Below are 115,343 nucleotides of genomic sequence, written 5' to 3'. Positions count from 1 at the left end.
AATAGTCATAATAACTGACGAAGTATTCAACCGCATTGTTAGGAAAGAATGATTTGAACTCGCCATATAGCTGAGCTGCAAGCGTTTTGTTATGTGCCATGATAATGGTTGGGCGCTGCGTCTCAGAGATGACCTTCGCCATGGTATACGTCTTACCAGAACCCGTCACACCCAATAGCAACTGCTCATCCATGCCCGAATTAATACCGTTGACTAGCTTCTTGATCGCTTGTGGCTGATCCCCTGCTGGCTCAAAATCTGTGACCATCTCAAAAGCACGGCTCGATATTTGCGTCCCTGACGCATTGACACCACTAATTTCAGCCTCGCCTTGGAGCTGAGTGGCCAATTGATTTAACTGACGCGATGAACGCGGTTCAGGCATACGCATAATGGCTTTCTTCCTAATTCTTATAATGAGGTAAGGTTTATAACAATATGGGGTCTGAATGTTCGTTTTTAAAGGACAATCATGGGCTGAATACAATGTTAGTAGATACCAGTCCTAGCTTATATATGGGTTCATAAGACCGATATTGTATACGCCTGTTTTGGCAAAAATTCTAAGACAGTTATAAAAAACTCACATGATTTTGGCTATATTTACAAAGCTTTTCATGGTTAACAAACTCTTTACACGACCACCTAACAAAGCCTAACGCTTGAGGGTTCCAATAACGATTTAAGCTGCTATTATTTATAACGAATCAAAGAGCAGTACCGATACAATCTATCAAATAACAATAAGCTGAATATTTAATTCAATAAAACAAAATACATAATGGAGTAAGATATGAGAGAACGTTACGCAAGTGGAATATCAGACGAAACAGCCAAAAACATGGTAGAGCTGTTAAATGCGAATTTAGCCAACGTCATCGATTTAACATTAGATGGCAAGCAGTGTCATTGGAATCTACAAGGTACTGGCTTTATCGGTGTGCATCAGCTATTAGATGACACGTCAGACCGTATCCTTGAAGTGTCAGATACTATTGCTGAACGTATTGTAATTTTAGGCGGTCAACCGAACGGTTTGGCCAGTCGTGTGGTAAAAGAGTCCATCCTAGACGACTACCCAACGGATATCACTGAAGTCGATCAACATGTTCGCGAGTTGACTAGCCGCTACAAGAAAGTAGCCGAAACATTGCGTAAAGCAATCGCTACTGCTGGCGATGCAGGTGACGAAGATACCGCTGATTTATTTACAGAAGCCAGTCGTATCATTGACAAAGATGCATGGTTCATCGGTGCGAATGCCCCTAGTAAGTAACCCTAGCAATCAATAAGCAGATAACTTACCGAGCATTTGAAACGTAAGTTTAAAACATAAAAAGGTCGCCAAATATGGCGACCTTTTTTATGCTTATAGACTTTTATATAAACGATTTTTGGAGTGAATGAGTCTAGATTAATAAGGCTTTACATTACTCTTCAAGTTTAAGGGCTTTAATATCTGCAGCCATTCTTGGCATAATATCTTGCACCTTTTCCATAGTAGACTTCATAACAATAGGCATTACTTTTGCCATATAATCTTTCATCATATCAGGCTGTTTATCAATGATACTTTGGCCCGTTTTGCTACTATAAAATGCTATCTGTGCATCAACCTCTGTTTGGTCAAAGTGCTGTTTCGCTGTTTCCATATAAACCTTGATAACTTGTTGATTCACGCTGTCCCTGTCGCTGTTGTCTGTCATCTCTTTACTATATTTACTGACAATACCTTCTAGACGTTGGCGCTGATCTGTACTCAAATTATCAACCAGCAGCGAAGATAACATGGACTGCGTCACTTGATCTGTGATGCCACTGTCACTAGACATGTCATTCATCATCTCAACGACCTTAGTGACCTTAATGAGTTTTAATAGAGAGGCATCCGTCGGTACTGCTGCTTGTACAGATAGCGTTGACACCGCCATCAAACTGACCGCACTTATGCTTAAAGATACAGCAAATACGGTGTTCTTCAGTATAGCGCTCTTAAATAAAGTTCTCTTAAATAAAGTTCTCATATAATTATCACCCTATGGTTTGTTAGCTACTTTTTAGTGGACTATAGTCGATTAAATTAAAAGATAGTATAAGGCAGCCGAGTACAGATGTATATTGAATACTTCAAGCGAGGTTAACGCAGTAACAGTTTTAAAATGGAGTAACTATATCCGGTAAAGCCAAAACATCTGCATCTGGTACGGATAGTGTCAAGATAACTTCTTGAAACAACGGATCTTTGCGAAATTGGTTTTCGATAGCTTCAAACTTATGAGCGATTTCTCTCTCTTTTTGATTACCGGCGATGTCTACTGCCGCCACCATAAATATTTTTTTGGGTCCTACCCACTCTAGATGTAAGTACGAGACACTATCAATATCTGCATGACTCAGTAACTCACTTAACGCATAGCCATGTATCTGCTCTGATACTTTGTAACCAACCAAAAAGTCACGGTTACGGCTAATCAAAAATATGGCTACAGCGCCCAACAATATGCCAACGATAATAGAGCCTAATGCATCCCAAAATGGCTGTCCAGTATAAGCATGCATGCCCATCGAAGCAGCAGCAACCGCCAAGCCAATGACAGCGGCCAAGTCTTCGAAGAACACACCACGTAACGTTGGGTTAGATGTATTGATCACATAACCGATGGCACTGACATTAATTGCTTCACCATGTTTTTTACTTTGTAAATAAGCCTGCCCTAACGAAAACCCTTCGAGCACAAACGCGACTGCTAATATAATAAAACCGATGGTATAGTTGGTCTCACTCTCCGCTGCATTCCATTCGGTGATACCCGTATAAATGGAGACGATAGAGCCTGCCATAAACACACCAAAGGCGGCAATCATCGACCAGACATACGACTCCTTGCCGTAACCCAATGGGTGACTGCTATCCGCAGGTTTAACTGCCTTCTTTTCTGCGACAATGAGCAAGGTACCGTTGCCAGCATCTGCCCAAGAATGCGCGGACTCCGCTATCATAGAAGCAGAACCTGTCATAACTGCTGCAACGGTTTTTGCAATAGCGATAACGAGGTTAGCCCCGACGGCAATCAATACCGTCGTCAATGAGCCAGAGTGTGGCTCACTTTCATCGGTAGCAACATTAGCAGCATGATTAGGATCTACACTATCCATACCAGCACCACGCGCAATTCGTGTGGTTGGTTGAGCGATAGGCGTGGCTTGCAATTTGGTTTCTGGCGGCTTCAGACTCATAGTAGCCTCGATACAGACGTGTTAAACATAGATATTTAGATACTCAACGAGATAGTCGACTCAAAGTGACCATCTCAAGATAACTGGGATACATACTTAGGAACTTAGGAACTTAGGAAGAGTAAATTAACTCACTACCTATATTCCCATTATTTTAACGCTCATGCTCACCATCCAACTCTCCGACCATCTCTTTTAACTCACAGCTTGGACGATGCGAGCTTTGCATACGCAAGTTTTTACGATCTAACGCAGCATCAGCACGGCACTGTTGCAGATTATTTTTAATCTCAAGTGGTGGCACTGCTGTTGGCTTACCCTTATCATCGATAGCGACCATCGTAAAGTAACAACTATTGGTATGACGAACGGTACGAGCACGCACATCTTCCGCTTCAACACGAATGCCAATCTCCATCGACGTATTTCCCACATAGTTAACACTGGCAGCAAAGGTCACCAGTTCACCCACATAGATAGGCTCTCGAAACATCACTTGGTCGACAGACAGTGTCACTACATAGTTACCGCTATAGCGACTGGCACAGGCATAAGCCACCTGATCAAGCATCTTTAACAAATCACCACCATGCACATTGCCAATGAAATTCGCCATGTCGGGCGTCATGAGTATCGACATGTATAGCTCACTGTTTAAGGGAGCTTTTTGAGCGGATGTGCTGGTGTTAGATTGTGGCATGATGATCCTTATTTTTAGAAATTTTTATGTGTATATATTTGCATGCCAGTATGACAGATTTAATGACTTAATAATATTTAGCTGAGCCAATGAAAGCGATAAGCCAACCATGCAACAACAGCGCTTACCGTACCCGTCAAAATCCCACCCCAAGCAAAGTCTACTAACGCAGTATCTAAGGTAAATCCTTTATATAATGCTAAATTGGTAAAATCATAAGTACCATAAGCCATCAGTCCAATCAAACCACCAAGCAAGAAAATATGACCGACAGATGCGCCTGCTTTGATTTGCGGATACAGCACTAAGATACAAAGCGCCAATATATAAAACATATAGAACACGCCAGCAGCCATCATGTTTGGCTCATCAGCCAATAGATGTCCGATACGCGACTCATAAAAAGCCCCTTTCATGGTCGTCAGCCAAACAGCATCAACACCCAAAAAGATAACCACAGCGGCGAGATAAATAAAAACGTAACCCATGATATTACCTCTTATAAAATGAATAAAAACGTAGAAAATTATAATGTCGATGAGGCGTTAGCGGTGACACGCTATTCAGGGTTCCTTGATAGACGCGCTACTCAAACAATATAAAATATCTCAATGTACAACCTTTTAATACATGGGTCTCAAACGGTTAATGCGTTATGAGACCTTACGAGCGCTAAAACGAAACCATATCCACATCAAAACATCTACATAGTCGCAGTGTCTGACATATCTTCATCATTAAAGACTGTATCATCGTTTAAAACTGTTTTATGATTTAAGACGGCAGCTGGCAAATCAGAGAAATGCATTATATCGATGTTGTTTGGCTTCACTGCTGTCAACTGCACCACGCCGATCGTGCGCTCCAAAAACCCACCTTCGCAATAGCAAAAGTAAAACTCCCACAGTCGGATAAACGCTTCATCATAACCAAGCGCAACTATCTCTTCACGCTGCGACATAAATGCTAAGCGCCAATCTCTGAGCGTATGCGCATAATCAAAACCATAATCATGCAATTGTTTGACGACCATATCGGTCTGCTCAGTAAATTGGGTAGTCAGCTCTTGGTTAGATAGCAGACAACCACCTGGGAAAATGTGCGTCTGGATAAAATCGACCGAATTAACATAGTCTTGGTAGTTTTGATCGTTAAAGGTGATTGCCTGCAGCACCATCAATCCTGTTGGCTTGAGCAAACTATTACATTTAGCAAAGAACGTCGGCAGGTATTCGTGCCCGACTGCTTCAATCATCTCGATACTGACTAACTTGTCGTACTGCCCTGTCAGCTCGCGATAATCTTGCTTGAGTAACGTCACTTTATCAGACAGCCCAGCTACTTCGACTCGGCGCTGTGCCTCGCCATACTGCGCATCAGAGATGGTTGTCGTGGTGACTTTACAGCCATAGTGTTTGGCAGCATAAATAGCAAACCCACCCCAACCGGTACCAATTTCAATCACGTGATCGTCAGCACTAAGCTGTAGTCGCTGACAAATGAGCGCCAGTTTATGCTGTTGGGCATCGCTAAGAGACACATCGGGCGTACGGTATACCGCTGACGAGTACATCATTGTGTCATCTAAAAAACGCTGATACATGTCATTGCCCAAATCATAATGAGCTAGAATATTTGACTTGGAGCCAGACTTATCATTGCTACGCAGTTGATGCTTGGCTTTTTCAAAGGCTTTACTGACACCTGCAAAGCGATTCTCTAGTTTATTCAATACAGCCAAGTTACGAGCTGCCAACCGAATCAAACCCGTCAAATCATCCGTATCCCACTCGCCGTTGATATAGCTATCTGCTAGCGCAATAGAGCCGCCAAGTAGTAGTTGACGATAGACAGCTGGATCATGAATGGTCAAGGAGACATGTAAGGAGTGACGACCCACTGCCGAACTACTGGCTACCGTAGTAGACTCACTGCCAAAACAGCTGGTCTTAGATGCCTCATTACCGAACGATTCGATGAGAGTAAGGCTACCAAACTGTATATGCTGCAACGCGCGAAATATCAACTTCCTTGCCACTTTATTGACCCCGCCACTGACGGGTTTTAAGACAGCGCTCTCATTGACCACTTTACTCATCTGTGCAGTTAATCTCTCTAATGTTGAAACAGGTGCTCGATCGGTCAGTCTGGCTGGCATCGTGTATTTATCCTTGTCTAAATGCTTTATTGGTTGGTCTAACATTCATGAGATTTTTAGATTGTTAATGACTTCAAATAGCTAATGACTTCAAATAGCTAATGGCTTTGAATTGCTAATGGCTGTCTTTTTAACTGTTTTATTTTTGCTGTTGGCTATCTGCTAGCTTTTCATCATAATTAATATAAGGGACTTTTTTGACGGCATAGAGTTTAAAAGCATGCCAGTAGATACGAGTCAAAGAAGTCAGATTCATCACTGGGTTTTGTCGTAAGCTTTTGCGAATAGAGATATCAGTCATTGGTACGCCAGACATCTTTATACCCGTCTTTAGCACTTCACCACGCTCATCACTGATATTAATGGCGATACGAACTTGCAAACAGTTATCTGGCTGTTTTTTTACCTGAACCTGCCAGCGATAGAGCTGATCGATGGGATTAAAAGGTGAGACATGAAAATCTTTATCATGACAAAATTCCGTGTCTTCACCGTCGAGTAAAAACCCATAACAATGACGTTTGTCCCATGGCGTATTAGAAACTTCAGCTAACAGATGCGTTGGGATCTGCTGCTCATCGAAACCTAAATAAAAATTGACTGGGCTGAAGTACAAGCCTGCATTACGACACACTAGCAAACCGAGCATATCGCCAGTCGGTGCGCTACCTGAATACTCAACGAAAGCATCCCGCAGACGATTATTGAGTGCTTGAGTAGGATTTAAATCAACATTGCCATTGGTACCGTTGTTGTCGTTATCTTTATTGCCACTTAAACCCTCTAATTTCTGCAAATAATCATCTGGGCAAAACTGCTGCAAGGCTTTTTTATTTGCTGAGAATAACGGTAGTCCTTTTGCTAAAAGTCGTTTGAATAGTGATTTTTTTATCAGGCCATTTTTGGCAAAAATATTTTTGCTTACTTCAGGAAGTGCTTGTCCTATAGCCAATGCACTTATATTCACGCCCCAATAGCGATACGGGTAGACAAATTTATTCACACTAGGCAGTAATCGGCTGTGCCATGTTGTCCCATGAAACAACTGATGTGGTAAGGCGTTGTTAGACGAGTAGTCTTCGTTAGACATAGCACTCTCTTTAGTGGTGTTTTTTATTTTAATTCTAAAATTACTTCGAGTTACGATAACCAAATAAGCCACGTTTTTTCTTCTGTCCACCATCTATGACGGTAGACTGTAAACGCTCAGCATACTCAACCAGCTCCTGATTGGTGGTCGCTGTGATGACTTCACGCTTATTAAGTTTACGTAACTTGGTATCTGCCTTTATCGGCATGTCTTTATAACGGAATGGCGTATGAGCACTATCAGCATCTGGCAAGTGAGTCGGATCAACATCGTCTTTTATCTCAATATTATGACCCAATGCCTGACAGACACGTAGACCACTACGCACACCATCTTCATGAAAACCATTAAACCAATACGCACCGCAAAAATGCGTGTGCAAGCCGTTACCAGAGATGCTCGACCATTTGGTTTGAGCATCAATCATCGCAAGGTCAAATACTGGGTGGCTATAATCAATGCTTTTAATGATTTGCTTGTCATCGATATTTTTATCAACCGTTTCTGGATTAAGCGTCACTAGATAATTATGCTGCTTGGTGAGTCGCTGCAGGATATTCATATGATACGTCAGTACGGGCTTAGCGGGGGTTTGTGCGCTTTCAATAGCTTGCTCAGTCGCCATCGTATTGCCCGATGCTGTTTCATCAATGAGGTAGTTCCAACTTGCCCATGCCAGCGGTTTTTTAGGTAGGACACTGGTGTCGGTATGAAGTACGGCAGTATTTTTTGTAAAACGAAAATGCCCCAGCACTTCAGACTCTTCTGTACTGGCATCTTTTAAAATCTTCAGCGCAGTATCTGCATGACAAGCAAAGATAACTTCATCAAATACAAAATTTTCGATCGTGTTATCAGCGTTACCTTTATCCTGAACCGTCAATAATACTTGATCACCATCACGAACCACTGACTGTACTGGGCTGTTTACTCGTACCTCGCCACCCGCTTTGATAAAGCGTGGCACTAACTTATTAACGTACTGTTTTGAGCCACCTTTAATCGTGAACCACTGCGGACGATTGACCACATCGAGCAAGCCATGATTGTCAAAGAACTGTGCAAAAAACACCAGTGGAAAATCTTGTACTTCATCCAGACTGGTCGACCAAATGGCAGAGACCATTGGCAGCAGATAGTTATCTGTGAACAGATTTCCGTAGTTTTTCTGTGTAAGATAAATACCAAGTGTTTGCTCAGTGAAGGCGCTGACATCTTGCCCTTGAGCACGTGCCATTTCGTAATCTTGGCGTAGCTGCTTGATGTGCTTATTGAACTGTATAATATCTTTAATAAATCGCCAAAATTTTGGATTGAGCACGTTTTTACGCTGTGACAATAAAGTGTTAAGCGTATGACCGTTGTATTCAAAATGACGTGCAATGTTTTTTACCGAAAAGCTCATGTCTGTCGATTGAAACGGTACTTTTAAGTCATACAATAAACGAAAAAAATTAGGATAGGTACGCTCATTGAACACAATGAATCCCGTGTCTATCGCACTGGTTTCCACATTGCCCGTTTTTGCTTTTTTGCCATCTTGGAGTGCCACATCAATCGTATTCACATGCCCGCCGACATAATCATCGGCTTCGAACACTGTCACGTCATGTTGTGCCACGAGGTAATGAGCACAGGTCAATCCTGACACACCCGAGCCAATGATAGCGATACGCTTTTTGGCTAGGACGGTAGACACCTTTTTCAAAACGTTGCTGGCTTCGTTGGAGACTGTTTCTGTGTTCTTACGTTTACGGCGGATAAACGACATACATGCGTTCCTTTGTAGGTTTTTAACGATTTGTTTTTGACGACTGGTCTTTAGCGATTTATTTTGAACGACTCTTTAGGGCGTGTCTTCATTTCAAAAATGGTGATAAAAATGAGATAAATTGCCGTCAAACAAGAAAAATAGCGCAGATAATATCGGGATATTAACCAGCTATTTAACGATGTTTGGCAAGATTTAGCCATTTTTAGCCTATTTAGATGACTATCGGGTGAATTGAAGACACGCCCTAGTATCAGTTATTTTTTATTAAGCTTTTCACTGACTTGCTGCCACACTAAATCTGGCAATGTACCCAACGCCTTAAGTGGCAAGGTTAGCTTCTTCGGGAATTCAATCACATCATGCCCGCTCGCTATACCGTCACGGATGGCTTGGCTTGCCTGCTCTGGCGTTTGAATAAATGGCATCGGAAAGTCATTTTGTTTGGTCATTGGTGTTTCTACAAATCCAGGCACGACTAAGCTGACTGATACATCATGTGGCGCTAAGCTAATCTGTAGCGTTTTCATTAGATAATGAATGGCCGCCTTTGAGCTACCATAAGCTTCAGCACGGGCAAAAGGCACATAAGCAGATGCTGAACCAATACCAACCAAGCGGCCTTTTGAGGCAATTAACTTAGGTAAGACACCTTCAATAGCGTGCGATAATGTCCCCATGTTTACTGACATAACTTTCATGAATGATGCACTATCAAAATTAGGCATATCTAGATACTCACACATACCTGCACCGCAAATCGCCAAATCAACCACTTCGATTTTCTCAAAAGCTTCAACTACCTTTTCTCGATCCATGAGGTCCAAGTCAATGGTCTCGGCCCCCAATGATTTTAGCTCAGCCAATGCCACATCATCACGGCCAACAGCATAGACATGATGGTCGTCTAACAAGTAATCTTTGGCTAATTGATTGCCAATACCTGACGTTGCACCAGTAATGAGAATATATTGTTTCTTGGGAGAGTTTGTCATTGTCAGCTTCCTTTGTTATGTCTTCTATAATATATAAGTCAATGCTTAGCCAGATATTAAATACTCAGTTATTATTGTTTTTGGTATATAACATTAATCGCATTTCATTAAGCTAATGCCTATCTTATTTAAGAAATCTAAATAATTATAGTGTACCGATACAGGTTTATTGTTGTGACTTCGCAATTAAAATACGTATAAGAGTACAAATTTTTTTGGTTTATCTAGCCAATGATAACGCTATAAATAATGACATTAATTCCTATTATTAAGACGCCACCCTCATTCTATAAAATATTGGTGAAAATTAGATAGAGGTTAGTTAGTAGAGAAAAACAACGCAGACAATATAGTACGAATAGCATAGAACCGCTAAACGGCTATTTGGCGAAATTTAGCCCCTATTAGTTTATTTAAATAACTATCAATTGAATGTCGACCGAGTTGATGACATAACCTAATGTCTTGGGACAGCAAAATACTTGGATGCTACAATATTACAATCAAAGCACATTCATTATTGAATATTATTTATAGTCTCAACGGCTTAAAAAACCACCTCATCTTCGACACGCCTACAACGTTGTGTACTGGTTTCATGCAACACGTTATATAATCAATATCAGCTGTTCACCCACGCCACTCTAATATAAAAAGGATACCTCATGAGCGAGATACAACTGTCTAACCGCGTCAACAGCATTAAGCCGTCACCGACTATGGCCATTACCAATAAAGCCAAAGAGATGAAGGCTGCGGGCAAAGATATTATCGGCTTAGGCGCTGGCGAACCTGACTTTGATACACCAGAGCACATCAAAAAAGCAGCGATTGACGCCATTAATAATGGCTTTACCAAGTACACTGCTGTTGATGGCACACCAGAACTAAAAAAAGCCATTATTGAAAAATTTAAGCGTGACAATGACATCAGCTATGAACCTAATGAAATCCTAGTATCGGCCGGTGGTAAGCAATCATTCTTTAACCTTGCCCAAGCCTTTATCAATCCAGGTGACGAAGTTATCATTCCTGCGCCTTACTGGGTCAGCTACCCTGACATGGTCATCATCGCAGAAGGTGTACCCGTCATTGTCAAATGCCCTGCTGAGCAAGACTTCAAAATTACTGCCGACCAGTTAGAAGCAGCTATCACCGATAAAACCAAAATGTTGGTATTAAATAGCCCATCTAACCCAACGGGTATGATTTATACGTTAGACGAGCTAAAAGCCATTGCTGAAGTACTGAAAAATCATCCACAAGTCTATGTGGTCTCGGATGATATGTACGAGCATATCCGCTGGACAGGTGATAAGTTCTACAATATTTTGAATGCAGCACCTGAGCTGAAAGAGCGTGCGATCATTTTGAATGGTGTCTCGAAAGCGTATGCCATGACAGGTTGGCGTATTGGTTATGCTGGCGGCCCTGCCAAACTAATCAACGCCATGAAAAAGGTGCAATCACAATCTACCTCATGCCCAGCTTCTATCAGCCAAGTCGCTGCCGAAGCGGCTATCAGTGGCGACCAAAGCGTACTAGAGCCGATGGTAGCCGCCTTTGAACAGCGCTGTGATTTGGTCGTGAATGGTCTAAATGCCATTAAAGGTATTACTTGCCTGCGCCCTGATGGCGCATTCTATGTGTATCCAAATATCGTACCGCTCATCAAAGCGGCTGGCCTGTCATCATGCACAGAATTCTCAGCATGGTTATTGGACAAAGTAGGCGTGGCAGTCGTCCCTGGCGATGCATTCGGCCTTGGCGGTTACATGCGTATCTCTTACGCCACTGATGAAGCCACACTAAAAGATGCCTTATCACGTATCAAGCAAGCAGTGGCTGACTTAGACGTTGCTGAATAAATAATAATGGGCCAATCGTAATGAAGCATTAGTCTTATCATTGCTCTTATAAAAAAAGATGCCCTATATACGCTATAGGGCATCTTTTTTTGTGAAAATCTTAGGCGTTTTTAGGAAAAACCCTCTATCTCATCATTAAAATGACAATTTTTGCGAATTATGCAAAAAAAAGCTTGACGTATTTTTTATCTTTGCTAGAATACGCCCCACTTAGCAAGAACTCGTTAGATACTTTCTAAGCTCGTTGTAAGCGTATTTAATACTTACAATCTATTCTCCAATAGCTCAGTTGGTAGAGCAACGGACTGTTAATCCGTGTGTCCCTGGTTCGAGCCCAGGTTGGAGAGCCACATTTTAGTAGTAAATTTTTTGAATTATTATTAATTCGATTATGGCATTTGCCAAAACCCTCATCAATTTGATGAGGGTTTTTTTATGTCTGCTATTTTCTTAATCGACATATGCAAGACGGACAATACAGATCAAATAATAGATACTATGCGCACAAAAAAGGCATTAGTAATAGTCGCTATATAAATAGTAACCATACTAATGCCCTTCTTATATTGCTGTCTGCTCGTAGCATCAATTCGGAGCTTCTACATACTTACTACGGCATAAATGTCATTAAGGTAAGAAAATCGAAATATGAGCCTGCTCTTTGTTCTCTTGAATCACATTATCATAGGCGGACAGCTGCTCGTTAGAGAAACTATTGGTAAATTGCCACATGGTTGCAAATATCACCGTCAATAATACCGCCATCACTGCCAAAATAATCCATAAGGGCGTTTCGCTCGTAAGCGTATGTTTGATCTGATCAGGAATCGCCCAAAACGGTGAAAACTCATTCTTATTACCGCGTAGATGTTCAATCTCATCACCCAGTCGTGAGATAAGATAGCGGATTTTTTCAGGGGCTTCTAAACGATACTTTCCTTGAAAACCAAGCAACATTGCGTAGTGGTAAACTTCTAGGGCTGGCAGACGTTTCTCCCCCTGCTCTCGCAGCCCATCTAGACGGTCGAAGAACTCATTACCAGCGACTTGTGAGCCAAACAAATCCAATTGCAACGGATTGAGCTCCCAAGAATCTTTTAGAGTTTGAAACTCTGGCTCTTGCGATGTCATGATGGTTTCATCAATCAGCGCACAATACGCGTACTTGGCTTCATGGATATCTTCTGACAGAAATCCTTTTTTGCGCGCATTCATCTCGAACTTATCTAAAAAATCATATATTTTTTGACGAAATTTGCGTGGCTCTGTACTGAAATAGTGATTCCGCAGTAAAAACACCAAATAAAAGCCGTCATACATGATATCAACCAGCGACTGGCTGCTGATACGTTTATCAAGGCCCGTTGCTGAGACTTTTGAGGCCACCTCACCTGAATCTAATAGCGAAGGCGCAGAACCCGTTGAATTATTCCCTGACATGATTGTTCCTAATGCTTATTATTTTGCGAATACTAGTTTGCAAATGCTGGTTTTCGAATACTAATTTAAAAGCACTGACGAAAAGTACTGACGAATAGAAATCCTTAACGACTATTGAGGTATAAACTAATAGATACATTGGTATATAAATACATTGATAGATAATCGTTAAGTAGAAGCACTTTGCCTGTTTATATAAAGCTGTACTCAAAATTGAAAACGACAATAGCGATTAAAGAGACTACTGTACGATAGCCATCAGTTCAATTTTTAAGTCATCAAAGCCATTTGGCACATAAATACAGATAGATTCAGACTTTAGCATCTCGTCATACAGCTCACCTACCGGCTCAATAGTGAAGTAGCTGAATCCAGGTCTCACAGGTATCGCACTAGGCACTTGAGTAACGTGTGACACAGGTGAGCCTGGAAGCGCGGACAAGACTCGTTTTTCTACTGAATCGGGGGTCGCAATCTTAAAGCGGCGCGGTACGATATCGATGAGCTCATGCATTGGTAGCGACGAGCTAATAGACAGATACAGCTGTGAGCCACGCGTAATCTTGTCACTGCCCAGCTCACCAGTATAGTAAGACGGCTTATTCTGACGCAATGGAATCGATATAAAGTTGCTCGCAATGACCGTATTGAGCAGCTCACGAATGATCAGAATAATACTCACAAATGACTCATTGGCATTATCATGATGATAGGCAGGCAAATCGCCTACTTTATATAATGAGCTAAAGGTCGCTAACTGACTGGCCACATTCAACAGCGCTTCATAGAGGCGCTCTGGATGCAATTTAGCGTTGTTATATAAATGACTCAACTGAGAATATGCCGTATTCAGCGTATGTAACAACCAAAAAGAAGCAATATCTGAAGAGCGGAATTCTAGTAAGTCATTGTTGGACTGACGATGATGATCGTACAGCGAAGTAGACTTGGTATTAATCATAGTCATCAAACGATAGACCTGACTCACAAGCGCAGCATTACTCGTAATATGTACGCTCGGCACGATGTAATCATCGTCCACTTGATAAACACCTTGGGTCGTACGCACTAGCTTAGCAACCAGTAGAGACACGGTGTCTTGACTAGGCGCTTGCACAGAATGACTTAGCTGTAAGCTAGGTGATAACTTAACGACATCAATAACAGCTTCAGCGGCTTGGCTGTACAAATCCTGCGCCTCAACAGCACCTCTGACATAGCGAGCGGGGTTGTCACTGTGGTCGGTCTGTATATTGCTACCACCACTATGGACAATCTCTAAGCTCAAGAATACAAAAACTTCATCGCCATTGTCTTGAGTATCTAGCGTAATGGCTTTTGGCAACGCATCGGTACGAGGAGCCTGATATATCGTGCCATCTGGTAGTACAGCATAAATACTCTGAAAGCTTAATAGATTGCTTTCCAAAAGTTGTTTGTCGATCTGCACATCCGATACGCCATAAGCATAGGGATGCATCAGCATCATGCTCAATGCTCGCTGCGAGTCATGATAGGTGTCTTGAATCTGAAAATGCTGAGGTCGTAAGAATAGCCCCTCGCCCCATAGTACTTTGTGTTTACTCAAGACAATCTCCTACGAACAGCTGACAAGCGGCTGCTGATAATATTTAAGTTTGGTGGTAAATGTGGGTGCCTGCTCTGGGCTGATACCTTCTACGATACTCACATCACATGCGCCAATATTCAGAGTAAGTGGGGTATCAAAATCGAGACTGGTAATAGGAATAAGGAACTGTGAGCGCTTTTTGGTGTATCTCAATCCCACTTTTACTGCGATAAAACGTGCATCTTGTGGAATATTCAATGTCAAATTACTCTCACGATTGGGCACAACACTGACCTCTTTCGCTGCTAGCGATTCGATATCAGTGAACTCGCTTTCTTCTTCCAAAAACGCAATATAAGCAGTACTCGCTGTACCCTGCTTTGCCCGTCCAGCATTGGCATTGGCAGATGGTTTAATGGTCAATACAATCTGCTGACGTTTTAGTTGCTGTTGTAATGCCTGCTGCTCAGCAAGCATAGTCTCTAGCTGTTGTTGCTGCTTCTCTAATTGACCTTTGAGATCCTGCAAATCATCATTGTCACTGCTAATGATGTCTTTTATCTTATCACCAATACCAGACTCGCCAGCCATGGCAGAGGCGTTATCAGTTGATTGACTAAATCTATCAGTGCTACATCCTGTGAGCACGCCACTTAACAAACAGGCAGTGGCTATTAACGCTGTCGGCAATGTCATACATCTGTCCATATTTTCAATTTACCTTGAAATATTATTATCATTATTGACTGGTCAAAATCTCTGCCATTTCTGGCCGACCGAGTACGCCTTTTTTACGTAGCTCAACATGCCCGAGATCCATCATTCGCCAGTCACCACCCCACACAAGTCCGGCAGACTTGGCTACTTTACCATATAATTTGTAGCCCCGCATCGCCCAAGGATCCTTTTCAGTTATGACAATCTTACCGTTTCTGATAAAGGCACTATCACCTGCCAAACCAAACTGATGATAGCTCTTATATGAGCCTGCTTTTGTTACATGCGTTCCTTTTTTGAGCAGTCTGCCTTGCCTTTCAGGGCTACGATACCCTTCTAAAAGCACCATGTCATAACCATATTGATCACTCATCACCTTATACACAGTCAACAGCCGTTGAACAAATTCCGAGTTCATCTTTTTCCAATTACGGTCAGCATTCTTGATGTTGATATGACCACCACTCAAATGCGAAGCCAACATGTCACCTGAATAGCCAGTGCTATGATCTAGCGCATTTAAGTTAGACAGGTCAGGTTCAGGCATCATCAGCGGTCTATCTATCTGACTCACATCCGTCTGAGCATCCGGCCAATAGTCCACATCCGCTTTGCTGGCTTGATAACTCGCAATTTCAGCATCAAGCTCATCGAATAGCTCTTCTGGTGGTGTTGGTGGCGGACGCAATCGCTCTCCTATCAGTAATTGGCTGATTTGTGTGCTGGTAGTGCTGGGTACGGTATCTTTCGCATGGTATACCGCCAGAGAATGATTGTTAATCAGCGCATAGCAAAGACCAGCGGTTGCCATGACAATCAATACCGACAGTGCTGATATAACTGGGACACGAGAGACATCGATACGCGAAGCCATGCTACTCAGCTGCCGGATACGAGAACGGAATGGTTTTGCTTGTGGTTTGACGGCTAAGCGCTTAATTTTGAATCTGAATAATCGCTGAAAACGAACAGCTACTTTATTAAACAGTCGCGCGCACAGCTGCCTATCAAACAGCATGATAATCATGATGATAGAGACAATAGTAAATGCAGACACAGTCCAGTAAATCATAAAGAAGCAGCAACGACAGTTAAGGCGATGAAAACAAAAACAAACAGGCGTTTATTATTGGTATTGCGCAAGTATTATATAGACAAATGACCACCGTTTAAAATAAAGCTGACTTAATTACGTTAATTTTCTTATCTTTCCGTTTGCTTTTTTATTTATAAGTCATTTTATATTGAGATTATCTTATAAACTCTCACTTATAACCCTTTATCTACCTTATTTTTATAGATATTTTTTGTTTGAGTAGACCGCCATCGATTACGCACTCCCTTCATAAGCAAATGACATATAAGTAAAATAAAGTCATCAAATATAGTAGAAAGTAGTCTATGAATGCCCTAAAATACTGCCTAGCAAGTTTATCTATATAGTAACAATGATAATAACAACCCAACAAATAGGGAGTTTAGATAAGTGGCTGCAAAAAAAATACTGTCGTACAGTCGCTTTATTTTAGGAGCGTTTTTAGGTATTTATCTCATTTTGGTCTGGATGTACTTCAAAGACAATGCCCGACAGCTGACTTCATCTGGCTTATTACTGTGGTTCGTTGCCATTCCTTTATTGTTACTTGGCACTATCATGGCACTCCTGTGGTGGCAAAAAAAGCTAGATAAGCAAGCCAGCAAAAACTCAGACTCCCTTGATGACATATCAAATAAAACAGAAAGTGCCAAGCAGCCCGATACTTATCAAGTATTTATATTTAGCCGTGTTTGCCTGCCTGAAGGAGACAGCTGGTCTGAAGTTATTGACAACGACGAAGACCTGACATTATTAAGTGATGATCTGACAGATTTCGATGGCCTGCCGATACTAGTAAAACCGATTACCAGACTTACCGATGCAGCATCGCTACCATATCAGTATATATCTAAGGGTTTGGAAGATTCCGACTGGGATGTTGACACCTCCGATGAAGACGAATCCAGATCAGAGCGTATGGCCGGATTGAATGATACAACTTTGCGCTTGTGCTCATTGATTCATGAGCAGCTTACTTTGAGCGATGAGATATGGTCCGTACTCGCTGAACATTTTTATCAACATCATCAGCAAGACAATATGCAGTCCAACTCGGCTGCCCATATTCATCCCGAATGGCAGCAGCATTACTTAGTTAGCGCCAAAGAAGGCAATCGCGATGAGACAATGGCGACCGCCCCTACTGTCCGTCTGTCCAACTTGCCTATCTATTTGTGTTTGCCTGCCAGCGCTGACTCAGCATCTCTTATCTCAGTAATAACAGAACAGTTAGCGACCTACGGTATTCCTGAAACCGCACTCTCTTTTACCACTATCGCGACTGATGATACCGATGCAACAAATGACAGAGTAAGCGAGGCAACAACGGCCAATCCTGCCGAGTTTATCAATAGACATATCATCTCCTTGTCGCAATCAGCTGCCCCTGACATTTGCTTGATGCTCATTGCAGATTCGCAGATTAGTGAGGAGTGGTTGGACTCTCATCTGTATTCCAATCAAACGGCTAATGTCATTCCTACTGAGGCTGGCGCTATGCTGGTATTTTTTAATAAAGCGGCTCAGGATCTACTAAATATCGAGACGAGTACTAGTATTCTATTAACAGAGATAGACACCCCCAACGATAGAGATAAGGAAACTCATACCTCTAATCGTCTAAGTAATAACCGCCGCTACCTTAATCATCTAACGACGATCCAAAAATTATTAATCGATAATACGCTGTCACTATCACCGACCAATACGGCAGCACTAAATACTGTCAACAAACCGACAACAAAAGCAGATGATGCTGATTCCAAAACTAATGTTGCACTATCAGATCTCAGTATTACAGCCATATCAGACATTAATCCATCAAACCAACCTTATGACATGTCGGTATACATGAATTTTCTTGACGCATTTATAGCGCAAGGCGCTCTAGTAAACGAACGTCATTTAGGGCATTATATGCCATTGAATCACTGGTTAAAGCCATTTATTAGCTTATCGCTATTCGTAGACTTAGTCGAAAATGACCAACAAGAGTCAGACAGCGTATTTTTGATTACTCAACATAAGCATTGCACCATGCTTTGGTTAGCAGATGCCTCTCAGCAGTCTGAATCATAGCTTTTGGTGACGCTTTATTATTGAAAATACTCATTTTATTATCTTAAGACCACACTAGGTAGCACGCATGTTTTCAAGGTTTTTTCATCTTATCTATAACCCAAGAGTGCTATTAGCCTTGGGTATCATAGTCGCCTTAGTCTTGCTATACGACTACGTCCCTATCAAAACCTTTTTCATTATTATTGGCGTCCTAATCACCTTTACGGTGTTAGGAGCGCTTGCCTACTATCTGTGGAAAAAGCGCAAAAAAGCCTCAGATGATCTGGCGAATTTGGTAGAAGATAATGGCGGTGAGGATACCAATGAAAATGGCACTCCTACAGCCAAAGATGAAAACACCCAAGAAGTACAAGCGCTACGTCAGCAAATGCAAGATGCGATCAAAACCATTCGCAAATCAAAGATTGGTGATCAAACGGGCAAAGCAGCATTATATGAATTGCCTTGGTATATGGTCATTGGTAATCCAGCAGCAGGTAAAAGCTCAGCCGTACTGCATTCTGGCTTAAAGTTCCCATTTATGGAGCAAACCAATAAGCTCTCTGTCAAAGGGGTCGGCGGTACACGTAACTGTGATTGGTTTTTTTCAACTGAAGGCATCTTACTTGATACTGCAGGGCGCTATTCTGTTTATGAAGAAGATCGCTCAGAATGGCTGTCGTTTTTAAGCCTACTCAAAAAGAACCGTCCTAAAGCACCGATTAATGGCATTATCATCGCTGTTAGTATCGCTGAATTGACCAAAAATGATCCAAACTATGCATTGGATTTGGCCAAAAACTTACGCAGCCGTGTCCAAGATTTGACTGAGCAGCTAGAAGTCTATGCACCGGTTTACGTCGTCTTTACCAAGATGGATTTAATCTCGGGCTTTCGTGACTTCTTTAATGACTATGAGCAAGAGGAGCGTAATCAAGTATGGGGTGCGACCATCCCCTACCCTGAAGATCCAGATAACATCAACATGACCGATGTATTCGAAGAGCATTTTGGCATATTGGTAAATGGTCTAAAGGATTTGAGTACAACGAAACTGTCTTTACGTCATCAGCGGACCGTATCTCCTAGCTTGATGACATTCCCTATGGAGTTTCAGTCATTACGTCCGATGATACGAACGCTGATGCATGCTCTGTTTGAGGACAACCCTTTTCAGTTTAAGCCCATCCTTCGCGGGTTTTACTTTACGAGCGCATTGCAAGAGGGACAAGTTAGCAGTCAAATGACGCTACAAATGATGCAGAATTACGACTTGCGTCCACCTGCTATCCCGCTCAATGCTCAGCAAGAGGCCGCAGATAAGCCTTATTTTTTACAAGACCTATTTTCAAAAGTTATTTTAAAAGACAAGCATTTGGTCAAGCAGCACAAAAACCGTAATAAACGCAGTCACCGTGCGATTGCAACCTTAGCAGCTGTCGTAACACTGTGCGCGGCAGTTGGTCTATGGACGTGGTCTTATGCCAACAACAAACAGCTCACTGAACGCGTCGTGGCTGACTTACAACAAGTCGCAGCACTACAAAAGAACGCTAATGGCGACCTACAGTCTCAGCTTGAGTCGCTTAATATCTTACAAAGCAGAATAGAGCAACTTGAGGGTTATGAAGAAGACAAGCCGCTATCTTTGAGATTTGGTCTGTATCAAGGTGACAAACTCAAAGACAAACTGCTAGCAGAGTATTACAACGGTATCAGCATCATCGTCTTGGCACCCACCAAACAGAACATAGAGCAGTTTTTGACTGAAGTGAATACCAACACTGACCAGCTAGAAGTACGTACAGAGGACTCAACCACTGATGATGCCGCTGAAGCCTCGACTAATGATGCGTATATTCAGTCAGATCCTACGGATGTTGAAGATGCTTACAATGCCCTCAAAGCCTACCTCATGCTTGGCAATCATGACAACTTAGAGACCAGTCACTTGAGTGATCAAATGACACGATTTTGGCGTAACTGGCTTGAAGCCAATCGTGCAGATATGCCACGTGATAAAATGATTCGCCAAGCTGAGCGTATCTTGAGTTTCACACTGTCTCATGCCGATGACCCTGCCTTTCCACTCATCCAAAATGATTTGGGTTTGGTAGACAAAACACGTACCAATCTATCGAAAGTCAGCAAAGGTCAACCTGCTCGTGATCGCGTCTACTCTGAAATTAAGATGCGCTCCTCTGCCCGCTTCCCATCGGTTACCGTTGCCCAAATTACGCAAGACACCAATAGTGAAGCGCTACTGGGCAGCTATGTAATTTCGGGTACTTTTACCAAGCAAGCATGGGACTCTTTCGTCAGTGATGAGATAGACAAAGCCGCCACTACTAGAGTAGTAGCAGATGACTGGGTGCTAGCAACCAGCAGCCAGAATGACCTTACATTAACAGGCAGTCCTGAACAAATTCGACAATACTTGGTCAACCGTTATAAGCAAGAGTACATCAGCGAGTGGAAACGGTTTTTATCGCAAGTATATGTTCGTGATAGCAAAGGATTCGATGACCACGCTGTGTTATTGAATCAGCTGTCTAACCCCACAGAGTCACCATTAAAGACACTGTTTGAAACCGTCGATCGTCAGACACAATGGGATAACCAAGCGGCCAATCCAGCGGCAGCCAATGGTGGCCAATCTCGACGCTCATTTGTCAATTGGTTCAAGCAGACCATATTGCGTCAAAGCCCTGCTGAGCTGCGACAGGCAGAAGCAGCGCTAGGCAACAATGGTAGTACCAGTGACACAGCGACCCCTACAGCACAAGCACCGTCAGGGGTAATTGCTCAAGAATTCTCCTCTATACATGCCTTGGTAACACCAAGAGAAGACAATCAGGACTTGTCGCTATTAGACAATTATTTGGCAAGTTTAGGTGATGTTAGAACGCGCTTTAATAATATTGCTCGTAGTGATGATATCGGTCCTGATGCTCTATTATTTGCTTCGCAGACCCTCAGCCCTGACGGTTCAGAGTTGACCAAGTCTCTACAGATTTTGGACGAGCAGATACTGAGCCAAGCCAACTCTGAAATCAAGCAGCTCATTCGACCGTTATTAAGTGAGCCGCTAACTCGCTCATTTAATATGCTATTGACTCCCACTAAGGCGGAGATTAATAAAGTCTGGAAAGCTCAGGTACGTAAGCCTTTCCTCGATAATTTAGAAAAGAAATATCCGTTTACGGCCAATGCAAATTTAGAGGCAACACCCGCAGAGATTGGTCAATTCTTTGGTGAAGATGGCTATGTGGCAAAATTCGTCAACGAGACGTTGTCGCCCTTTATCATTCGCCGTGGTGATCAAATCTCTAGTAAGATTTGGAATGGTGCAGGCCTAGGCCTTAACCCAAAATTTGTCGCTGATTTTGGTCGTTACTTTACTAACTATACGGGTAGCAATACTGCTGGAACGACAGGTGCTGCTGGCAATGGTGGCTCTACCAATCAAACTACTTTCCAAATTATGCCACTACCCGTCAGCGGCCTGACCGAGTATACGATTGTGGTTGATGGTCAGCAACTACGCTATCGCATGGGTACCCAAGCTTGGACGACCTTTGTATGGCCGAACCCAAGCAGCCAACCTGGTGCTAGCATTCGAGCTAAGGACTATGATGGCAGAGACTTTACCGTCTTTGAAGAAGCTGGTAGCTTCGGTGTAGAACGCCTAATCAATAGTGCAAAACGTACTGAACTTGGCGACGATATCTTTGAAATGGCATGGTCAGGTGACGGCATCACTATCTCTGTACGCTTTAGAATCATCAGTGGCAATAGCAGCAATGCTACTCAGGGTCGCTCTACCAATCCATTCAATGGTATGAAATTACCCGATGAGATTATCGCTCTGGGCGTCACACGTACAGCGGCCCCTATTGCTGATAGCAATGCTGCCAATAATAGTACGCCTACCAATGGTTCGACAACCAACGTGACAACGCCAAGCGGTGGGCAGAATAATACAACTCCTACGACGCCATCCAACATCTTAAACTTGACGCCTACTACTAATGCTAATGACGCTGGCAATGCACAAGCTGATACCCCTGTTGCGACTAACACCTCTACAGATAATGACTCAGCCGAAGCAGAAACTCAGGAGCAAACCCCATGACTCCTGAGCTTTTACCTTTAGTATATTTTGGCAAGCTGCCTGCACGCGGAGACTTTGTGCGGGCACGTGCTCATATCTCAGAGACCAACGCGATTGACGAATGGGTCAGTAAGGCCCTAGTAAGCTCGGAAACACTATTTAGTGACAGATTAGTAGACAGGACGACGACCAATCAAACGGCTTTTTTAAACTTTAGTCATGTGGATACCAGAACCAATGAAATTATCACTGGCGTCCTGATTCCCAGTCATGACAGTAGTGATAGAAACTATCCGCTGATAGGCTTTGGTGTCCTACATATCGACAAACCCAAAAGCTGGATGAATTATTTGCCCATTAAGTCTGCTAGCATTTGGAATGAGACTTACGAAATTATAAGCGTAGCCAAGTCTAAGACAGACAGCACTGACTTGATGGAATATCTCGGTCATAGCCAGCTCACGATTGACAATAATGCCAGTACGCACTATTACGATTTTATCAATACCACGACTCTACACGATATCGCCATATTGATGAATATCGATAAGTCGCAATTGATACAGCAAATTATCGCGACTGGATTATTGTTTTTACCAACGTTTACTAAGGGCTTTCATGGTCTGAACAAAGCCATCTGTTGGTCACTCACTTCCGATAGAGTTGCCTCGATACATATGGCTACTTTTTGGCATGATTTAATCAGTGGGTTTTATCAACCACATCAGCTCTATCTGAACACCTATCTCTACCGTGCCTCTAATTGCTATCGTCTACTACTGAGCTTTACGAAACCTGACGGACATATACTCAGTCAGATATCGGAGAGTGAGGACAGCTACCCTGAAGGCTGGGTTGTCATCTCTGATAGTGACTGGACACAAGGATATATTGAAGAAGATATCGGGCTGACCCGCTTCAATAAAGTCTTGTTACAAGACAGTCTCTACCTGTATGATACTAGGCAATTGTTTAAAAAAACATTTTTGGCACAATGATGATTCATGATTAGCTGATGACCCTGTATATCAGGCCTCTGTATTTAATAACTGCTCAATAATATAAAGATTAAAAGGCACTTCAATGAAAGTCCTCTCCAAAATATTACCATCTAAGCTCACTGGTCACTCCAAAAAACTGTTATTAGTGTCCGCGATGATATTTCCTATCAGTGCGGCTGTCTTTGCAGCACGAGATGATGGTCTATCACGCAACGTACCTGTCGTCATCAAAGGTGTGGTCGCTACCAGCTCAGACAAGCAACAATTGCTCGACAAGCTAAAAGCACAGTATCCTGATAAAACGGTCAGAGATGAGATCGAAGTGCGCTCGAATATCAGTATACCAACCAACTGGCAACAGATAGCCACGGCCATCATTGATAGCGATATCTCTAATATTAGCCAAGGCCGTATCGACATTCATGGTACGACCATTAGCTTACATGGCAAGGTGAACAGCCTTGAACAAAAACAAGCGATTCAAAATCGTATTCATACGCGTCTAACGGATCTCTACCAATTGGACAATCAACTGGTCGTTGTAGAGGGGGAGCAACGTCTCCTCGACGACACCTTAGGCAATCGTATCGTTGAATTTGAAACAGGTAGCACCACCCTAACACCCATGGGGCTTGGTATCTTAGATGACATGGCAGGCGTGTTGCAGCGGATTGGCGATAAGCCCGTTATCATCACTGGACATACAGACAATGTCGGCAACCCCAGTTTTAATTTGGTGTTATCAAATAAACGTGCAGAAGCCGTCAAACAATACCTTATCGGTCGAAACATCGATGCGACACGCCTCAGTACCACAGGTAAAGGGGAGGCAGCCCCCATCGCCAGTAATGACAATGAAGAAGGGCGTACTAGTAATCGGCGTATCGAATTTACCCTCGCCGAATAACACGGCTGTATGCATGACAATGGCAGACAAGCACTTATGTTTTGATGCCAGTGCTCAAAAAACATGATGCCATTGCGCAAAGAATAGGGACATAACTATGTTACGCTTGACCAATACTGTACTCCCCATGCATCCTGACAGGCTCTATGCCAGTGAAGGCAGTACACAAGCTCCCTATGCGAGTGCTCGTCAAGACATCAATGACCATAAAGCGTGGCAGAATAAGCTGATTCAAGCATCTTCTGAAGATGATATGGTTGCCCAGCTAAATCCCAATGGGAATGAGCAATATCAGCAGCACGGTATCGACACTTACCTGCTTCATGTCTATATTCATGAGCGTCACCATCCGCCATTTACATCGCTTACTTACTTAATCGGCACTCCGCTTACCTTGAGCTTCGATACCCCGAGCGGCCTACACTACCGCCATTTATACCTGACGGCCGTGCATCAAATGGATCACGATGGCAGCTATGGTTATTATCGTCTGCTCGCACAGCCCATTACTTATCGCTTGCATCAACACCAACGCTGTCATATAGATACTGACCTATCAGTACAATCAATGGTGGCAGAACGCACTGCTACTTTAGAGATAGAGACCGTCGATGATAGTAGCAGTGAAGACGCTACTGGCTGGACACCAGCGCGCATGACTCAGTGGCAAATCAGTGACTGGACACATATTTGTGAGCGGCTTGCACGTCAAGGACTGACAGCCTATCTGCGACACGAGCAAACGGATGAACATTGCCCGCCTAAGCTCATTATCACCACAGCCTCTCCAAGCGATAGCGATGGCATTAGCACAAACATTGGTGCGCTACGCTATCAGCAAGTATTACACGACCGCGTACATGCACCAGTGTTGGCACTGAGTGAGCAAATCATCACTCAGCCAAGCTCCGTGACGATGCAGCGCTTTAATAGTGCCAGTGTCGCACACCCCACTCAGTCCGCTGACGTTACCATAAACACCAGCACTGATGAAAATAGCGCTCAAGAAAACAATCAAGCAAGTAGCCAATCACTCACGCTAGACACCCCTGCCGCATTTGCCCCAGTGACAGATACTGAGACCATCGATGAAGCGACTGTCGTAGCAAACAGTCATCACAGCCATCATAGCGTCTATCATGCACTTGCCCATGCCACTGACTTGAATGTTGCCGATACCTTTATACTGGTCGATCACAACCATCTCAATCAGCACTATCGCGCGACCCATATCGTACATTTGGCTCGCAACAGCTTGGCACATGTGACAGGGCTGACCATCAGTCGTCGCCACCATGAACGTCATGCCTCCACACTAGAATCAGGCATTCACTTAACCCAGCTGCGTCTGATTACCGCAGATACGCCATGGGTCGGTAGTTTATATAGCAAACGCGTGCTACCGCCAATGACCGGTATCACAGATGCTCAAAGCGATACCGACAGTCGCAATCATATGACACCTACTAAGAGCTATCTGCTTGACAGTCCTGCCCAACCTATCAATCGATTAGAAGCCCAAGCAGGAGCCAACTATGGCAGTCACTTCACTCATAGAACTGACGACCAAACCCTGATGCAGTCTATCGGTGATGGTGAGCACTTAATCAATACTGGTAGCTTATTGTCCAGTACGCGCCCTAGCCTATTTGCCACGGACAATGAACAAGCAGTCGAGAGCGGCTATCGCAACACGGGTAACGGCCTATCAGAGTGGATTACCGATCATAGAACAGAGCAAGCCTACTCACAGTTGAACGTCAATGATGGTCAAGTTGCTGCTAGTCTAAAGATGGGAATTATCAATGCTGAAAGTGATAGCGCTAGCAGTAAACGTCAAGGCATCAATGCCAATACTAACGCTCAAATCAATATCAAGTCTGGCGAAGCCTTAGTATTCTCCACCCAGCCGCAAACTCATACGCAATCTGGACAACACAACTATCAACAGCACACCCCGACTCTCACCCAAACGGCATTGGGTGGTCAGCATCTGGCTGAGCGTTTAACACAATTGGCAACGGGGCTGGGGCGTCAGGTCAATGACCACAAAGCAATTAAAACCCAGTTAGAGGCTGTCGCAGAGGAGCAGCAAACCAAAACCCATCAACAAGCGCCCTACACGCTGATCGATAGCGCTGCTGATACGAGCTATGTCAGTGACGATACGCTGATTCAGCGATCTATGGGTGAGATGATAACGACCACTCAGCAAGATATGATGGTTAGTAGTGGTGATGGTCATCATCAGGTCAGTAGTGAGTCTTTGACGATAGTCGCTGATGGTCAGTTCAGTATGACAAATGCGAAAGACAATATTATGCTGTCTGCGCATACAGGGAAGCTTGAGGCGACAGCGAAGCAAGATGTGAATATGTCATCCTCGACCAAGGAAGTTGAGATAGTGGCAACGAATAAGATTACGCTAACAGCGGGCGGTGCTAGTATCACGCTAGATGGCGCGGATATTACGATTGCGGCGATGCAGTTTACGGAGAAGGCTGGTAAGCATAGTCGTGATGGCGGCGGGATGGATGGACAGGGATTGGCGGGGTTGCCTAGTTTAGTGGCTGGCGCAATGTATAAGGCACAATTTAAGTTCGCTGACGATGATGATATTGCTTATACCAACACCCCATATATCGCTATCAATCAGAATACAAAAGAAATATTTGAAGGAATAACTGATGCTGAAGGGAATACTGAAACGTTCTTTAGCTCTGATCCTGATGAGATTAAGGTTCACTTAAAACATGGGCAATATAAGGCTCTAGTAAGATTCGCTGATGATGATGATATTCCTTATAGCTTTACCGATTATATTGCAAAAGCTGAAGTAACTGGCGAAGTGTTTGAAGGTACTACTGATGAAGATGGTTATACTGAGATTATGAATACATCTATTGAGCAAGACATTAAAATTCATTTGATAAGTGTTAATGGTAGGGAAAATTCATAATGGGCACTTCTACAAATACATCATCACAAAAAGAAAAGCTTATTACAATAGCTATAGAATCTGGGAGGTTTGGAGTAATAAAAGCTAGTGACAAAAAAAATATAAAGGAAGTTAAGATTACGCAGGTCGCAGATCTTATAAGCGAACAACAAATGCAAAAAATGTTCCCTAACGCTAATACTCGTAAGCGGGAGGTAGTGAGAGCCTTACTAAATAAATATATGCCAAAATTTGGAATGACAACTCCTCTACGAATATCACATTTTTTAGCACACGTTCAAGCAGAAGTTGGAGACGAGCTTGTCGGAAAAGAGGAAAGTTTATGGTATTCAGTGTCATCATTAAGAAACACTTTTAACCGTTATTTTAAACACTATCCTGAGGAAGCTGATCAACTAGGTTATAAACGAATACCAATAAATGATTATAACAAACTTTCACAAGTACAAAAAAAAATATATATTCGTACCAATGAAGCTTATGCCTACTCTCAGCTTCCGCAAGAAAATGAAATTGCAAAAAGAGTGTATGCCTGTAATACAGGCGATGGGTATTTTGATTATGACAATGTACTAAAAGGTGGAGACCTTACAGGATTATTATATAAGGGCAAAGGTTTCATTCAATTAACTTGGAAAGGTAATTATAAAAAAGTTAATGAAATATTAAACAATAAGATGCCCGAAGAAAATCTAGATATTATGAAAAATCCTAACAATATTATAAATACACGTGAAGGTATTTTAACTGCTCTTGGTTTTTGGGAGTGGCAAAAACTTAATCAAAAAGCAGATAAAGGTAAAACTGGTTCAGTAGTTGACTCAATTACTGATGATGTGAATTATCACACAGGAAGCCGCCAGAAGCGTAAAGATAACTTTACAAAATTTTATGCAATTATGGCAGACTAAACATTATGAACTATAAAGCTTTTTTCTTAAGTCTTTTACTTCTTAGCGGCTGTGCTTACTCCTCAAATGAGACTGATGATAAGAAAGTTGCCGTTTCTTACAATATTTCATTCCCCGAACTAGCAGTCACAGAAAATAATGACGGTTCATCAGTAGTAAAATACCAAACGGCTGATGGTCTGCAAGTAGTTCAATTGCCAACGAGTAGAACATATAATCAGGAATTACGATATTTTGATGTCAATACTCGCTCTGAGAATACAAATTATTTATCAGAACAAAGTGATTTAAATTACATATTAGGTGATTTTACTAACAACCGATTTCTAAATCCAAATCCTTTATTACAAATCAAATTAAGACAAGATGGTCAGCAAAGTTATTATGTGCTGGAATTCTTATTTGATAATAAGAAAAATGATTTTATATTGGTTAATACTTATCAATTGCTATATTTAAATTATTGTGGTCACGAACTAAACTCTATCAAAAATATCGACCCTCCAACTACACACAGCCTATTATCGTCAATCAACTTTGGAAAAGTTAATCAGAAATTATTTTCGACTGGTTTCTACAAAGGCGAAAAGATAATTCCTGAAATTTTGTTAGATAAGTATCAGCTACTAATGGATAAAGGTACTCCTAACAAACAGGCGATCGTCGAATCACTCATTCAAACTAACGAGTCTAATGATGGTGATAGATGTATGCCTGAAGAGTACATCGATGCCCTTTACTACTATGAAGACGATATAGAGTTATCAAATAACCTCGCTTTTTACTTTGCACAGTATGGTTATCACAATGAAGCCATAGAGTTGTTAGACTCTGTCATAAGCTCTCATCCTGAAAGAGCGGTAGCTTACTTGAATATTGCTGATAGTTATCAAGCCATTGGCGATGAAACTAAAGCGGATGAATACTATAAAAGATATTATGAGAAAATGACTAACCTTGATAAAGATAAGAGCATTCCAAAGAGAGTACTACTACAGCGTTGAGATATGGTGTTATTGATAAGTATAATACATGAATCCTATTTATCAGCGAATCAATAATAAAAGAGGTGATTAATGAGTGAAACCGGTAATAAGTTTGATAATTTATCTGATAAAGAACTAACAATTATCAAAGCTGTACCTCTTATGATTGCATTATCAAATGTCAATATCACAAGGAACTTAGGAGAATATTTAATCGTTATTGATGGGAAAATGGTATCAGAAATACTGGGTATAGGTAATTTATATATTTATAAGGGAAATAAGCTTGAAATGTCTATTGTTGCAAATAGTGGAGGGTTCGGTAGTGGTGCGCCTCCTAATGGAGAATATACTACGCATACGTATCGTGATAGAACTGAAGCAGGTAGTTACAGTAAAGGTATGAACAAGAATGGAGTCGGTTTTAGCTTTAATATTGACCCTCAGTTTAGCACCAAAAGATCTTTGCTACGTATACATCCTGACGGTAATAATAAAGGAACTTTGGGTTGTGTCGGTTTAAGCGGGTCAAAAAAGGAGCTAACCAGTATTCGAGACAAGATTAATGAAATACTCAAGACTCAAAAATCAATAAAAACTAAGATAAATATTGATGGAAATCCAAATAATCATATTCCACCATCTGGTGCAACCCCGAATGAATAAAGGATTGATCATATGAAAAAAATTTATTTGATAGGCTTGACCTTGCAATTTTCAGCTTCAGCAGCTTCTAATACTTTCTATAATTATGATATTAGTGGATATGGTATTATCAACGACTCTGATGGTCATGTTAATCTGAGAAAACTACCTGATTTAAAATCTAAAATTATTGATAAGATAGATAATGGCACACTCGTTTATTGTTACAATGAGGGTGGCAGAGTAGATGATTTTTGTTATTCTCAAACTAAGAAAGGTCTAGGATATATACATACCTCTAGAATCTTAGTTTTAGAAGATAAATTCAAATATAAAGCTTTGAGCAGCCTTCATGTTTTATATAATAAAAAAAATAAAATCTATATAAGATACAATGAGAATAATTACACAAGCATTTGCATTAACGATAGACTCAATTGTATAAGTCAAGAAAAAATAAAAAATATCAAAAATATTAATATAAACTCTCATGTAGCATACTTTGACAAAAAATCAGGAAATATATACTTAACTGCTTCCAATGGAACTGATGGTAATACACATAATATTGTTTGGACTATTAAGCCTGACAACAGCATTACTCAATGGGTCTATACATTTGATTTCTAAATTTACTTTTTATATTCTGATGATGTAAAATTCCCTATAACAGAAGGTTTAAGCTTGTTGAAAATTCAAGCATATCATATATTTTTTGTTTTCAAACATGCAGCTACTATACTTGAATGTCTATTATAACAGCCTTTGATAATACTTCAAACTACAACTTAGCGGTACCCGTATATATCCAAGGGCTTTTCTCTTTATGTATCGCTATTTTTGTACTCATTTATAAATATCTTAGCTCAAATAAACGACTCTATTATAAGTTCTGATTCAAACAGAACAATAGCCTATTTAAATATGGCTGATAACTATCAAGCAATTGGTGACAAAGATATGGATGACAGCTATGTATATGACCGTTATGATACAGGTAAATACTGTTCAATAAAACCACTACAACTACAACCACTCTTTGCAAGATTTTAATGTCACCACTAGCCATAATTGCAATGGAGATCCTTTGATGATCAAAGGATTTCAGGAATTTAGACAGAGGTCTTATCGTAGCGCAAAAACGACTCAAGCTCTTGTGATTAGTCAAGATAGCAGCGAAAAGTAGGAACGGCTACAGCAAACCTTATCACATCCCACTCAGTCCGCTGACGTTACCATAAACACCAGCACTGATGCAGTCTATCGGTGATGGTGAGCACTTAATCAATACTGGTAGCTTATTGTCCAGCACGCGCCCTAGCCTATTTGCCACGGACAATGAACAAGCAATCGAGAGCGGCTATCGCAACACGGGCAATGGTTTATCAGAGTGGATCACTGATCATAGAACGGAGCAAGCCTACTCACAGCTCAACGTCGATGATGGCCAAGTTGCTGCCACACTCAAGATGGGAATTATTAATGCTGCAAGCGATGGTGGCAGTAGTAAACGTCAAGGCATCAATGCCAATACTAGTGCTCAAATCAATATCAAGTCTGGCGAAGCTTTAGTATTCTCAACTCAGCCGCAAACCCATGCGCAATCTGAGCAGCACAACTATCAACAGCACACCCCGACTCTTACCCAAACGGCATTGGGTGGTCAACATCTGGCTGAGCGTTTAGCACAATTGGCAACGGGGCTAGGACGTCATGTCAATGACTACAAAGCGATTAAAACTCAGTTAGAAAGTATCGCAGAGGATCAGCAAACCAAAACCCATCAACAAGCGACCTATACGCTGATTGATAGCGCTGCTGATACGAGCTATGTCAGTGACGATACGCTGATTCAGCGATCGATGGGTGAGATGATAACTACACTGCCAATGCATTTCTGAAATTAAACCTAAGCACGCTTCAAACGTAAAGCATTCAATACCACAAACAACGAGCTGAGTGACATACCAATAGCAGCGAGCCATGGTGGCACGTAGCCTAACGCTGCTGGTATCAACACAATACTGTTATATACCAGTGCCCAGCGAAAGTTTTGTTTGATGATACGCTCTGTTTTATCAGCGATACGTTTGGCCGCAGTAATAGCCTCAATGTGACCATTTAAAATAATACTATCGCTCGATACTTGCGCCAAATCTGCCGCGCCAGCAATCGAGGTCGAGACATCTGCTGCTGCCAGTACTGGTGCATCATTGAGACCGTCACCAACCATCAGCACAACCGCACCTTCAGACTGCAATTTTTGAATATGGTTGACCTTATCCGTTGGCGATAGACCATTATAAGCAGACTCCATACCCAAACCTTTCGCCATTACTAACGCTTGCGGACTTGGATCACCAGTCAGCATTACAGACTCAATGCCTAGCGCTTTCAGCGTATCAAGCATCGACTTAGCACTGTCACGCACCTTGTCATTAAAGTAAAAACACGCCAGCGCCTGCCAATCGTCTGAATCGTTATTTTGACGAGACAAGACTACCGCTGAGCTAGCACGCTGAGCTACCAAATCAATGGTTATGTCACTATGCTCATTAGCATCATTGGTGTTGTCTAAGGCAAAATTCACATGACCAATTCGATATAACACACCATCGATCATTGCCTCTACCCCACCCGCTGGATAATGCTGTAGTGCTTGCGTGGCTGGCAGGTGCAATTGATAAGCCGCAGTGAGCAATGCATGGGCAATTGGATGGCGACTACCCACTTCTAGAGCAGCAGCAATGGCTAAGACTTTATCTTTTTGGTCAGATACTTGTATTTCTTTTTGATTCAGAGAGTCCGTTAACTCGATATTGAGTAAATTTGGCTTACCATAAGTCAGCGTACCTGTTTTATCAAAAGCCACATGGGTAATCTCAGCAAGCGTTTGCAGCGTATGCCCACGCGTCGTCAAAAACCCATAGCTCGCCAACCGGTTCGTCGATACCGTGAGCGCAATCGGTGTCGCCAAAGACAATGCACAAGGACAAGTTGCGACCAATACTGCGACGGTAGCCCAAACGGCTTGGCTCGGATCAACGATATACCAACCAATAAACACCAAGACGGACAATACTAGAATGCGCGCCACAAACCAACGTGCCAGCTTATCCGCTTGCTGTGCCAATTTTGGCTTTTCACTCATGGCGCGGTTCATAAGTCTATCTATCAAACCTATCTGACTGTCTTCTGGTAGTGCGGTGACCAGCATCTCAAACGGCTGACTATCATTTTGCGCACCACCAACAATATAGTCGCCTTGGGTCTTGATAATCAAGTCGCCCTCACCCGTCAGCAGGCTTTGCGAGACTGTTGCCGTCGAACTGAGCAAAATACCATCACTGATAATTTCAGATCCAGCTTCTACCATGATGATGTCACCCACTTGCAAGCTGTGAGCGGTCACCATTTTTTTGTCTTGTGTACTATTTTTATCTTCGACGCTGACGCCTGTTGTTGGCTCTGGTTTTGATTCTTGTTTTGATAAAGAGAAGCGCTGATTACGCGATTGCTGCCAGTCTTGGGCAATACGTACGGTTAGTTCATGAACATTATCATCTATGCTCTTCATAAAATTAGGCATAGCACTTGATAATTTTTGGTTGCTTATAGGGTCCACATTCACATTATCACGTGAAATATCAGCAGTGCCATCTTCTTCACTGCTAGTCGTCTCATTGAGCATATTCTGCGAAATCTGTTGCAAAATACGCTTAGCAGCTTCTTTATCTTCCGCAACTTTTTGCACCAATACCGGTTCAACCACCACCAAATCATTGGCCATAGTCGCCGCTTTTAGGCGAGCATTATGCTCGATATAGCGGCCTGCCAATAAGAAGAAAATAAACATGCTGACCGAATCGTAATACGTTTCCCCTTGCCCAGTAATCGTAGCATATAAACTGGCGAAGAAAGTCACAATTAGTGCAATACTGACAGGCACATCCATATTGACTTGGCGGGCACGAACCGCTGACCATGCTGATGTAAAAAACGGTAGTCCAGCATAAAAGAATACTGGCGTACTGACGAACAATGAGACCCAACGTAGAAAATCACGCTGCAATATCAGCATATCGCTATATTCACCAAAATAGAGCGCCACGGCATACATCATTGCTTGCATCGAACCCAGCGCAGCGATGCCAAGGCGCAGCAGCATTTGATTAGTATGGCGTGCCAGCATGGCCTCATGCGTGTCTTGACGATAAGGCTTAGCCTCATAGCCGATTTCATTGATAACGGCCAGAATACGGCTAATCGGCAGCTTGTCTTCGTTCCAAATCACTCGCATGCGTTGGTTGGTCAAATTCACCTGACACTTACTGATACCGTTCAACTCATCAAGACGTGATTCAATCAACCACGTACACGCCGCACAACGTAGATTGTTGACAGACAATTCTGCCACCGACATACCATCCTGCGCATACACAAACTGCTGCTTTATTTCATCATGATCATATGCCTCAAGGCGTGTCATTTGAGTAGGCAAGCTTGCCGTACGACTAATCTCCGAGCGATCCAGATAATATTGCTCAAGCCCAGCCTCTACGATACTCTGCGCTGCCAACTGACAGCCCATACAACACATCTCACGTGATTGACCCAGTATCTCGGCATAGAATGGCGGCTGCGGTACAGGATCACCGCAATGGAAACAATCGCCAGCAAGAGGCAGCACTAGACCTTCAATGATCGAGTTGTCTTCATGATGATGGTTTGGGGTAGAGGCTATTGATGGAGGGACACTAGACATAATCGCGCTTACTTCCTTTAGACAGGTTTGCTCGAACCTTATTCGTTTCAAGTTCGTTTCAAGTAAATTCGCTTCGCGTGCAGCTTGCTATTGTTAACAGTACTCAATGCTTAGGTTATAGAACTTAGGTTATAGAACCAAATAAAACAGCAACTTTAAAGTTCTCTTAGCTTTGCTAGCATAAAGTAACACGCAACAATAACAGCGGATAATTCATAAAAAACACATCGTTGTAGCAAGATTAAATTGCTATCGTGAACGACTATTCTATATGGCATCTATAAAAGCAATTAAAAGCTTTTGATGCGTTTATATTAATGTGAATATTTTAATAAAGATTATACTATAAGCAAGTGCTGTAAGCAGTCTCAATGCTCATAGTTTAATACCAATGAATGCTAACTTTGACGATGATAGATTGAAAAATTTGTCATTTTGCGTCATTATGAAGCAGTTTTTTATCCCTAAATGGTGCGATATCAGTGCAAAAATCCAATTCCAAGCTACCAAATACCCAGTTATCACAGTCTGCTAGGCCTATTGTCAGCACGCTACCTTCACAGCAGCGTGGCTTGGTATTTAGTAGTCTTATATTAATTGTCATTATCGCGGGTATGGTGCTGCTCGCGCTATACTTAATCAAACTTGATCGTACCATTACCCATAAGTTTGAGGGTAAGCGCTGGGATATTCCTGCCAAAGTATATTCGCAGCCACTTGAATTATATCAAGGTGCTAGTGTCGATACCGATACGATGAAAACTTGGCTAGAACTGCTTAACTATCAAAGCAACAAAGCTTATGATCGCACTGGCACTTATCATAAATCAGGTAATACCTACTTTATCCATACGCGTGGCTTTACTTATAGCGCCAATGATGTGGACAAAGAGCAAGTCATCAAAATGACTATTAATGGTAATAAGATTTCATCGGTGCAGAGTACCTTACCTGCCAAGAGTGGCATCATTCGCTTAGAGCCTGTCAATATTGGTGGCATTTACCCAGACAGTAACGAAGATCGCATGGTCGTCTCATTAGATGACGTACCACAGCCGCTCATCGATGCGTTGATCGCCACGGAAGACCGTGCGTTTTACGAGCACAAAGGGGTATCTGTACGCGGTATCGCACGCGCCGTAATAAATAACTTTTCTGGTGGCTCTAGACAGGGCGGCTCGACCATTACTCAGCAGTTGATCAAAAACTTCTATCTCAACTCAGACCGTACGCTGAAACGCAAAGCCAACGAAGCATTAATGGCTGTACTACTTGAATTGCATTACAGCAAAGACGAAATTCTACAGACCTATCTAAACGAGATTTACTTAGGTCAGAATGGTAAGCGCTCTATTAATGGTTTTGGCTTGGCCTCACAGTTTTATTTTGGCAAACCACTCAAAGAGCTACGCTTAGATCAGCAAGCCATGCTTGTCGGTATGGCAAAAGGCCCAAGTATCTATAATCCGCGTCGCAATCCAAATGACTCAAAAGAACGCCGTAACATTGTTCTTGGTAATATGCTGGCCGTAGAATCACTTAGCCAAGAAGACTATGATAAAGCGATTGAACGACCGCTCGATATCGTTGAAAAACCTGTTGAGGGTAAGAGCCAGTTCCCTGACTTTTTGGATATCGTTAAACGTGAACTGAATACTGTTTATTATTCTGATGACCTCAAAAACGAAGGTCTCACTATTATCAGTACGTTAGACCCTATTGCGCAATTGGCAGCAGACAAAGCCGTTGATAAAAAACTGGGTGAGCTACGTCGCAAGAGCAGCAAAACCAAAGATTTGCAAGGTGCTCTAGTGAGTGCCAATCCTGAAACTGGCGAGCTGGTGTCTGTGGTCGGCAGTGGCAGTGAGTTTACCGGCTTTAACCGTGCCGTTGATGCCAAGCGTCAAGTCGGCTCATTATTAAAGCCAGTCATTTATATGACAGCGCTTGAAAGCGGACGCTACAACCTCGCAAGCTCGGTAGATGACTCACCAATTACGGTCAATTTAAGTGACGGTACTAAATGGAACCCGAAGAACTACGACAATCGTGATCATGGTTATGTACCGTTTACCACTGCGCTATCACAGTCATATAACCAAGCGGCGGTACGCTTGGGCATGGAGTTTGGGATTGATACCTTTGCCAAACAGTTGAAGCGTATGGGTGTAAAAGAAGACATACCACCATATCCTTCAGCACTGCTAGGCTCTGTCAATCTTAGCCCGATGGATATGCTTGGTGTGTATCAAGTCTTTGCAACTGGAGGCTTTCGCACCCCTATTCATAGTATTCGTACGGTGATAGATGATCGCGGCCGTATCTTGCAACGTACTGGACTCAATACTCAGCGCAGCATCCCGCCTGAGACCAATTACCTCACGAATTACGCGCTACAGCAAGTGGTCGCAACTGGTTCTGCTAAACGTGCAAAATCACTTGGTAGCAATTTAAACTTGGCGGGCAAAACAGGTACCACAAACGACTTTCGAGATGCTTGGTTTGCCGGTTATAGTGGCAACTACGTCAGTGTGGTTTGGGTTGGTCGTGATGATAACAAACCTATCGGTCTAAGCGGTGGTAGTGGTGCATTACCAGTTTGGGTTGATTATATGGATCGTCTCAAGCTGACACCTGTGTCATTACCAGAGCCTGAAGGCATTGAATGGTTATGGTTAGAGAACAACTCAGGTAAGCTCTCTAATGAGCGTTGTACTGATGCCCGTTATCTGCCAGTACTGTCAGCACATCTACCAGAAGAAGCCAGCAGTTGTGCGCTTGGTCTATATCAGCAAGACCGTGCACGCGAGCAGTCACAACTGCAAAATCAACAAGGTAACTTTGAGATTCCAAATGGTGAAGCCGTTGATACCGATAGCCAAGAAAATAGTGATGAGCAAGATGAAAACGATGCCGATACTTGGTATGATCGTGCCGTTGAATGGTTCTAACATTGCTTTTAAACATTACAAAAGGTCTCAACATGTTGTTATTTCTGAAGCACGCTACATCAGTCAAGCCAGCCGTTATTGGTAGTCCTAAAAGGCCTACCTCAGCCAATGCTATACTGGTAACCAGCGCACTTATCAGCATGTTGGGTTTGAGCGCTTGTCAGACTGCGCCGACTACGATGACGACAGCCCCTTCTCAAACTGTCCCATCGTCACAAATGCCTGATACATCTGCGCCTACTGAAACTCAGGCCCCTACCTATGAAGAGGATGCTGACAGCGACTATCCTATCGAGCCTGACAGTTCCGTTGAATCGACCAACCCACTGACTCAAGAGTCTCCGGTGTTTGTACCATCCAACCCTATACCGACTCAGCCTGAAACCGTCTTCGTTATTCCTTCTCGTGAAGAATACGTAGTCCCTGAGCCCTCTATACCGTCACATAGCGACCTGTTAGAACGTGCTAGAAGCAACTCGCAGCAACGAACGCAACAAGCAACCAGTAACAATAGTAACCTGCCAGCGTTTCGCAGTTTAATGCAGACAGGTGTCAATCAGCTCAAAACAGGTCAATTGACCAATGCTGAAAGCAGCTTTACCCGTGCACAGCGCCTAGCACCCAAATCATCAGCGGTATATTTCTATTTAGCACAAGTGGCATTGAAAAAGAACCAACCTCGTAAAGCAGAAGCAATGGCACGCCGTGGTCTTAGTGTCTCTCAAGACGCTAATCGCAGACGCTCGCTATGGCAAATCATCTTGCAATCAGGACAGGCACAAGGTAACTCACGTGTCGTCAGTGAGGCAAAACAAGCATTACGTTAATATCAAAACATATCTAAGTGAATAGATGCCAAGTTTATAGCTTTGTAATCTATTCACTTTTTATATTCTACACTCCATCATTTATCCAAAATATATATTTAATTTAGCTTAAGGTTATCGTTATGGCATGGCAACAACTACATTTACAATGTGAAAAAGCAAACGTCGATTTGGCTGAGGCGCTACTACTAGAGGCAGGCGCACTGTCTATTGCCTTAGATGATGCAGGTGACCAGCCTTTGTTTGAACCATTACCTGGTGAGTCGCCTCTATGGGATGAAGTTATCCTAACAGGGCTGTTTGATGCGACGACTGATGCTGGCAACCGTCAGGCTGTCGAGCAGTTGAGTCATGAAATCGCCGCTCAAGTACAAGCCACCCGTGTTTGGCTGAGTGCTGTCGATGACAAAGACTGGGAACGCGAATGGATGAGTAACTACCACCCTATCGAATGTGCCAATAATCTATGGATCGTACCCAATTGGCTAACGCCACCCAACCCTGACGCGACCAATATTATTATGGATCCTGGACTGGCCTTTGGTACTGGCTATCATGCGACCACACGCTTATGTCTCGATTGGCTAACAGAGCAAGATTTAAAAGATAAAGTGGTCATTGATTATGGTTGTGGCTCAGGTATTTTGGGCATTGCTGCTTTACTATTGGGTGCACGCCAAGTTTATGCAGTTGATATCGATCCACAAGCGGTATTGGCAACCAATCAAAATGCAGAACGCAATGATGTTGGTGACCGTCTACAAGCATTCTTACCAGAAGAATTTACGGATTACTGTTCACAGAATTCTGTCTTGCCAGTAGACGTTATCGTCGCAAATATCTTGGCAAAACCATTAATTGGCCTAGCCCCTTATTTTGCGACTTTAATCACGCAAAAAGGTAGAATCGTACTAGCAGGCTTGATAGAGTCGCAAACTGACCAAGTCACTGATGCTTACCAGCCTTATTTTGCCCTTGATGCAAAACATGCTTTTACAGCGCAAGAAGATCAACATTGGCAACGTCTATCTGGTACATTTACAGGCTAGCAACATTTAATTACATCTGTTACGATAGAGGGCAGTCAGATACCCTGTGTTTGACGCCACTCTATCCGTGCTCATGACCCATAGATTTTTAAACGCTTTTGAATGATGGCATTAGCATCATAGGCAGCCTTTATTGAGTGGCTAAGCGGTATTGATAACCATATTTTTTTGGATTCGACCCTATGACTACGCCAATACAGACCCAGTGCCCTCATTGCAAAAATTGCTTGAAAATACAGCAGGATCAGCTCAATAGAGACAATGCAACAGTCATCTGCGATCAATGCCACCAAAGTTTTTTAGTCAACAAACATCTTGTTGTAAACCCTGATGTTTCTAAGATATCAGCCTCTCCAGTAGAGACAGCAACAACCCAAAAAAAGGATATGTCGACTCCACATAACCACTCTGCACAAACATCTAAAACCAATAATAAAAACAGCTCAGATAACACTAAATCAGCATTTAAAAAACCACCTTCAAAAAAAATCTCCTCTGACATATTAATCCATGATGACATGGATACCGATGAGCCAGACGACACCTCTTTAGAATATGATTCTCTAGACAGTATGGATGCGTGGTTGGATCAAATAAACGAGACCAATTATACTTCAACAGTGTCTGATGAACCGTCAAATGCCATCTCCAAAACAACCAGTAAAAGCATCAGTTCAGCCGTCTCTAATGATATTCACGCTAATATCGATGATACGACTGACAACTCATGGCTCGAAAAGCTTCTTAAAGATCAAAACAAAAGCGAAGACATACTACAAGACGAAACAGACTTATCACGACTGTTACTCGATATGGGCGTACCACTTAAAGACGAAGACAAATCCATTGATGAACGTGTGAGAAAGTCTCAAGAGCAATTTATACCAACGCCGAGGAAACGTTCAGCAGCATCGTTACTATGGATACTCGGGTGTTTAGTGTTGGCACTATTACTCTTTGCACAATATGTCATCTTTAACTTAGAGACCTTAGTAAAAAACCCTGCTCATGCTGAAAAACTCCAAGCAATATGTTCAGCTATTTCGTGTAGCTTACCCAGTGCCGATATAAATGCGCTGACGCTCACCAATACCAATCATAGATCCAGCAACATAAAAATGACGGGTAAATTTAGCGATATAAGCGCTACATTAAATAATCAAAGTGCAAGCACTCAGCTATATCCAAATGTTAAAGTCAGCGTCTATGGTAGCAATGAGCTAATTGGCGAATTTATTGCTACACCAGCTGACTATCTATTAAGTAAGCAAAGCCAACTGGCTGCAGACAGCAACCGTCAGATACTCTTTACTATACCCGTTGCAAATACACAAATCCGCGATGTTAGCATCAGCCCCTTGTACTAAGTTTTGAGCAAAATTGAAGCTTATAACATTGAGTTAATGGTTATCAGTCAGAGAGGTTTGTATTCATACAATTGAGAATAAGCTTTCGTAAATAGCGCCAATGCTAAGATAACTGCCAATATATCAGCGCTAGACGACATTAATTTGATATAATACCCACAATATCTTATGGTTTGATTCTCCCTAATCCCAAGGACATTATCTTATGGCGCCTCATGCACAGCAATATGCTAATCATTTTGCTACAAGCTCTGAGCATCCTGCCGATTATAATAAAGAAAACTACCCTCAGCCGACTCACCACTTTAATGCGTCAGTAGACAGCTATGCGAGTAATGCGCATGAGCCGCTACGAGTACATGTTGAGCGTGTGGTACGACAGTATTTTGCGATGCTAGGCGATGAGACACCCACCGACTTATACGAGCTCATCCTAAAACAAATAGAAGAACCGCTCTTATCTGTCGTCCTTGAAAAAACTCGGGGCAATCAAACCAAATGTGCGCAAATCCTAGGTCTAAACCGTGGCACTTTACGCAAAAAACTCAAAACTTATGACTTAATGTAGCTCTTGCTCTATGAGCGCACTTATCTTTAACAACCATCATTATGCATGGCAATTTAATATTCATGACATTATCCATTGTGATACTGTTTGCAATAATTGTCTTCATCACCTTGCCAGACGTTTACGTCAGGCTTTTTTTATGGAAGTTTTTTTATGAGTACTACCCCACTTGCATTGTTATCGGTCTCCGATAAATCTAATATCGTTGAATTTGCTCAAGGCCTCATTAAAGCGGGTTTTGGCTTGCTATCTACTGGCGGTACTTATCGGTTACTCACAGAAAACAACGTTGATGTAACAGAAGTATCAGACTATACCGGTTTCCCTGAAATGATGGACGGTCGTGTTAAAACGTTACACCCTAAAATTCATGGTGGTATCTTAGGACGCCGTGGTAAAGACGATGCTGTCATGAGTGAGCACGCGATTGACCGTATTGATTTGGTGGTGGTGAATTTATATCCGTTTGCTGAAACCATTGCACGTGCTGATGTCACGATGAACGATGCTATCGAAAACATCGATATCGGCGGCCCTACCATGGTTCGTTCAGCTGCCAAAAATCACGCCCATGTGGGTATCGTGACTGATCCTGCTGATTATGACCGCATTCTTACCGCATTAGGTGATGGTACTGCATTGACAACGGCTCTACGCTACGACTTGGCAGTGAAGGCTTTTGAACATACGGCACAGTACGACGGTATGATTGCAAACTTCTTAGGCAGCCGTGTGAACGAAAACCAAGAAGCAGAAAACTTCTCACGTACATTCAATGTACAGCTTGAAAAAGTCCAAGACCTACGCTACGGTGAAAACCCACATCAAAACGCTGCTTTCTATATTGAAAATCAGCCACTAAAGAGCCAACAAGCTTCTATAGCAACGGCTAAGCAGCTACAAGGTAAGGCACTGTCTTACAACAACATCGCTGACACTGATGCAGCCCTTGAGTGTGTCAAAGCCTTTAGTACGCCTGCTTGCGTTATCGTCAAGCATGCAAATCCTTGCGGCGTCGCAGTTGATAATGACCAAGTAGCTGCTTATAACACTGCCTTCAGTACCGATCCTGAATCTTCTTTCGGTGGTATCATTGCCTTCAACCGCCCATTGACGCTTGCAGCAGCAAAAGCCATTATCGACAATCAATTTGTAGAAGTAATTATCGCGCCTAGTATCGAGGACGGTGTGCTTGAAGCGACTGCTGCTAAGAAAAACGTACGTGTGTTAGTCTGTGGCGAGCTACCAGCACCAGATCAACGCGATATTCAGCTAGACTATAAACGCGTTAACGGTGGTCTACTCGTGCAAGAGCAAGATCTTGGTTTGATTACTGCCAATGATCTAAAAATCGTTACTGATGTACAACCAACTGAAGCACAGATTGCAGATCTACTTTTCAGCTGGAACGTAGCAAAATACGTCAAATCTAATGCCATCGTCTATGCCAAAGGTCAACGCACTATCGGTGTTGGCGCAGGTCAGATGAGCCGCGTTAACTCAGCTCGTATCGCTGCTATCAAAGCAGAGCATGCTGGACTAGCGACTGAAGGCGCTGTCATGGCATCAGACGCGTTCTTCCCGTTCCGTGATGGTATCGATAACGCTGCTGCAGTAGGCATCTCTGCTATTATCCAGCCTGGTGGCTCTATGCGTGATGACGAAACCATCGCTGCAGCCAATGAGCATGGCATTGCGATGGTCTTCACTGGTATGCGCCATTTCCGCCATTAAACTGTCTAGTATCACTTTGAAAACTGGCATTAATAGCCGTACTAAATTGTATATTGCTGTTAATGCTACATTCTTATGATTATGATAAAAACAATAGCCATTAAAAAAGCCACTATAAATAGTGGCTTTTTTGTACGTCAAATTTAATAAGGGTATTTAGAAAATACGATTTAGTAAGTGCGTCACATTTCTCGTAATATCCTGATTTTTAGCGCCCTTGCGCATTCGACATATTGGCTTCATTAATCTCAACTTTATACACCAAGCGTAGATAATCTAAATAGTCTTGTAGCTGATCCTGACCTAAGTTATCACGGATAATGCTAGCCGTTTGCGCTCTTTGCGCATCAGATAATGGCGACTGTGGCTCTGTCTTGATACGATCACCAACCAACAGAGTAGCACCCGTTTCTGTTTCGCTCGCAACAGCCACCACACCATTATTAGCCGCTTGCTGACTGAAAGCCAATCCACGCTCTTTTTCTGTCAATAGCGTCGTTTGACGATTCACTGCACCCAATGATTGAAGACTGACTGGCTGCTTACTAATATCAGCTGACGTTTTAATACCTGCGGCCAACGATTTGGCTTCTTTCAATGCCAATGCTGTGGCTTTCTGTTGACGTAGTATCTGGGTAATTCTTGGCGTAGCGGCAGATAAAGCAAGCGTTTTGGTAGGACGATAATTACTTGGCTGTACCCATACTGTACCGTTACCCACTTCGATACCAGCGGTCACTGCCTGATCCTGAATGGTAAACTCATCAAAAGCTTGCTTGATCACTGCAGGTTGCGACAGTACTGATTTGTTGTTCTCTTTGCGATAATCTTTGAGACGTTTCAATGTTACGTTCTCTTGTTGAGCAATGTCTTCAATACTAAAGCCATCTGCTGCCATGTCATTGATCGCTGTTACTTTATCCGCATACATTTCTTGACGCTTATACTCTGTCGCCTTGACGGTTAAGTCATCACGCATGCTCTCCAAAGTCGGTATTTTACTACCATTGTCTTCGGTCACCGTAAATATTTGATAGCCAAAGCTGGTCTTGATAGGTGCTGTGATATCACCAACACTCAATCCCTCTAACGCTTTTTCAACTGCTGTCGCGTCATTGCCGAATACAGAAGGGTTAAAGCGACCGATACTACCACCTGTCTCTCCTGATGGGTCATCTGACTCTGATTTGGCTAATGCTACAAATGATGCCCCTTTGTCTAAACGCGCTTTAACCGTATCTGCTCGTGCCTTAGCATCATCACCTGTCAATAGAATCTGACTAACTTGACGCTCATCGACGATGGCTTGCTCTTGCTTATAAGCTTCATATTGCTGCTGTAGATCTTCTTTTGTAACGTCTGTCACCTGAATGGTTTGAGGACTGAGTTGCAGATAAGCCAAATCTACCATTGCCGCACTTTTTAGCGTTTCTTTATTGGCATCATAGTAGGTTTGTATGTCATTTTTGCTCAATTTCACCTGATCGGTGTAGTCTTGCCAATTAAAACGATGCAACCAGACGTTGCGCGACTCAAGCTGCAAATCAATCAATTGACTGACCGCTTGCATTGGATACACTGCCGTACCAACGATACTAGCGTTTAACTGATCCAAGCTTAACTGATTGCGAAATTCAGCAAACAACTGATTCTTTGTCATACCGCGCTGACGCAAAAAGTTCGCAAATTGATCGTTAGAAAAATTGCCATCAGCATCCTGAAATACTTCTTCTTGACGCAACAAACGATTAATTGTGTCATCAGAAACAGTCATACCAAGCTTGCCTGCTTGCTGCTCTAGTAGCGTACGATCAATAAGACCTTTTAGGACTTGCTCGTGTAGCACATCCTCATTTAATAGACTGGCATCCTCAACTTGTTCTAATATTTCAGTACGACGGCTATTGACAGCAGACTGGTATTCGGTCAGCCCTACACTTGCGTCACCTACCTGAGCGACTTGGTTGGGATCGACTCCACCGCCAAAGTAACTTTCGACACCCAATAGAGCGAGCGGCGATAGGCATAAAATCAATAAAATGCGACCTGGCCAGCTTTTTAAGAAATCGCGCAATTTATCCATAGTTATCTCTGCTGTATTAACCTATATTGATGAAAAACCATTGTAATATTAATATGAATATCAATGCTATCTAAGCAGGCAATGGTAAAAGTAAGCGCGCGTGCATTTTATATAGAAGGACAAGACTGACTAAAGCAGCCTAGTTTCAACAACGCATCTATCGCGCGCCCTATGATACGTGATTTTTGGTGTAGACTCAAAATATTCACGTTGTATGATACAAACTATAGCAATAAAAAAAGCACCCAAATATTAGGTGCTTTTTTATAATTTAGAGTATGGCGTTGAACCATGCTATAAATCATCTACTACTTTACTATTGGTAAACGCTATGTTTATTCGTATATTACGTCATGACACAGCGCTTACTGATAATAGTATGGCTTAGTTCAAGCGCTCTTTTAAGTTTTTACCAGCTTTGAAGCTAGGTACTTTGCTTGCAGGGATGCTAAGCTCTTCACCAGTCTTAGGGTTACGGCCAGTACGCGCTTTGCGGTCTTTTACGCTGAAAGTACCAAAACCAACTAATGAGATGCTATCGCCAGCTTCTAGCGCTTCACCAACACTTTCCATAACAGCATTCAATGCATCACCAGCTTGGGTTTTGTTTAGACCACTTTTGTCTGCGATGCTATCAATTAATTCTGACTTATTCATAAAATTTCCTTCAAGTTTAAGGGGGATAATAAACGCTCACGCCAAGCATTGTAACGCTCTCATAGCATTTAAGCAATAAAAACTGCCTGACTGACGTATTAACAGGTCTCGCTTTGTTATCGTCTTTATATCAAGGCAGCATAAGGAGCGCAAGCGATTTTACATATTTTTGTTCACTACACTACGTATTTGACACTCAATGTTACGCAAAGTATCTGCAACGGTTCTATCAAGGCACAATGTTCAACTAATGTGACCTTATCTTAAAGATACACCTATATGTTATCTTATCGTTTAGCGCTGGTCAGGTCACATTAATGCACCATCAGTCACAAACACTCGTGTCTTTATTGCCTAACAAATTGTAAAGTAATAATTGACCAACTGACAGAAACTAGCGTTACTTTTTATTATAAAGGCGTTACTATAAGCAAAATATTACTGCACATTTTGCGTCGATTTTGACCCTTGATTGTCTTTTGCCTATAATTTGCCAAATAAAAAAACGGATTATTTACATGAAGCGTTCTACGTTGTCTCACTCTTTTTCTAATATCATTCTGGTGTTCATCGAGTCGGCGCTGACATTACTGTTACGTTTAGATCCTGAACTGCGTAGAGCTGCTTATCCACTTGCCAAGCAAGGCACTGTTGTGGCGTTGCGCTTATACTTACCGCATGTTGAAATTTTTGCCACTTTTAGTACCAAAGGCGTATTGTTAGATGCTCAGCTACCTATCGACCGTAGCGAACCTGATGTCATCATCAATGCCTACAGCCTTCAGGTTATCAATGCCATTACCAATCACGACAGCGAAACGACTGAAAAGTTACAAATGCGCGGTGAGTCTGTGCAAGTACAATTGGTCAAGCAATTCATCATGCAACTCGGTCTGGGCAGCTTGATTCAAGGCTTGATCAAAAAGATAAAAGGTGGCAAAGGTAAGTCTAAGCCAACTGAAGCTGACCTAGCAGAAAAAAAGGAAAACTATAAGTTACGTATTAAGGAACAACAAACCCAGATAAACACCCTTACTATCAAAAACCGTGAGCTTGAAACCACTGTTAAGGAATTACAGAGCAAGCAAAAGATGCTTGTTATTGTGACGGTCGCTGCTCTTGTCATTATGATTGGTACTATCATTGCGTTGTTGATGAATTAATCTCAACGATACGTCATAATTTAAAACGAGGGCTTAATAAAAGCGGCTGATATTCATTACAGGATATCAGCCGCTTTTTGCTTCTTAACTACCTCAATACTCAATTATCTCAACACTTAGTCACTTCAACACTCAATCATCCCAATAATTAGTCACTTCAACAGAATACACAGACAAACTACAACCTTCTGTTTCTTAGCACGTTCAAAAGCTCTAAGCAGAATCTCTATAATCACCGCCACTAAACGGTTTTATGACTGCTTCCAAATACCATTGTTTTTATCAATCATAGTAATAAGCTAGATTAACCATTCAACCACACTTTAATCTTGACTAAATTACTCGGGATTAAGTATAATTGGTCCAATCGTTGCACACATCGGGTCAATCATCTGTTGTTTAATAACGATAAGACACAACTTAGCTGCCCTATGATTTATATCTGTGACTTGTATATTTATACGAATTATCGCAAATATCATCTCGCTAAGATCGTTGTTAACTAAAATGACATAACAGTTTGGAGATAACACATGCGTTTGACTACTCGAGGCAGGTATGCCGTTACTGCGTTACTAGATTTGGCACTACAAACCAGCCAACAAGAAAGTGCGGTATCCTTATCTGATATAGCCAAACGGCAATCGATCTCTATCTCTTATCTTGAGCAATTATTCTCCAAACTTCGCAAACGTGGGCTCGTTACTAGTATTCGCGGTGCAGCCGGTGGTTATCATTTGGCGAAACCATTGGATCAGATAGATGTGATGAGCATCATATCTGCCGTCGATGAGTCTGTAAATGCGATGCAGTGTGAAGGACGTGGTGATTGCCAAGGTGGTACAATGTGCTTAACCCATGATTTATGGTGTGCACTGTCAAATCATATCGAACAGTACTTGAATAATATAACATTAGCACAATTATTAGACATGGAAAACGTGCAGTCAGTTTCCGAACGTCAGCATAGCTCTACCAAAGAGATTTCCATAAAAGACATCAATACTATTACTCTATCGAACAGCGAGGCAAACCCAGCATGAGCCAACATAACAACCTTATATACTTAGATTATGCCGCCACTACTCCAGTAGCTAAATCAGTAGCTGCTAAGATGAGCGAGTATCTGACGGTAGATGGCGTCTTTGGCAACCCAGCCTCGCGCTCACACGGTTACGGCTGGCAAGCAGAAGAAGCAGTAGAGACAGCGCGTCAACAAGTGGCTGAAGTCATTAACGCTGATCCACGCGAAATCGTCTTTACCTCTGGTGCTACTGAGTCTGACAACCTAGCTATTAAAGGTGCTGCACATTTTTACCAGTCTCGTGGTAAGCACATTATTACCAGTAAAATTGAACACAAAGCGGTACTAGATACCTGCCGTGAGCTTGAGCAAGAAGGTTTTGAGATCACTTATCTTGAGCCACAACCAAGCACTGGGCTAATCTTGCCAGAACAAGTTAAAGAAGCGCTACGTGAGGATACAATCCTAGTATCACTTATGATGGTGAACAATGAGCTTGGTACGCTTACTGATGTAACAGCGATTGGTGAAATCACTCGCGAAGCTGGTGTGGTCTTCCATGTGGATGGCGCGCAATCAGTGGGTAAAGTATTGATCGATCTTGCAGAGATGAAAATCGACTTGATGAGTTTCTCAGGTCATAAAGCCTACGGTCCTAAAGGTATCGGTGCTTTGTTTGTTAGCCGCAAGCCACGTATTCGTCTAAAAGCTGAGCAACATGGTGGTGGTCACGAGCGTGGCATGCGTTCAGGTACCTTACCTACGCATCAAATCGTTGGCCTTGGCGCAGCATTTGCCCTAGCCAATGACAGCTATAAAGAAGACAATGCCCATGCAGCAAAACTACGTCAAAAGCTGTGGGATGGTCTACAAGATATTGAAGAGATTTATTTAAACGGTGATTTAGAGCATAGCGTTCCTAACATTGTGAACATCAGCTTTAACTTCGTTGAAGGTGAATCATTAATGATGTCACTTAAAGACTTGGCTGTCTCATCAGGCTCAGCCTGTACGTCAGCGACGCTTGAGCCATCATATGTATTACGTGCTATTGGCCGTCCAGATGAATTGGCACATAGCTCTATTCGCTTTAGCTTTGGTCGTTATACGACTGAAGAAGATATCGATACCGTTATCAAGCAAATGCATGAAGCCGTTGACAAATTACGTGCCCTATCACCACTTTGGGATATGTACCAAGATGGCGTTGATTTAGATTCAGTCGAATGGGCTGAGCACTAAAATTACCAAAAACGAAGATATGGCTATCGAACATAGCCATTAACCGATTGATCAGACAATTACGATTAAGTGTTTGACCCCAATTATCAATGAGTAGCAGCGTTCAAACCAATCAGCTACTGCTCATTATCTAACTAGGAGAAAACCCCATGGCCTATAGCGACCAAGTTATTGATCATTACGAAAACCCACGCAACGTTGGCAATCTTGATAAAAACGCCAAAAATGTTGGTACCGGTATGGTCGGTGCTCCAGCATGTGGCGATGTGATGCGTCTACAAATCCAAGTCGATGATAACGGTATTATCGAAGATGCACGCTTTAAAACTTATGGCTGCGGTTCAGCTATTGCTTCAAGCTCACTCGTTACTGAGTGGCTAAAAGGCAAAAGCCTAGACCAAGCTGGCGAAATCAAGAACAGTCACATTGCTGAAGAATTGGCATTACCACCAGTAAAAGTGCATTGCTCTGTACTTGCAGAAGATGCTATTAAAGCCGCTATTAGCGACTATAAAGGTAAGCATGGCGTAGCAGCAGCAACTGAAGAAGCTGTTATCTAAGGCTAAACCTACTAGCCTATGTGCTGCATGGTATTAGCAGCGCTATAGTAGCAACACGTAAATAGCTGCTGATGCTAAAAAGGTGACAATGACACTTATGTAATTGTCACCTTTTATTTTCTAAGAGCCGCTAGCATATTATCTTGGCAATCTCGTAATTTCAGTTGCCAGTCTATACAGATTTTTTTTATTGATACTTATAATTAATAGTCAATGGGAGTTGGCATGATTGAAATGACAGAACGCGCCGCTCAGCATGTTCGAGACTTTTTGGACAATCGCGGCAAAGGTGAAGGCATTCGAGTCGGTATCCGCACAGCGGGTTGCTCAGGTCTAGCTTATGTTTTAGAGTTTGTAGATACACCTGACGAAAACGACACACGTTATGAAAGCCGAGACGTTAGCATCTTTATCGATCCTAAAAGCTTGGTATATTTAGATGGTTTGTTGATGGATTATGAAAAAGAAGGTCTCAACGAAGGCTTTAAGTTCAGTAACCCTAATCAAAAAGGCGAATGTGGTTGCGGTGAGTCATTTACAGTTTAATGACCTAAACCTTCCAACATTTACGCTCGAAAAACAGTAAACAGTCTACGCTACAATCCGGATTGTAGACTCAGTAATAGAGTATCAACAGACAGACATTTCAAACAAATAAAAAGCAAGGCGTATGATATGACAGACATCACACCAGAAGCACAGTTTGATAACTTCTTTGCTTTATTTGAGCAACCAGTACAATTTGAAGTCAATCAAGACAGTCTCGATCAACATTTACGTCTGCTACAAAAACGTTATCACCCTGATAATGTCGCTAAAAACCAGACTGACATTGCTCAAGCACAACTACAGTCTGAAAAATATTCAGCACTGATCAATCAAGCTTATCAAACGCTTAGCTCGCCCGATAGCCGTGCTAGTTATCTATTAGATATAGCAGATCAAGCTCAAAATCTAGAGCACTCAATCGCAGACTTGGACTTCTTGGAAGATGCGATGGAAATGCGAATGGATTTGGATGACGCTATTGAAGGCAAAGATCTTCCAGCCTTGCAGCAGTTACATCCTCAAATCACAGAGCGTCTCGCAAAACAATCTGAGCGCTTTAGCCATGCTTATGACAGCCAAGATTGGCAAACGGCGATTGATGCGACACAAAAATTGAAGTTTTTGGTCAAGTTAAATGCAGATGTCACGACTGGTCTTGATGACGTTGCAGCTGCGGCGCATTCAGATGACGATGATTTATACGTTTAGATAGCTGTGAACAATTTATTTTATCCAAAGACTAGGTTTTAGATATTTAGTTAAAAAATATTTGGTTAAAATAGTACCGACTATACCGTATAATCATTTATCCCAAAATTTATTGGCCGTTGTACGACTCTATTTGTATGGTAGAGAACATAGTCGAGACAGTCTAGAATTGATACAAGGCAACCGAGCATATATAGCAGTATTAGTTAACACGCTAGGTTCGCGCCGTATTACTTGATAAATATTTTGACTATAATTATCAGACTGTCGTAATGCCTATGTTGCACTTACCCCATTTCACTTATTCATTTTATCTTTGAGTTATTTTATGTCTTTAATGCAAATTGCCGAACCCAATCAAAGTGCCCAACCTCACCAGCATCGTTTTGGTTTAGGAATCGATCTTGGCACCACACGCTCGTTGGTCGCTGTGGTACGTTCAGGCAAGGCGCAAGTATTAGAAGCAAATACCAGCACTGATACCTTGTTACCGTCTGTTGTTTATTATCCAAGCACTGGCAAGCCATTGGTTGGTTATGATGCCCTAGCTCACTTAGCGGATGATCCAAAAAATACGATCGTCTCGGCTAAGCGCTTTATGGGTCGTAGCCAAGCAGATATCAAATTTTCTCACCCTTACGAATTGAGTGGCAATAAAGATGACATGCCGGCTTTTGTCACCGCCCAGGGTGAAGTATCTCCTGTTGAGATTTCTGCCCGTATACTAGCCGCACTCGAGCAACGTGCAGCAAGCGCACTGCCTGAAGATAGTATCGAAGGTGCTGTCATTACCGTACCTGCTTATTTTGATGAAGCGCAGCGTCAAGCGACCAAAGATGCAGCTCAAGCAGCTGGTATCAAAGTATTGCGTTTACTGAACGAGCCAACTGCTGCGGCTGTCGCTTATGGTCTCGATCAAGCCACAGAAGCTAGCGAAAAAGAAAGCTACTATCTAATTTACGATTTGGGTGGTGGTACGTTTGATGTCTCTATCTTAAAGCTGACTGATGGCGTCTTTGAAGTACTAGCCACTGGTGGTAACAGTGCACTAGGTGGTGACGATATCGATCGACTAATCACCAATTGGCTTATCAAACAATTGGCTATCGATCCAAAAGATGTCAGTCTTCATGACAAGTCAATACTTGCGCAACAAGCTAAAGCTTATAAGCAAGCACTGACTGATAGTGAACAAGTCGATATCGACATTGTCGTCAATACTCAATCTTATCAAGGTGTATTGAGCCGTACAGATATCCTGACAATCGTAGAACCTGTTAGCCGCCGTACCTTAAGTGTCTGTGAACAAGTACTGCGTGATGCCAAACTCTCCAGTACTGATTTGGACGAAGTTATCTTAGTTGGTGGTTCAACCCGTATGCCTGCTATTCAGCAAGTCGTGACTGAGTTCTTTGCCAAACAGCCGCTGTGCCGCCTCAACCCAGATGAAGTAGTCGCTCTAGGCGCGGCGCAGACAGCGCATCAACTGGTCAACGGTGATAGTGACAATAACCTACTATTGCTAGATGTGACGCCGCTATCACTTGGTCTTGAGACTATGGGTGGCCTAGTCGAAGTGCTCATACCACGTAACACGCCTATCCCTGTCAAAAAACGTCAAGTATTTACAACTTATCAAGATGGTCAGACAGGCATGGTAATCCATGTTGTACAGGGTGAACGTGAAACTGTCGATAACTGCCGCTCACTTGGACGCTTTGAATTGTATGGCATTCCTTCTATGAAGGCTGGGTTTGCCCGTATTGAGGTTACCTTTAGTATTGATGCCAATGGTCAGCTAACGGTCAGCGCACAAGAGACCACAACCAAAACAGAAAGTAAGATTGAAATTGTGCCTTCTTATGGGTTGTCAGACGAACAAAAAGAGCAGTTACTGATTGCAGGATTTAAGCATGCAGAAGAAGACAAAAATGCACGCTCTTTAATTGAAACCAAAGTAGAGGCTGAACGTGAAATATTAGCACTACAATCGGCACTCAATGAGTTTGCAGCTTTGCTATCTTCTGAAGAGCAGCAATCACTGGCTGATCAAATACAACTAATGCAAGAAGTACTGAGCACTAATGACTTAGCACTTATTGAAGCACAACAAGCACAACTCAAACCCCATAGTGATGCTTTTGCTGCCCGTATTATGAACCAGAGCGTTAAAACAAGTATGGCTGGTACGAGCGCCCAAGATTGGTAGCAAATTAGCTGAATAGCATCTCCATTATATTTTTATTTCTTTAAATTGATTAGCATCGGAAAGACGATTTATGCCAAAGATTACTGTATTACCCCACCACGAGATTTGTCCTGAAGGCGCTGAAGTCGAGCTAGAGGCCGGTAGTAACTTATGCAAAGCACTAGTAGAGAAAGGCATTAAAATTGAGCATGCTTGTGAGATGTCAAAAGCCTGCACAACTTGCCATGTAGTCGTACGCAAAGGCTTTAATGGTCTGGAAGAGATGGATGATATCGAAGCTGACTTGTTAGATCGTGCTTGGGGGTTAGAGGCTGATTCACGTCTATCCTGCCAAGTGATAGTTGAGGACGAAGACTTAACCATCGAAGTGCCTAAATATACCCTAAATCATGCTAAAGAAAATCATTAGGTACTTGTAGAAAGCTCTTTTTTATTTTCATATAAAAAGCCAACGATCATTATGATCGTTGGCTTTTTTACGTATATATTCAAAGACTATTATTTGTCAATGCAGCTTACTTATTACCTATATCATTGCGTTTATTTTCTGCATTAATATCATTTTCATTTTTTTCGTTTTCTTGCTCAATACGTCCAAGCGCAAAATTTAACCGGGCTTTAACATCCTGATAGTCGTTATGATTCATGTCCTTAAAGTTTAAATGCAAATTAAATCCAGGTAATGTGTAATCGACCCATTTTGATAAATGAGCTTTATTAATATCAGGATCAAAGACTCGCCATGCTTGTACTTTCTTATCAAATCCTTTTAGATGAAATGCACCAGCATGCTGACACTCATAATTATGACAGACATAGTCATAAGTACTTTCACTGATCAATATCTCATCTTTACCAGCGCTAGACTCTAGTCTCGCTGCCAAATTGGCTTCTTTACCAATCAATGTATAGCTAAGACGATTGTTGCTACCGAAATTACCCACATGGCAATAGCCTGTCGTAATACCAATACGTATATACAATCCCTCAAAGCCCATAAGGCGCCATTTCTGTCTCAAGGTACGCATTTCACGCCGCATGTCTATTGCCATCTCAAGACAGCTCAAAGCGTCCTGACGCGTACCCTGACTGTTTGGCTCACCGAAAAAGCATATCATGCCATCGCCAACAAACTTATCAAGCACTGCACCATGTTTGTTAGCAATTAACGTCATGCTATGCATATAGGTATTCAAAATATCAGCCAAATTATCCGCGCTAAGGCTATCAGACAACTCAGTAAAACCAATAATATCTGAGAACATAATAGTCAGCTTGGCACGTTTATTAGAGACGTTCACAGGGATATCTGCTCTTACGATTGGCTCCCAAACTTGCAATGGGACAAAACGTGTTAGTTTATTAATAACAGAGACTGCACTATTCAATCGCCCAACTGCATGATGAGAGTGAGCTTCATAACGGACATATTTCCTATAAAAACACGTAAATCGACATAAAACAACAATCATACTGGCTAATAATATAAGAGGTGTTATCCAATCATCATAACCTTCTAGCTTGGGAATATTTAAAATAATACTGACATAATAAAAAATAATAACCGTTATTACGGATACAATGATCAATTTTATACGATTTTCAGGGCTACTAACAATAATCCTAAGACCTATTAATGCCGCTAGACTGAGCGAAATAATCATATGCAGCTCTATCGACCCAATCACCATAGATAGTAAAATAATGACAATATTAGATGTCCAAAAGCTGGCTTGGCGACGATAATTATAAATTAAAATTAGCATACTTGGCAGGCCAACAATGACAAGGAGCGCCATTGCAGTGGGTCTAAAATCAAAATGTAAAGCGAGGAGTATAACGGTGAGTATTAATACGAAAACTTCTGGGTAATCGACCTTATCGTATACTTCCTCTTTTGTCAGAAGCTCTGGTCTCAATCTGTCTAAAGTAGTCATATGAGCATTCGCTTAAACAAAATAGGCTGTAGGAGAAACCAAGAGACATGAGTATAAGTGTATTACCTATTTTTATGACTAATTGGACATAAGTACGGTCTGATACTACATTATACTTCTTAAAGGTTATAAATCCCATGCCACTCATAACCAAAAGAACACCACTTATCATTTAATTTGCCTTAATATCCAATTAAATTAAAATAACGATCTTTATTATTTAAGTTAAAAAACAAAAAATCCAGATAATAAATATCTGGATTTTTTTTAACTGCTGCAAAATAGACTTTAAATAACTTAGTATATTTTTATTAATGTAATTATGGATTAAGATTTTATTTCATTTGCCAATCAAAAGGCATTTGATGATGTCCACGTAACGCCATCATCAGAGTCTGCTGCATTTGTGCCAATACTTCCTTGGTATAAGGAACAGCTGGAACACCCCATACTGGGTTTGGCCACTGCATATCGTTTTGATAGCGTACGATATGATGGAAGTGCAACTGTGGTACTTGATTGCCCAATGCGGCTACGTTCATTTTATCTGCTTGGAAAGTCTTGGCCAGTTGACTTGATAACCAGCTCGACTCACGTAAAAACTGTACTTGGTCTGTTTCGGATAACTCATATAACTCTTTGATACCTGATACACGTGGCACCAATATCAACCAAGGAAACTGGCAATCATTGATTAAACGGCAAGTCGATAGCGGAAAGTCACCCACTAAAAAGCTATCGGCAGCAAGTTTATGATGAAGTTGGAACATAATGACGGTTCTCTTGTTATGGATCTCAAATAAAAGAAATCAAAAGTATAGAAAGCTAAAATATGAGTAAATAAAATATGGTCTCATTATTTTATCAGTTATCTATGCGATAAAATAGCGCCTTGACTCATTGCCTTGGCGTTTTATCTTTAAACTATCTGCTTGAACGACTTGGCCAATCTCCTCATTCGTCTATATAGCAGATAGCCACCACAGAATGAAGCTAAGCAGGCTCTGACACCATATGCTCGCTAAAATATCGCAACAGCTCTTGAATGACCGTAACACGCTGTTGAGGCGTTTCGAGTTTATCAGCATTTTGGTAACGGATGCCAGACGCGCCATTCATACGATAGCGCTGCCCATCTGTTTGAATCAGTTTAATAATCGCTAATGCATCGACCGGTGTATCAGGTGCAAACTCTAGCGTCATACTACTACCATTGGCATCGATTTTGTTAATCTTCAACGGTTCTGCTTGTAAACGCAACCCATGAATGGCAAAGAGCTGCTTGGTTTGATCCGGCAATATACCAAAACGGTCAATCATTTCAGTCCGAATATCCGTCAGCGCCTCTTTATCATCGGCATTACTAATGCGTTTATAAAACAATAAGCGCTGATGCACATCATGCAAGTATTCTTCTGGGATCAATGCTGAGCTGTGTAGATTGATTTCGCTGGTCAGTGACAGCGGTGTACTTAAATCAGGCTGTTTACCCGCTTTAATCGCTTTCGTCGCACGTTCTAGCATATCCATATATAAGCTAAAGCCAATTACCTGCATATTACCACTTTGCTGCTTACCCAGTATCTCACCTGCGCCGCGAATCTCTAAATCTTCACTGGCCAGCATAAAACCTGCGCCCAGTGTGTTGGCACGTTCAATAGCATGCAGGCGGCGTTTCGCATCACCTTTAAGGCCTTTGATGGACGGTACAAGCAGATAGCAGTATGCCTGATGATGGCTACGGCCAACGCGGCCACGTAGCTGATGCAATTGGGCTAGACCAAATTTATCAGCGCGCTCAATGATAATAGTATTGGCATTAGGCACATCAATGCCCGTTTCGATAATAGTCGAGCATACTAACACATTGAATTTTTTGTGATAATACTGCTGCATCACTTGTTCAAGTTGACGCTCCTGCATCTGTCCATGAGCCACGCCTACACGCGCCTCTGGAACCAGCTCGCGTATGGTCTCTGCCATGCGCTCAATGCTAGCCACATCATTATGCAGCAGATATACCTGACCACCGCGCAATAGTTCACGCAAAATAGCTTCTTTCATCAACGCTTCTGTCTTTTGCATGACAAAGGTTTTAATCGCCAAGCGTCTCGCAGGCGGGGTAGCAATGATCGACATATCACGCATGCCAGAGAGCGCCATATTGAGCGTTCTAGGGATAGGCGTCGCTGTCATGGACATACTGTCTACATCGGTCTGAATGGCTTTAATACGCTCTTTATGACGCACACCAAAGCGATGTTCTTCATCGACAATCATTAATCCTAGATTAGAGAATTTGACATCCGGTTGTAATAGCTTGTGCGTACCAATAACGATATCGACCTTGCCAGCGGTCAAATCCGCTAATACCGTGTCTTGATGCTTTTTGCCACCGAAGCGCGATAGCGTTTCGATACGTACTGGCCAATCAGCAAATCGATCACGGAAGTTGTCTTCATGCTGACCTGCCAACAACGTTGTAGGTACTAATACTGCCACTTGGTATCCTGCGCTAACGGCAATAAAAGCCGCACGCATGGCGACCTCTGTTTTCCCAAAACCAACATCCCCGCAGATAAGACGATCCATCGGCTGATTTTGCTTCATGTCTTCCATAACTGCATGGATGGCATTGGCTTGGTCAGGCGTTTCTTCAAACGCAAACTGACTGGCAAATAAATCATATTGTGACGAGTCTATTTTAAAATGAATACCTACTTTAGCTTCGCGCCGTGCCTGCATATTTAGTAGCTCAGCCGCGACGTCATGAATTTGTTCCAACGCTTTTTGTTTAGCTTTATCCCACTTACCACTACCGATTTTGTGCAGTGGCGCAAGTGCTGGATCACCTCCGCTATAGCGATTAATCATTTGTAAATTGGCAACTGGGACATAAATACTGGCGTCACCATCATATTTCAGGTGGATAAACTCTTGCTCGCCATCACCTACGTCTAACGTTATCAAGCCGTTATAACGCCCGACACCGTGCTCAATATGGACAACAGGGCTACCTTGAGTTATTTCGGTAACGCTCTTAACCAAAAACTCCTCTGACACACCGCTCTGACGGCGACGGCGCGTTTGCAGTACTTGCCGACCAAATAATTGCGTCTCACTAATCAATACCAAACGCTCAGGCACATAAACACCGCGCTCAATAGGCGCAACGGTTAGACCAACCTGTGGTAGTTTATTTTGGCCAATCCCTCTCGTTTTATCGGCTACTAGAAACGCTTCAAAGCTGTCATAGGCTTTGATATCAACTTTGCCTTTAAACAACTCAATGAGAATCTCACGACGACCAGCTGTTTCAGCAACGATTAATACAGGTGTGGACGTTTTTTCTTGTATCTCTAAGAATGCTAATAGCTCAGCGAGAGGTTCGGATTTTTGATGATTTACCGCTAGCTGCGGTGGTGACTGGGCACTTAATCTCACGAGTCCCTGTGGTTTATTTAGTGTATGCCCTAATGATGAATCCTCATTATCCACATCAGCAACATCTGTCATCAATGCTAGCTCATCGCGCGCGCTTAGAATAACGCGTGGATAATCGTTGAGATGCTCATTAAGCTTATTAGACAATAGATACAGTAGCTCAGGGGCGACGATAGGCTTATCAATATCATGACGGCGCTCTTCATAGCGGCGCTGAATTTGTGACCAATAATCTGCCTGTTTTTCGTTAATCAATTCATCAGTGATAAATAACGCATTACTTGGCAAGTAGGCAAATAAACTACTCTCTGCTTCCCAGTCTTTTAAATCAAAAAACAATGGCTGATAATACTCAAGTCCACTGCTGGCAATACCTGCCATTACGTCTTTATGCAGTTCAAACTTGCGGCTACTCGTATTGGGGAATATCGCGGCAAAGTTTGTACGGAAGGTCTCACGCCCTTCATCAAGTGGAAATTCTTTTGCTGGTAGGATTTGGAACTGCTGAATAGGCTTTGAGATATCTGGCAATTTATGCAGTAGCGACAACGACTCTTTGCCCATACTACTGTCGTTACCACTCATCATTGACTTAAGATCATCAACAGTCAGCGTGCGCTGAGTCTGTGGATTGAAGAAGCGAATGGTTTCAATCTCATCGTCGAATAAATCGAGACGCAGCGGAAATGGCTGACCCATCGCAAAAATATCAATAATACTACCACGTACGGCAAACTCACCCGGTTCAAAGACGTTTTCAACGGCGCGGTAGCCTGCTTTTGCTAGTAGTCCGCGTTGAGTGTTGATATCAAACTGGTCACCCACACTCAAATCAAAATGTTGCCCAATTAGCCAACTTGGCGGTGCTACTCGGTGCATTAGCGCCTGTACAGAAATCAGCAAGACACCCGATGTCGGCATATCCGTCAACAGATTGATACGCTCACTCACAATATCTTGATGCGGTGACAGTTCGTCATAAGTCAACGTTTCCCAATCAGGGAACACGTAGGCATCCACGCCACAAAATGCCAGTTCTGTTTCTATTTGATTGAGCTGATTTTGGTCACGAGTCACAACAACCTTGAGACGATCAGCCACATCCCATATCGATCCCTGTACCAAGCTTGCTAACCACAAACTGCTGACAGCACCATGCACAGGTGCTAGCCAGCGCCGCTGAGCATTCTGGATAGGGAATAGCTGCTGGTTAATAGGGTCAAACGCGTCAGTCAAAGCAGTGATAGGCATATAGAATAGGATCAAAGTTAAGAGTCAGATAGCTATTATACGAATATTTCATCAATTACCAAAATTTATGCCGTAACGGTTTGTCACTTAAAATTTTACTAATTATTAAATGATCAATTAAGACCTTAAAAATACTCATTACCACCTAAAATCGTCGTGAAATGAAAAAACCTCAACTTATAAGCTGAGGTTTTGAATTGGTACTCATTTAGCTATTGTTAAACTAATGGTTTATCACTAGCGATAATGCCATTGTTATCTGCATAAACAAACATTCCTGAGTTCAAGGTTAAATCACCAAAGCTGATTTCGATATCCGTTTGTCCTTCGTCGCGACGATTTGATTTACGTGGGATACAACCGAGCGCTTTAACGCCAATATTCATTTGTACCACGTCATCCACATCACGGACACAACCATAGATAATGACTCCTGCCCAGCCATTCTCAATTGCTGATTCTGCAATCATATCACCCAAAAGAGCGCAGCGCATTGAGCCGCCACCATCAACGACTAACACCTTGCCATGCCCACCTTTGTCTTTACCGTCACTGTTCAATAGTGATTTAACACGGCTATTATCTTCAAAGCACTTCACTGTTACGATTTCACCGCAAAATCTGTCTTTGCCACCAAAGTTATGAAATGACTTGCCTTCAATATTTGGCAAACATACTTGCGACTCAGGATTGGCATCCAATAAATCACAAGTCACAAAATTTTCTCTATTTATCTGCATGGATTCCGGCATAGTGAAGCTCCTTATTTTTGATTATCTAGTCATTACTCTCAATTTTTATCGAATATCTATATAAATACTTAGGCTATTTTAAAATACGGTACTGTAATATATATGTATAAGTCATTAACCGTTTAATTTTTCACTCTTGTCATCGCAAGCATCTGCTTATTTTCAATGATTTCTATTTTTTTCAATGTAGGCTCAGCACGGTACTTGTTACGCTCATAGATGGCGTGCGCACTCATTGCCATTGCACTAGCGACACGCTTAGCAGAAATAGGATGTAGTGGTAATGATTCTGACAGAAGCGGCGATATGAGCTTAAAAGCCTTTTGACCAATGCTCTCAAGAGGACGACCTTTATGTTTGCCTAATAGCAATGAAGGACGTAAAACGACTAGATGCGCAAAATCCAATGATATAATGGATTGCTCGGTTTCCGCTTTGACTCGATTGTATAAAAAACGACTGTCAATATCGGCGTTCATTGAAGACAACAAGAAGAAGTTTTCGACGCCTTTATCTTGACACAATTTAGCAAAATTTACATTGTAGTCGTGGTCGACTTTTCGAAAGGCCTCATCACTACCAGCTTGCTTCTTAGTCGTACCAAGACAACTAAAAGCATCTGTCTTACGATCAACACCAACGCTGGCAAAAACCTCAGTTAAATTATCAAAATCGTTCACTTGATAAAAACGCATGCTCGCATTGATATAGCGTGGCGGACGCCGTGCAATCACAATTAACGTGTCATAAAGCTCACTAAGCTGCTTAACCAGATACTGCCCTACCAGCCCTGTCGCACCAATTACAATTGCTTTTCGCTGCATATCCGATCCATTTATATATAGTGTTGGAAAATTTATTTTTATAAGACAGTCTGTCGTGTGAAAGATCTTAAGTCTAGTATCATACCTAATTTAATACACAACTGATGGTATTCTATAGAATATATTGTAAGAGGTTTTATCAGCTGACGCATCTGTGTAGCCAATCATGTCTCCACTAACAATACTGAAAGATGGCTTAACAACAATCCTAATAGACACTAGAGAAATCAGCCGCCCATGTGATATCATAACTTCTTTTGGCATTAATCATCAAATATATTGTTCTAAGCGCAATAATTTGCTAAGATGTCCGGCTTTACACGTCAACGCTGTTTAATTATTCCAAACAGTTCTGGCGCTTGCGATGCTCTATTCATATTAGATACTTTAATATAAGACATCGACATCATGTTTGGCGAGAGGCTGCTCGTCACCGATGATTGTTTAAACCCTTTATTGCAATCAACATTCATATTTTATCTGTCTTTATCAAGGAGATACGCGTGGCTAATACTGCACAAGCTCGTAAACGCGCCCGTCAAAACACCAAACGTCGTCAGAACTCTGCGTCACAACGCTCTATGGTTCGTACTTACTTAAAACGTGTTGATGCGGCTATCGTAGCTAAAGATTATGACGCGGCTACCGAAGCTTACAAAAAAGCGGTACCAGTTCTTGATCGTATGGCTGACAAAGGTATTATTCATAAGAATAAAGCTGCTCGTCGTAAGAGCCGCCTAAACAAAACAATCAAAGGCCTTCAAGCTTAAGATTGGTCGCGTTTAGACCGCATTACGCTTTATAGTGTAATGACTAAAACCTTGTCACTGGTTCTAATACTGGGGCAAGGTTTTTTTATGCCTGTTTAAAACTCATTGATTCAACTTATATAGTCAAAGAAATCTAAAACAGCTACAAGGCAGTCGACCGCAGATTGTACATATAGTACCTCTAGGGAGGGTAACACCGTAGCGGTTTAGTAGTTCGCTGACTATGCTGATATCAAGTCCATTTTACTTCTGGCGGTAGCAACAGTTTGCTAGGATGATACCCTGCAGCACGATAGCCGTCTAACAGAGTATGAATGGGACGAGTATAAATCTCACCACGCCAAACAAAATGCGCGTTGGCTTGCTCAAATGGCATATCATCAAACCACAAAAACACTCCTTCCATCATTTTTGGCCAATCATTCCAATCAATCTCGACCACATCAAACATCACGGCTAAAAATGCAGACAGTAGCGTATCATGACTGACGGCAAGCATAAGATGCCCATGCTCAGGCTGATGTTGATAAAATAGAGATAAGATATCGAGACCACCCTGATAGGCGTTTTTGGTACCTTCAAGGTTGCCTTGTAGGAATCGATTGATGAAGTTAAGCACACCTATCTCTTTGAACACTAAATTGGCTATTTCAGGTTCAGTAACGAGGCTGCCAGGCTCAACCAGTAGTGATTGATGTGCAATATCTCGTCGTAGACCTGCCCCTTCTTGCATCAGCTGTGCCGTATCAATACAGCGACCTATGGGGCTTGAGATACTATCGACATTGAGGGAGTACGGCAGATGTCCTGCCAACCAACGACCCCAAGATTTTGCCAACACGCGACCTTTAGGTGTCAGTGGCAACTGATAGCTGGCAAAACCATTCCCATCAGAACGCTCGCGTAGAGAGTGCCTAGTAAACAAAATCAATCGCTTGTTTTCGGGCAATAAGCTGACTGATGAGATCATACTATCAGGCAGGTGCGAAGGTGCTGGTGCACTTGGGATATGAGTCCCAAGCTTTTCAGCAGATAATTTTGATAAAGTATCGTTCGTGTATTTACTCATGACAACAAGCGTAGCAGATTTTTTGGTAGGAATGAACAAAATATCAGTATAATCATAGTATGTGCGCCAATTGTTATACCAAAAGCTGCTCAAGAATAGAATGGTCCGTCTTAATAATGCTATGACATTATTGCTAACAATACCTATATCTCTACAGATGCACGCTAACCGATATCAACCACTCTATTCCATGAGAACTCTAATGCTGTACTGCTTACCTCATTTGGATAAGCACGGGGATTAACAATCACTCGCGTCTTACCAATCTGATAGTCAAATGCTTCATGGGTATGTCCATGTACCCAAAGTATCGGCGCCCATTCCTCATGCATCCATTCAGACAAGTCACTGACAAAAGCGGCATTACTTGGCAGATTGGCGTACTTTTCAGACACAGAGAGTGCACTGATACTATGATGGCTCATTACCACAGTCTTTTTGCCCAGTTCCTTAGCCGTTATCAATGCTTGCTTTAACCACTGACGATGTGTCGCATGGATTTGCATGGAGACCTCAGGTGAAAACAACTCCTTACCGGCATAGATTTGTTTGTAGTCACGCATAAACTGTCGAGCAGCAGCCATCGTATCTTCATTGGCATGATATTGATAATCTGTCCACAACGTACAACCTAGAATTCGCACCTCACCAATATCCATATGCTGACACTGCAATACGCGAACGCCTTCATTCGACTCGATATTATAATTGTCCCAAGTCGCTAGTTTTTTATCGAAATGCAGTACATCTTCATTGAAATACTCATGGTTGCCTGCGATAGTGATTAGAGGGACTTGCAGACGCGCAGCTTGCTCCTGTAACCATGGCATACCATTGTCACTATTTGCAGTATCTCCCGCTACTAGCACCACATCTGCGTCGGTTTTAGGGATATGCCCTATCGGATGTGACTGACGAGCATAACTATCAATATGTAAGTCACTCAAAATCTGTAATTTCATATAAGCCAATATCATTGAATAAACACAAATAGTTTAGCACCTTTTACCTACCCGCAAAAAGCAAAAAAGACAGCGAGTTAGGCTGTCTTTTGATCGTTCAGGCATTACAAGTTATTAAGGTGTGGCCTAAATACTTTGTAGTATCTTCTGCAATTTCGCAGCAGGGTCTTCTGCCTGTGTGATTGAACGCCCAATGACTAAGTAATCAGAACCGTCACTGAGTGCCTGTTTAGGCGTGCAAATGCGTTTTTGGTCATCAGCGTTGTCTTCTAGCAGACGAATACCGGGAGTAATGAGTTTAAAATCTTGTCCACACAATGCTTTAAGCGTTTTAGCTTCTTGTGCTGAGCACACCACACCATCAAGACCAGCTTGCTTGGTCAGTTGTGCCAGTCTACTCACGTGCGCATCCAGACCGTCAGTAATGCCCGTTTGCGTCAGCGCTTCATTGTCCATAGAGGTCAATACAGTGACTGCTATCAGCAAGGTATCAAAACCATTATCTAGTAAACGCTGCTTGGCTAGTGACATTGCTTCTAGACCTGCACTTGCATGGACGTTCACCATCCATACACCGAGTTCAGCCGCTGCCAAAACTGCTTGTGCAGTAGTGTTAGGAATATCATGAAATTTCAAATCTAAAAACACATCAAAATTACGCTGATGTAGTGCCTTCACTATGTCAGGGCCACAGCGAGTAAATAGCTCTTTGCCTACTTTCAATCGACATAATGCTGGATCTAATTGATCCGCTAGTGCTAAAGAGGCTTCCATGGTCATATTATCTAGAGCGACGACAACTGGAGACTTAACTATATTATTCATGACTTAGCCATATTGGTATCGGAGTTATTAAAGAAGTATATCTAACTTAACCGCAGATTCATTGCGAGATGGTTTAATCTCGCTTATGTTTAGTAAGAGCAGCACTTTCATCTAAGTCGCTAACCGCTCCATCCTGTACATTAGTCGCCGTAGAGCCATAAATGGCTTCTTCTACCGTTGGCGAATTCGCTTGACGATCGATGACTATATTGGCTTGTGTGAGTTGCTCTTGTAGATTGGTCTTTGCTTTTTGCAAACGCGAAATTTCCCACTTGTTTTGTAAAACGCGGAAAATAAGCAGTGCTAGCAAAATACCAATAATGATACCCAGCATCAGACAAAGTATCAGTAGCAGCCCTAGATTCATCGTAGGCGCTTGCGAGAACAGTAAGTTTACACCAACTTCAGTATTATTTGCCAACACCAAACCAAGCGCATAGGCAAAGCTCAGAAATAGCAGTACAAATAGTAAAAAGCGCATGAGACGGTTACCTTAGTTGGAAATGCCGTTAATGTATTCAGAATAAATAGGTGATATGAGCGACTGATAAACCATCTTATAAAAAATGCTTATTCAATAAATGGGTTATGACAACATTTAGCTAGTTGCAACCGTGTCATTGACCGCTTCACGTAGTGCTTTTCCTGGTTTAAAATGAGGAATAGCCTTAGCAGGTACTGGCACGCTTTCCCCTGTTTTAGGGTTGCGTCCTAGACGTGCACGGCGATGATGTAGACAAAAACTACCGAACCCACGAACCTCTACTCGGCCATCATTGGCTAAAGTATGGGTCATCAAAGTTAATATTTCGCGTACTGCATCATCGACGACTGTATCAGTCATATTGTCACAGTTCGCACTCAAATTACTAATAAATTCAGACTTGTTAATCGCTTGCTGCATTATTACGCTTGCCTTGTAAATTAATGGATAAGATGATTGTGAGTCACAACGATATTTTAGGTTATTCAAATAAGGGTTATTTATTCCAGTAACTGCTGCTAAATCAGCATATCCTTAAAATAGTAAGGATAAAAACTCGGTCTTTAGAACAGCCTATCGCTTTGAATAAGTAGGGACTCACATCTTGTTACTCAATGTTGCAAATGATAGCGGATATTACCGTAAATGAAAATAAGAGTTTGCCTCTTTGGGCAAAAACATCACCTGTTAATAGTAATATCAAAATTTATTCATAAAAAAAAGCGACCGGAGTCGCTTCTTTTATATTACTTTATATCAATAACTTAGCAGCTTACTGCATTTGTTCTTTGATCAAGTCACCAATAGTTTTTGGTTGAGCTTCAGAACCGGCAGCGGCAGTAGTACTTGTGCTGCTTAGTTCTTTAATCGCTTGACGCTCTTCAGCTTCGTCTTTCGCTTTAATAGACAAGTTGATGTTGCGTGTTTTGCGATCAACACTGATGATTTTAGCTTCAACATCATCACCAACAGTTAGATGCTTAGTGGCATCTTCAACGCGGTCACGTTGGATCTCAGAGGCACGTAGATAAGCTTCTACTTCGTCAGCAAGTTCGATAGTAGCACCTTTAGCGTCTACTTCTTTCACTTTACCATTAACGATAGCACCACGGTCATTGTTGACTAGGTATTCGTTGAATGGATCAGAGCTTAACTGCTTAACGCCTAGGCTGATACGGTTAGCTTCTGCATCTACTGACAATACCATTGCTTCAACGGTGTCGCCTTTGTTGTAGTTACGGATAGCGTCTTCGCCAGTTTCGTTCCAAGAGATATCAGATAGATGAACAAGACCATCAATACCACCGTCTAGACCGATAAAGATACCGAAGTCAGTGATTGATTTGATAGTACCAGTGATTTTATCACCGCGCTCATGTTTCTTATCAAACTCATCCCATGGGTTAGCAAGAGTTTGTTTGATACCTAGGCTGATACGGCGACGTTCTTCGTCGATATCAAGAATCATTACTTCAACTTCATCACCCACTTGAACAACTTTAGATGGATGGATGTTTTTGTTGGTATGATCCATTTCTGATACGTGTACTAGACCTTCAATACCTTCAGAAATCTCAGCAAAACAACCATAATCAGTTAGGTTAGTTACGCGTGCTTTAACAACACTACCTACTGGATAAGTTCCGCCAACGTTATCCCAAGGATCAGTACCAAGTTGTTTTAGACCTAGGCTTACGCGATTGCGCTCACGGTCAAACTTCAATACTTTAACTTTTAGGTCTTGACCAACTTCAACAACTTCTGATGGGTGCTTAATACGGCGCCATGCCATATCAGTGATGTGCAATAGACCATCAATACCGCCAAGATCAACGAATGCGCCATAATCAGTAAGGTTCTTAACGATACCTTCGATTTCGATGCCTTCTTCAAGCTTGTTCAATAGCTCTTCGCGCTCAGCTGAATTTTCAGCTTCCATAACTGCACGACGGCTAACTACAACGTTGTTGCGTTTTTGATCAAGTTTGATAACTTTGAATTCTAGCTCTTTGCCTTCAAGATGCGTCGTATCACGGATAGGACGTACATCTACCAATGAACCTGGTAAGAATGCGCGTACTGAACCGATATCTACAGTGAAACCGCCTTTAACTTTGCTTGAAATGATACCTTTTACGATTTCATCGTTGTCAGCAATTTTCTCAAGGAAGTTCCAAGTTTCAACACGCTTAGCTTTTTCACGTGATAGCAAGGTTTGACCCATGCCGTTATCAACTGCTTCAACCACGACATCAACGCTATCGCCAACTTCAACTTCAAGTTCGCCTTCTTCGCTTAAAAACTCTTCACGAGCGACAATACCTTCAGACTTCAGACCAGTGTCAACAGTGATCCAGTCGCTATCGATGGCTACAACAGTACCAGTGATAACCGAGCCACGCTCGATATCCAGACCTGTTTCTTCGATGCTCGCTTCAAATAGTTCAGCAAATGATTCCATTATGTCTACCTTTGTATAGCCGTATCCTGTCCAGCACAGTACGGATCAAATTTATGATTGCATAAAACGAGAATACTGGTTTTTTATCCCATACAATCATATATAAAAACGTTTGTTGTTAATAAGCGCATGTTTTACTGAAATTATTAACAACAACTGTCTGACCTAAAAATTTCGTCATCTATTCTATCAAATCATGTTTTCTTAGGGCCTGGTAAGCCCCTTAAATTTCACTACTACAATTTTATACTAAAACCAAACCTCATAGCAAAGCTTTTAATGCTTAATATATTGTTTTTATTAACTATTAAAGAATATGCCTTTGGTCTGACAGTGTTTCTTCACTTGTTCGTATACAGTATCAGCATCTAGTGCTGAACTATCAAGCAGCAAAGCGTCCTCTGCAGGTTTCGACGGTGCAGTGCTACGATTTTCATCACGATCATCACGAGCTTTAATCGTTGTTAAGATTGCGTCAAAGTCTGCTGTTTGCCCAGCATTCGATAACTGTGCCACACGGCGCTCAGCACGCGCTTCAGCACTGGCTGTCAAAAACACCTTAACATCAGCATTTGGGAATACTACCGTTCCCATATCACGGCCATCAGCAACCAAACCTGAACGAGTGGCCATGTCCTGTTGTAATTTTAACAACGCTTCGCGAACTTTTGGAAAGATCGCTATCTGTGATGCATAGCCTCCAACTGTTTCGTTACGCACCTGCTCACCGACTGCTTCATCATTCACCAAAATATCGACACGTCCTGACGCATTATTAGGCACAAATGCAATCTCTAGGCTTTGAGTCAACTTTAATACCGCCATTTCATCAATGGCTTGACTGGTATCTGCGGTAACCAAACCAGCTTCGAAAGCTTTAAGTCCTACAATACGATATAGAGCACCCGAATCAAGCAACTGATAGTCCAATGCTTGAGCTAAGCGCCATGTAACCGTGCCTTTGCCTGCACCGCTCGGCCCATCAATACAAATAACAGGATAACGCAACGGTTGCGTTTGGCTATTATCATTATGAAGTGCGGTGTTATCAGTTGTAGAAACGGTCATAATATTCACTTAATCGGAAACAATACTCATATGGCTGACAACTTCGCCATTAAATAGGGCAATATTATAGCAAAGAAACATCTCTATCACTAGCGACAAGTCCGATATCTTGTTAACAGATTATTTTGATTTCATTTTGGCCAGCTTTCGTCGTTCGCGAAAGAAGCTTTTGAGTATTTGACTACTGTGCTCGCTACAAAGACCTCTGTTTACTTGAATACTGTGATTATAAAAAGGCTGCATCGGCAAGTTCATCTGACTACCAACCATGCCTGCTCTTGGCTCACTCGCCGCATAGACTAGCCTTTCTACCCGTGCATGGATCAGCGCCCCAACGCACATCGTGCAAGGCTCTAAGGTAACATATAGCGTTGTCTGTAATGGCAATCGATAGTTATTTAAACGGGTACAGGCATCTCTCAATGCGATAATTTCGGCATGTGCAGTCGCATCATGGCGACCAATTGGCTCATTGAACCCCTGCCCTATGACCTGCTGATCGTGTACTAGTATCGCCCCTACTGGCACTTCTCCGTGCTCAGCACCTTGTTTAGCAAGCTTGAGCGCTTCTTGCATCCACTTAACATCTTCAATTGACCAAAATATACTAGTCTGAATATCTTCGATAACTGGATGATGATTGAAGAGTTGAGATGGTTTCAAGCTTATATCCGGTATATTTATCATCTATTGCGGTAACTGCCAATCAATCGGTGTCTGACCATACTGTACCAAATAGTCATTGGTCTTAGAAAATGGCTTAGAGCCGAAAAAACCACCGCGGTTAGCGGCAAGTGGTGAAGGATGCACCGCCGTCAGAATAAGATGCTTATCTGTATTGATATACTTACCCTTCTTCTGTGCTTTACTGCCCCATAATATAAACACTGTACGCTCTGTTTGTTCATTGACCACATCAATCACCGCATCAGTGAACTGCTCCCACCCTTGATTTTGATGACTATTCGGCTCACCCTCTTTTACAGTCAACGAGCTGTTTAATAACAAGACTCCCTGCTGCGCCCAATACGTTAAGTCACCATGTGCTGATGGTTTCAGACCAATATCAGTAGCCATTTCTTTCAACAGATTATTAAGCGATGGCGGTTTTGGAATAGCTTTTGGCACAGAAAACGATAGTCCCATTGCCTGTCCTGGACGATGGTAAGGGTCCTGACCTAATATCACGACTTTGACTTGTGATAGAGGCGTTAAGTTAAAAGCATTAAACATCAAAGGTGCTGGCGGATAAATGCTTTCCTCTGATTGGTACGCTTCTTTTAAAAACGCACGCAGATTATCCATATTATCAGAGGTTAGCTCATCTGCTAATGCTGTTTTCCAATCTGTTGGCAGGCGTACATTGTCTAAAATCGCTTGCTTTTGCTCGGGGGTTTTGGTCGTCTGCTCATCAAACAGTTCCATAATATATCCTTTTTTATTTGTTATACATCATATAAATACTAGGGCATGTCATCAATTAGCACATTGATAAATTTAGTGGCCTTAAAATGGCTAAATTTTGTCAAACATCGTCAGAAATCTTGTCAATATGTTCATATTTACGGCGAGTTCTTCCTTGTTTGACTGCAATTTTTCTCATTTTAAGCCACACAATCTAAATGATGACACGCCCTAGATAAGTCTACATGAACAAGTCTTTCACATTAGAATAAGTAGACTCATACATTGGTTTTATGATGAATTATAGCAATAAAAAAACGGCTACCGTAGCAACATGGTAACCGTTCTTGTTTTATTGATAACAAAAATCTTAGCTGGCTAACGACTCAGAGTCTGGATATGGCTCATGTGTTTCGACGACCGTCAAAATAATACGACTGTCTGCTGAACCTTTATCTGAAGTCTTACCATTCGTTTTTTCAATCTTAACGGACTTGTCATCTTGCTCAGAACTGTCTTCAGGCTCTAGTGTTAGGTGTACAACCCCACCATTGACCAAGTCACCAAACAAAATCATGCTTGCCAATGGTTTTTTGATCTCGTCTTGAATCAGACGCTGCATAGGACGTGCACCCATTAGGCGATCGTAGCCTTTATCAGCTAGATAGTTACGAACATCATCATCAATCTCTAAAGTCACTTGCTTATCATCAAGCTGCACTTGTAACTCAACCAAGAATTTATCGACAACTGATACCACGACCGACGTATCTAATGGGTTGAACTGGATAATTGCATCAAGACGGTTGCGGAATTCTGGCGTAAAGACACGTTTGAGCGACTCTGTATTATCACGACTGTGGTCTTGCTGAGTAAAGCCCATAGATGAGCGGCTAATACTGTCAGCACCAACGTTGGTGGTCATAATAACGATAACTTGCTTGAAGATAGCAACGCGGCCATTATTATCAGTCAAAGTACCGTGATCCATCACTTGTAGTAACAAGTTGAATACATCAGGATGCGCTTTTTCGATTTCATCAAGTAATAAGACACAATGTGGATGCTGATTGATTTTTTCAGTCAACAGACCGCCCTGATCATAACCGACATAGCCAGGAGGCGCGCCGATCAAGCGTGAAGCCGTATGTGCTTCCATATACTCTGACATATCAAAGCGAACTAACTCGACACCAAGCAAATTGGCTAATTGACGCGATACTTCTGTCTTACCCACGCCTGTAGGACCAGCAAACATAAACGAGCCGATAGGCTTATCTGGTGCCTTTAGGCCAGCACGAGACAGCTTAATCGCATCTGCTAATGTTTCAATCGCTTCATCTTGACCAAATACTAAATGCTTGAGATCACGATCTAGATGCTTGAGAATACTCTTATCATCGCTAGACACTGACTTGGGTGGAATACGTGCAAGCTTAGCAACGATGGCTTCAATATCGGCCACATCAATTTTCATCGGTGGTCGTTTTTTCGCAGCTTTTGAATCTTTAGATGATTGAACGCGATCGTTGACTTTAGCAGTATCTGCTTCATCCTGCATTTCATTACTGTCAATCTCGCTGTGAGTCACACCGTCAAAATCTTCTTCATCAGCATCGATCTGAGCATCAAAGTCTTGCTCTAAATCAGCAATGAAGCTTTCTTCTGCATCGATATCATCCGCATCTGGAATCACGCCCAAACGCTTATAAGCACCCGCTTCATCAATCACATCAATGGCTTTGTCTGGTAAAAAGCGCTCGTGAATATGTTTAGCAGATAACTGAACAGCGGTAACCAATGCTTCATCTGTATATTCGACGTTATGAAATTCTTCATAACGAGGCTTTAGACCGCGTAAGATGTCGATACTGTCATCAACGCTTGGTTCTTTTACATCGATTTTTTGGAAACGACGTGATAACGCATGATCTTTCTCAAATACCTGACGATACTCGGTAAAGGTCGTAGAACCTATACAGCGTAATTCACCATTAGCAAGTGCCGGTTTGATCAAATTTGACACATCCATATTGCTACTCATTGACGACCCTGCGCCAATAATCATATGAATCTCATCAATGAACAAAATCGCATTGGGTTTATTCTTTAATGCGTCAAGCAACGACTTCATACGTTTTTCAAAATCACCGCGGTATTTTGTGCCAGCGATTAATGAGCCAATATCTAGGCTATAAATCACGCAACCATTCAATGGTTTTGGTGCTTTGTCATTGATAATTAACCACGCCAAACCTTCAGCGATAGAGGTTTTACCAACACCAGGCTCACCGACAAGCAATGGGTTATTTTTACGGCGACGACATAGTACTTGCGCAGCACGTTCAATTTCAGAGGTACGTCCAATCAATGGATCGGTTTTACCTTCAGCAGCGCGCTGATTTAAATTGGTGGCAAATTCAACCAGTGGATCTTTACTGGTTTTTTCTGAGGCATTACGGCGCTCACCAGTCATCGAAGCACGCGGCTCAGAGGGTTCTTCTTTGTCTTGACCATGTGACAAGTACTGAGTCAACTCAAGACGGCTGATACCTTGCTTTTTAAGCAGGTAAACAGCATAAGTATCATGCTCTGAGAACATAGATACCAAGATATCGGAGCCTTCTACCAAACGACCACCACCGATAGATTGCACATGGAAAATAGCACGTTGCAAAATACGATCAAAGCTTTGGGTAGGCTGCGGTGATTGCTCTGTATCTACATCTATCGTTGGCGTATGCTTATTAATATAAGCTTCCAACTCAGTACGCAGCGTTGAGACATTTGCATTGCAAGCAGTCAGTGTATTGGCGGCGTGCGTATTTTCTAGCAGTGCCAGTAGTAGGTGTTCAACAGTTAGATACTCATGCGATTTTTGACGCGCAAGTGTCATTGCTAAACGCAAAGAAACTTCAAGATGACGACTTAACATAACAACTTCCTACGGTTATACCTATCTTTATAATTGATAGCTTTATGAATGAGTTAGTAAGTAAATCAGGGCGATAGATGGATTGTTCAAGGGTAATATCTGTATTATTAAAATATCTTACTAAATGACACTGTCTAGGGATTGTATAAATAACAGTACTGTCTATCATCAACTAACTATTACCAACCAAGAGTGTTGATAACTCATACTTGCTGTTCTTTATATCAACACGATACTCAATCAGAGTCAATCTATTAAAAACGACTAAAGTGTATCAAAGCGTGCTGTACGCCAACAGTGTTAGAAATAATAAATGATAAAAGCTTAGAGAATTAAACAGATAACAGAGAGAATGAGCGAAGTGACAAAGAATTTGAAGGGGCTTTATCTAAACAGTGAAGTGAAAAAAAATCTATGTAAGATAACTATCTAGCTCACTGTGGAAAGTGAGCTATTTATCAAAGCTAAGAATAGATAAACGAAACGTTGAAATCAGCATTATAGGGGGATTCAGTTATTCGCCTTGATGTGGCTCTATCTGAGTCAATAGTGGATAGCCTTCACGATGCGCCAAGCTATTTACTTTTTTGGCCTTAGTCTCAGCAATGTCTTTTGGATAAATACCCGCAATACCTTTGCTCGCATTGTGAATCGTCAGCATAATCTCAACGGCAGAGTCCATACTGTGACGAAATTCTGATTGCAGAATATAGACGACAAATTCCATCGGCGTATAGTTATCATTATACATAACGACTGCATACATCGGCGGCTTAGCCACTTCCGGCTCTGCCACTAGTACGTCTGCTTGTGGTGACGTTTCGCCATCCGTATCCCCATCTTGCGCACGGTCAGCAGGCATGTTTGGGAGATGCCAATCAGAGACGATTGGCGTAGTCTGTAGTATTGTTTGATTTATCATAATTAGAGTACAAATTAATAGGTATATTTATTACGGAATAAGGGATAGTGAAGAGAGGTAATCGCTAGTTTAATACAATTAGATTTAACACATTCAGATATAGTATCAGGCTCGCTGAGTCTACTGTTTGTAGTACTGTCACTTGCCTTTCTCATATCTCAGTTATCTAGAACCAACTAAGGCTTAATAGGACTGTCATCCACTTCTGGCAAATCCAAAAGTGATAGCGGCATATTGTCAACTCGAGCACCAAGCTTCCAATCATAGATCTGCTCTACTTCCTGCCCGCCTGCTTTCAAGCTGAGCTTTACTTGTAACGGCTTAAAGCTAGATGGCATGATAAAACGGCCACGAATACGAACAATGCCTTCAATCGTATCGACTGGATACTCTAAAGGAACTTCTACGAAGTCATCATCATTAAGCAGTGTCAATGTTGGCGTCAGTCGTTTTGATGCACCATCACTGGCAAGCATTCCAACATCAAACATATACTCAAAAGCATTTTCGGGTAATGGTTTAATATGAGCGCCAAGCACCTGTAATGGCATGCCGCCTTTGCTGCTAACGATATCAGCATATAACTCGTTGAGCTGCGAAAGCTGTCTGTTTTCAACCGTCAATTCTTGCTTGTTTTCACTCAGCTCTTTTACATTGGCTAAGCTTATTGCCAGCTCTTGCTTGGCAGTAGCCGCTTGATTGATCGCTATTTTATGACTAAGACGCGTATCTTCCAGCTCTTCGGTCGCCTCTTCACTATTGATTAGTGCTTGCTGGGTTTCCGTTTCCATAGAGTGGTAGCCGCGCTGATAGCCGAGCTTATGACCAAATATTAGTCCAACCATGGCAGTTACCAGTATGACAACCACAAATAGCGCCAGTACCAATGTAGACGCGCCTTGCTGCTCGCGGCCTATAGAACTTACTGGGCTAAAACGATGGCGATTGGCGTCTATACACGATGAACGTGCTGACTGTGAGCAAAAGCGTAATACAAACTTAACACGCATTTAGGCGGTATCTCTTAACAATAAGTACCTGTTATTATAGCGGAATTTATAATCAATACCTAGCACCGTAAATGTGAATGATTGGAATATAAAGCAGTCGATGTTAAGGAACAATCGGCGCAAAGTTCAGTCCCATTGACTCATCAAAACCAAACATAACATTCATATTCTGCACGGCCTGCCCTGCTGCTCCTTTGACCAAATTATCTTGTACTACAATAACCGTCAACTCAGCACGATCATTGTCTTGATGCACGGCAATACGTAAACGATTACTGGCACGTACACTACGTGTATCAGGGTAAATACCCTTTGGCATCACATCAACGAACGTCTCTGATGCATAGGCGTTTTCAAATGCTTGCTGCCAATCGATAGCAGCACCAGCATCCGTCAGCTCCATATGGATTGAGCTTAGCATACCGCGTATCATCGGTACTAAATGCGGTAAAAAACGAATACGATGGGTAAACTGACTATCTAATAATTGTGCAACACCCTGCTCAATTTCAGGTAGATGACGATGCCCCTCGACGCTATAAGCTTTAAAGTTATCTGTTGATTCAGCATAATTGAGTGCAAGCGAGGCTTGGCGACCCGCGCCAGACACACCAGACTTTGCATCAATGACAATGCGAGATTCAATCAAACGTTCTGCTTGTTTATTTTGTGCTTCAATAATCGGCTTCAAACCCAAAATTGCAGTGGTTGGATAACAGCCAGGATTGCCCACCAATAATGCATTTGCAAGTTTATCGCGATTGACTTCAGGTAATCCATAAACAGCGGTCTTTAATAGCTCAGGACACGCATGTGACTGTTTATACCACTTTTCAAAGTCAGTCAATGACTGCAAACGAAAGTCAGCAGCCAAATCAATGACCTTTACACCAGCTTGAGTAAGCGCTTCAGCTTGTTGCATTGCTACGCCGTGTGGTGTCGCAAAAAACACCACATCACACTCTTGTATCGTCGCCAGCGTATCGTCGCCTAAGTCGCTAAAGACGATATCTGATATACCGCGTAAGCTTGGGAATATCTCATCAGCTCGAGTACCAGCTTCACTACGCGAGGTTAGCAAATCAATAGATACTTCAGGATGAGCAGATAATAAGCGAATCAGCTCAATACCTGTATAACCTGTACCACCAACAATCGCTGCTGAAATCATAAGATATCCTTTTTTCTTTTACTCAGTAAATAGCAGATAAATATAACGTCTATATTGACGCTTATAAGCTTTGCATATCCAAACTCTAGATTTTGTAATCGTGCACCGCATCGATAAACACTTTTGCATTGTCAGGGTTAACCCATTGAGTGATGCCATGACCTAAGTTTGCGACATAACCTGTTTTTTCGCCGCTCGCATAAGCACTATCTAGCATTGCATTTACTTCAGCGCGAATCGTTGCAGGTGAACCATACAAGGTTGCTGGATCCAAGTTACCTTGGATGGCTTTGCTACTCTGTAGTTTTTTATGCTGCTTGGTCAACTGACGCTGACTGTCAGTCAATACTTGACGTGCACGATCAATCGGCATCGTCCAGTCTAGGCCCAAAGCATCAGCTTCACTATCCGCTTGGATGTCTAACCATAGCCCACCACCTTTCGTAAACAATACCACTGGTATTTCCGGATGGCGTACCTTTAGCTCAGCGACGATACGTTTATTATAAGCATGAGAAAAGTCAATAAACTGACGATGACCAAGCGCGCCGCCCCAGCTATCAAATATCTGTACAATCTGAGCACCAGCAACGATTTGTGCATCTAAATAATCAATGACAGACGTGGCCAACTTATCCAGTAATTGATGTAAAAAGTCAGGGTTACTGTATAAAAAACCTTTAGTATAACGATAGTCTTTTGAGCTACCGCCTTCAATCATATACGTAGCTAACGTCCACGGGCTACCAGAAAAACCAAATAACGGCACTTGACCATTCAGCGCTTTACGAATACTCGTCACCGCACGCATGACATAATCAAGAGAGTCGGTCGGATCAAGCTTTGGTATTCTATCAAGATCCGCTTGTGTACGAATAGGATGCTTAAATTTAGGACCTTCACCCGCTTCAAAATATAAGCCTAGCCCCATGGCATCAGGTATGGTCAAGATGTCACTGAATAAGATAGCAGCGTCTAAATCATAACGACGCAGTGGCTGCAAAGTCACTTCAGTGGCACGGTCTGTATCTCTACACAAACTCATAAAATCGCCCGCTTCAGCACGGGTTGCTTTGTATTCTGGTAAATAACGACCTGCTTGACGCATCATCCAAACCGGGGTGGTGTCTATCGTCTCAAATCGTAATGCTCTTAGCAATCTGTCATTTTTTAATGGTGCAAAGTCGTGCTGAGTCGAGTTACTATTGTCTGAAGCACTCATGTACAAATCTCCAAAACAACAAAGTATTCATACTTATTGATGAATACTTTGTTGGATAAAATACGTTAAATAAAAGAATGATAAATATTTATAGAATGGTCATAGCAACATCTCAGTTTCAATACTATTAATCCATATTTAGACTGAGACTGTGTGCATACCAAGCGCTTCTATATTATTAATGTGCTATACGGTTAGTGCCAAGTTATCACGATGTACCATGACAACGCGCTCTTCACTGCTACCAAAAATCTTATCAAACTGCTCTGTACGCTCACGTGCTACTCGATGCGCATCCTGCGATGAAAAGTTGACTTGCCCAACCGCGAGACGCTCACCGGTATCTTGATGGATAATTTCAACCACGTCACCTTCATCAAAACCACCACGGACTTCGACGACGCCAACCGGTAGTAGACTTCTATTATGCTCAGTCAGTGCCTTTGCCGCACCTGCATCCACAACCAAGCTACCTGACATACGCAGGTGAGCCGCCAGCCATTGTTTACGAGCAATGATTTTGTCTTCATCGTTGGTTGTCAAAAGCGTACCAACTGCTTCACCTGATACCACACGAGTGATAACGTCATCAATTGCACCGCTTACGATAACGGTTGGACAGCCACCCATTGCAGCCAGACGACCAGCACGGATTTTGGTCAACATACCACCGCGTCCGAGCTTGCCGCCATCTCCGGCTATATCAAATAAGTAATCAGCCATCGCACGCTCTTGACGAATCATTTTTGCATTGGGATTGTCACGCGGATTGTCTGTGAATACACCATCTTGATCGGTGAGGATAATGTACAAGTCAGCATTGACCATCGCTGCTGCCATTGCCCCTAATGTATCATTATCACCGAATTTGATTTCATCAATGGTGATGGTGTCGTTTTCGTTAATAACAGGTAGCACGCGCCATTCTAATAATTGCGTCAATGCGCCTGTCGTATTGAGATAACGGCTACGATTAGACAAATCATCATGAGTCAATAGCAGCTGCGAGCTTTGAATACCATGCTGAATCAGAGCTGACCACCATGTTTCAATCAATCCCATCTGACCAATAGAAGCACAGGCCTGTAGTGCGGCTAGTTTTTTAGGGCGCTCCTCAAGGTTCATACGTACCACACCTTCAGCAACAGCACCTGACGATACTAGTAGCACTTCGACGCCTTGCTTGTGCAGCTTAGCAATCTGTTTGGCCCACTCGTATATGGCAGTTCGATCCAGCCCTCGACCGTTATTGGTTAACAACGATGAGCCAATCTTGACAATAACGCGCTGAATATCAAAGTTGCGATTTTGCTTAACAAATCTTGCTTCTTCGATCGTGTTTTCTATGCCATCTGCCATATAAACTCCTTTTTATCTTATGAATTGATTAGGGGATTGATTTAAAAAATTCAGGTACATCAGTTCAAGCTTGTTCACTTATGGAACGTAAATCACCTCGACACCGTCTTCATCATCGAAGTCGTCATCATCGTCATTTAAGTCCACCCCTTCACGTGCTGCTCTGCGGGCCGCACGATAGGCTTCACGCTGGGCTTCAGTGTTTAGACGGACTTCTACTTCTAAGCGCTCAAAACGTGTTCTTTGTGCTTCAGCGAAGATAGGATCTTCTAGTTCACGCTCACGCTCTAGTTCAATCTCATTCATCAAATGATATTTAACCGCATCAGTCCCTTCACCCATTAGGGTTGACGTGCGAAATACATCGCCTGTCCAATCAAGCTCAGCGACAATATGGGTACAGAGCTCATCTAACTCTTCTTCAGGCACCTGATCGATTTTGTTTAATACTAAAATCTGAGGCAAGTTGGATAACTCAGGTGAAAAACGTTCGAGTTCATTCAAGATAACACGAGCGTTGTTTACCGGATCGCTGCCATCAACTGGCTTTACATCGACCACATGTAACAATCGACGAGTACGAGCCACATGCTTTAAGAAGCGGATACCAAGTCCGGCACCTTCTGACGCACCTTCGATCAAACCCGGAATATCTGCCATCACAAATGAGCGATGACGACCGATATCAACTACACCTAAATTAGGAACGAGTGTGGTAAATGGATAGTCAGCAACTTTTGGTCTAGCAGCAGAAACTTGACGAATAAAGGTAGATTTACCAGCATTAGGCAAACCAATCAAGCCAACATCAGCCACTACTTTTAGCTCAAATTTAAGAACTTTTAATTCACCTTCAAAACCTGACGTCGCTTTACGCGGTGCTTGGTTGGTAGAGCTCTTGAAATGGGTATTACCCAAACCACCATCACCACCTTTGGCAATCAGTAACGTCTGACCAAGTTCAATCAAATCGCCCAACACTTCATCTGTTTCGGTATCAACTACCGTGGTACCAATAGGCACTGGTAAAAACAAATCATCAGAGCCTTTACCTGAACAGTTTCTACTGTGACCATTCTCAGCTCGCATGGCGTCGTGACGACGGGTATAACGATAGTCAACTAGGGTATTGGTGTTGTCTTCTGCAATGACATAAACATCTCCGCCTTTACCACCATCACCACCATCAGGGCCACCACGTGGGACATATTTTTCTCGGCGAAAACTGGCGATTCCGTTACCACCGTCACCTGCTTTTACCGTTACGACGGCTTCATCAATAAATCGCATTTTACTTTCCTTAATTCACAATCCAGTTTATATACTGGTTACAACCAACGGTTATATTATGGGGTTTTACTGTATTGTCACAAAAAATATTGTGACAAAATAAGCGCTAAAAGCACGCTACTTGTATTTGATATTCAATATGAAAATAACACCCGATAATCAATCGGACTATCGGGTGTTTAAGTATGACAGCTAACGCAATATCAAGCTATCCAAACCAGACGCTATTATGGCAAATTTTGCAGTATGACCGCACCAATTTACACAATATCAGACAACTGGTTTGTTATGCTTAACGTTCTATGCAGGAATTTGAGTGTAGCTAATTCCAGCCATCTGGGTCGCCAAACGCAATACCTGAGTACTATAACCTACTTCGTTATCATACCAAACATACACAATGGCTTGATTACCAGTAAGAATAGTCGCCTGCGCATCAATGATACCAACATGAGTCGTACCAACGAAATCCGTTGATACGGCTTCTGTAGAATCTGTATAAGCAATCTGCGACTGCCAAGCGCTGCTGTTAGCAATTTTACGCAAAAATTCATTCAACGCTTCAGCACTTTCTGGTGCCGTTTTAAGCGTTAAGTTCAAAATCGCTAGGCTGACATTTGGTGTTGGTACACGGATAGCGTTACCCGTTAGCTTACCACTTAATTCTGGTAATGCTTTACCAACTGCTTTTGCCGCGCCTGTGCTAGTGATAACCATGTTCATCACAGCACTACGACCACGACGGTCTGCTTTATGATAGTTATCAACCAAGTTTTGATCATTGGTAAATGAGTGGATAGTCTCTACGTGACCATTTTCGATACCGTACTCATCATTCAATACATTTAACGTTGGTGTAATAGCATTGGTCGTACAGCTAGCAGCACTAACGATAGTGTCATCACCAACCGTGTCATTGTTCACACCATAAACGACGTTTTTGATGTCACCACCAGCAGGGGCAGTTAATAGTACTTTTTTCACGCCAGTAGATTGTAGATGCTTGCCAAGGCCTGCTTCGTCTTTCCAAATACCCGTGTTATCGATAACGAGAGCATCGTTGATACCATAAGCGGTGTAATCGATTTCACTAGGATCTTTCGCATAGATAACTTGTACAAAACGACCATTAATAATCATGCCGTTGTTGTCATCATCGATACTGATGCCACCCAAAAATCTACCATGGATCGAATCACGCTCAAGCAATGAGATACGTTTGGCCAAGTCACCAGCAGCTGCTGGGCGTACGACGATAGCTTTTAACTGCATACCTTTTGCACTTGATGCTTGCGCCAGTAATAAACGAGTCAAAATACGGCCAATACGGCCGAAACCATATAATACAACATCTGTCGCGCCATTCACGGCACCTGCATTATTAACAGATTTTAGCGCAGCTTGTACGTCAGTGTCATTAGCTATCAATTGACCAACATCGATACGAGTGGCTTGGATATCTTTGCTCTCTGCGATGACTTTTACCATCGCTAACGTATCAGCGATATCAATAGACTTAGCGCCATGGTCACGCAACGCAACTTTTTGATGCAAAGCGAGTATTTGACCAACTGAGGTGGAGTCTAGCGTTTCGCCGAACAAAGTCACTTGTACGTCTTGCGCATTATAGAGCTTATTCAATAACCCCATTAGCTCAATCGCTTGTTGCTCTTGATTGTTGTAGTTGCTTAAGTGGTCTTGATGTAATTGGCGTAAGGTATCAGCGTTGCTCACGAGAAACATCCTTATGGTCAGTAATGTATGATCAATAAAATATGAAGAAATATGAAATAGATAGGTTGTGTATGCTCTAAATGGTGACTCTAATATGATAATCAACCACTATCAATATGGGTTATTGACACTAGAGTATTTGAATCGCATAGATTTTAGCCTAAAACGCCTCATTTTGCCAGTAGTAACCGATTGGTTGGTGTGCATAATAGGTTTCATTCTCATATACAGACTCATATTTAAATAGAGATAAAAATAAAGGCAGCCATATATGCTGCCCTATCAGGTTTTTTTGAGTAAGAGTTGCTATGAATTTCTATTCATTGAAATAACCTGATAATAACCAGTTGCCTATCAGATATACAAACTCATTCCACCATCAAAATTTAACGTTTTATATTTATATTAACTATGGCGTTAAATTTACCGTCTGATTGGTTTGCGGTGTTAGCTTAAATTCTTTTAAGTCATAACCTTGTTGTTGTGCAATCTGACGATATTTAGAATAGGTTTCTTGACTGACATTAGGCGAACGAGCCAATAGCCACAGATAATCTTTGTCAGGTGTGCCGACCAATGCCGTCTTATAATCAGCATCACGTGCTAGTACCCAATAATCGGCACGGCCAACTGGTAACCAACGAATCCATGAGGGCAAGAAAGTTACTTTTAGCTTGCTACCAGTCTCATCCGCTGGCTTTGCTAGACCTTCAGCAATAATCTCCGAGCCATCTTCGGCCATACACTTATTAGTGACGGTTATACCTTTTCCATCAGCTTTTTGAGCATAATTGGCCGTAACATCACCTGCGCATTTACGTTGAAAATACATCGGTAAGCGCCCTATCTCGTACCACGTTCCAGCATATTTTTCGAGGTCGACGCTATCGACTGTCGTTGGAGTATTTGCAGACTTATGAATGATGGCGCTTGGTTCGATAGACAGCGTCTCTGTTGTCGTTTTATCCATCGTTGCATTGGTAGCCGCCATAGACGCTGCATTGACTGGAGGCGTAGCAGCATAAGCTGAAAACGCAGCCAATGGTATAATAATCGCTAAGGCAATACCTGTATGCTTAATCAGTCCATTCATAAATATGCGCTCCGGTATTTCTTTGTATGATGAGTGGGTGGTATCCGATGACGAATCGGTTTCTTGTTCAGAATTTCTATGCTCAGACTTATCTTTTGATATTTTTATTTGATCATCTACAGATGCTGAGGTCAGTGACGCAGACAGAGTCAGTCCTTGGGACTGTTCAAGACTGCTTTTCGAATCATTATTTTTCGTAATGTCATCATCAGACATAGCAGACTCTTTTGCCTTTAGCAGGCTTTTGACAGCGCTCTTGTACCCAAAATAGCTGTCTTGCGAAGACGTGTCTTTTACCGAATGACTCGGATACTCATCATTCGATTCGTCGTGGTTGTAGCTAGCATCATTGCTGGCATAGCCTGTCTTTTGCGCATTATCCTTATCCAGATAATAACTGCTTGACTGACTAGTCTGCTGAGATTGAGAACCAGCTTCCTGTGAATCAGACCATCCTGACTTAGGTAACTTGTTGGCTTTCATAGAATTACCGTTATTAATAATGACTGTGAAAATTTCTTTGTGTATTTATCCACCTAGTCTAACTCTCTGAACGTCGCCAAATTCAAAAAGCGTGTCTAATAAGTAAACCAGCGCTACAGAATTTGATGTTATTGCAAGGGTCAAAATATATTTTCATAGGCAATTTGCTAATGAATAATAAACAGTTTGCTTACGAATGATAGAGTAAATACTCTTTAATTAGGTATTCTATATTAAGGACAACTTGACTATTAAAACAGTGTCGCAATGTAGGAAAACGCAACGGTTTGTAAGTAACTAGGTCTTTATGCGGTGGAATGAACACCTAATAAAAACATAGTTACTTACTGGATAAATATCAGAAAAATCAGTGATGTCCCTGATAATTTTCAACAAATAATAAGCTCAATATAAGTCGAACTTCTTCTTATTTTTCACTGTTAAAAAACTGACGAATACCAGCAACGCTGACACCGCCATGTGCTAATGCTTGATCTATCATCGTGGGTGATAGACCGCCCAAACCAATGACTGGCATATCGGCCAGCTGTGCTAAGGCAGACCATGCCTCCCAACCAAGTGGTACAGTATCAGGATGCGTGTGAGTGGCTAATACTGGTGAGATGAAAATACCGATCACTGGCGGCAGCTGTTGCTGTATTCGAGCACTGGCGAGTTTGTTGGCAGCTTCAATACTGGCAATATCATGACAACTGATTATCAATGGAAAGTCATCCGATAAACAATGCTCAGATACAGAAGTGTCTGAAACACTTTCAAGCCATTGCATTAATGCCGTATGGGTCAAATGATTTGCAATGATTTGATGAGAGATATTTTCATCTTTAATCGGTATTGACTTATCAACGTCCACAACTTGGCTATCAGTACCATAAGGTACAATTACTTGAACGTCTGAACGATCATGCATCAATTGCGCTGCTAGATTGCCTGAGCGCTCTGCATCAGCTTCTTTTGTTCGAACATAAACCAAAGACTCTATCGCTAAATTGTCTTGATGATACTGTAACCATGCTGCCGCTGGATCAGAACATTCGCTAAAATGTGATAATGGATAGGTAATGGTTATCTGCGTTGGCAACCTCAGCCATTCTAGAATCGTTTTATTCGCAGCGGGCAAGGGATACTCACCTGCTAATAGCTTAGACTTATCCACCCATGTCAGCGCCTGCCCTTCTAATCCATATTTGCAATGCTTATGCTGCTCGTATTGCTGCGCTACCAGCTCAATCTTGTAAACCTGTAGTACAACCTGCTTGTCACCATAGTCATGATGCAAACGACCAAGCTTGACGATAATGTCATTATCTATAGCAATACCTGTTTCTTCAGCGACTTCTCGAACCAATGCCTGTTCTGCACTCTCATTGGCATCAATCTTTCCACCGACGAACTCATAGCGATTGCCTTGGTGTTGGGTAGCATCTCTAAACCCAAGCAAATATTGCTCTTTATGATGAATAACAGCGACAGCAACGTTTACGATGACTGCTTTTTTGTCTATGATTTGGTTTATTTCTTGGTTATTTGGTTCGATTGGCATGGTTTTGTCCTTCGTTGTTTATTTTTATTAGAGTATGTTCAGTCATACGAAAATGTTAGAAGATAGCAGGAATTTAACTTAAATTACTGATTTTAAATATAATATTCATAATTTGTCTTATTCAGGATAAGGTTTATGACAACTGCTTTAGATAAGTTTACATAATAACTGCATTTTATTTTATCAATTGTCTTGCAAAATCATTCAATCTAAATGATAATTATTATCGTTAAAGACGATTACTTACTGTTATCGCTACTCAGCTATTTTTTATCAAAAGGATTTTATTATGAGCATGGTCATCTCTCGTTATCTAAACTGCCGCGAAAACCGTCTACCTACTTTACAATCACAGCACTTATTTGCCCTAACTAAGGAAGTACGTATCGAGCATGAAGGTGAAGAGTACCGCCTACGCCTGACACGTAATAATCGACTAATCCTAACCAAATAGAATGAACATCACTCGATGTCCACTTATAAAAAAACGCCTTCATTAAAAGGCGTTTTTTATTGGCTGAAAATTACTGTGGTCATCGTTAATGGATATAGGTTTTAGATATTGATAATAATTTATAGTCAAAGAAATCTAAAATTGCTACAAGGCAGTCGACTGCAGATTTTACAGGTAGTACATCTAAGGAGACTAACACCGTAGCAGTTTAGTAGTTCTCTGACTATAGCGTTGCGTTTAGAACTGCCAACTATAAACCACATCTACTGCATTCTCTGCAGCGGCGCTTGCTTCAACATAGATACGACGCGTCAACTGGTAACGAACCGACAAGCTATTCTGAGCATTAAACACACCCACTCCGTAACGAATATATAAATCAGGAGTCACATAACCAGTGACATTGACATTGGTGTCTTCACTGCTGCCGGAGGCATCCACGGTGAGAGATTGCAAACCAAAAGCCTGACCTATCTGATTGGTTAAGCTGCGCGTGCCACTCAGTCCGAAACTCAATCCAGCCGCTGCTAAGTTATTGGTAACCTGCGATTTAAATCCTTGCTCACTGATTTGGGTCGCACCTGTATTAGTAAGGCGGCCTGTGACCAACGCATTCATCGCTTGCTGCTGTGTCAGACCAGCATTATTGAAGACAATAATGTTTGGTGACTCAGTATCACCTTTAACACGTAGGCCTACTATTTTCCCTTCAATGCTTTTAACTGCTTCGACACTTAAGGTCGGATTCATAACATCGCCATCAAAGCGTACTTGACCATAATTGAGCTCTAAACTTTGACCAAAGGCATTGATATCAGTACGACGCGATACCTGCACCACACCTTTTGCACGCATAATTCCTGTACCATTTTGGGTGATATTAATCGCCCCTGCTAAAGGAATCACGGCACCAAAGCCACGGAAGTTGATATCCTCACCCAAATCAATACCAATATTTGCATTGATAGACCAAGGCTTCGAGATGGCCAAGACTTCATCGATATTACCAATCAAACGACGATCAAGTACGACTGCATCTTCGGTTTGAGTCACAATATCTTCACTGGCTTCTGGTGGACGGATAGTCGCTGACGGTACACTAATGGCACCTTTAATATCAACATAGCGATCGCCTGGGCGCACAATAATATCAATATCTGGATCGATTTCAGCTACTAGCAATGGCGGCTGAGTAAGCACCAATCCTTCGCCGATAACACTTAGCTTAGCCTGTAACTTTTGTTTCCAATCAACCGTTCCTGTTAAAGAGCCTTTACCGGTACCACTGTTAAACGTGCCATCCATCGTTGCTTGAGTGCCGCGAATTTTGGCGGCAGCATTTACATTGGTCAAGTTAATCGGTAAATCCAACATGGCGATACGGCCATTGGAAAGCTTCACGTCACCATAGAACTGCGGCTTGGCAAGCGTACCACCGACGCCACCTGCCATCGTGACATTGCCTCGCAGGACTCGCATCCCCGGGAAAAAAGGCTTAAATATCGCTAGATTGAGCTCATTGAGTACCAACGCACCCGAGATTGGTTTAGGCGTTTTATAAGGATCAACAACGACCTCAGCATAGCCACGAGCACCGCTTCCGGTATTGATGTCTGTGCGTAGCTTGAGGCCTTCTGGAACGGATACAGCAATGAGAGAAACCCGCTTATAAGGTAAAGTAACAGCAGCGCTATCACCCTCTTGAGCTAAGCCAATTTTGCCATTATCCGAGTACAACGTTGTATTAATAGTCGGCGGACGACCACGTTGCCAGCCGACAATAGCTTTACCATTAATCTTGCCATGCCAATCAATATCTTTGGGCAAAAAGACTGAGAATAATGAAGTATCTAAATTCTGTAAGGCCACATCGACCTCACCTTGATCTGGTGATGCGACCAGTTTTTTGCGTAAACACAGCTTGCCAGTTTGATCAGCAGCTTGCCAACAGTGCGCAGCTAGCTGTACTTTGAAGTCTGTGTTTTTCCCGTTCTGTTCGTTAGGTAGATTCACAATCAACTGCGCTGGTTGCAACTGGTTTAAAGTCGCATATTTAGACTGAATGCGGCCCTCACCGATGACTCCAGACCAGCTCACGCTATTGCGATTGAATCCACCTTTGACTCTTGCACCAATAGTCAGCTGCTCATTGGCCACGTCTAGATCGACCACGTGTGCCTGCTCTGTCCCATTAAATGAAGCCTTAACACTTTTAAAACTCTGTCCAGCAGCATCTAAGCCTTCGGCAGTAATGATAAGCTGACTTGGGCTATTTGCTAGATTGACCAGTTTTCCGCGAACACGACCCTGACGTAAAACAAAGCCTGGTAGCGCAAGACGCTCACCCACCAAATCAATATAAATGGTTGGCAACGCTTGTCCTACTGGCTGCGACAAAGTGGCACCGCCAGTTACTTTACCAGCCAGCTGATCTGAGAGCTGGTCTAAGCTGGTGATATTGATTTTGGTTTGTAGCTGCTTAGCATTACCGTTAGCAGTTACGTAATTATCACCCCAACGCAGTACGAGGTTTTCCGCATTTAAGCTATCAATTAAGGCATTTACTTTTTTGTATTGCGCTTGAGCATCTTGCGTTTGCAGACTTTCAAAGTAGCTTGCCAAGTCTTTTGGTAAGCGCATTTTCGCCGCCAAGCTGCCTTTAGCGCTCAACGTCTGCCCTTTTAACGTACCGCTCAAATTGACTTGCTTGATATTGATAATTTGCTGCGAATCACTCCAGCGTCCATCAGTATCTATCGTACCCGTGATAAGACTTGGTGTGTCTTTTAGGAAATACCCTAGGTTAAAACGATCCATTACCGCATTGATATCCCACGCAACTCCTTGACGCACATCTACGGTACCTTTGGCATCGATGCTGCCGGCAGCACCCACATGACGGAAGCGTTTGATACGAATCAATTGATCATCGCCACTGGCATCAATAGTCAGCTTACCTGCTGGCAGTTGCTCAGCATCCAGTACACCATCGAAATTTACGGCAAAACGTTTTAGCTTACCTGGCGTGTTTTTACTATTGCTAGGCGGCGTTTGCCATTCACCACTGGTGGTTAAATCACCCGTCAGAATCGCTGGGTTATTGGGCAAAAAATAACCCAAATTGAAATCGTCAAAGCGGCCATCTACCGTCCAACCAATATTTTTGCGTAAATCAATGACACCCTTCGCTGCCACTGCACCAGCCTCGCCATTGTAATTCAATTTACGGATACTAATCAGATTTGGCGTACCAGCGGCATCAATAGATAGGCGGCCTTTTGGTACATCTGCCGTATCAATTTGGCCATCAAAGCGCGCATCAAATACAGACAGCTCACCACCGACGATATCGATGCTGGCATCACCGCCACCTGTTATACCGATGGTACGACTGTCTTGTGTGGCATCAAGCTGCGTCTGCAAATCAGTGTTATTCAGCGTAATGATATGACGCTGACCACTAACACCGTTTTTGGTGATATTTAACAGACGACCCCGGGCGTTAATACTACCTGTTAGACGCTCAAGTGGTAAGTCGCTGCGGTATTTTTTCGGGAGCAAGCCTTTGGTACTCGCATCAACTTGCCATGTGAGTGGTGTATTCTTACTCGCTAGTCGAATCTGTCCAGTACCAGATAGGTCGCCTACGATTCCTTCATAGTTCAATCGATTAATATCAATGACGTCACTAGCTTTACGTAGACGCACATCATAGTTGCCTTTTGGAGCAGCATTGAGCTCATTGATAACCGCATTGGCATCAACGGATAGCTGTGAGTCACGAATGATGACATCTGCCTGTCCACTCGGGCTATTAATATTGCCGACATCAGGCACATCACGGCGGACTAGATTTTGCCATTTAGCATCAATATACCAAGGGGCCGCCTGTTTAGATTTCGCTGAAACTTTGCCACTGGCAATATTAGCATTAACATGCTCACCATCACGTTGGCGTAAGTCTGCATCTATCTCTGTATTACCAGCGCTATTCTGCTGCTGATAATGTAGCGACAGTCTGCCATTAAGCCTTTGCGGTGCGTACGCTTTAAAGTCAGCGTACTCATCAGGAATCGCTTGGCGGATATCAAAGTTACTGCCTGTCGCTCGGATTTTTGCATCAAAGCTACTCTTCCAATCTAAAATACCTTGCAACACCAAACGTCCAGCAGGTACATCAGCATCTAAACGATCAATACGCAGCTGACTATCAGCAATAATCGCACGGCCTTGATAATGACCTGAAGGAATGTCTTTGGCCGTCAGTTCAGTATTGATGCGTAGACGTATCTCAGAGATGACACCCTCTGCTGTGGCCGTACCGCTTTTTAGGCGAATATCTTGATCTTCTGCATACGGGATTAAGATATCATCCCATTGCAGTTTTGCCCGAAACGGTGAATCGCCGTCCAATCCCTGAACGATAAAATCACCGGTAACATCACTATCGTTGTAGCGACTGCTTACTTTACCAACCGTGCGTTTGAGCGTACCTGTTGCGGTAATGTTTAGTGGATCAATATAGGCTTGTTCTAGTGCACTTACTTCTGCAATAGCACTTAAATCTAGCGGATAATCGCCTTGTAAATCAATTTCACCTTTTAAAGCACTGATATTAACGATGTCAGCATACTGCAAATCACCACGAGCAATGGATACCGTGCTGCCGACCCAAGTCAAATCACGGGCAACGATATTACGGATGATGATAGGCTCTTTGGTCACTTGCTTATAAGTGATGCTTTTGATTTTAGCTTGGTCAAACCGTAGATTGACGGGTAACTGCAGGGTTTTATAATCGAAGGGCTCACCCGTTGGTGGCTCATTATTGATAATCTCAATGGTCTGTATGTCGGCCTCACGCAAATGCACTTCTTTGGCAAATACAGCGCGCCAGCCTATCTTTACATAGGCTTTATCAACCAATATCTCAAGGTCTTCAGTCGCCTTGATATCGATGTCGGTCACCCAAATACCGTCACGCAAGTTGCCTTGTCCATATTCGAACTCTATGCCTGTCTCGGCACTGACTTTCTCTAATATAAACTTGGTACCTGACTCTGTGCCAGCCGCATAAAAGAACACCGCAAACATAATCGCGAGTACGATTAAAATCAGCACCAGTAGCTTGAGCAAAAATGATAACGGATACAAGCGCCTGACTGCACGAGCGTCGCGCTGTGCCGGATCTTCATCTGGTGAGTTACTAGGCGGGTTGTTTTTTGTCAGCATGGCACTCAACTACGTTAAAGAATGATTACCGGCAATCGGTACGATAAATAATAAATAACAGAACGAATCTAACAATTATAAAGGCGAACCAATAAAGAAGTGCAGTCTAATGGGAATACTCTCCTCTGTCACGCCAGCCGCCACATCGACTCGCACCACGCCCACAGGTGACGACCAACGAATACCGACGCCGACACCGACCTTTGTCTCAGTATCGAAATTTTCGTCATAAGCATTACCCACATCCGTGAAGAATGCTGCACGAAGACCCGGTTTGAACTCATAGTTATACTCTGCACTACCCACCGCGAGAATTTGACCACCTGTCAGATAGCCGTTCTCTAGTGGTGATAAGCTCTCATAGTCATAACCACGGATGCTCTGGTCACCACCTGCAAAGAAGCGTAATTTATAAGGCACTTCGTAAAAATCATCTGCCCAGATATAACCAGTATTCAGACTACCTAATACTTGATGCTTATCGGCATCGCCGAAGCTATAAAGACCACTAACACCTGCACGAACGATTGCCATATTGGTATCACTAGCAACTGATTCACTGCCTGCTTCAATAGAGTAAGACTGACGTATGCCCTGAGTCGGATTAGTCACACTATCTATACTGGTTTTACTCATACCATAGCCAAATAACAACGCTTGCTGACTAGGATTTGAAGACGTAAAACGTATAGGCAGATCATCCAACTCTGTTTCATCGACCCCTGTTTCTAACTCATCCAAACGGTAGCGCACAGAGTAGCTACGATTCCATCCGTTATCTTGACGGATGTTACGTGCCAATGCTGCTTTTAGTGTTCGAGTAGACAGGTCAAAGTTGCCTTCGCCTTGGTCGATCACTTCTTCCTCATAAGTCAGACGTGCATCTAGCTTATCATTAAGCGGGTGCTTCCAAGGTCGACTGGCATAGACCGCCACATTTTTAGCAATTCTTGAAACTTCCGTTTCTGCACCAGCCTGATAGCCTTGACGATTTATCAGGTTATAATCTATCTTTGCCGTTGCTCTCACGCCAGTATCTGTACCGTAACCAAGACCGACTTGGGCGTCGCGCGGTTTGTCAGAGGCAACAAAAACATACAGCGGCACTTTTTTACTTTCTGCCACTTCTTGCGGTGTTTTACGTCCTGCTAATGTCGGTGGTACAAAGCTTTCATCGGAAAGCAGGCTTTTTTCATCAGGCAGTATTTTTTGAGCGACATTACTGATGGAATCACTGATTTTACCTAACAGGTTGTCTGCTTCTTGAGGTTTTTCATCTAATACCCGATCGTTCGGCAAACGGCTTAAACGATCTGCTTTTTGTTCAATGGCTTGCAGCTTATCAAGGGTTGCTTCATCGGCCTCGAACTCGATAGCAGCAATATCGTCTTCATTGACTGTGTTTTCGCTAACCACGCTGCCGTTATTAGAATCGCTGGCCCCACTAACAAGTGCCTCGTTCGCCGTCATTAGAGAGTCATTACCATTATTATTAATAACATCAGTAATGCTACCACTACTAACGTCTTCATCTGATTCTGACGTACCGTTGCTATTCACTGGGGTATTATCAAAAGCCAATGTACTGGCTTCACTACTCTCATTTGGTGGTAGTATCGACTCAACGTTCACTGTATTAAAGTAACGCGTCGCTGATAAATCATTACTAAATTTGGTCACATCAGGCGCATAAAATGGATCGCCGGGTTTGAAATCAAGCAACTGCTGCAATAATGGCAGCTCAACAGGCAGCTTATCAGGGTCTTCCGTTAACGTATTGGTCTCTCGGTCATAGGTGAAAAACACAACGTCATCAAATTGGTAACGACTGCCCGTGTCATAAACCAAAGAAACATCTGCTGTGTTGTCCGGCAAAATAATATCAACCGATTTGTTTAGCCAATATTGGTCAAAATAGCCATAGGTATTACTCAGTGACTCTAGCGCAGCTTTGCTGTTTTTGTAGACACGGTGATTAAAGATATCTTCTTCTTGTGGTGGGAGTTCTTTTTCGAAGTTTGCAAATTCCTCTTGCTCACTACCTTCACCGCGAATCTCAATAATACGGCTATCGACACGTACTGGCTCACCCAACTCTTCAATAACCACATCCAAAGTATCACTACTAGGCTGGCGCAGACTCAACGTAACTTCATAATAGCCTACGGCTTTTGCAGCATCCAGTGCCGTCTGACGCAAGCGCGGTAAAGCAGCAGTAAAGTCAGCAACGGACTGAACCGTGGTGTTATCCAGTGCGGCTTTAATGTTTTTCATTGGCTGGATATCGTTATCCGCCTTGGTTTCTTTTGGTTCGCTGTCGTCCGTATCTTCAGACGTGGCTTCCTGTAAGTAGATGGTCGTTTCAACATTAGGTATGGCAATGGCGCCATCATTAAAGAAACGATTATAAAGGCGCTTTACGATGTTGCCTTTGTTACGTTCCCGAGGCCCAGGTCTATTGGTTTGTTCAACATTTTCAACGGCTACCTGAGTATCTGTTTGATAATCTGGCAGATAGTCACCTGGATCGATAATATTTGCTGTCGCACCCTCTACATCCGCCACATCACTAGTGTTCGCGACTAGCTCATTACTATTATCAATAGCATCGCTGTCGCTATTATCATCACTATCACTGTCACCGTCCACACTTTCAGCGCTGACAGAGCCGCTGACATTTATCGGATTCGACACCAATTCAGTCGTGTCTGTTGGCTCAGTGGCATTTTCACTCTTACCCAATGTATCAAGATTACTAGGTAATGGTAGGCTGTCAGCATCAAGATCCACATCTAAGCCAATAGGCGGTGCGGTATCATTCAACGTCGCGATTGGCGCTGTAAAATCGCTATCAACATCACTATTACTGATGCCATTGGCATTATTACGGTTATTGCCGCCACCTATCGTATTAATGTCTTGGGTATTTTGCGTATTCAACTCAGCCAGTTCACGATCAATCTGCGCAGGCGTCATCATCTGATAACCCTGCTGCTGTATCGCTGTGGCTTGTTGCAACAACTCATCATCCGAACTATCAAAAATATTGCGCTGAGCATCATCATTTGAATCTAAAAGTGTGGCTAACTGACTGGCCGCTACTTGGTTGGTCATGGATTGAGCAGGAGTATTTGCATTGATAGCAGTATCGGCCAAAGCTGCAGGTGCGATACCAAAACCGACAAAGCTGGTCGCTAGAGCAGAAAAAAGCGCAGAGCGTGTAAAGTGAATGCGCGGCGCATCGCACGTAGCCATACGAGGGCTGTTTTGAGTCTGGCAAGGTTGAGCATGGCAAGGTTTAATATCGCAAGCTTGAGCATGGCAAGTTTGCATGCGTTGGGCACTGATATTATCTGACACATTTATAGGAGTATCACACGGATTAACCGATACAGGACGCGCTAGAGTTGAAGGCTGGTGGTTCATGTTTATTTCCTATCACCTCACGCGGCACAATGTCATTAACGAGGGCAATCGCTAAGTCTTACCGGTGAATAAACTTATTAACAGTTGGCTGAGATTCTGATTGACTACCTTTGCTCTTGATAATGACAGTCTACGGCCTATAGTGCAAACTTTAGTCCTGAGTGCCGTTATCGTATCAATAGGTAGGTAGGCTGTATTGATAGCGGGGCTTGCCATCACTTATATATGACAGTAAAACCCTGTAAAATTCACAAATCATAACGTAGATAATTATGAAATCATAGCGTCGGGCGCATGTATTTATACCAAAGCCTTGCTATTATACGTCCTAATATTGATAAAACCTATGCTATATTTCGATAAGTTTTTGATACTATTAATAATTACCTTTATCTTAAAAGCCGCACTCCGTATGTCCTTTTAATCTATCAGCCGCGATCTATCTGTAGGAACTTTCATGGCAAATCAGTTTCAGTTATTTAAGCACCGCCGGTTTAGTGCCATGTTTTTTACCCAGTTTTTGGGCGCGTTTAATGACAATGTTTTTAAGCAAGCGCTCATACTGGTTCTGACTTACACCGCTGCAAGTCAGTTGGGAATGGAAGTCAGTATCTTAAATAACTTAGCCGCGATGTTATTTATCTTGCCCTATTTTTTGTTTTCAGCGCTGGCAGGGCAAATTGCGGATAAATACGAAAAGTCAAAGCTAACGCAATTGATCAAACTGCTTGAGTTGGTGATCATGGCGATCGCTGCAGTTGGTTTCGTGTTTGAGTGGTATGCCCTATTATTTGTAGCATTGTTTTTAATGGGTACCCATTCAACTTTTTTTGGACCGATTAAATACGCCTACTTGCCGCAAGCGATGAAAGAAGACGAGCTGGTTGGTGCCAATGGTTTGTTTCAAATGGGCACCTCATTAGCTATTCTGCTGGGTATGATTATCGCGGGCGTCCTTACGCAACTGTCGCAGTCGCTATATTGGATTAGTATGACCGTTCTGATCGTAGCCGTGTTGGGCTATTTGGCAGCACGTTACATCCCAATCATGCCAGCGATGCAGCCCAGTCTACAAATTAACTGGAATATTTTTACCACCAGTTTGGCCACGGTTCGCTACTTATATTCATTACCTTTTCTATTCTGTGTCATCCTTGGCAACAGCTGGTTTTGGTTTTATGGTGCGACGTTCTTGACCCAAATGCCAGAGCTTAGCAAAGTCATTTTGCATGGTGATGAGTCAGTGGTAATTTTCCTATTGACGCTATTTTCAGTTGGCGTATCGATTGGTTCATTACTGTGTAAATCATTGACCAAAAACCAAGTCAGTTTGCGCTTATTACCTTTTGGCATTGCTGGATTAAGTATTTTTGCAATCGATTTATATTTCTCACTATCAGGTCTTAATATCAACGTGAGCAATGACACCTTCCTCAGTGTCAGTGATTTAGTGGGTATGAGTGGTAGCTGGCGAGTATTTGCAGACTTGTTCTTTTTGGGCTTTAGTGGCGGTCTATATATTGTGCCTTTGTATGCGTCTATGCAGGCGTATGCACCCAAAAGCCATCGTGCGCGTATCATTGGTGCTAATAATATCTTTAACGCGATATTTATGGTTACCTCAGCGATTTTCGCGATTGTTATCTTAAATACGTTGGCGTTGAGCATGCCTCAGCTGTTTTTGGCAACAGGACTACTCAATATTGCATTTGGCGCGTTTTTATATATTAAGCTCAATAGGCATATCAAAAGTGCTGTGATTCAAACGCATGATGAAGTCGTTCCATAAGTATGCTAAAGCTGAATTGAGTATTACTATAGCAATCAGTATGTTTTTGAGCCGATAATATTCGTGCTGATAATTTAGATTGTTTGCTATAGTAATGCTTGTGAAGCCGAGACTATAATTGTCTCAGAAAAATAGACAACCTTATTTTTTGATAGTACTTCTTAACAATAGCACTTTAACAACAGAATCTTTTAATAACAGCACCTTTTAATAACAGTACCTTTTGATAGTACATACAGCCATTAGGAGTGAATTATGGCCCTACGTCCCTTATCCAAAATCGACCAGTTCTTACTCGGCGTCGATAAGGCATTACGAGCTGTCGTACCGCACTCAAACCCTAGTACGCGTCCATTACCAGTCAGCAACGATGAAATTCCTGAGCTGACCATCACTGAAGCACGGCATGTCGCAGGGTTGATGCGTATCAATCATACTGGTGAAGTATGCGCGCAAGGGCTTTATCACGGTCAAGCATTTGCGGCTAAAGACCACGGCGTCAAGCAAGCCATGCAACACTCTGCCGAAGAGGAAGTTGACCATCTGGTTTGGTGTGAAACTCGTCTAAGTGAGCTTGGTAGCCACGCCAGTCTCTTTACACCATTATGGTACGGCATGTCTTTTAGTCTTGGGGCAGTAGCTGGTGCTATTTCTAATGAATTCAGCTTGGGGTTTGTCGCAGAGACAGAAGCACAAGTCAGTGAGCACTTGCAAGATCATATCCAGCAACTGCCTGAGCATGACAAACGCTCAAAGGAGATACTGGCACAAATGGATATCGAAGAGTTGCACCATCGTGAGCTCGCACTTGCCAGCGGCGGCGCTGCATTGTCACCGCCTGTACGCAAGACGATGCGCTGGATGGCCAACCGTATGAAAGCCACTGCTTATCATTTGTAGTAGTAAACGATGTAGTTGCCAGCTCTAGATTAATAGAGACTATAAGCTTGATTATTGCATCTACTATCGAGTTTTTGACGTTTATTATTAACAATCCTACTACTGATAGCGTAAAGCTTAATTTGCTACGGTATGAGAAATTTGTACGATTTTGCAGCAAAGACACAACCTATATGACCATTTAATTGCTAAATAACGACTAAATAAACAAGGTAACAATCTTTATGAAAACCATTAAAAAATCAATGCTCTCTAGCAGTGTGTCTACCAAGTCTTCGAAACTGGTCACGATGACCGCACTGGCAGCAGCATGCACAATGTTACTATCAGCACCTGTCAATGCAGCTGAAACCAATGCAGCAGCCACATCCGTCCCTAGTGCTGTAGACTCTAGTAAACGTGTAATTCGTCTTGCTCAACCTAAAGCAGACAGTACAGCTCAATCAAGCACTCAACCAGCGCCACAAACTAATGCACCTGTCGCTGCTACTCAACAAAGCGCGCCTACACAGAGCCTTTTTCCAATGAGTTCTGGGCAGCCACAAACCGTCACACCTGCCCCAACCAAGCCAGTGTACACAGGTAGCACTCATGTCTATGAGCCAGGTCCAATGACGACATCTGGTATCGATCTGCGTAGTGGTCAACTTGCAAACATCCCAACGCCAAAAGTGCAATTGTCAGACGTGAGCTTTTTAAAGACCGTATTGATTCCACAACAAACAACCGCTAACTCTGATAAATTAGACGTGAGTCTGCTTGATGACTTTATCCAAGAGGCGTCACCTAATGCCCGCCATTATCCACCAAACTTCCCTAACCGTACACAACGATATAATGTTCGTGAAAAAATCAAAGTATTGGCTGAGTGGATTGAACCTTATGCCCTGTCACCAAATGCCTCTTATGATGTACTGCTTCGTGCAGCCAAGCTTAACGGCATGGGACGTAACCTAGATTTGGGTTCAGACTATACGATACGCGGCGGAAAATATGTAGACCGTGCCATTAAACTGCAGCCTGATAGCGGTGAAGCTAATTTCTTGTATGGCATGATGCTATCAGAAGGTGGCGGTTTTAAAGAAGGTCAAAAATACTTAGATAAAGCCGTCTCTCTAGGCTATACCGAAGCAGAGCAAAGCTTGGCACAGTCAGACGTCTTAAGTGACCGTCGTGATAGCGCGTTAGAGCGTCTGCGTCGCCTTGAGAGTAAAAATCCCAACAATGCTATGATTGGTCAGCAGATAAAACTTGTTGAAGAAGGTAAGTTCTACATTTGGGACATACCAGCACCTGACATCAACGTTAAACCAGGTGTCTAGAATGGTTTTATGTATTGATCAAAGTGATTGATACATAATCTACGACCAAAACAGTTAGCGTCTTCATTTTATATCGATATTATTTCAATATAAAATGGAGACGCTTTTTTGTATCTAGTAGGGCATGTCCTCAATTCAAACGATAATCATCTAACTGGGCTAAAAATGGCTAAATTTTGCCAAACAGCGTCAAATAGTTGGTCAATATCTCGATATTATCTGCACTATTTTTCTCGTTTGACGACAATTTATCTCGTTTTTATCTCCATTTTTAAAATGAGGACACACCCTAATAAACCAGTTATTTTAATTGTCCTCTTATCCCGCTTAAATGAATAAGATATTCGATTAATGAGATGTAAATATGATTAGGCAATATCGATAGTAGTATCAATGATAGATAGTCTTATTCCTTCGATATTACTTAATGACAAAGCCTAAAATAAAAAAGCTTAATCGCAAAAGTTACGCTACACTCTCTCTTGTACACCGCTTACTGACTCATACCTTGATGACTAACTGGACTGAATTATGACTTTCGTTAACCCTATAAAAAATATGGTAACGCACGCCAATAAAAAAAGCATACCGATCACTTCAGTCGCTTTAATAGCGGCGATGGCATTATTGCCGGCATGTAGTACAGTCTCGGTGAATAAACAAGCTTCAGCAAAGACCATTACGGCACAGCGTGGCAACATTGTCACGGACAACAAGCTCAGTAGTGATACCGCATCAGCACTCTTATCAGCAGGGCTCAATGAGCAAGCTTGTATGCAGCAGTTTGATTTATGTTTGACCCAGCTCACCGATAGCATCTTAGATGAACACCACCGTTCCTCACTGGCTATTTTTTCTGAACTACATTACGCAAAGGCTCGACAGCTTGCCAAATCGCAAGACTGCCTCAATGCGCTTTCTCGCCCGCCACTCGACCCTTATTATGCCAATGCACCATTAAGTGATACCGAGGCCAATACTCAACAAGAAAACACCAGTCGTTGCCTAACTGGCTACCAAGAGCGATTGTTTAATGCGATAAAATACAGTTATACCTATCTATTTTATGACAGCTTAGCGCATGATTTTGAAGGTAGCGCTCAGGATAGTAGCCATTCTAGTACACCAAACCGCATTCCAAACGATATCGATATTCAGACCCAAGATATCTATAATGCCGCGAGCAATGATGTCATCACTCAGCTCTACAAGGCAGTGGATGGTTCAGATAAACTGATGGGCGACCCACAGATAGAACATTTACCAATAGCCTCCACTGAGCGTGATAACAGCGCGCAGGCGGCTATTGCCAATCGTGCACCTCTAGAAGGCAAGACTACCGACCAAGTCGAAGTCATGAAGATACAAGTCGATGGCTATGACCTCGGCGTTTATTTGCCCAATGAAAACAGCTATCTGCAAAATGCACATAAGCAAACCTCCGCTCTAGCAGACTTGGTCTCCAATTATGATTTACGTCTCTCTGGGCTAAACTCAATCAGTAAACGTCCAGGCTTGGGCATTAGCTTGGTTGCGTCATTGGATGATCGCTATACCACCACGATTCGCCAATTATTGGTATCCTCACTGTCAGGTCAATCGGATGATAAAAAAGATAATATCGATGATAGCAAACCAAGTTCGCGAATTTATCCCACAGGCCATTTACTGTTAACGGGTCTGATTGAACCCAGTGGCGATAGCGTGCTAGAAGTACTAGACAGTCGTAAACTCGATATCCACCTGTATAATCCGTATCAAAGCGAAAGTGTTAATATCCTCAATAATGACTATCCACTGGCAGCCAACTTCTCTGCCGGTTATGGCTTGTGGCTATCAGAGAACCAACTAGATGGCGTCGGCTATCTAAATTTAATCACTCGCCAACCAGAGGAAAGACTGCCCAAACTGTTTATGCTCGAGCCTTATGATCCCAATAAGCGTGTGCTGATTATGCTGCACGGCTTAGCCTCTAGCCCTGCAACGTGGGTGAATTTGACCAACGATATTCTCAATGATGATAAGTTACGTGACAACTATCAGGTTTGGCAAATATTTTACCCAACCAACTTACCTATTTTAGAAAACCGTTACCAAATCCAACGTCTGATTGACAGCACTTATCAGCAGACGGATCCGACAGGACAAAATCTCGCCAGCAAAAATAGCGTGATTATCAGTCATAGTATGGGTGCTGTGATCGCTCGCATGATGCTGTCTGATGAAAACTTAGTCGATGACTTAGATAATCTCGATGATCAAAACATACTCTCTAATAGCGAAAAACGTAAAGTCCGCGACGCACTCAAAGCTTCTTTTGGTGAAGCACAATTACAAGAACGTTTTAAGCTACAGACATTACCACAGGTAGATACCGCTGTCTTTTTGTCTGCGCCGTTTCGCGGTACTGATTATGCAGACCGCTGGTTCACGCGTGCCCTACGCCGTGTTGTCTACTTACCTGTCGGTTTAGTGAAAACTGTCACTGAAAACTTAGCAACGATTGCAACGAAAGGCGATTTGGCAGACAACCCATTAGGCGCGCTATATCTACAAAACGGTGCTAGCCAGCTCAGCGATAAATCCTCCTTTATACAGCTCACCAAAGATCTCGCCATCAATGACCGCATTACTTATCACTCAATTATTGCCAATAACGATGCTGACATCACCAAAGGACTGGCAGAAATGCAGCCGGGTGGTGCCAGAATCGACTTGTCACAAGCGATAGAAGAAGACGCAAGAGGTGAGGCTATCAGTGCAAGTGAAAACGCTGATTCTGATAACGCTAAACTGACCGATGAATCGCTTGTAGCGGCCGTTACCATCGATGAAAATATCAGTCAGGCATTAACTGAACGCTTGTCTGACGGTATCGTTCCTTATACCAGCGCTCACCTCGACGGTGCTGCTTCTGAGACAGTCATTAACGGTGGTCACAGCATTCAAGAAAACCCTCAAACTATTTTGACTTTAAGGCGTATACTGCATCAGCAGCTCAATCAATAGTTTAGGGTCTGTTCAATACTGAACACTGCTGAGTACGATAAAATACCTTCTTTATACTTTATTACAATATATAATATTGTATAAGGAATATAGCATTAACTTATTCTTACTAATTTATATTTACTAGTAAGTATGCGTTACATGGCCTTACTTGTAGCTATAAGGCTGCAGGCGCATAATGAAGTATCAGTAATTGAATGACCGACTATTTCTTAATTTGTATGGATATAAATTATTTATTCAGTTAGATCGCTTTAGTCATAGCATAAATAAAACGGTTTAACTCGCTAATATTCACAGCTAAAGAAAATCTGATTATTGACCGCGATATTCGTATAAAAGGTTGCGGGCAGTTACTTGAGCGTATCATGGAAGCTTGCGCTACTTGGCTAACAAATAAAGGTAAGCGCTTATGTTCGCTGCATTTATGATCGACCAAATGGACGCGTTGTTACTCGCGCGTATTCAATTCGCTTTTGTTATTTCATTTCATATTGTATTTCCTGCTTTTTCTATTGGACTAGCCAGTTGGTTGACGGTGCTTGAGTTCCGTTGGCTTCGAACGGGCGATCCTATCTATGCCGAAGTTTATAAGCATTGGATTAAGATATTCGCTGTCGTCTTCGGTATGGGTGTCGTATCCGGTGTGGTGATGTCCTACCAGTTCGGCACCAACTGGGCGGTATTCTCTGACAAAGCCGGTAACGTCTTAGGTCCACTACTCGCCTATGAAGTACTGACTGCGTTCTTCTTAGAAGCCTCTTTCTTAGGTATTATGCTGTTCGGTTGGGGACGTGTGAGCAAACGCATGCATTTTGCTGCAACTGCAATTGTCGCCATCGGTACGCTGATTTCAGGTTTTTGGATTTTAGCCGCCAACAGTTTCATGCAAACGCCGCAGGGCTTTATGGTGGGTGCAGATGGCTTGCTATACCCAACCAACTGGCTTGAGATTATCTTCAATCCATCTTTCCCTTACCGTTATGCTCATATGATGACAGCAGCATTTTTGACCACTGCATTCGTCATTGGTGGTATTGGTGCTTATTATTTACAATCCAAAAAACATACCGAGCACCGCAAACACGGTCGTGTCATGCTAGGTATGGCGATGATTATGGCCATATTTGTAGCGCCAGCTCAGGTGTTAATTGGCGATGAACATGGTCTAAATACTTTAGAGCATCAACCAGCCAAAGTCGCTGCGATGGAAGGTATCTGGGAAGATGAGCGCGGCGCAGCCTTACGCTTATTTGCGATTCCCGACCAAGAAAACCAAACCAATAAATATGAAGTTAAGATTCCATATGTCTCTGGTTTGATTTTGACACATTCATTGGATGGTGAAATCAAAGGTCTCAAAAACTGGGCACCTGAAGACCAACCGCACGTTATGATTGTGTTTTGGGCATTCCGTATCATGGTTGCTATTGGTATGTTGATGGTGCTGGTCGGTTTATTCAGCATATACAAATACTTCAAAAAACAGCAATTCAATCCCGAAAGTGTCTGGTTCCACCGTGCGTGGATGATGATGACACCGCTTGGTTTTATTGCATTATTATCCGGTTGGTTTGTGACTGAAACGGGTCGCCAACCATGGACCGTGTATGGCGTGATTCGTACAGCTGAGAGTATGTCACCAGTCGCTGCACAGCAGGTCGCGACCACATTGATTGGTTTCATTGTGCTGTATATCTTTGTCTTTGGCGCAGGCAGTTTCTATATCCTACGCTTGATTGCTCAAGGGCCAAAACCCTATTCAGACCCTTCTGAAGATAACTTCTATGAGCATTCTGTCACAGAAGGTCAAGGTCGCACGTTGACTGGCGATACCAGTGCTGGCGACAGAATGAGAACAGACCTTGATGAACCTGCAGATGACATCGATGAAGGAGGGTTACGCTAATGTTTAACTACGGTGATGTATTAGACTTACCTTTGATCTGGGGCGGACTTATCGCTCTCGCAGTCTTCGTCTATGTTTTACTGGACGGTTTTGATTTAGGCTGTGGTATTTTATTTCCATTTGCAGGCTCCGATAAAAATCGTAGCCGCATCATGAACTCTATCGCACCGTTTTGGGATGGTAATGAGACATGGTTGGTATTGGGCGGTGGTGGCTTGTTCGCCGCTTTCCCAGTCGCTTACGGTATCATTATGACGGGTCTTTATTTACCTGTGACAGCGATGTTATTTGGTCTTATCTTGCGCGGCATAGCATTTGAGTTTCGCTTTAAATCCTCGACACGTCGTCATGTTTGGGATACTTGCTTTTTTGTCGGTTCAGTGCTTGCTACTTTTTCTCAAGGGATTATGCTTGGGGCATTGGTACAAGGCCTTGAAGCGAGCAATCGCTTATACTCTGGTGGGCCGTTTGACTGGCTAACGCCTTTCTCTATCGTCTGCGGTTTTGCGATGATTATTGGTTATGCCCTACTTGGCTCTACTTGGCTGATTATCAAGACAGAACACAAACTACAAGTTTGGGCACGCAGAGTTTCTGGCTGGATGCTATCTGCTTTAGTCGTCGCCATGATTGTCGTCACAGTATTTATGTATTTTTCAGACATCAATGCACTCGACGGATGGTTTCATTTCCCAGATTTATTATATCTGGCTCCCATGCCTATTATCGTCATGGTGTTATTCTTTATTATGCGTAAAGACTTGAACACTGAACGTGAATATCGTCCCTTCTTATTGACTGTCGCGCTATTTTTGATGGGTTATATCGGTGTTTGTTCTGCCATGTTCCCTTATATCGTACCGTATCAAATGACGATTTATGAAGCAGCCGCAGCAGATACATCACTGTCCTTTATGCTCGTTGGTGCTGGTATTATGCTACCCATTATTTTGAGTTACACCGCTTTTGCGTATTACACCTTTAAGGGTAAAACGGATCATGAGCATATGTACTGATAAGTAAGAACGTTAAGCATGGACATATGAATTGATAAAACAGTCACTGGCTATTGCTGTTATTAGCTGTAGCTATACTGCTTTTCAAAAGCGTATTGACACGTAAATGGGAGACGAGCATGAAAAAGCTCAGTAAGAAAAAGTCACAATGGCTATGGTTTGTCGGTCTATATGTGGCAGGATTTTTGGTTGTGTTTACGATTGCGCAGCTAATCAAACTAGCAATGGGTGTTTAACATTCCCTGAGCTACACGCATAAAAAAGCAGCGTTGATTTAATCAACGCTGCTTTTTTATGCATACTTATATAAGAATTTATCGAGCTTATACACCTAAGTGGTTTTTAGCACCTTTACTTTCGATAAACTCGTTTACCTGTTCCAAGCGCTCAGGCGTGCCCACATCTATCCAATTGTCAGTAATGACTTCAGCGGTAATCTGAAACTTGAGCATTGCTTGTTTGAGCAATGGTGCCAACGCTGCTGGCTGACCTGATACCAAGCCATCAACCAATCTAGGCGACATCACACTGATGCCGGCAAAGGTATATTTATCACCATCACCTACAGGTTGCTCACTAGCAAGACCATTATTAATCGCAAAATCTCCGCTATCATTGTGCGCCGGATTATCAATCAAGAGTAAATGCGCACGCTGATCCGCACCCAATGTATAGTCTTGCAACTGAGTGAAATCATAAGTCGTCCAAACATCAGAATTCACTAAGATAAACGGCTCATCACGCAGCTTACCAGTTTGTAGTGCTTGAAAGATACCACCCGCTGTTTCTAAAGGTTCATCGCCTTCTACTGACCAATGCAGTTTTACGCCATATTGTGTGCCATCGCCCAACGTATCGATGAGCTTATCAGCCAACCACGACGCATTGATCGTAATGTCAGTGATACCTGCCGCCTGTAGCGCTTTGATGTGCCAAACGATAAGCGGCTGACCCGCAACTTCCACCAAAGGCTTGGGCGTCTCAAGCGTCAACGGGCGTAGACGAGTACCCTTGCCCGCTGCCAAAATCATGGCCTGTGTAATCGTAGAGGTAGACATGTACACTCCTATAATGTGTGAGTTTTAAGCTCTTGAAATGCTAATATGATAAATAGATTTAGATATACTGCTGTGCAAACTTATGCTGATATGCAGGCAGCACGGTATCCACAAACCATTTATTAAATGGTAGTAGTGCTTGTTGCAAGCTGTCACTACCGTGTTTACCAAGCCACTCTAGCTCAAAGACTAAATCACTCATCACTTTAGGAATATCTGCTAAATAGCGGTCTTTACCATCACGCTCAGACAAACGGATGAAAATCCCCAGTACTTTTAGATGACGCTGTACGCCCATTACATTGACATCATTTTCAAACTGTTGCGCACTAGCAGCTGTGCTTAGTCCTGCTTGCTGTTGTAATTGCCAAAAGTCTTTCATCCATTCAGATATTTGACGCTCCGGCCATTCAACATAAGCATCACGTACCAATGACACCAAATCATAGGTGTAAGAGCCAACCACTGCATCTTGAAAATCAATCACACCCAAGCGTGAATGGTCTGCTTGGTCTTGCATCAGATTTCGGCTGTGATAATCACGATGAACGATGACTTGTGGCTGCTGCAAAATCTCTTTGGTCAATGCTACTTTTAAATTGTCCCACAACGTTTTATCAAGCGCTATTCCGATATACGGTATAAACCAATCCGTAAACAGCTCCATTTCACGATCCAACAACGCCGTATCATAATCTGGCAATTGGTGCTGAGATTTTGCTGTCTCAACAGGTACGGCCTGTAGTGCGACCAACGTCTGCATTGCCAATTGATAGTACTCGTTAATTTGAGTAGATGGCGCATCGACAAGTAAATGGGCGAACTCTACCGCACCAAAATCTTGTAAGACCAAAAAGCCTTTAGTCACATCTTGTGCGACAATCGCTGGTACATTAATAGCAGGTGACATCAATTTTGCGACGTTAATGAACTGACGCATGGCATCTTGTTCATCGGCAGAATCCATGACAATATAATTCAACGCTCCATTATCATCATCTTTCGGTAGTTGAATACGGTGATATTGGCGGGCGCTGGCATCACCAGGCAGGCTATCTAAGTTAAATCTTTTACCTGTAAATATCTGCTGCAACCAGCTCTCTAGCTGCTGTAGGCGACTATTGGTTTCGGTATCAGTCATGTTCGGCTCTAAAGTTAGTTTGTCAGTCATAATGGGCATCGCAGGTTAAATATAAGTCGTAAACAATTAAAGTAGTGATAAGTCAGGCAAAACCTTGTTAAAATGGTGAAATCTTGAGCCACAATAACTGCTATAACAAGTATATTGAGTTATCATTCAATATTTAGCGCTAAGCATAATCTCGGCAATCATTCGAAAAGCAGCCTAGCTATATTATAAATTTTGGTAAATAGTGTAGCTGATTTGGTTTTTTTTGACTATGATTAGTCGTCATTATATGTAAAACACTCAAATTCTTGAGATCGCTATTAGCAATTAGTGATTTTTTAGTCGTTTATTAACTGCTATACCTTGTTCAATAATGCGGCTACTAAGCTCAGTATCGCAATCCAATAGGCTCTGCAATCATAGGTGTGCCCTTGTTATATTCTCCGCTTTACCAAAGCATTCGCGTGATCTTATTTGGCGCCTTAGGCTTATCTAGCCTAGCCGTTAATGCTGCAATCAGCGATGCTGACACACAAAAAACTGCGCCGATCCTTACCGATAGTAGTACACGTTACATATCTAAAGCAGCGCCTAATGCTAATAGCAATATCAATCAAACGCCTGATTATAGTGATATTAACTATCAAGCGAGTCAGAGTCCAAAGACTACTGCTGCAACCAAACAATCGCAACAGGCAGCCGTCACCGCTAAAGCTACTATTGATGACTCAACTTTAACCAACGGCATTAATAGTATTGATACGGCTGCAAGTGTTAGCACTTTAGATAGCAGCTCTTTTAACGATAGCAACCTCAGTGATAGTTCTGTCAATAATGACAGCTTTTTCAATACTGAGAGCGCCATTAGTCAAGACACCCTAGATGACAGCTCTCTAGAAGTCACTGCCATTAAAGATAGCGACAATAAAGACGGTGATAATCAAGACAGTAACAATTCAGCTTTTGTACCAGCACCCGATACTCAGAAAAGCCTTGCCGCTGTACAAAGTAATGATACCAGCACACCTAAAGCTGCAAAAAACACCAACAAGCTTGATTTAAATGATGAAAGCATTCAAGACAGCTTAATGCGCTTGGCAGAGTTCTATGAGCTAACACCCGATACTGAGGTTCCAACCGCTGATAGTATGGTCGACACAACCAGTCTTCAAGTCATTCCTAAAGTCGGTAAGAACTTACAGATACCGATACGTACTGTAGATAGCTCACAACGCTGTGAAGGCCAATGGGTATATCCACATAGCAACCCTAATTATCAGCGTGCTGTCAATGAGGCTGGAGCAACTAATAGCCTAGAAAATAACCGAGCACCTCTGTTTACAGAATCGGACTATGGTTATTACGACAGCGTTGACTATGCTGAGCTCTCGGGTAATGTCATTATTAATCAAGGCACTCAGCAAATAGCAGCAGAAAAAGTCTCGCTAGATTTGAGCAAAGGTGTGGCAGCAGCCCAAGGCAACGTCATGTTTACTGACCAAGCGACAGGGCAAAAAGTACCACGGAATAATGTACCCAATCAGGCTATGAATAATACTCAAGCCAGTTTAAGTGAAAGAGCGTCACAAGGCGGCCTAATTGGCGTTGCAGACAGCTTGAACTACAACACGGAAACGGGACAATCAACCGCTGAGAATGTGGCTTTTGCTAGTGTCGACCTACAAGCACATGGCTATGCCAAGCGCTTAAACAGACCCAATGACAGTCACTACGAATTAGATGATGTCATGTTTAGCACCTGCCCGCCCATGAATCGAAAATGGCAGTTTGATGCCAAAACTATTGATTTAGATACAGAAACAGGCCGAGGTGAAGCTTACGACACAACGTTCCGTATCGCTGACATACCAGTATTCTATCTGCCCTATTTTAACTTCCCAATAGACAGTCGCCGCAGTAGTGGCTTCTTATTACCGAATGTCGGTATTAGTAGTGAAACCGGTCTTGAAGTTGATGTACCTTATTATTTAAATTTGGTACCCAATTACGATGCCACGCTCAATACCCATATTTATACTGATCGCAACCCCATGCTATCAGGTGAGTTTCGTTATTTGACCGAAAACTATGGGAAAGGTACGGTAACTGGTTCATACCTCCCTAATGACAACGAATATGATGACGAAAATCGTAGCAGTCTGTTTTATGATCATACTTGGGAATCCAAGAGTATTCCGCGTTTGAGCGGGGATCTCAAATACAGCTATGTCTCGGATTCGGACTATCTGGATGACTTCGATACCCTTGGTTTATCCGATAGTACGGTAAATTTACCGAGACGTGCCCGCCTCAACTATTATAACGACTATGTCACTGGTGAGCTAAAACTCGAGACCTTTCAAACACTGGATGCTTTTGACAGCGATGGTGACGCACTAGAGGATAAAGACAAACCTTACTCTCGCCTGCCACAACTGACGCTGAACTACCGCATACCGACAAACAATAACTTTGAAATTACGGGTGTTAGTGATTCAGCGTACTTTAAAAAATCTATCGATGATGGTTCTGAGACTGAAAAAAGCGGTACACGTCTTTATAATAAAATTAGCGCCTCTTACCCAATCGAATCTTCGTGGGGTTATATCAAACCAAAGCTGAGCCTACAACATCTCTATACGGCATACGACGAAGACAGCTTAGAAGATAGCTCGCTAAGTGCAGAAGATGGCAGTCTATCAGCGTTTGTACCGCAAGCGAGCATTGATGCCGGACTACATCTATACCGTGCTGGTTCACCATTTGGTGCGTTTGACGATACCATGGGTGGTTATCAGTTACTCAATCCGCGATTGAAGTACACTTATGCACCATACGAAGACCAGAATGACATTCCTAACTTTAATACCCGTATTGCCTCAACCAACTATGAGCAGCTATTTTCGGACAGTTGGTTTTTAGGTCATGACCGCTTGCAAGACTTGCATGCTGTTACGCCAGGGATTAATTATCGTTACATCGATGCAACGGGTGTGACACGTTTCGATGGTAGTATTGCAGAGCAGTTTTATATCGATGATGGTCGCGTCACGCTTGCTGATGATGAACCTGTATTTACCACGTCATCATCAGGCATGGTTTGGGATGCGAGTATCCAACCATATAATAACGTTTGGGTCGATGTGAACGGTGCATTGGACAATAGCTATGACTTAAACTTTATCACAACTGAGCTACGTTACCAGCCAACAGACAACAGCTTATTTAATGTCGGCTTTGTAAAGCGTCAAAGTGATACGAACACCAATCAGCTACCATTATCTGCCGTTACTGCATCGGCTATATTCCCTATCAATAGCAAATGGCGAATATTGACACAAGGCCAATATGATTATCGCAACAGCAAGATGCTTGATGCACTTGTTGGTGTCGATTATGAAGACTGCTGCTTTGGTTTTGCCGTTTATGGCCGTCGTTATTATAATGACTTGGATGTTACCAACGAGCCGACACAAGCAATCATGGCAGAGCTTAGACTAAGTGGTCTTGGTAGCGGTAATGGTAGTTTGACGCGTTTACTGTCTGAGAAGGTACGTGGCTTTGATACTGTGCAAACTGCGTGGAAAAACTAGGATTTCTTACAAGGTCTGTTGTAAAGCCAAAACTTTATGACAGACCGATAAGCTACTTAGCTGAGCAAATTAAGAATGAGCGGCTAAATAAAGTCAGCCTATCCCATTACTCGCGTAGCTATCTATTTACGTGATACTATTTATCACATTATTATGGACAAGATTATTCAGTATATGATTATTAAAATATAATGGATATGGTTGACCAACTACCATCCGATGCGATGACATTGATGAGGAGCATCATGAGATTTTTTTCTGTACGTCAAACCAGCCGTGCTGTACTGTTTTCGATGGGTATGAGTGCAGGCCTTGTGCTTAGTCTCAATGCCCAAGCCGCCACCGTAAAGCCTGCAGCGGCTAAAGCGACAACCAATGCTGAACAAAGCAACGTGAATCGCCTGACCCCAGCCAATAGCACAGACGGCATCATTGCATTAGTCAATGAAAATGCTATCTTAAAAAGTGAATTGGTTGCTGCTATTACGCAAGCTCAAGCACGTGCTCAAGCTGCTGGCGAGCCAATTGCCAACTCAGCTCAGCTACAGTCTGAAGTGTTAAATGCACTTATCTTACGTGAGTTGCAGCTGTCTATGATTAAGCGCTCAGGCCTAAAACCTGACGATGCCGCTATCAATCAGCGTCTGGGTCAAATCGCACAAGCAGAAGGACTGGGTAGCATCTCAGCATTGCAGCAACGTCTAGATGCAGCAAGACCTGGTAGCTACGCTGCTCTGCGCGCTCAGCTGATCGAAGATGCCTCTATTCAAGCATTGCAGCAACGTCAAATCAGTGATCGTGTCCGCATCAGCGAGCAAGATATCGATGCATTTTTGGCATCTCCTGAAGCCAAGCGCTTGAACCAAAGTGAATATCAAACCATTCATGTACGCGTGCCTTACATCGATGACTATAGCCGTTTATCAGAGGCGCAGCGTGCAGAAGCATTAAAGGTAGCGGGAGCATTACGCACTCGCCTGCTCGTATCAGATGTCAATGTCACGGAAGCTGTCGCTGCTAGCCAAGGTAGCTATCCTATCCCACTACAAGGTGGCGATATGGGCTTTCACAAGGCGGCCTCATTGCCTACAGAACTATCAAGCCAAATTACCAAGCTTGACGTCGGTGCGGTTAGTGAGCCATTAATTACTCCTGAAGGTATCGATATCATTAAGCTTGCTAATAAAAAAGCCAGTGATACCATGCTGATACCGCAATGGCAAACTCGTCACATCTTGGTGAAAGTTGATGAGCTCCAGACTGATGCGCTTGCTGAACAAAAAATCAATGATTTATACGAACAGCTACGCAGTGGTGCTGACTTTGCTGGTTTAGCATCGACCTACTCAGATGATCCGGGTTCAGCTGGTCGCGGTGGTGATCTTGACTGGGTTAGTGAAGAGGATATGGTTGGTCCGTTTGAAGCTGTCATGAAAAATACAGCGGTCGGTGATTACTCTGCTCCTTTCAAGACCCAGTTTGGCTGGCATATCTTAAAAGTGGATGGGAAACGTGATCAGGACGTTAGTGAGCAATATCGTCGCAGTATGGCACGTCAAGCATTGTACCAACGCCTAGCACCACAAGCTCAAGAAGACTGGCTACAAGAGTTACGTTCTAGCGCTTATATCCAAGTACTTGGATAAGAAACTACCGAATAGATTAACAACATAAATAGTCTTTTCGAAAAAGGGTACATGCCAATGCATGTACCCTTTTTTATTGATAAGCGCCCATTTTTAAAAGCTAGCGTTTAAGGATCTTTTTTAATTCCTGATATTCTAATTTTCTATAAAACCCAAAAATGAATCTTCAACGAATGAATTTGACACACAAAGAAAAGCCCCGAACCTAGGGCGATTGGTTCGAGGCTTTAACGCTTCATGTTGTTATTATTTCCGTGTTGACTCATCCTAAGTCATGAACAGTAAACTATAAGACAGCGGGCTGACCTGAGCTTTTATTGATACTGTCTCAACACTGCATCCTTGCATATCCTTGTGTTGATGGTCGTATTGTAGGGCAATCAGTTTGATACAACTAGAGGCTAAAGACCTTATTTGACGTAAGCATATGCTTACGTTTTTAGAGGAAGCTTAATAGCGCAATAAGCTATCAAACTAGTATCTGTTGACCCAAAACTCTTCATTCTTCTGCGTGTTCTTTTGATACCTTTTTACCTTCTTTTTTACCTTCTTCTATTTTATGATCCGTCTCTCTAATATCTTCTGCGTCCTTAGTAGGCGCATTTTGTGCTTGTTGACTGGTCTTTTCTGGCTCATATTGTAGCGTTGTCATAACAGGAAAGTGGTCAGAGCCAATAGAGGGCATGCGCTTTATATCTACAACGGTAAAGCAGGCACTATGGAAAATATGATCTAATGCCCAACGCAGAAATGGATAATTGACGTGGAAAGTATTGATAAAATGTCGGCCGATACGCGGGTCTAATAACCCAGATATACGCTGAAAACGTCGAGTCGTTTTTGACCATGCCACATCATTGAGGTCACCTGCCAATATCGCCGTTTGGTCGTTCTCTTTTATGTGCTTTCCGACCATGAGCAACTCGGCATCCCGAGTGGTAGATTTGTCTGCTTCGGTGGGACTGGGCGGCATAGGATGCAAGCAATACAACCAAATGACGCGACCACTTTGCAGGCGCAGCTGCGCATGGATTGAAGGAATGTCATCAATCATCAAGTATTTGACTTCAGGATCAATCAACTCAAGCTTAGAATAGAGATGCATACCATACAGATTATCCAATGGAACCTTTACGGTATAAGGATAGTCAGATTCAATCTGCTGCAAGGCCTTTTCCCATTTTTTATCACTTTCTAGCGTAATTAAAATATCAGGTTCTTTTTGCTTGACCAAATCAACCAGTTTTTGCGTATTATCGTTAGGCGTCAAAACATTTGAAACCATTATTTTTAGGTGATTATCCTGCCCCTCTGGTTTGTCTTTTGCTTTCTCGACTTCTTTTTTCCACAGTCTGGTATAAGGCAGTATCATTCTCAGCTGAAACGCTAAAGTGATACTTAAGACTAAGAATAGCAGCCACTGACCTAACGCCCATTCTGACCAAAATAGCAGCATACCAATCCAAGCAATGGCACCTAACACCATGATTTGAATGCGTGGAAACTCAACACCACGCACCCACCAATTATCAAGTGGTATCCAACCCCAAATCGTTACGAAGGCGATGAATCCTGCTAACCCCTGTAGGCTGTAATATAATAGTGAGAGATCCATAGTGTGTATTAACCGTCTATTAGGAGGATGACTGAAGAAATGGCCCGGTTCATGACTTATTCGATAACGAAATATTGCATGGCTTGGTCTGAATTGAGGTTCACTTCTAACCTTAGCATTTCACAATATTATAGACTACTAATGAGCAATCATGATGCGACAACTATCATAAAACATTACAATATTTACAAGCTCATAATAACCATCATCGTATATGTCTTTTCGATAGTCATGATTGCTAGATATTATTAATGTACGATGAGTTGTCTAAGGCATAGTGAGTGTCACTATTACGCTAATAACTTAAAGTTATAACGAACATAGTTAATAGTATATAGAAAACCGCTAAAACGCCTTGCTTTTTAGCGCTATTCACGGCATTGTTATCGGTTGGTGATGCAACAAATAATTGTAAATAGGATTGGATTTCATGAGTAATTTAACAGTAGGCTTGGTAGGCTGGCGCGGTATGGTTGGGTCAGTATTGATACAACGTATGCAAGAAGAAAATGACTTCAATGGCATCACACCTGTGTTCTTTTCCACCAGCAATGCAGGCGGAGATGCGCCAAGCTTTGAGGGTATTGAAACTAGCCAATTAAAAGATGCTCATGATATTGACGCACTTGCTGCTTGTGATGTTGTTATTACTTGCCAAGGTGGTGATTACACGTCAAAGGTACATCAACCATTACGTGATGGCGGTTGGAATGGTTATTGGGTTGATGCAGCGAGCACGTTGCGAATGAAAGATGACAGCATCATCATTCTTGATCCGGTCAACCGCGCTGTCATCGATAGTGCCTTAGCCAATGGCAAAAAAGACTTTATCGGTGGTAACTGTACTGTGTCATTGATGCTGATGGCTATCGGTGAGTTGTTTAATAAGGGCTGGGTTGAATGGGTCAGCGCCATGACTTATCAGGCCGCTAGTGGCTCTGGTGCAAACAACATGCGCGAGCTCATTAATGGCATGGGCATATTACATGATGCGGTCAAAGATGAGCTGGCTGATCCTGCTAGTGCGATTCTTGAAATTGATAAAAAAATCGCTCAGACTCAGCGTTCAGCAGACTTCCCTACACAGTACTTTGGTGTGCCTTTAGCTGGTAGCTTAATCCCCTATATTGATGTTCAACTAGAGAATAAACAATCAAAAGAAGAATGGAAAGGTGGTGTTGAAACCAACAAAATCCTTGGTAATTCTGAAACTGATAAGATTGCTATCGACGGTATGTGTGTTCGCGTTGGTGCGATGCGCTGCCATGCACAAGGGCTGACTATCAAGCTCAAAAAAGATATTCCGTTAGAAGAAATCGAAGCGGCGCTGAAAAATAGCGGCAACGAGTGGTTAGATTTGGTTGAGGACGACAAAGAAGCCACCATGAACCGCTTAACGCCAGTAGCTGTCACTGGTACTTTGACTGTTGCGTTAGGTCGTTTGCGTAAGCTCAATATGGGTCCTGAGTATCTAGGTGCATTTACCGTCGGCGACCAACTGCTATGGGGCGCAGCTGAACCATTACGCC

Annotated in this window: 82 protein-coding genes, 1 tRNA gene and 1 pseudogene (2 of these 84 running past the window's edge); 39 read left to right on the top strand and 45 right to left on the bottom strand. The window is 42.5% G+C overall.

Annotated features, from left to right (window positions below):
* Nucleotides 1-391, bottom strand: partial view of an excinuclease ABC subunit UvrB gene (gene uvrB, locus AAEY75_RS03780; RefSeq protein WP_352258491.1) — the beginning only. Its footprint begins 1,721 nt before the window's first position; only the first 391 of its 2,112 coding nucleotides appear in the window; the start codon lies at nucleotides 389-391; the stop codon falls past the left edge of the window.
* 402 nt (nucleotides 392-793) lie between these two features.
* On the opposite strand from uvrB, the gene dps reads away from it, so the two are divergent.
* Nucleotides 794-1,276, top strand: a complete 483-nt coding sequence (gene dps / locus AAEY75_RS03775; protein ID WP_110922451.1) for a DNA starvation/stationary phase protection protein Dps — start codon at nucleotides 794-796, stop codon at nucleotides 1,274-1,276.
* Between the two features lie 154 nt (nucleotides 1,277-1,430).
* On the opposite strand, the gene AAEY75_RS03770 is transcribed toward dps, so the two are convergent.
* The 8 genes from AAEY75_RS03770 to AAEY75_RS03735 form a co-directional block, all read right to left on the bottom strand.
* Nucleotides 1,431-2,024 carry a DUF2059 domain-containing protein gene (locus AAEY75_RS03770; protein ID WP_352258489.1) on the bottom strand — a complete coding sequence of 198 codons (594 nt, stop codon included), beginning with the start codon at nucleotides 2,022-2,024 and terminating at the stop codon, nucleotides 1,431-1,433.
* Between the two features lie 130 nt (nucleotides 2,025-2,154).
* Nucleotides 2,155-3,237 carry a cation diffusion facilitator family transporter gene (locus tag AAEY75_RS03765; protein ID WP_197216445.1) on the bottom strand — a complete coding sequence of 361 codons (1,083 nt, stop codon included), beginning with the start codon at nucleotides 3,235-3,237 and terminating at the stop codon, nucleotides 2,155-2,157.
* A gap of 154 nt (nucleotides 3,238-3,391) precedes the next feature.
* Nucleotides 3,392-3,937: an acyl-CoA thioesterase gene (locus AAEY75_RS03760; protein ID WP_197216446.1), complete on the bottom strand. Its 546-nt coding sequence runs from the start codon at nucleotides 3,935-3,937 to the stop codon at nucleotides 3,392-3,394.
* A gap of 77 nt (nucleotides 3,938-4,014) precedes the next feature.
* Nucleotides 4,015-4,425 (bottom strand): DUF2177 family protein, encoded by a 411-nt coding sequence (locus tag AAEY75_RS03755; protein WP_197216447.1) that lies wholly within the window; start codon nucleotides 4,423-4,425, stop codon nucleotides 4,015-4,017.
* Between the two features lie 215 nt (nucleotides 4,426-4,640).
* Nucleotides 4,641-6,095 (bottom strand): class I SAM-dependent methyltransferase, encoded by a 1,455-nt coding sequence (locus AAEY75_RS03750; RefSeq protein ID WP_352258486.1) that lies wholly within the window; start codon nucleotides 6,093-6,095, stop codon nucleotides 4,641-4,643.
* Nucleotides 6,096-6,234: 139 nt separating this feature from the next.
* The gene (locus AAEY75_RS03745) at nucleotides 6,235-7,185 is read right to left on the bottom strand and encodes a DUF1365 domain-containing protein (RefSeq protein ID WP_352258484.1); all 951 of its coding nucleotides are present in this window, start codon (nucleotides 7,183-7,185) and stop codon (nucleotides 6,235-6,237) included.
* 40 nt (nucleotides 7,186-7,225) lie between these two features.
* Nucleotides 7,226-8,956: an NAD(P)/FAD-dependent oxidoreductase gene (locus AAEY75_RS03740; RefSeq protein WP_352258482.1), complete on the bottom strand. Its 1,731-nt coding sequence runs from the start codon at nucleotides 8,954-8,956 to the stop codon at nucleotides 7,226-7,228.
* A 257-nt stretch (nucleotides 8,957-9,213) separates the two neighbouring features.
* Complete coding sequence (locus AAEY75_RS03735; protein ID WP_352258480.1) at nucleotides 9,214-9,951, bottom strand: SDR family NAD(P)-dependent oxidoreductase; 738 nt, start codon at nucleotides 9,949-9,951, stop codon at nucleotides 9,214-9,216.
* Between the two features lie 665 nt (nucleotides 9,952-10,616).
* Here AAEY75_RS03735 and AAEY75_RS03730 point away from each other — a divergent pair.
* The gene (locus AAEY75_RS03730) at nucleotides 10,617-11,819 is read left to right on the top strand and encodes a pyridoxal phosphate-dependent aminotransferase (protein WP_352258478.1); all 1,203 of its coding nucleotides are present in this window, start codon (nucleotides 10,617-10,619) and stop codon (nucleotides 11,817-11,819) included.
* Between the two features lie 274 nt (nucleotides 11,820-12,093).
* Nucleotides 12,094-12,169, top strand: a tRNA-Asn gene (locus AAEY75_RS03725).
* 277 nt (nucleotides 12,170-12,446) lie between these two features.
* On the opposite strand, the gene icmH is transcribed toward AAEY75_RS03725, so the two are convergent.
* The 4 genes from icmH to AAEY75_RS03705 all read right to left on the bottom strand — a co-directional run bounded on the left by icmH (nucleotide 12,447) and on the right by AAEY75_RS03705 (nucleotide 16,603).
* A complete protein-coding gene (icmH, locus tag AAEY75_RS03720) occupies nucleotides 12,447-13,259 on the bottom strand; it encodes a type IVB secretion system protein IcmH/DotU (RefSeq protein ID WP_110922442.1) in 813 nt (270 codons plus the stop codon).
* A gap of 241 nt (nucleotides 13,260-13,500) precedes the next feature.
* The gene (gene tssK / locus AAEY75_RS03715; protein ID WP_181416234.1) at nucleotides 13,501-14,847 is read right to left on the bottom strand and encodes a type VI secretion system baseplate subunit TssK; all 1,347 of its coding nucleotides are present in this window, start codon (nucleotides 14,845-14,847) and stop codon (nucleotides 13,501-13,503) included.
* Nucleotides 14,848-14,856: 9 nt separating this feature from the next.
* On the bottom strand, nucleotides 14,857-15,525 hold the full coding sequence (locus AAEY75_RS03710; protein ID WP_352258475.1) for a hypothetical protein: 669 nt from the start codon (nucleotides 15,523-15,525) through the stop codon (nucleotides 14,857-14,859).
* 43 nt (nucleotides 15,526-15,568) lie between these two features.
* Nucleotides 15,569-16,603 carry a M15 family metallopeptidase gene (locus AAEY75_RS03705; protein ID WP_352258473.1) on the bottom strand — a complete coding sequence of 345 codons (1,035 nt, stop codon included), beginning with the start codon at nucleotides 16,601-16,603 and terminating at the stop codon, nucleotides 15,569-15,571.
* Between the two features lie 429 nt (nucleotides 16,604-17,032).
* On the opposite strand from AAEY75_RS03705, the gene AAEY75_RS03700 reads away from it, so the two are divergent.
* The 10 genes from AAEY75_RS03700 (at nucleotide 17,033) to AAEY75_RS03655 (ending at nucleotide 32,127) form a co-directional block, all read left to right on the top strand.
* Nucleotides 17,033-18,721, top strand: a complete 1,689-nt coding sequence (locus tag AAEY75_RS03700) for a hypothetical protein (protein WP_352258471.1) — start codon at nucleotides 17,033-17,035, stop codon at nucleotides 18,719-18,721.
* A gap of 67 nt (nucleotides 18,722-18,788) precedes the next feature.
* A complete protein-coding gene (tssM, locus tag AAEY75_RS03695) occupies nucleotides 18,789-22,838 on the top strand; it encodes a type VI secretion system membrane subunit TssM (protein ID WP_352258469.1) in 4,050 nt (1,349 codons plus the stop codon).
* On the top strand, nucleotides 22,835-23,815 hold the full coding sequence (gene tagF / locus AAEY75_RS03690; protein WP_352258467.1) for a type VI secretion system-associated protein TagF: 981 nt from the start codon (nucleotides 22,835-22,837) through the stop codon (nucleotides 23,813-23,815). The genes tssM and tagF overlap by 4 nt, the downstream gene beginning before the upstream one ends.
* Before the next feature lie 85 nt (nucleotides 23,816-23,900).
* Nucleotides 23,901-24,725 (top strand): OmpA family protein, encoded by an 825-nt coding sequence (locus tag AAEY75_RS03685; RefSeq protein ID WP_352258465.1) that lies wholly within the window; start codon nucleotides 23,901-23,903, stop codon nucleotides 24,723-24,725.
* Between the two features lie 97 nt (nucleotides 24,726-24,822).
* A complete protein-coding gene (locus AAEY75_RS03680) occupies nucleotides 24,823-27,684 on the top strand; it encodes a DUF2345 domain-containing protein (RefSeq protein WP_352258463.1) in 2,862 nt (953 codons plus the stop codon).
* The gene (locus AAEY75_RS03675; RefSeq protein WP_352258461.1) at nucleotides 27,684-28,595 is read left to right on the top strand and encodes a glycoside hydrolase family 19 protein; all 912 of its coding nucleotides are present in this window, start codon (nucleotides 27,684-27,686) and stop codon (nucleotides 28,593-28,595) included. Before AAEY75_RS03680 ends, AAEY75_RS03675 begins: the two co-directional genes overlap by 1 nt.
* A 5-nt stretch (nucleotides 28,596-28,600) precedes the next feature.
* The gene (locus AAEY75_RS03670; protein ID WP_197218625.1) at nucleotides 28,601-29,599 is read left to right on the top strand and encodes a tetratricopeptide repeat protein; all 999 of its coding nucleotides are present in this window, start codon (nucleotides 28,601-28,603) and stop codon (nucleotides 29,597-29,599) included.
* Nucleotides 29,600-29,671: 72 nt separating this feature from the next.
* Nucleotides 29,672-30,247, top strand: coding sequence for a hypothetical protein (locus tag AAEY75_RS03665; protein WP_197218626.1), 576 nt, complete (start codon nucleotides 29,672-29,674; stop codon nucleotides 30,245-30,247).
* 12 nt (nucleotides 30,248-30,259) lie between these two features.
* Entirely contained in the window at nucleotides 30,260-30,856 is a 597-nt protein-coding gene (locus tag AAEY75_RS03660; protein WP_197218627.1) for a hypothetical protein, read from the top strand.
* 623 nt (nucleotides 30,857-31,479) lie between these two features.
* Complete coding sequence (locus AAEY75_RS03655) at nucleotides 31,480-32,127, top strand: type VI secretion system Vgr family protein (protein ID WP_352258458.1); 648 nt, start codon at nucleotides 31,480-31,482, stop codon at nucleotides 32,125-32,127.
* An 8-nt stretch (nucleotides 32,128-32,135) separates the two neighbouring features.
* On the opposite strand, the gene AAEY75_RS03650 is transcribed toward AAEY75_RS03655, so the two are convergent.
* Nucleotides 32,136-34,991 (bottom strand): heavy metal translocating P-type ATPase, encoded by a 2,856-nt coding sequence (locus AAEY75_RS03650; protein WP_352258456.1) that lies wholly within the window; start codon nucleotides 34,989-34,991, stop codon nucleotides 32,136-32,138.
* 482 nt (nucleotides 34,992-35,473) lie between these two features.
* Between AAEY75_RS03650 and mrcB the strand changes: the two genes are divergently transcribed.
* From mrcB to purH, 6 genes and pseudogenes are all read left to right on the top strand, one after another.
* The gene (mrcB, locus tag AAEY75_RS03645; RefSeq protein ID WP_197218459.1) at nucleotides 35,474-37,942 is read left to right on the top strand and encodes a penicillin-binding protein 1B; all 2,469 of its coding nucleotides are present in this window, start codon (nucleotides 35,474-35,476) and stop codon (nucleotides 37,940-37,942) included.
* A 32-nt stretch (nucleotides 37,943-37,974) separates the two neighbouring features.
* Complete coding sequence (locus AAEY75_RS03640; RefSeq protein WP_197218458.1) at nucleotides 37,975-38,769, top strand: tetratricopeptide repeat protein; 795 nt, start codon at nucleotides 37,975-37,977, stop codon at nucleotides 38,767-38,769.
* 122 nt (nucleotides 38,770-38,891) lie between these two features.
* Entirely contained in the window at nucleotides 38,892-39,818 is a 927-nt protein-coding gene (gene prmA, locus AAEY75_RS03635) for a 50S ribosomal protein L11 methyltransferase (RefSeq protein WP_197218457.1), read from the top strand.
* Nucleotides 39,819-40,000: 182 nt separating this feature from the next.
* Nucleotides 40,001-41,185, top strand: a complete 1,185-nt coding sequence (locus tag AAEY75_RS03630) for an MJ0042-type zinc finger domain-containing protein (RefSeq protein WP_352258453.1) — start codon at nucleotides 40,001-40,003, stop codon at nucleotides 41,183-41,185.
* A gap of 307 nt (nucleotides 41,186-41,492) precedes the next feature.
* Nucleotides 41,493-41,753: pseudogene (fis, locus tag AAEY75_RS03625) on the top strand (DNA-binding transcriptional regulator Fis); the annotation flags it as partial.
* 153 nt (nucleotides 41,754-41,906) lie between these two features.
* Nucleotides 41,907-43,487, top strand: a complete 1,581-nt coding sequence (gene purH / locus AAEY75_RS03620; RefSeq protein WP_110922420.1) for a bifunctional phosphoribosylaminoimidazolecarboxamide formyltransferase/IMP cyclohydrolase — start codon at nucleotides 41,907-41,909, stop codon at nucleotides 43,485-43,487.
* Between the two features lie 208 nt (nucleotides 43,488-43,695).
* Here purH and AAEY75_RS03615 read toward each other — a convergent pair whose 3' ends face one another.
* Both AAEY75_RS03615 and AAEY75_RS03610 read right to left on the bottom strand, forming a co-directional pair.
* Nucleotides 43,696-45,570: a SurA N-terminal domain-containing protein gene (locus AAEY75_RS03615; protein WP_352258451.1), complete on the bottom strand. Its 1,875-nt coding sequence runs from the start codon at nucleotides 45,568-45,570 to the stop codon at nucleotides 43,696-43,698.
* 384 nt (nucleotides 45,571-45,954) lie between these two features.
* The gene (locus tag AAEY75_RS03610) at nucleotides 45,955-46,227 is read right to left on the bottom strand and encodes an HU family DNA-binding protein (RefSeq protein ID WP_045445077.1); all 273 of its coding nucleotides are present in this window, start codon (nucleotides 46,225-46,227) and stop codon (nucleotides 45,955-45,957) included.
* A 518-nt stretch (nucleotides 46,228-46,745) separates the two neighbouring features.
* Here AAEY75_RS03610 and AAEY75_RS03605 point away from each other — a divergent pair.
* From AAEY75_RS03605 to fdx, 8 genes are all read left to right on the top strand, one after another.
* Nucleotides 46,746-47,390 carry a hypothetical protein gene (locus AAEY75_RS03605; RefSeq protein WP_352258449.1) on the top strand — a complete coding sequence of 215 codons (645 nt, stop codon included), beginning with the start codon at nucleotides 46,746-46,748 and terminating at the stop codon, nucleotides 47,388-47,390.
* 533 nt (nucleotides 47,391-47,923) lie between these two features.
* Entirely contained in the window at nucleotides 47,924-48,433 is a 510-nt protein-coding gene (locus AAEY75_RS03600) for an Rrf2 family transcriptional regulator (RefSeq protein ID WP_110922417.1), read from the top strand.
* Nucleotides 48,430-49,656, top strand: a complete 1,227-nt coding sequence (locus tag AAEY75_RS03595) for an IscS subfamily cysteine desulfurase (RefSeq protein WP_197100802.1) — start codon at nucleotides 48,430-48,432, stop codon at nucleotides 49,654-49,656. The genes AAEY75_RS03600 and AAEY75_RS03595 overlap by 4 nt, the downstream gene beginning before the upstream one ends.
* 149 nt (nucleotides 49,657-49,805) lie before the next feature.
* The gene (iscU, locus tag AAEY75_RS03590) at nucleotides 49,806-50,216 is read left to right on the top strand and encodes a Fe-S cluster assembly scaffold IscU (RefSeq protein ID WP_110922415.1); all 411 of its coding nucleotides are present in this window, start codon (nucleotides 49,806-49,808) and stop codon (nucleotides 50,214-50,216) included.
* A 225-nt stretch (nucleotides 50,217-50,441) separates the two neighbouring features.
* Nucleotides 50,442-50,762, top strand: coding sequence for an iron-sulfur cluster assembly protein IscA (gene iscA / locus AAEY75_RS03585; protein ID WP_110922414.1), 321 nt, complete (start codon nucleotides 50,442-50,444; stop codon nucleotides 50,760-50,762).
* A 129-nt stretch (nucleotides 50,763-50,891) separates the two neighbouring features.
* On the top strand, nucleotides 50,892-51,473 hold the full coding sequence (hscB, locus tag AAEY75_RS03580; RefSeq protein WP_352258446.1) for a Fe-S protein assembly co-chaperone HscB: 582 nt from the start codon (nucleotides 50,892-50,894) through the stop codon (nucleotides 51,471-51,473).
* 328 nt (nucleotides 51,474-51,801) lie between these two features.
* Entirely contained in the window at nucleotides 51,802-53,682 is a 1,881-nt protein-coding gene (gene hscA, locus AAEY75_RS03575) for a Fe-S protein assembly chaperone HscA (RefSeq protein ID WP_197218448.1), read from the top strand.
* Nucleotides 53,683-53,752: 70 nt separating this feature from the next.
* Nucleotides 53,753-54,091 carry an ISC system 2Fe-2S type ferredoxin gene (gene fdx / locus AAEY75_RS03570; protein WP_197218447.1) on the top strand — a complete coding sequence of 113 codons (339 nt, stop codon included), beginning with the start codon at nucleotides 53,753-53,755 and terminating at the stop codon, nucleotides 54,089-54,091.
* Nucleotides 54,092-54,197: 106 nt separating this feature from the next.
* Here the strand turns inward: fdx and AAEY75_RS03565 are convergent, their stop codons facing one another.
* The 5 genes from AAEY75_RS03565 to AAEY75_RS03545 form a co-directional block, all read right to left on the bottom strand.
* Entirely contained in the window at nucleotides 54,198-55,448 is a 1,251-nt protein-coding gene (locus AAEY75_RS03565) for an adenylate/guanylate cyclase domain-containing protein (protein ID WP_227681531.1), read from the bottom strand.
* A gap of 506 nt (nucleotides 55,449-55,954) precedes the next feature.
* Nucleotides 55,955-56,389 carry an HIT domain-containing protein gene (locus tag AAEY75_RS03560; RefSeq protein ID WP_110922409.1) on the bottom strand — a complete coding sequence of 145 codons (435 nt, stop codon included), beginning with the start codon at nucleotides 56,387-56,389 and terminating at the stop codon, nucleotides 55,955-55,957.
* A 223-nt stretch (nucleotides 56,390-56,612) separates the two neighbouring features.
* Complete coding sequence (gene mfd / locus AAEY75_RS03555; RefSeq protein ID WP_352258443.1) at nucleotides 56,613-60,314, bottom strand: transcription-repair coupling factor; 3,702 nt, start codon at nucleotides 60,312-60,314, stop codon at nucleotides 56,613-56,615.
* 218 nt (nucleotides 60,315-60,532) lie between these two features.
* On the bottom strand, nucleotides 60,533-61,066 hold the full coding sequence (gene rraA / locus AAEY75_RS03550; RefSeq protein WP_502944363.1) for a ribonuclease E activity regulator RraA: 534 nt from the start codon (nucleotides 61,064-61,066) through the stop codon (nucleotides 60,533-60,535).
* A 122-nt stretch (nucleotides 61,067-61,188) separates the two neighbouring features.
* Nucleotides 61,189-61,890 (bottom strand): NAD-dependent epimerase/dehydratase family protein, encoded by a 702-nt coding sequence (locus tag AAEY75_RS03545; RefSeq protein ID WP_110922406.1) that lies wholly within the window; start codon nucleotides 61,888-61,890, stop codon nucleotides 61,189-61,191.
* A 503-nt stretch (nucleotides 61,891-62,393) separates the two neighbouring features.
* Here AAEY75_RS03545 and rpsT point away from each other — a divergent pair.
* Complete coding sequence (rpsT, locus tag AAEY75_RS03540) at nucleotides 62,394-62,660, top strand: 30S ribosomal protein S20 (protein WP_110922405.1); 267 nt, start codon at nucleotides 62,394-62,396, stop codon at nucleotides 62,658-62,660.
* A 232-nt stretch (nucleotides 62,661-62,892) separates the two neighbouring features.
* Here the strand turns inward: rpsT and AAEY75_RS03535 are convergent, their stop codons facing one another.
* The 19 genes from AAEY75_RS03535 to AAEY75_RS03445 all read right to left on the bottom strand — a co-directional run bounded on the left by AAEY75_RS03535 (nucleotide 62,893) and on the right by AAEY75_RS03445 (nucleotide 85,716).
* A complete protein-coding gene (locus AAEY75_RS03535; protein WP_352258441.1) occupies nucleotides 62,893-63,729 on the bottom strand; it encodes a histidine phosphatase family protein in 837 nt (278 codons plus the stop codon).
* A 164-nt stretch (nucleotides 63,730-63,893) separates the two neighbouring features.
* Nucleotides 63,894-64,691, bottom strand: coding sequence for a metallophosphoesterase (locus AAEY75_RS03530; RefSeq protein WP_352258439.1), 798 nt, complete (start codon nucleotides 64,689-64,691; stop codon nucleotides 63,894-63,896).
* Between the two features lie 126 nt (nucleotides 64,692-64,817).
* Nucleotides 64,818-65,516: an orotidine-5'-phosphate decarboxylase gene (pyrF, locus tag AAEY75_RS03525; protein WP_352258437.1), complete on the bottom strand. Its 699-nt coding sequence runs from the start codon at nucleotides 65,514-65,516 to the stop codon at nucleotides 64,818-64,820.
* Nucleotides 65,517-65,589: 73 nt separating this feature from the next.
* Nucleotides 65,590-65,997, bottom strand: a complete 408-nt coding sequence (locus tag AAEY75_RS03520) for a lipopolysaccharide assembly protein LapA domain-containing protein (RefSeq protein ID WP_352258435.1) — start codon at nucleotides 65,995-65,997, stop codon at nucleotides 65,590-65,592.
* Nucleotides 65,998-66,114: 117 nt separating this feature from the next.
* The gene (locus AAEY75_RS03515; protein WP_110922400.1) at nucleotides 66,115-66,420 is read right to left on the bottom strand and encodes an integration host factor subunit beta; all 306 of its coding nucleotides are present in this window, start codon (nucleotides 66,418-66,420) and stop codon (nucleotides 66,115-66,117) included.
* 352 nt (nucleotides 66,421-66,772) lie between these two features.
* A complete protein-coding gene (gene rpsA, locus AAEY75_RS03510; RefSeq protein ID WP_110922399.1) occupies nucleotides 66,773-68,461 on the bottom strand; it encodes a 30S ribosomal protein S1 in 1,689 nt (562 codons plus the stop codon).
* A 300-nt stretch (nucleotides 68,462-68,761) separates the two neighbouring features.
* A complete protein-coding gene (cmk, locus tag AAEY75_RS03505; RefSeq protein ID WP_352258432.1) occupies nucleotides 68,762-69,529 on the bottom strand; it encodes a (d)CMP kinase in 768 nt (255 codons plus the stop codon).
* Between the two features lie 120 nt (nucleotides 69,530-69,649).
* Complete coding sequence (gene tadA / locus AAEY75_RS03500; protein ID WP_352258430.1) at nucleotides 69,650-70,216, bottom strand: tRNA adenosine(34) deaminase TadA; 567 nt, start codon at nucleotides 70,214-70,216, stop codon at nucleotides 69,650-69,652.
* A complete protein-coding gene (locus AAEY75_RS03495; RefSeq protein ID WP_201548293.1) occupies nucleotides 70,217-70,954 on the bottom strand; it encodes a uracil-DNA glycosylase in 738 nt (245 codons plus the stop codon).
* Between the two features lie 349 nt (nucleotides 70,955-71,303).
* Complete coding sequence (clpA, locus tag AAEY75_RS03490) at nucleotides 71,304-73,868, bottom strand: ATP-dependent Clp protease ATP-binding subunit ClpA (RefSeq protein ID WP_352258428.1); 2,565 nt, start codon at nucleotides 73,866-73,868, stop codon at nucleotides 71,304-71,306.
* A 514-nt stretch (nucleotides 73,869-74,382) separates the two neighbouring features.
* Complete coding sequence (locus AAEY75_RS03485) at nucleotides 74,383-74,790, bottom strand: ATP-dependent Clp protease adaptor ClpS (RefSeq protein WP_194196994.1); 408 nt, start codon at nucleotides 74,788-74,790, stop codon at nucleotides 74,383-74,385.
* A gap of 176 nt (nucleotides 74,791-74,966) precedes the next feature.
* On the bottom strand, nucleotides 74,967-75,800 hold the full coding sequence (locus AAEY75_RS03480; RefSeq protein WP_197218432.1) for a hypothetical protein: 834 nt from the start codon (nucleotides 75,798-75,800) through the stop codon (nucleotides 74,967-74,969).
* A gap of 103 nt (nucleotides 75,801-75,903) precedes the next feature.
* The gene (argC, locus tag AAEY75_RS03475) at nucleotides 75,904-76,971 is read right to left on the bottom strand and encodes an N-acetyl-gamma-glutamyl-phosphate reductase (RefSeq protein ID WP_197218431.1); all 1,068 of its coding nucleotides are present in this window, start codon (nucleotides 76,969-76,971) and stop codon (nucleotides 75,904-75,906) included.
* A gap of 85 nt (nucleotides 76,972-77,056) precedes the next feature.
* The gene (gene hemE / locus AAEY75_RS03470; protein WP_197218430.1) at nucleotides 77,057-78,193 is read right to left on the bottom strand and encodes a uroporphyrinogen decarboxylase; all 1,137 of its coding nucleotides are present in this window, start codon (nucleotides 78,191-78,193) and stop codon (nucleotides 77,057-77,059) included.
* A 186-nt stretch (nucleotides 78,194-78,379) separates the two neighbouring features.
* Nucleotides 78,380-79,552 carry a glutamate 5-kinase gene (proB, locus tag AAEY75_RS03465; protein WP_110922390.1) on the bottom strand — a complete coding sequence of 391 codons (1,173 nt, stop codon included), beginning with the start codon at nucleotides 79,550-79,552 and terminating at the stop codon, nucleotides 78,380-78,382.
* A 78-nt stretch (nucleotides 79,553-79,630) separates the two neighbouring features.
* Nucleotides 79,631-80,842, bottom strand: a complete 1,212-nt coding sequence (cgtA, locus tag AAEY75_RS03460; RefSeq protein ID WP_201590197.1) for an Obg family GTPase CgtA — start codon at nucleotides 80,840-80,842, stop codon at nucleotides 79,631-79,633.
* 300 nt (nucleotides 80,843-81,142) lie between these two features.
* Entirely contained in the window at nucleotides 81,143-82,585 is a 1,443-nt protein-coding gene (locus tag AAEY75_RS03455) for a glyceraldehyde-3-phosphate dehydrogenase (RefSeq protein WP_352258424.1), read from the bottom strand.
* A 400-nt stretch (nucleotides 82,586-82,985) separates the two neighbouring features.
* Nucleotides 82,986-84,152: a lipocalin family protein gene (locus tag AAEY75_RS03450; protein ID WP_352258422.1), complete on the bottom strand. Its 1,167-nt coding sequence runs from the start codon at nucleotides 84,150-84,152 to the stop codon at nucleotides 82,986-82,988.
* Nucleotides 84,153-84,579: 427 nt separating this feature from the next.
* Nucleotides 84,580-85,716, bottom strand: coding sequence for an NUDIX domain-containing protein (locus AAEY75_RS03445; RefSeq protein WP_352258420.1), 1,137 nt, complete (start codon nucleotides 85,714-85,716; stop codon nucleotides 84,580-84,582).
* Nucleotides 85,717-86,011: 295 nt separating this feature from the next.
* On the opposite strand from AAEY75_RS03445, the gene hemP reads away from it, so the two are divergent.
* Nucleotides 86,012-86,170, top strand: a complete 159-nt coding sequence (hemP, locus tag AAEY75_RS03440) for a hemin uptake protein HemP (RefSeq protein WP_227672156.1) — start codon at nucleotides 86,012-86,014, stop codon at nucleotides 86,168-86,170.
* A 237-nt stretch (nucleotides 86,171-86,407) separates the two neighbouring features.
* Here hemP and AAEY75_RS03435 read toward each other — a convergent pair whose 3' ends face one another.
* On the bottom strand, nucleotides 86,408-91,402 hold the full coding sequence (locus tag AAEY75_RS03435; RefSeq protein WP_352258418.1) for a translocation/assembly module TamB domain-containing protein: 4,995 nt from the start codon (nucleotides 91,400-91,402) through the stop codon (nucleotides 86,408-86,410).
* 75 nt (nucleotides 91,403-91,477) lie between these two features.
* Entirely contained in the window at nucleotides 91,478-94,828 is a 3,351-nt protein-coding gene (locus tag AAEY75_RS03430; protein ID WP_197218424.1) for an autotransporter assembly complex protein TamA, read from the bottom strand.
* A 457-nt stretch (nucleotides 94,829-95,285) separates the two neighbouring features.
* Here AAEY75_RS03430 and AAEY75_RS03425 point away from each other — a divergent pair, with 457 nt between their 5' ends.
* The 7 genes from AAEY75_RS03425 (at nucleotide 95,286) to AAEY75_RS17525 (ending at nucleotide 105,009) form a co-directional block, all read left to right on the top strand.
* Complete coding sequence (locus tag AAEY75_RS03425; protein ID WP_352258416.1) at nucleotides 95,286-96,617, top strand: MFS transporter; 1,332 nt, start codon at nucleotides 95,286-95,288, stop codon at nucleotides 96,615-96,617.
* Nucleotides 96,618-96,872: 255 nt separating this feature from the next.
* Nucleotides 96,873-97,517, top strand: a complete 645-nt coding sequence (gene coq7, locus AAEY75_RS03420; protein WP_110922382.1) for a 2-polyprenyl-3-methyl-6-methoxy-1,4-benzoquinone monooxygenase — start codon at nucleotides 96,873-96,875, stop codon at nucleotides 97,515-97,517.
* A gap of 224 nt (nucleotides 97,518-97,741) precedes the next feature.
* A complete protein-coding gene (locus AAEY75_RS03415) occupies nucleotides 97,742-98,839 on the top strand; it encodes a tetratricopeptide repeat protein (protein WP_194196981.1) in 1,098 nt (365 codons plus the stop codon).
* Nucleotides 98,840-99,370: 531 nt separating this feature from the next.
* Entirely contained in the window at nucleotides 99,371-101,848 is a 2,478-nt protein-coding gene (locus tag AAEY75_RS03410; RefSeq protein ID WP_352258413.1) for an esterase/lipase family protein, read from the top strand.
* A 412-nt stretch (nucleotides 101,849-102,260) separates the two neighbouring features.
* On the top strand, nucleotides 102,261-103,757 hold the full coding sequence (locus AAEY75_RS03405) for a cytochrome ubiquinol oxidase subunit I (protein WP_110922379.1): 1,497 nt from the start codon (nucleotides 102,261-102,263) through the stop codon (nucleotides 103,755-103,757).
* Nucleotides 103,757-104,773 carry a cytochrome d ubiquinol oxidase subunit II gene (cydB, locus tag AAEY75_RS03400; protein WP_201548350.1) on the top strand — a complete coding sequence of 339 codons (1,017 nt, stop codon included), beginning with the start codon at nucleotides 103,757-103,759 and terminating at the stop codon, nucleotides 104,771-104,773. Before AAEY75_RS03405 ends, cydB begins: the two co-directional genes overlap by 1 nt.
* Nucleotides 104,774-104,892: 119 nt before the next feature.
* On the top strand, nucleotides 104,893-105,009 hold the full coding sequence (locus tag AAEY75_RS17525) for a DUF2474 domain-containing protein (RefSeq protein ID WP_370463019.1): 117 nt from the start codon (nucleotides 104,893-104,895) through the stop codon (nucleotides 105,007-105,009).
* An 87-nt stretch (nucleotides 105,010-105,096) separates the two neighbouring features.
* On the opposite strand, the gene murU is transcribed toward AAEY75_RS17525, so the two are convergent.
* Nucleotides 105,097-105,831 (bottom strand): N-acetylmuramate alpha-1-phosphate uridylyltransferase MurU, encoded by a 735-nt coding sequence (gene murU / locus AAEY75_RS03395; RefSeq protein WP_352258411.1) that lies wholly within the window; start codon nucleotides 105,829-105,831, stop codon nucleotides 105,097-105,099.
* 58 nt (nucleotides 105,832-105,889) lie between these two features.
* Nucleotides 105,890-107,002, bottom strand: a complete 1,113-nt coding sequence (locus tag AAEY75_RS03390) for an aminoglycoside phosphotransferase family protein (protein WP_352258409.1) — start codon at nucleotides 107,000-107,002, stop codon at nucleotides 105,890-105,892.
* Nucleotides 107,003-107,391: 389 nt separating this feature from the next.
* Between AAEY75_RS03390 and AAEY75_RS03385 the strand changes: the two genes are divergently transcribed.
* Together AAEY75_RS03385 and AAEY75_RS03380 are read left to right on the top strand one after the other, a co-directional pair.
* The gene (locus AAEY75_RS03385; RefSeq protein WP_352258407.1) at nucleotides 107,392-110,553 is read left to right on the top strand and encodes an LPS assembly protein LptD; all 3,162 of its coding nucleotides are present in this window, start codon (nucleotides 107,392-107,394) and stop codon (nucleotides 110,551-110,553) included.
* Between the two features lie 245 nt (nucleotides 110,554-110,798).
* A complete protein-coding gene (locus tag AAEY75_RS03380; RefSeq protein ID WP_352258405.1) occupies nucleotides 110,799-112,199 on the top strand; it encodes a peptidylprolyl isomerase in 1,401 nt (466 codons plus the stop codon).
* A 499-nt stretch (nucleotides 112,200-112,698) separates the two neighbouring features.
* Here the strand turns inward: AAEY75_RS03380 and AAEY75_RS03375 are convergent, their stop codons facing one another.
* Entirely contained in the window at nucleotides 112,699-113,814 is a 1,116-nt protein-coding gene (locus tag AAEY75_RS03375) for an endonuclease/exonuclease/phosphatase family protein (RefSeq protein ID WP_352258403.1), read from the bottom strand.
* A gap of 430 nt (nucleotides 113,815-114,244) precedes the next feature.
* Between AAEY75_RS03375 and asd the strand changes: the two genes are divergently transcribed.
* Nucleotides 114,245-115,343: the 5' portion of an aspartate-semialdehyde dehydrogenase gene (gene asd / locus AAEY75_RS03370; RefSeq protein WP_352258401.1), read on the top strand. Its footprint extends 35 nt past the window's final position; only the first 1,099 of its 1,134 coding nucleotides appear in the window; the start codon lies at nucleotides 114,245-114,247; the stop codon falls past the right edge of the window.

Source organism: Psychrobacter sp. TB55-MNA-CIBAN-0194 (assembly GCF_040309505.1).
Taxonomy (GTDB): domain Bacteria; phylum Pseudomonadota; class Gammaproteobacteria; order Pseudomonadales; family Moraxellaceae; genus Psychrobacter; species Psychrobacter fozii.
Note: the sequence above shows the minus strand (reverse complement) of the source record. Positions and strands in the feature narration are given on the sequence as shown.

Bases quoted from the DNA above. Each gene is read 5' to 3' on its own strand.
- AAEY75_RS03530 (WP_352258439.1), bottom strand. From the start codon at position 64,691: ATGAAATTACAGATTTTGAGTGACTTACATATTGATAGTTATGCTCGT.
- AAEY75_RS03435 (WP_352258418.1), bottom strand. From the start codon at position 91,402: ATGCTGACAAAAAACAACCCGCCTAGTAACTCACCAGATGAAGATCCG.
- proB (WP_110922390.1), bottom strand. From the start codon at position 79,552: ATGGCAGATGGCATAGAAAACACGATCGAAGAAGCAAGATTTGTTAAG.
- cgtA (WP_201590197.1), bottom strand. From the start codon at position 80,842: ATGCGATTTATTGATGAAGCCGTCGTAACGGTAAAAGCAGGTGACGGT.
- AAEY75_RS03750 (WP_352258486.1), bottom strand. From the start codon at position 6,095: ATGCCAGCCAGACTGACCGATCGAGCACCTGTTTCAACATTAGAGAGA.
- AAEY75_RS03415 (WP_194196981.1), top strand. From the start codon at position 97,742: ATGAAAACCATTAAAAAATCAATGCTCTCTAGCAGTGTGTCTACCAAG.
- AAEY75_RS03755 (WP_197216447.1), bottom strand. From the start codon at position 4,425: ATGGGTTACGTTTTTATTTATCTCGCCGCTGTGGTTATCTTTTTGGGT.
- icmH (WP_110922442.1), bottom strand. From the start codon at position 13,259: ATGTCAGGGAATAATTCAACGGGTTCTGCGCCTTCGCTATTAGATTCA.
- murU (WP_352258411.1), bottom strand. From the start codon at position 105,831: ATGTCTACCTCTACGATTACACAGGCCATGATTTTGGCAGCGGGCAAG.
- AAEY75_RS03745 (WP_352258484.1), bottom strand. From the start codon at position 7,185: ATGTCTAACGAAGACTACTCGTCTAACAACGCCTTACCACATCAGTTG.
- AAEY75_RS03495 (WP_201548293.1), bottom strand. From the start codon at position 70,954: ATGGAACTGTTTGATGAGCAGACGACCAAAACCCCCGAGCAAAAGCAA.
- AAEY75_RS03450 (WP_352258422.1), bottom strand. From the start codon at position 84,152: ATGAAAGCCAACAAGTTACCTAAGTCAGGATGGTCTGATTCACAGGAA.
- hscB (WP_352258446.1), top strand. From the start codon at position 50,892: ATGACAGACATCACACCAGAAGCACAGTTTGATAACTTCTTTGCTTTA.
- AAEY75_RS03535 (WP_352258441.1), bottom strand. From the start codon at position 63,729: ATGAGTAAATACACGAACGATACTTTATCAAAATTATCTGCTGAAAAG.
- AAEY75_RS03680 (WP_352258463.1), top strand. From the start codon at position 24,823: ATGTTACGCTTGACCAATACTGTACTCCCCATGCATCCTGACAGGCTC.
- AAEY75_RS03740 (WP_352258482.1), bottom strand. From the start codon at position 8,956: ATGTCGTTTATCCGCCGTAAACGTAAGAACACAGAAACAGTCTCCAAC.
- AAEY75_RS03560 (WP_110922409.1), bottom strand. From the start codon at position 56,389: ATGTTCCAACTTCATCATAAACTTGCTGCCGATAGCTTTTTAGTGGGT.
- AAEY75_RS17525 (WP_370463019.1), top strand. From the start codon at position 104,893: ATGAAAAAGCTCAGTAAGAAAAAGTCACAATGGCTATGGTTTGTCGGT.
- AAEY75_RS03615 (WP_352258451.1), bottom strand. From the start codon at position 45,570: ATGGATAAATTGCGCGATTTCTTAAAAAGCTGGCCAGGTCGCATTTTA.
- rpsA (WP_110922399.1), bottom strand. From the start codon at position 68,461: ATGGAATCATTTGCTGAACTATTTGAAGCGAGCATCGAAGAAACAGGT.
- rraA (WP_502944363.1), bottom strand. From the start codon at position 61,066: ATGCCGGAATCCATGCAGATAAATAGAGAAAATTTTGTGACTTGTGAT.
- coq7 (WP_110922382.1), top strand. From the start codon at position 96,873: ATGGCCCTACGTCCCTTATCCAAAATCGACCAGTTCTTACTCGGCGTC.
- tagF (WP_352258467.1), top strand. From the start codon at position 22,835: ATGACTCCTGAGCTTTTACCTTTAGTATATTTTGGCAAGCTGCCTGCA.
- AAEY75_RS03390 (WP_352258409.1), bottom strand. From the start codon at position 107,002: ATGACTGACAAACTAACTTTAGAGCCGAACATGACTGATACCGAAACC.
- argC (WP_197218431.1), bottom strand. From the start codon at position 76,971: ATGATTTCAGCAGCGATTGTTGGTGGTACAGGTTATACAGGTATTGAG.
- AAEY75_RS03455 (WP_352258424.1), bottom strand. From the start codon at position 82,585: ATGTTTCTCGTGAGCAACGCTGATACCTTACGCCAATTACATCAAGAC.
- AAEY75_RS03545 (WP_110922406.1), bottom strand. From the start codon at position 61,890: ATGCAGCGAAAAGCAATTGTAATTGGTGCGACAGGGCTGGTAGGGCAG.
- AAEY75_RS03430 (WP_197218424.1), bottom strand. From the start codon at position 94,828: ATGAACCACCAGCCTTCAACTCTAGCGCGTCCTGTATCGGTTAATCCG.
- AAEY75_RS03410 (WP_352258413.1), top strand. From the start codon at position 99,371: ATGACTTTCGTTAACCCTATAAAAAATATGGTAACGCACGCCAATAAA.
- clpA (WP_352258428.1), bottom strand. From the start codon at position 73,868: ATGTTAAGTCGTCATCTTGAAGTTTCTTTGCGTTTAGCAATGACACTT.
- AAEY75_RS03520 (WP_352258435.1), bottom strand. From the start codon at position 65,997: ATGCGCTTTTTACTATTTGTACTGCTATTTCTGAGCTTTGCCTATGCG.
- pyrF (WP_352258437.1), bottom strand. From the start codon at position 65,516: ATGAATAATATAGTTAAGTCTCCAGTTGTCGTCGCTCTAGATAATATG.
- AAEY75_RS03650 (WP_352258456.1), bottom strand. From the start codon at position 34,991: ATGTCTAGTGTCCCTCCATCAATAGCCTCTACCCCAAACCATCATCAT.
- AAEY75_RS03375 (WP_352258403.1), bottom strand. From the start codon at position 113,814: ATGGATCTCTCACTATTATATTACAGCCTACAGGGGTTAGCAGGATTC.
- AAEY75_RS03485 (WP_194196994.1), bottom strand. From the start codon at position 74,790: ATGATAAATCAAACAATACTACAGACTACGCCAATCGTCTCTGATTGG.
- AAEY75_RS03665 (WP_197218626.1), top strand. From the start codon at position 29,672: ATGAGTGAAACCGGTAATAAGTTTGATAATTTATCTGATAAAGAACTA.
- AAEY75_RS03670 (WP_197218625.1), top strand. From the start codon at position 28,601: ATGAACTATAAAGCTTTTTTCTTAAGTCTTTTACTTCTTAGCGGCTGT.
- tssM (WP_352258469.1), top strand. From the start codon at position 18,789: ATGTTTTCAAGGTTTTTTCATCTTATCTATAACCCAAGAGTGCTATTA.
- iscA (WP_110922414.1), top strand. From the start codon at position 50,442: ATGATTGAAATGACAGAACGCGCCGCTCAGCATGTTCGAGACTTTTTG.
- hscA (WP_197218448.1), top strand. From the start codon at position 51,802: ATGTCTTTAATGCAAATTGCCGAACCCAATCAAAGTGCCCAACCTCAC.
- AAEY75_RS03445 (WP_352258420.1), bottom strand. From the start codon at position 85,716: ATGCCAATCGAACCAAATAACCAAGAAATAAACCAAATCATAGACAAA.
- hemP (WP_227672156.1), top strand. From the start codon at position 86,012: ATGGTCATCTCTCGTTATCTAAACTGCCGCGAAAACCGTCTACCTACT.
- AAEY75_RS03655 (WP_352258458.1), top strand. From the start codon at position 31,480: ATGCAGTCTATCGGTGATGGTGAGCACTTAATCAATACTGGTAGCTTA.
- cmk (WP_352258432.1), bottom strand. From the start codon at position 69,529: ATGACCGTTTCTACAACTGATAACACCGCACTTCATAATGATAATAGC.
- AAEY75_RS03480 (WP_197218432.1), bottom strand. From the start codon at position 75,800: ATGCGTGTTAAGTTTGTATTACGCTTTTGCTCACAGTCAGCACGTTCA.
- AAEY75_RS03730 (WP_352258478.1), top strand. From the start codon at position 10,617: ATGAGCGAGATACAACTGTCTAACCGCGTCAACAGCATTAAGCCGTCA.
- AAEY75_RS03765 (WP_197216445.1), bottom strand. From the start codon at position 3,237: ATGAGTCTGAAGCCGCCAGAAACCAAATTGCAAGCCACGCCTATCGCT.
- purH (WP_110922420.1), top strand. From the start codon at position 41,907: ATGAGTACTACCCCACTTGCATTGTTATCGGTCTCCGATAAATCTAAT.
- AAEY75_RS03605 (WP_352258449.1), top strand. From the start codon at position 46,746: ATGAAGCGTTCTACGTTGTCTCACTCTTTTTCTAATATCATTCTGGTG.
- AAEY75_RS03640 (WP_197218458.1), top strand. From the start codon at position 37,975: ATGTTGTTATTTCTGAAGCACGCTACATCAGTCAAGCCAGCCGTTATT.
- iscU (WP_110922415.1), top strand. From the start codon at position 49,806: ATGGCCTATAGCGACCAAGTTATTGATCATTACGAAAACCCACGCAAC.
- AAEY75_RS03630 (WP_352258453.1), top strand. From the start codon at position 40,001: ATGACTACGCCAATACAGACCCAGTGCCCTCATTGCAAAAATTGCTTG.
- AAEY75_RS03425 (WP_352258416.1), top strand. From the start codon at position 95,286: ATGGCAAATCAGTTTCAGTTATTTAAGCACCGCCGGTTTAGTGCCATG.
- AAEY75_RS03600 (WP_110922417.1), top strand. From the start codon at position 47,924: ATGCGTTTGACTACTCGAGGCAGGTATGCCGTTACTGCGTTACTAGAT.
- AAEY75_RS03380 (WP_352258405.1), top strand. From the start codon at position 110,799: ATGAGATTTTTTTCTGTACGTCAAACCAGCCGTGCTGTACTGTTTTCG.
- tadA (WP_352258430.1), bottom strand. From the start codon at position 70,216: ATGATAAATATACCGGATATAAGCTTGAAACCATCTCAACTCTTCAAT.
- AAEY75_RS03405 (WP_110922379.1), top strand. From the start codon at position 102,261: ATGTTCGCTGCATTTATGATCGACCAAATGGACGCGTTGTTACTCGCG.
- AAEY75_RS03675 (WP_352258461.1), top strand. From the start codon at position 27,684: ATGGGCACTTCTACAAATACATCATCACAAAAAGAAAAGCTTATTACA.
- AAEY75_RS03770 (WP_352258489.1), bottom strand. From the start codon at position 2,024: ATGAGAACTTTATTTAAGAGAACTTTATTTAAGAGCGCTATACTGAAG.
- AAEY75_RS03710 (WP_352258475.1), bottom strand. From the start codon at position 15,525: ATGACATTGCCGACAGCGTTAATAGCCACTGCCTGTTTGTTAAGTGGC.
- AAEY75_RS03515 (WP_110922400.1), bottom strand. From the start codon at position 66,420: ATGCAGCAAGCGATTAACAAGTCTGAATTTATTAGTAATTTGAGTGCG.
- AAEY75_RS03685 (WP_352258465.1), top strand. From the start codon at position 23,901: ATGAAAGTCCTCTCCAAAATATTACCATCTAAGCTCACTGGTCACTCC.
- fdx (WP_197218447.1), top strand. From the start codon at position 53,753: ATGCCAAAGATTACTGTATTACCCCACCACGAGATTTGTCCTGAAGGC.
- AAEY75_RS03660 (WP_197218627.1), top strand. From the start codon at position 30,260: ATGAAAAAAATTTATTTGATAGGCTTGACCTTGCAATTTTCAGCTTCA.
- prmA (WP_197218457.1), top strand. From the start codon at position 38,892: ATGGCATGGCAACAACTACATTTACAATGTGAAAAAGCAAACGTCGAT.
- cydB (WP_201548350.1), top strand. From the start codon at position 103,757: ATGTTTAACTACGGTGATGTATTAGACTTACCTTTGATCTGGGGCGGA.
- dps (WP_110922451.1), top strand. From the start codon at position 794: ATGAGAGAACGTTACGCAAGTGGAATATCAGACGAAACAGCCAAAAAC.
- AAEY75_RS03610 (WP_045445077.1), bottom strand. From the start codon at position 46,227: ATGAATAAGTCAGAATTAATTGATAGCATCGCAGACAAAAGTGGTCTA.
- AAEY75_RS03565 (WP_227681531.1), bottom strand. From the start codon at position 55,448: ATGCTAATTTTAATTTATAATTATCGTCGCCAAGCCAGCTTTTGGACA.
- AAEY75_RS03595 (WP_197100802.1), top strand. From the start codon at position 48,430: ATGAGCCAACATAACAACCTTATATACTTAGATTATGCCGCCACTACT.
- AAEY75_RS03760 (WP_197216446.1), bottom strand. From the start codon at position 3,937: ATGCCACAATCTAACACCAGCACATCCGCTCAAAAAGCTCCCTTAAAC.
- AAEY75_RS03735 (WP_352258480.1), bottom strand. From the start codon at position 9,951: ATGACAAACTCTCCCAAGAAACAATATATTCTCATTACTGGTGCAACG.
- mfd (WP_352258443.1), bottom strand. From the start codon at position 60,314: ATGCCTATCACTGCTTTGACTGACGCGTTTGACCCTATTAACCAGCAG.
- hemE (WP_197218430.1), bottom strand. From the start codon at position 78,193: ATGAGTGCTTCAGACAATAGTAACTCGACTCAGCACGACTTTGCACCA.